Source organism: Arthrobacter sp. D3-16 (assembly GCF_054408515.1).
This window is the reverse complement of sequence record NZ_CP096437.1, coordinates 2,725,178-2,840,520: the sequence shown is the minus strand read 5'-3', so window position 1 is coordinate 2,840,520 and position 115,343 is coordinate 2,725,178. Positions and strand designations below refer to the sequence as shown.

Here is a 115,343-nt window from a genome sequence, read left to right as displayed (position 1 = left end):
AGTCAAAGTCAGCCTGGACGGCTCCGAAAAGACGGTGAACACCACCGCCCAGGACGTCGAAGGATTGGTGACCGAACTCGGTGTCGCAAGCGCGTCGTCGGTCTCGGTACCAAAGGACGCCCAGCTCTCGGTGGCCGGGTCCTTCGTCTCCATTTCCACTCCCAAGTCTGTGAGCATTGTCGCTGACGGCAAGGTCGAGACCGCCACCACAACAGCCGCCACGGTGGGCAAGGTACTGGAAGATGCGGGCCTGACCCTCGGCGCCAATGACCGGTCTTCACAGCCGGCCAACGCGCACGTGGTCAACAACATGGTCATCAAGGTCTCCCGCGTGGACACCGGCCAGACTGCGGTGACTACCGACGACGTCCCGTTCACGTCGGAGACCATCGAGAGCGCCGAGATGCTCAAGGGTGAGAAGGAAGTCACCCAGGCAGGTTCCGCAGGGAAGGTGGAGAAGACCTTCAAGCTCGTACTGGTTGACGGCCGCGAAGCGTCCCGCACCCTGGTATCCGAAACGGTTACCGCCCAGCCCGTAACCGAGAAGATCACGGTGGGCACGAAGGCCAAGCCTGAACCCGTAGCCAAGGCTGCCCCGGCAGCCCCTGCCGGTACCAATAGCGGCGCCAACACCGGTGCCTCCGCCCCGGCGATGATGAACGAGGCCATGTGGGACAAGATCGCCAAGTGTGAATCAGGCGGAAACTGGTCCATTAACACCGGCAACGGCTACTACGGCGGCCTCCAGTTCGACATCCAGACCTGGCTGGGATCCGGCGGCGGCGCATACGCTCCCAACGCCAGCCTTGCCACGAAGGCACAGCAGATCGACATCGCCAACCGCGTCTACGCGCAGCGCGGCCTCCAGCCGTGGGGTTGCGGCTGGGCTGCCACCAGCTGACACCAGAAGACCACAAGCCCCGCGGGGCAGTGCGGCCGGGCCTGGATCTTCCGGGCCCGGCCGCAGCACTTAACCGGGCCGGGCGCAAGTGCCGCGCGGGATAGGATACCTAGGTGACTGAACCCATCCCCGCCGCGCCCGCACCGCTTTTTGGTGCTTCCGACATACGCCGGCTGGCGGAGGAGATCGGTATCCGCCCCACCAAAACCCTGGGCCAAAACTTCGTGATTGACGGCAACACCATCCGCAGGATTGTGGCCATAGCGGGTGTCGGCCCGGACGAAACTGTGCTGGAAGTGGGGCCCGGCCTGGGATCGCTGACTCTCGGCCTCCTGGACGCCGCTGCTTCGGTAGTGGCAGTCGAGATCGACCCAGTGCTTGCCGCAAAGCTTCCCGCCACGGTGACGGAATGGCGTCCGTCGGCAGCCGCCGGCTTCCACCTGGTGCAGGCCGATGCCATGAAAGTCACAGAGCTGCCGGTCCAGCCCTCCGCTCTGGTGGCCAACCTGCCCTACAACGTGGCCGTGCCCGTTGTGCTGCACCTTCTGCAGCATTTCCCCAGTCTTCAGCACGGTCTGGTCATGGTCCAGGACGAGGTGGCTGACCGCCTCGCTGCCGGCCCGGGATCCAAAACCTATGGCGTGCCCTCCGTGAAGGCGGCGTGGTACAGCAAGATGCGCAAAGCCGGCGTGATTGGCATGAACGTGTTCTGGCCGGCACCCAAGATCCACTCCGGGCTGGTCTCCTTCGCCCGCCACGAACCGCCTGCCACCAGCGCCACCCGCGAGCAGGTTTTCGCCGTGGTGGACGCTGCCTTCGCGCAGCGGCGCAAGACGCTGCGCGCCGCCCTCGCTGGCTGGGCCGGGAGCGCGGCGGAAGCCGAACGCTGCCTGGTGGCTGCCGGCGTCGACCCCACAGCCCGGGGCGAAGTGATCGACATTGCAGCCTTCGCGAGGATCGCGGAAGCCCGTGAGGCCCGGCCATGAACGCACCGGCGGGACGGTTCACCGCCAGGACCGTCCGCGCCAAGGCTCCGGGGAAGGTCAACGTTTCCCTGGACGTCGGACCGCTACGGCCTGACGGCTACCATTCCGTGGCCAGCGTCTACCTTGCCGTTTCGCTGTACGAGGAAGTAACGGCCACCAGCACCGAAACGCCAGGGATTACGGTGAGCTTGAGCCCGGACAGCACCCTGGACCTGGACGACGTCGATATCCCCTTGGACCAGAACAACCTGGCGTACAAGGCGGCAGCCATCATGGCGGACGTTTCCGAGCACGCCACGGGCGTCCATCTGGAAATCACCAAACGGGTGCCGGTGGCGGGCGGCATGGGCGGTGGCTCCGCTGACGCTGCAGCTACGCTCCTGGCCTGCGACGCACTCTGGAACAGCGGGCTCTCCCGGGAAGAACTGGCGCATCTCGCCGCCGAACTGGGTGCCGACGTTCCCTTTTCCCTGCTCGGCGGGACAGCGGTGGGCCTGGGCCTCGGCGATGAGCTGTCCCCGGCCCTGGCCAAGGCGCAGACGGACTGGGTCCTGGTCACGGCGGATTACGGACTCCCCACGCCCGAGGTGTACAGGACCCTGGACCGCATGCGGGCGGCGGAGGGCCTCGAGGTTGAGGAACCAACAGGAGTGGACCCGCAGATTCTCACCGCCCTCCGCAGCGGGGACGCCGAAGCCCTCAGCCGTGTCCTGGTCAATGACCTCCAGCGGGCATCCATCGAGCTGGCGCCGTCGTTGCGCGATACGCTGGGAATCGGTGAAGCACATGGAGCCATTGCGGGCATCGTCTCAGGCTCGGGCCCTACGGTGGCATTGCTGGCCGATGACCCTGTAGCCGCTGAAGGCCTGGCAGAAAACCTGCGGCGGCGCGGATTGACGGCCCTCGCCGTGCACGGCCCGGTTCCCGGAGCCCGCATCATGTCCGACATCCTTCTGTAAGACGTTCAGTTCCAATCTCAGCAGCAGAAAGCAGTTCCCCTTTGGCACACCTTCTTGGCGGCGAGAACCTGACCGTCTCCTACGCAACCCGCACCGTCCTGGACGGCATCACCCTCGGACTCGAAGAGGGCGACCGGATCGGCATGGTGGGCCGGAACGGTGACGGAAAGTCCACCCTGATGCGCCTGCTGGCGCTCCGGTCGACCCCGGATTCCGGACGCGTCACCAAGCGTGGCGACGTCAACGTGGGCTACCTGGACCAAAGCGACGTGCTCGACGGCGACCTGACAGTCGGCGCGGCGATCGTGGGGGACCAGGCCGATTATGAGTGGGCACGAAACCCCCAGATCCGCGAGATCATGGGCGGCCTGGTGTCCGACGTCGACTGGCACGCCAACGTCCACGCCCTCTCGGGCGGGCAGAAGCGGCGCGTTGCCCTGGCCAAGCTCCTCATCGAGGACCATGACGTCATCATGCTCGACGAGCCCACCAACCACCTCGATGTCGAGGGCGTGGCGTGGCTTTCCCGGCACCTGAAGACCCGGTGGCGCGCGAACCAGGGTGCGTTCCTGGTGGTCACCCACGACCGCTGGTTCCTGGACGAGGTCTGCAACAAGACCTGGGAAGTCCACGACGGCATCGTGGATCCGTTCGACGGCGGCTACGCAGCGTACGTGCTGGCCCGCGCCGAGCGTGACCGTTCGGCCAGCGTGATGGAAAGCAAGCGCCAGCAGCTGGTCAAGAAGGAACTCGCCTGGCTTCGCCGCGGCGCGCCGGCACGCACCGCCAAACCGAAGTTCCGGATTGAGGCGGCGAACGCCCTCATAGCCGACGTGCCTGAACCCAGGGATTCCATGGCATTGAGCAAAATGGCAACCGCGCGGCTGGGCAAGGATGTCCTGGACCTGGAAAAGGTGTCGCTGGACTTCCTTGGGGGTGACGAAGGGCAGAAACTCTTCGACAACATCACGCTGAGGCTCGCACCAGGTGAGCGGCTAGGCCTGGTGGGCGTCAACGGCGCCGGCAAAACCACCCTGCTGAAGCTCCTCAACGGCCAGATTGAGCCCACGTCCGGCAGGCTCAAGCGCGGCAAGACCGTGGTCACTGCGGTGCTTACCCAGGAGGTCAAAGAGCTCGACGACGTCTCGGACCTGCGCGTGATCGAGGTGATCGAACGCGAGAAACGGTCCATCAACGTGGGCGGCAAGGAGTTCACAGCCGGCCAGCTCGTGGAACAACTTGGCTTCACCAACGAGAAGCAGTGGACCCCGGTGCGGGACCTTTCCGGCGGTGAGCGCCGCCGTCTCCAGCTGCTGCGCCTGCTGGTGGGGGAGCCCAACGTGCTGATGCTTGATGAGCCCACCAACGACCTGGACACCGATACCCTCGCCGCCGTCGAGGACGTCCTGGACGGCTGGCCCGGGACCCTCGTTGTGGTGAGCCACGACCGGTACCTTCTGGAGCGCGTGACCGACCACCAGATGGCGCTGCTGGGCGACGGAAAGATCCGCGCCCTGCCGCGCGGCGTGGACCAGTACCTGGAGCTGCGTGAGGCTGCCCTGGCCGGGTCCACGATCACCGGCGGCGGGAACCCCGTCACCGGCGGCGGTTCCGCCGCCGCAGCCGCGGCTCCCGCAGGCCCGTCCGAAGCCGAAAAGCGCGACGCCCGCAAAGCAAAGAACCGCATCGAACGCCAGCTCGGCAAACTGGAGCAGCAGGAAAAGAAGCTCCACGTCCAGATGGTCAAAAGCACCGAACAATCGGACTTCGACGCCCTGGCCGAACAGAACAAGAAGCTCAAGGACCTGGCAGGAGAACGCGAAGCCCTCGAGCTCGAATGGCTCGAAGCCCTCGAGGTCCTCGGGGAGTAGTCGCTTCTGGAGACCCGGCTGTGCCCGGGTTGGGTGCCGGAGCGGGCCCTTCGGCGTCGCTTGTGCCCGGCTAGGGTGCCGGAGCCGGCCCTTCGGCGTCGCTTAGACACAGGACATAGGGAGCGCTCCGGTCGCTGAGCGACCTCCGCGCTCCGATGTCCCGCGATGCGCGACTTTCCGAAGGACCGCCTCCGGAAGCTAACGTCCCCTCCCAGCGTGCTCACCACCTGAAACGAAGAAACAGCAGGAGTCGTGCGGGGACCCCCCGACAGGACCGTCTCCAGCGACGGCAACACGCCTCACCTCCGGGGAGCAGCAAGCATCCGGCCGGAACCTTTGGCAGACGGGCGGGGCCGGGGACTCTCGAACGGAGAGATAGGCAAGAGCGGTGCGGGGGGCCTTCGCGTAGGAGCGCATCGCGGCGCATCGGGCGCCGGAGGTCCCCCAGCGACCGTAGGTGCCCCTATGCGACGTAAGCGTCGTCCCGAGGGACCCGACGCGAGCTTGCGAGTGTTGGGAAGGGACCCACGCGCTAAGCGACGGCGAAGGGCCGCTGCGCCGCGAACCTAACCACGGCCCACCGCGAAGGTAACCAAGCGCGGAGGCTCAACCCTCGGACATGAGTTCGGGGTCTTTTTTGAGGCCGGTCAGGCCGTTCCAGGCGAGGTTGACCAGGTGGGCCGCAACAGTGTGTTTGTCTGGCTGGCGGCTGTCCTGCCACCATTGGCCGGTCATGGCGACCATGCCGACGAGCATCTGGGCGTACATGGCGCCGTCCTGGGCGCTGAAACCGCGGCGGTCGAACTCGTCCGAGAGGATGTGTTCCACTTTGGCGGTGACATGGGAGAGCAGGGTGGAGAACGCGCCTTCGGGTTGCGACGGCGGGGCGTCACGCATGAGGATCCGGAAGCCCTCGGTGCGCTCCTCGATGTAGGTCAGTAACGCCAGCGCGGCGCGTTCCACGAGGACGCGCGGCTTTGCCTCCGCGGTGAGGGCAGCGTTGATGGCATCCAGGAGGATCCGGAATTCGAAGTCCACCACCTGCGTGTACAGGCCTTCCTTGGATCCGAAGTGCTCATAGATGACGGGCTTGGAAACTCCCGCGCAGGCAGCAATCTCCTCGATCGTGGTGCCGTCAAGCCCGCGGACGGCGAAAAGGCCCCGCCCGACCTCGATAAGCTGGCTCCGCCGCTGAAGGCCGGTCATCCGTGTCCGCGGAGGGTTGTTGCTCACATTTCCATCATGCACTACCCGCCCCGCCGGAAATTGCAGCCGCCCGGCCTGCCGGACAAGGGGCGGGTTAGGGGCAGAAACGGGGCAAGGACGCGGGCTGAACGGTCTGTGTCGCGCGGCGCCCCGAACCCGTGGCAAAATAACTACTTGTGCCCGGCCGCGCGCCACGGCACGGTCCGCTCTGGTGTAATGGCAGCACCCCGGCCTTTGGAGCCGTGGAGTATAGGTTCGAATCCTATGGGCGGAACTGCTGTGCGAGGAGCGTTCAGTAGGATGACATTCGGTGCCGGGACGGCTCAGGCCGCGCAGGCACCGCAAACGCCAGCGTAACTTAGCAAGGAGAGCCCGTACGTGATCCCCGAGAATACCGGACCGGCCGCGGTCATCGTTCTGGCGGCAGGCGCCGGTACCCGGATGAAGTCGCGCACTCCCAAGATCCTTCACGAGATCGGCGGCAGGTCCATGGTGGGCCACGCACTGCTCGCCGCACGGAGCATCAATCCCCGCCGGCTCGCCATCGTGGTACGCCATGAACGCGACCTGGTGGCCCGCCACCTCTCGGAACTCGATCCGGCTGCGGTGATCGTTGACCAGGACGACATCCCCGGAACCGGACGTGCGGTGGAGGTCGCCCTCCAGGCGCTGGACGGGGAACAGCACCTCGCCGGAACCGTAGTGGTCACTTACGGCGACGTGCCGCTGCTTTCCGGTCAGCTGCTGGCCGAACTCGTGGCCACCCACGAACGTGAAGCCAACGCCGTCACCGTGCTCACTGCAGTCCTTGACGACGCCACCGGTTACGGCCGCATCCTGCGCGGCGACGACGGGACAGTCACCGGCATTGTTGAACACAAGGACGCCTCCGACGCCGAGCGGCTCATCCCTGAGGTCAACTCCGGCATCTACGCCTTTGACGCCGCCGTCCTTCGTGACGCACTCAAGCATGTCACCACAGACAACTCCCAGGGCGAGAAGTACCTCACCGACGTCCTCGGACTGGCCAGGCAGGCAGGCGGCCGCGTCGCCGCCGTCGTCACCGCCGACCGCTGGCAGGTGGAAGGCGCCAACGACCGCGTCCAGCTGTCCGCCCTGGGCGCTGAGTTGAACCGCCGCGTCGTCGAGGCGTGGATGCGGGCCGGCGTGACGGTGGTGGATCCGGCAACCACCTGGATCGACTCCTCTGTAGCCCTTGACGAGGACGTCCGGATCCTGCCCAACACCCAGCTGCACGGCACCACCACCGTGGCCAGGGACGCCGTCGTCGGCCCCGACACCACGCTCACGGACGTCACCATCGGTGAAGGCGCCAAGGTGGTCCGCACCCACGGATCAGGGGCCGTCATCGGCCCGGATGCCGCCGTCGGACCCTTTACCTACCTGCGCCCCGGGACTGTCCTGGGCGAAAGCGGCAAGATCGGAGCGTTCTACGAAACAAAGAACGTCACCATCGGCCGTGGTTCAAAGTTGTCCCACCTCGGCTATGCCGGCGACGCCGAAATCGGCGAGGACACCAACATCGGCTGCGGAAACATCACCGCGAATTACGACGGCGAGAAGAAGCACCGGACCGTCATCGGCTCGGGCGTCAGGACAGGCTCCAACACAGTATTCGTTGCCCCGGTCACCGTGGGGGACGGCGCCTACAGCGGCGCCGGCGCGGTGATCCGCAAGGACGTCCCGGCGGGCGCGCTCGCGCTGACGGTTGCCGCCCAGCACAACACCGAGGGCTGGGTGGCGGCCAACCGCCCTGGTACGCGCTCCGCCGAACTGGCCCAAGCGGCCACCCCAGATTCCTCCAGTACCCCAGCATCTACAGAAGAGGGCAACCAATCATGAGCGAAATTACGGCGCGCGGCGAAAAGAAGCTGGTGCTGGCCACTGGCCGCGCCCACCCCGAGCTGGCCCGGGAGATCGCCAAGGAGCTCGGCACCGACCTCCTCCCGGTAGACGCCTACGACTTCGCCAACGGTGAGATCTATGTCCGCGCCGGCGAGAGTGTCCGGGGAACCGACGCTTTTGTCATCCAGGCACACCCCGCGCCGCTGAACAACTGGCTCATGGAACAGCTGATCATGATCGACTCGCTGAAGCGTGCCTCCGCCAAGCGCATCACGGTCGTATCCCCCTTCTACCCTTACGCGCGCCAGGACAAGAAGGGCCGCGGCCGCGAGCCCATCTCGGCCCGCCTGGTGGCGGACCTGTACAAGACCGCCGGCGCCGACCGCATCATGAGCGTGGACCTGCACACCTCGCAGATCCAGGGCTTCTTTGATGGGCCCGTTGACCACCTGATGGCCATCCCGCTGCTCGCGGACTACATCAGGACCCGGGTTGACGCCGAAAACATCACCGTTGTCTCGCCGGACACCGGGCGCGTCCGCGTCGCGGAGCAGTGGGCGGAACGCCTGGGCGGCGCCCCGCTGGCGTTCGTGCACAAGAGCAGGGACCTTACCGTTCCCAATCAGGCTGTTTCCAAGACTGTCGTGGGCCAGATCGAGGGACGCACGTGCGTCCTTATCGACGACATGATCGATACCGGTGGAACCATCTCCGGTGCCGTCAACGTCCTGAAGAACGCCGGTGCCAAGGACGTCATCATTGCCGCCACGCATGCCGTCTTCTCTGAGCCGGCCGCCCAGCGCCTCTCCGAATCCGGGGCCCGCGAAGTGGTGGTCACCAACACGCTGCCGCTGACCGCGTCGCAGCGCTTCCCGCAGCTGACGGTGCTGTCCATCGCTCCGCTGATCGCCCGCGCGGTCCGGGAAGTATTCGACGACGGCTCGGTCACCAGCCTGTTCGACGGCAAAGCCTGACCCCTACTTACCAGTCGGGCCCTGCGCCCGGTGGCCGATCGTTCGGTTGCCGGGAGCGGGGCCCGTTTTCATGAATCACGGGCGGCGCTGGTAGACTCTTCAGCGATACCTTGGCGAGGGAGAGCGCCGGCAACCGTAATGACGGAAACCGGACTGCAGTCTCCGTTATCGACTGGGTCTGAATCTCCCTTCGAAGATGGGCCCGGCCACGGCCGCCCGGCGTTGAAGGTCGCAACAGACCTCCGCCCTTGCTGAACACCGTTTAGTTTTCAAGGAGATATCCATGTCTGAGCAGAAGCTCGCAGCAGAAGTACGCACCGAATTCGGCAAGGGCTACGCCCGCCGCGCCCGCATGGCGAACCTCATCCCCGCCGTCATCTATGGCCACGGCGCAGAGCCCATCCACGTGACCCTCCCGGCAAAGGCCACCACCCTGGCAGTCCGTACCGCCAACGCCCTGCTGTCCCTGGACATCAACGGCGAAAGCCACCTGGCCCTGGTCAAGGACGTCCAGCGCGACCCGATCAAGCAGATCATCGAGCACATCGACCTCCTCACCGTCCGCCAGGGCGAAAAGGTGACCGTTGACATTCCCGTCCACGTCGTTGGCGAGCTTGCTCCGGGCAACGTCTTCAACCAGGAACTCACCGTCATCTCCCTTGAGGCCGAGGCAACCCACCTGCCCACCGCCGTCGAGGTCAGCATCGAAGGCCGCACGGCCGGCGAGCACATCCACGCGTCCGACCTCGTCCTGCCCAAGGGCGCAGTCCTGCTGGCCGACTCCGACGCCCTCGTGGTGAACATCTCCGAGGCCACCGAGTCCGCCGAGGAAGGCAGCGAAGAAGCCGCTGACGCTTCTTCCGAGGCAGCAGCCGAGTAATAGCCGCTCTCTTCAACGGTGGCCGGATCCCTCAGGGTCCGGCCACTGCCATCTCTGCCCGCCGACAGCACCAAGCCCCCATCTTAGGATTGATTCATGACTGACACCTGGTTGATCGTTGGCCTCGGAAATCCGGGAGCGCAGTACCAGGGCAACAGGCATAACGTCGGACAGATGGTCCTTGACGAACTCGCCGGACGCGTGGGCGCAGGCTTCAAGACGCACAAGGCGCGCGCCCAGGTGGTGGAGGGCAGGCTCGGGATCGGTGGCCCGCGGGTGGTGCTGGCAAAACCTATGAGCTACATGAACGTCTCAGGCGGACCGGTCGCGGCGCTGGCAAGCTTTTACGGCATCACGCCCGAGCACGTGGTTGCGGTCCACGACGAAATCGACATTCCCTTTAATACGGTCAAGCTAAAGACCGGCGGGGGAGAAGGCGGCCACAACGGCCTGCGGGACATCTCCAAAGCGCTTGGCACCAAGGACTATCTGCGGGTCCGGGTGGGCGTCGGAAGGCCGCCGGGCCGAATGGACACGGCCGACTACGTGCTGCGGGACTTCGGCACTGCCGAGCTCAAGGAATTGCCTTTCCTGCTGGACGAGGCCGCTGATGCGGTGGAGCTGCTGCTGCGGGAGGGGCTCACCTCAGCGCAGCAGAAATTCCATCCGGCGAAGTCCGGGGGCTAGCAACATAAAAACTTAAACCCGCCCCTACCTGTTTCCTTGTCTGTGCCACAGGGTAGTCTTTTTCGTATGCGGGGGAGCAATGGGGCTACATCCCGCTATCGCGGGACGTAGGGGATAAGTTCATGTCAATCGAGCCACTTAGCTGGGGACGTGGGTCAACATCTCACGACGTTGGGCTGCATACTGCAACTTCCGGCGTGTCCGGGGCGCAGCAGTGGTCTGCGCCTGCACGCAGCGCGAACCTTGAAGCCGTCCGGACAGCGCTGACCAGCGAAGACTCGCTGGGCGCCGTCATCACCGGAGGCCGGGGGGTCGGAAAGTCTTCCCTCGCCCGGGCAGCAGTTTCCGATCTCGGACCCGACGTCTGGTCCCTGCAGCTTCGAAGCGGGCCCGCCGGTGCCAACACACCGTATGGGTGCCTCTCGTTCCTCCTGGCGCGGCTGCCCCAGGCCTACATGGGCTCACCCACGGCGATTCTCCGTGGCATCACATCGTTGATCCGGAGCGACGCAGCCGGCCGGCGCTGCGTCATTACCCTGGACACGTCCGGAAGCATTGACGATATGAGCGCGGGCGTGCTCTTGAATGTCCTTCTGACCGGCACCGCCAAAATCATCGCCGTTGCACCAAAGGTCAGCGACCTTCCCGCGGACTTCCACTGGCTGCTCACCGACCGGCGCCTGACCGAAGTCCGGCTCAGCAACCTCAACGAGCTGCAGACCCGCCAGGTCCTGCTGTCCTTGCTGGGCCAACGGGTGTCGGCATCGTTGGTGAGCACCTATCACCACATGGTGGGCGGCAACCCGCTGCTGCTGAAGGCGCTCGTTACCGAACAACGGCTTTCTGGAAATCTCGTCTTGTCCGACTCTGTTTGGACACTCCGCGACAAGGTGGTGCTTGACGGCGCCGCCAGCCTTGACGACATCGTCCGGTCCCGCTGGTCGAGGGAGAGCCCGGAAACCAGGGAAGTCATTGAGATGCTTTCCTGCGCCAGGCGGGTGGAACTCTCCAGGCTCACTGCCACCTACCGCGCCGAAGTGGTGGCGGACATGGAGGACGCCGGCCTATTGGAGATCGACGACTCGGACCACCGCTGGGTGGCGTTGCGTGAAAAGTACATTGGCGATGTAGTGCGGTCGTGGCTCAGCATTGCCAGGCGCCGGGAACTGCGGAACGCGCTCCTGGGCGGTGCCGAACCCGATCCGGCGAAGATGACCGTCGAGGAACTAATGGCCTTTGCCGCATGGACGCACGAGTGCGAGGCCGAGCTGAGCCCCGCGCTGGCCCTTGCCGCTGCCGAAGCTGCCGTCCAGCTTTTTGATCCCCGCTTCGCCTTGGCCTACGCAGAAATGTTGAAGCGGACGGATCAGGAGTGGGTACCGGCGCAGCGCCAGAAGGCTGCGGCCTATCTTCAGTTGGACCTGCCCATCCAAGCGCTGGCTGCCTTGGAGGATATCTCCCAGCCGGAACTAGACGCCGTTGGCGTCGAAGAATATGCCCGCGTCATCGCAGCCAAGGCCAAGGTGATGTTGTGGCATCCGGACCATGCAGGCAAAGTCCCCGCCCTGCTCGCTGACGCCCGTGAGCGGCTGGACGCCACGGCAAAGCAAGAGGCCTGGCCCCACCCGGCAGTGGCAGCGGCGCACTGCGTGGCGCTCAGTGAATTTGAATACCGCGCGTTCGTTGGCGACTACACGGCCATGATTCCGGAGCTGGAGGCAGCTGCAGATCCGGCGCTGAATCCGGACACCGCCCACCGGATGCAGTCCGCCGTCATCCTGATGACGGCGCTGGCCCTGACCGGGCGGGAGATGGAAGCACTGAGCCTGATGCGGCAGCTTGGGGGCCAGATAACGGACGCCTCGCACGTGGTGGGTTTGCGCGAGCAGTTCACCAGGGAGGCCTACCTGGTGTTGCTGACAGCCGGCCAGTGGCGGCGTTGCATCGACCTGCTGGGCCCGCATGGCAGTGGCGAATACGACCGCCTCCCGTACCGGAGTGCCGCGACAGAACTCGCCGCAGGGCTCGCCTACGTCTATTCCGGCCGCGGCGGTGCAGCTTTGGACCCCCTCATTTCGGCGGTTGCGCAGCTTGAGCTTCAGCCGCTCCAGAGTGCGCTCCGCTGTGCCTACGCGGCAACGGCACTGGCCCATGCGCAGACGGGCAACGCTGCCCAGGCACGCAAGTTCCTGGCCAAGCTCCAGCGGACAAAGGGCAAATCCAGTTTTGCCATGGAGAGCATTGTCGAGTTCTGTTCGTTGGTGGCTGGGCGCTGGCTTGGCGACTCCGAGTCTGCTGCCAACTTGAAGCAATCCGCGCGGCGGAGCGTGGGGGCAGGCCTTTATACGCTCGCCGGAATCAGCCTCCTGGCAGCAACGGTGAACGGCAGTGACGCCGACTTCCGCCTTCTGGAGGAGATCTCGGAGCACCGGCAGGGCCCGCTGGCAGAAGTCGCGCGGCTGATTGCCGTGGGAAGCCGGACCAAGGATGCCAAGACCCTCCTGGCAGCAGGGGAGATCGCGGCCACCCTCGAACTGGACACCGTAGAGGCCCGCTGCATGGCCCTGGCGGTGGACTTCGCCAGGCAGGACGGAGATACCATTTCCGCCCGGACCGCCCAGGCCCGCCTGGACATCCTTGCGGCAACCGTAACCAACCTTCCTATCGTTCCCAGCAGTGGCAGCCCTTTGCTGACTGCCCGGGAGCGCCAGATTGCAAGGCTGGCCGGCCGCGGTGCCTCCAACCGTGACATCGCACTGGAAATGGGTGTCTCGGTACGCACCGTGGAAGGCCACCTGTACCAGGTCTTCACCAAGCTCGGCGTAACTTCCAGGGGTGATCTGACTGGACTTGTCTAACGGCCACAAACCGGCACCGGCCCACCGCCCCGTCACCGCCCGGCGCGAGCCTCTGGAGCGGATCTGCAACATTGTCCGGGACGGGACCAGCCATGCGGTTTTTGTGATGGCAGGGCCCGGGATTGGCAAGACGTCGTTGACGGAGGCGATCGCGGAGCGGCTTTCCGGGGAGCTGAACATCCTGCAGATTCATGGCAGTTCTGCCTTGGCCGCTGTGCCCTTCGGTGTACTGACTCCCTACACCGGAGAGCTGTCGGCCGAAGAGTCTGTCTCGCCCGTGGCGGTTCTGCGTTCCATGTGGACGTACTTCGAGAAGTTGAAGGGAGGCAGGGGCGCACCCGTCCTGCTGTTGGTGGATGACGCCCACCACTTGGACGATTCCTCCGCGGGGGTACTGGCGGACCTGATCTCAGCAGGGTGGGCAACAGTGGTGGCTGCTGCCAGGCCCCGGCCCGGCCTCCCGCAGCCGCTCGACCAGCTCTGGTACGACGGCCTTGCCGAGCGGGTGGACCTTCGGCCCCTGACCCGGGAACAGATCGAGGAGGTTCTGGCCCACGTCCTTGACGGAACGGTACCGGCGGCCACAGTGGATTCAATCTGGATTGCGTCAGGCGGCAATCCCCGCCTTCTCGACGCCCTGCTGCACGACGCAGCCGAAACCGGAGTCCTGGCCAAGCGCAACGGCATCTGGATGTTACTCGGTCCATTGCCGGCCGACGGCGGCCAGCTCACGGCAGTAGTGACAAAAGACCACATCCGGCGGGGGCCGGAGGAACAGGAAGCCCTGAAGCTCATTGCGCTTGCCGGGCCGGTGGGCCGGAAGGTCATCGAGGACATCAGCGGGGCTGCTGTGGTCCGCTCGCTCCTGGACCAGCAGATGATCAGCGAGAATTCGGGAGTCCCGGCTGAACTGTCCATGTGGAATGCCCTCTTCGCCAGCGCCGTCCGGAACACCCTCTCGGTCTCGCGCAGCCTGCAGCTCCTCGAGAAAATCCGGATTCACCAGAACGGCACGGTCCTGCGTGGGGAAGGCAAGCTCAGGTCAGTGGAGTGGGCTTTTGAGTGTGGGCTTCGGGTACCGGACCCAGACATGCTTGACGCTGCCCGAGAGGCCTTGAGGCTGTTCCGCAATGTAAGCGCACGGTGCATCGCTGCCAGAATCCAGGATCCCACGCTGCTGCCATTGGCGCGGGCCATTCAGGCACGGGCCCTCTACAACGAGGGTGCTTACGGCCAGGCCGCCCACCTGCTTGATGCCTGCTGGCGCCAGCTTTCCGACGACCCCGAGGGCCCCGCTGTCCTTCTGCTCCGCGCAGCGGCCCACCAGGCCACCGGCCAGTCCTTGGATGCACTGGCCGAGGACATCAACGGCCAACAGAGTGCCGACGCGGACCGGAAACTGCCGGACCGGCTCGTGCAGGTCCTGCACCTGTTGCAGCTCGGTGCGGCGGTGGATGCCGATGCGCTTGCCACTGAGGTCCGGGAGATGCAGAACACGGCCTCAGCCGAGGCCGGAAGCGAATCCGTCAGGGCGCTTGGCGAGGCCCTTCTTGCCCATGCACTTGCTGCAGCCGGCCGTGCCGGCGAGGGGCTGGATGCAGCCCTCCTGGCCGCCTCGGAATTGCCTCCGCTGGAGGACAGCCTGTTCTTTTTCACCGAGTTCGTGCTGGGCCGGCTGGTGACCGACTACCTGGCGATGGGCGAATGGGAGTCGGCTGAACGCGAACTCGACAATTACGCGGCCGGACATGCGGCAGGAGCCGCCACCTTCAACGGAAGCCTGGAAGTGCTTCGCGGCTACTCGCTTCTGCGGCAAGGCCGGATGGAACGGGCGTACCAGGTGCTGCTGCCTGCCGTGGAGGCGTTGAGGTTGAAGGATCCGCTGCAGTTGTTCCGCTTCGGGTCTTCCCTGGGCTTTTACGCGGCGGCAAGGCTGGGGGATGCAGCGCAGGCCAAACGCCTTGAGCAGGATTTCACCGACGCCGTGCCTGGAGGTCCTGCCCACGAGCTGCTGGCTTCAGCATATGGTGCCGCTGCCTCCGAATATCTGTCCCGGGACGGCAAGGGGCTGGCAGCGCTCCATACCCTCGCCACCACGCATGACGCCACTGCCAGAGCCGGAACCCTGCTCGAAATCCTTTCCATCTGTTGGGACCTGGGTGACCCTTCGGTCATTCCCATGGTGCAGTCGGTTGCTAAGACGGTCGAAGGACGGTACGCCCAGGCGATGCTGACACTGGCTGCGGGCTGGGAAGCAGCTGACGGGGATGCCCTGATGGACACGGCAAACTCGCTGGAGGAGTCAGGCTTTGTGAACCTCGCGCGGGAGGCCTATGCCCGCGCGAGTACCCTCCTCGACCGTGCCGGAGAACGCCGGCGGTCCAGGCAGGCAGTGGCGCTGCGCGAGAAATGCGACCACGAACTGGGGGAGCGGTTCAGGGAAGGGCGCTTCATTGCCGCGGCTCCCGCCGTCCACCTCACCCGCCGCGAGCAGGACATTGTGGGATTGGCCGTGCAGGGCCTCACGGACCGGGAAATCGCCCAACGGCTGATGGTCTCTGTACGCACCGTGGAGGGGCACCTGTACCGCACGTACGTAAAGCTGGGTGTACGCAGCCGCGAAGAGCTGGAGTCAGCGCTCCCCAAATAGGCACATCCAACACCTGCCGGCTTCCGCCTGCCGGCTTGCGCCCGCCGCCTGCCGGCTTCCGCCTGCCGCCTTGCGCCTGCCGGCTTGCGCCCGCCGCCTGCCGGCTTCCGCCTGCCGCCTTGCGCCTGCCGGCTTGCGCCCGCCGCCTGCCGGCTTCCGCCTGCCGCCTTGCGCCTGCCGGCTTGCGCCCGCCGCCTGCCGGCTTCCGCCTGCCGCCTTGCGCCTGCCGGCTTGCGCCCGCCGCCTGCCGGCTTCCGCCTGCCGCCTTGCGCCTGCCGGCTTGCGTCCGCCGCCTGCCGGCTTCCGCCTGCCGCCTGCCGCCTTGCGTCCGCCGCCTGCCGGCTTCCGCCTGCCGCCTGCCGGCTTCCGCCTGCCGCCTGCCGGCTTCCGCCTGCCGCCTTGCGCCTGCCGGCTTGCGCCCGCCGCCTGCCGGCTTCCGCCTGCCGCCTGCCGCCTTGCGTCCGCCGCCTGCCGGCTTCCGCCTGCCGCCCCCGCCTGGCAGCTTCCGCCTGCCACCGCCGCGAGGCTGTGGCCCGGCTCAGCTCTCCGACCGGCTGCCGCCGCGGCAATGCGGGTACTGCAGGTGGCCCCGGTAGTCGGGGGACAGCGAATTCGAGTACACCATACTCGTGCGCGGGGTGGCGCTGGAGTATTTACTTAAGGAGGCAAAAGGAACCGGCACAAAAGAAGCCGCAAGAGTTGCCACAGCAGAACAAAGCTCCTCCGTCCTGACGAACTTCCGGTCCCTTTGGGGCCGGGCTGGACGGGGCCGGCGGCGTCAGAGTCTTCTGAGACCGAGGCTCTCCCCCCAGCCGTCGCCGGCCCTCCACTCCGCGGGCTGAAGCCCGGAGCGACTGTGGCGGCTGCCCCTCCGGGCGGCCGCCACAGCCGTGCTGTGGGACAATTGAGTGTCATCCGTTGGCATCTCAAGGAGTTAGTTTTGGCCGTAGTATCAACGCCAGCCACACTGGAACGTGCCTTGCCGGTCATGGATAACGCCGAAGTCCAGCGCATCCGCAACGACTTCCCGGTCCTGAACCAGCTGGTCAATGGACGCCCGCTGATCTATTTGGACTCCGGCGCCACGTCGCAAAATCCGCTGAGTGTCATCGACGCCGAACAGGAATTCTATGAGCAGCGCAATGCTGCCGTGCACCGGGGCGCGCACCATCTTGCGGTTGAGGCCACCGAAGCATTCGAGGACGCCCGTCAGACTGTGGCCGACTTCGTAGGCGCTGACTACTCCGAAATCATCTGGACCTCCAATGCCACCGAGGGCCTTAACCTGCTCAGCTACGCGCTGTCCAACGCTGGCCTCTGGGCAGCCCAGGGGCGGGGCGACGCCCGGCTGCAGGACCTGGCGTTGAGCCCGGGTGATGAGATTGTGGTGACGGAGATGGAGCACCACGCAAACCTCATACCGTGGCAGGAACTTGCCTTCCGTACCGGGGCGGCCCTGCGCTACATCCCTGTGGATGACGCCGGCAGCCTCCGCATGGACCTGGCCCCGGACATCATCGGCGCCCGGACGAAGGTGCTGGCTTTCACGCACGCCTCCAACGTCCTGGGCACCATCAATCCAGTCCGGGAACTGGCCGCCCTGGGCCGGAACGCCGGCGCGCTGGTGGTCCTGGACGCCTGCCAGTCCGCACCCCATATGCCCTTGGACGTCAAAGAGCTGGACATTGACTTCGCTGTCTTTTCCGGCCACAAGATGCTTGCCCCCACGGGAATCGGCGCACTTTACGGAAGGCAGGATGTCCTGGACATCCTGCCGCCGTTCCTGACGGGCGGGTCCATGATCACTACGGTGACCATGGAGCGCGCCGACTACCTCCCCGCACCCCAGCGCTTTGAGGCCGGTACCCAGCGGATTTCCCAGGCTGTTGCCCTTGCGGCCGCAGTGAACTACCTGACGGAAACGGGACTGGACCGAATTCACCGCTGGGAGGCTGAGCTCGGCCAGCGCATGATCACCGGACTGGAGTCCATTCCGGGAATCCGGGTCCTTGGTCCCGCTGCAGGCCAGGACCGGATAGGGCTCGCCGCGTTCGACGTCGAAGGAGTGCATGCCCATGACGTGGGCCAGTTCCTCGATTCGCGGGGAATCGCCGTCCGTGTCGGGCACCACTGCGCCCAGCCGCTGCACCGCCGGCTGGGGCTGACAGCCACCACCAGGGCCAGCGCTTACCTGTACAACACCACCGACGACGTGGACCAGTTCCTGGACGCTGTTGCGGGCGTGCGCGCCTACTTCCGCGCCTAATACATCAAACGCATCGAAGGTATGACATGAGCCTTGACCACCTGTACCAGCAGATCATCCTTGACCACTCCAAAGCCCGCCACGGCAGCGGCCTGGCGGGGACGGAGGCGCCGGACGGTGCCTCCACGGGGCAGTCACACCAGCTCAACCCCGTCTGCGGCGACGAAGTAACCCTGCGCCTGGCCGTAGCAGACGGCAAAGTGGCACAGATTGCCTGGGACGGCGCGGGCTGCTCCATTTCCATGGCGTCCGCCTCGGTCCTCACGGACCTGGCAGAGGGAATGACAGTAGCGGAGATGCACGAGGTCATCGACAACTTCCGCGAAGTCCTCCGGTCCCGGGGCAAGATCCCTGCCGATCCGGAGGTTCTCGGTGATGCCGCGGCATTCGAGGGAGTCGCGCGCTATGCCGCCCGGGTCAAGTGCGCCATGATTTCCTGGGTTGCGGCGGAGGACGCGCTTAACCAGGCAGCCTGAACACCAAAGAAGTCCGGCCCTCCTTCCCGCAGGGAGGAGGGCCGGACTTCTTTGTGGTCCTAGCTGAACAGGCCCATGATCCCGATGAGGGCGGTTGCCGCCCCCAGCACCATGGAGATGCTGACCAGCACCACGTGAACGGTGAGGAACTTCGTGGCCTTGCCGGCAGCATCCCGGGCGCGCGGGTCCTTCATGACCCGGCGCAGGAACTGCGGCCAGACCACCAGCGACCAGAGGCCGGCGATGACCAGGACCAGCGCGGCGAAGACTGGCAGCTCCACGAACTAGTGGCTTTCCAGCCAGGCCTGCGCCTGCTTGGCCTGAAGGTTGAGTGCCTTGGCAACCATGGGCTCTGCGGCATCGGCAATCTTCCCGCCGAGGAACGGGACGGAAGACTTCACTGCGCCTTCAAGCTCAACGCGCGTTCCGCCGTCGGCAGCTACGAGCCGCTGCACGGCGGTGACGTCCACGGGGGCTCCGGCGATCTTCAGTGAGATGTTGCTCTGGCGGGAACCGTCCGCCGCGGGGGCGTCCCAGTTTTCCACCTGGGTCACCTTGAGGTGCTCACCCACGAACTTGCGGGCGATCTCGGGAAGGCGCGTGGTGGGCAGGGTCCGAACGGACGTGGCGCTGAACGCGCCGGCAACATCGCCCTCGACGGTGAAGGATTCGAGGCTGCCGCCGACAAGCTGGCTGACGTGGCGCTGGAAATCTTCATTCACCAGGACAGCTGCAACGTCGGGGACGGAGTGCGGAAGGGTGGTGGTAGCGCTCAAGGCCATGGGTCCTCCTGGGACGTGGGATCGGATTAGGCTCCAAACATCCTACGGGGTCCTGGCGGTCCCCTCCGCATCCACCAGGTTCCGCGCCGCCCCCGTGATGTTCCTCGCCATGGCAGGAAAGATCAGGCTGTGGAATGGGAGGACGGCCAGCCAGTACAGGCGTCCGCTAAGGCCCTTGGGGAAGAAGATGGCCCTCTGCCGGTACCTGCTGCCGTTCCCGTCCGGCTCCACGGACAGCTCCAGCCATGCCCTGCCCGGAGCCCGCATCTCCGCACGGAGCCGCAGCAATTTTCCGTGGTCAATCCGTTCCACCCGCCACCAGTCCACCACCTCTCCGGTGGTGAGCCGTCCGGGGTGCCGGCGTCCCCGCAGCAGTCCGGCCCCGCCCGTCAGCTTGTCCAGCCAGCCGCGGACCTGCCAGGCCAGCGGCAGGGAGTACCAGCCGTTCCGGCCGCCGATTCCCTCGATCACCGTCCACACGTGGGCAGGATCCACGTCGCCATGGAACGTGCGTTCGTCGATGTAGACCTTGTGTCCCGCCCAGTCGGGATCGCTGGGCAGGGGATCGGCTGCCACGCCCGCGTTGGCCCACGTGGTCTGCACCTGGCCGTCGCGTTCCTTCCCAAGGGCCAGGGCGACGGCGGTGCGGTAGTCGGTGAGGCCGCCGTCGGGCTGCGGGATGTACTCGTCGATGTCGTGCTCATTGGACACGGCATCGTGCTGGAGTGACTGGACCAGGGGCACAGCCATGGACAGCGGGATGGGCGTGGTCAGGGCTACCCACATCCCGGCAAGCTTCGGCGCGGGAACAGGCAGTGCCAGCACTACCCGGTACGGCAGGCCCGCCTCGGCGGCGTACTCCTTCATCATCCCGGCATACGTCAGCACCTGGCGGCAACCGACGTCGAACGTGCGGTTGATGGACCCCTCCAAGGATGCCGCGGACACCAGGTAGTACAGGACGTCCCGCACCGCGATGGCCTCGATCCGGTTCCGGACCCAGCTGGGCGCGGGCATCAGCGGCAACGTCTCCGAGAGGTGGCGGATCATTTCGAAGGAGGCTGAACCTGAACCGATCACCACTCCCGCCTGGAACACGATGGCGTCCACCGGGCTGTCCAGGAACACTTTTCCTACGGCCTCCCTGGAACGCATATGGGTGGACAGGGCCACGCCCTGGGGGTGGAGTCCGCCCAGATAGACGATCCTGCCGACTCCCGCCGCCGCTGCGGCCTCGGCCGCCGCGCGTGCCATCGATTGTTCCTTGGCTTCGAACCCTGCCCCGGCGGCCATGGAATGCACCAGGTAATAGAAGACGTCGACGCCGGAAAGCGCCACCCGCAACGCGTCCCCGTCGTCCAGGCTGCTTTCCACAACCTCCACCCTGTCCCGCCACGGTACACCGGCAACTTTGTCGGGGGAGCGCACCAGGACCTTGACGTTGTGGCCCTCCTCCAGGAGCTTTGGCACCAGGCGGCCGCCGATGTAGCCGGTTGCGCCGGTGACCAGGACAGTCCTGGGTGAACGCGGGGTATTGCTGGTTCCGGTCATGCTGTCTCCTCTTCGTCTACAAGGTGTTCGGAGCCGCAGCGCGCCTGGACGGCCGCCCTGCGTGCCTTGGTGCGCTGTGCCAGCCTAACTGCACTCGCCAGCAGCCCGTCATGCCGACAGCAGCCCGTCATGTCGTTGCAGGAGGGTAGGCTGGGTCTACCCGGGATTCGAGCGAATTTCGGGTTTTCGCGTTGCCTGCGATCCACTGAACACCACAGGAGCTTCCGCCATGAGCCTTCCCGGCCCGTCCACCGCCGGCCAATCCAGCGCAGGCCTGTCGCTGGACGGACTGCGCCGCGCCCTCGCCCCTGACCAGACCTTTGCCCGCGTCCGGGCCGAAGCTGCCCGCGGCTTCGATGTCCGGGGCCAGGATTACCAGATCAGTGCGCCCGCCGGGCTCCGTCCGGTGCTGCTTGCCGAGATGGCGGACGGCATCGCGGCCGCTGCCCAAGGGGCCGGGGACAACGGGCACGACGGCCCCGGGCCGGGTGTGGTGCTGGCCGTCACCGCAACCGGCCGCGAGGCAGAGGACCTGACCGCCGCGCTGCGGGCCTACCTCCCCGCCGATGCCGTGGCCGAGTTCCCCAGCTGGGAAACACTCCCGCACGAACGGCTCTCCCCGCGCTCGGACACCGTGGGCCGCCGACTCTCCGTGCTGCGCCGCCTCGCGCACCCGGAAACCTCGACGGCGGGACCGCTCCGGGTTGTGGTGGCGCCCGTCCGCGCCGTGGTCCAGCCGGTGGTAGCCGGCTTGGGCGAGCTGGTTCCGGTCACGTTGAAGGTGGGCCAGGAGATGCCGTTCACCGAGGTGGTGCGGAACCTGGCAGACGCCGCGTACGCCCGGGTGGACATGGTGACGCACCGCGGCGAGTTCGCGGTCCGCGGCGGCATCATCGACGTCTTTCCACCCACGGAGGACCACCCCATCCGGGTTGAATTCTTCGGCGACGAAGTGGACCAGATGCGCTGGTTCGCGGTCGCCGACCAGCGCTCGCTGTCCTCGCCGGGACTTCACCATCCCTCCGAGCTGCACGCCCCGCCGTGCCGGGAAATCCTCATCACCCCTTCCGTGATGTCGCGGGCAGCCACCCTCAAGTCCCAGCTTCCGGCTGCGGCGGACATGCTGGAGAAGATCGCCGGCGGCATCACGGTGGAGGGCATGGAGTCCCTGGCCCCGGTGCTGGTGGACTCGATGGTTCCTTTTGTGGAGCAGTTGCCGGCAGGTTCCATCTCGGTGGTCATCGAGCCGGAGAAGGTCCGTACCCGTGCCCACGACCTCGCCGCCACCAATGAGGAATTCCTCGAGGCCGCCTGGTCCACTGCCTCCGACGGCGGAGCTGCCCCGCTGGATTTGAGCTCGCAGGCAAGTGCCGCGCTCCATTCCGCCAGCTTCCGGTCGCTGGCCGAAACGCGCAGCTCCTCGCTGGAGCACGGAGTTTCCTGGTGGTCCATCACATCGCTCACCCAGGACGAAGAGCTGCTGCCCGAGATTGACGTCCTGAACCTGCATGCGCGCGAACCGCGGGGCTACCAGGGCGACGTGGCGGAAATGATGGACTTCATCGGGTCCCACGTCCGCGACCAGTGGCGGATTGTTGTTGCCACGGAAGGTCCCGGGCCTGCCCAGCGGCTGGCCGAGCTGTTCCACGAAAACGACATCCCGTGCGCCCGGGTGGACAGCCTGGACCATGAGCCCCAGGCGGGCATCATCGAAGTGACCACGGCCGCCGTCGGACGCGGCTTTGTCCTGGACGGCCTCAAACTCGGCCTGCTGACGGAGGCTGATCTGCTGGGGCGGACCTCCGCAGGATCCACCAAGGACATGCGCCGGATGCCGTCCAAGCGGCGCAACGCCGTGGACCCGCTGCAGCTCGTAGCGGGCGACCATGTGGTCCACGAGCAGCACGGCATTGGAAAGTTTGTCGAGCTGATCCAGCGAAAGGTCGCAGGCGGCGGGGACGGCGTGCGCGAGTACCTGGTCCTGGAGTATGCGCCCTCAAAGCGCGGCGCCCCGGGGGACCGGCTGTTCGTCCCCACGGACCAGCTGGACCAGGTGACCCGCTACGTGGGCGGCGACACTCCCGTCCTCAGCAAGATGGGCGGCGCCGACTGGGCGAGCACCAAGTCCAAGGCCCGGAAAGCCGTCAAGGAGATCGCCGGCGAGCTCATCCGGCTGTACTCTGCGCGGATGGCCTCCCGCGGCCACGCCTTCGGGCCCGACACTCCCTGGCAGCGTGAACTGGAGGAAGCGTTCCCCTACGTGGAGACGCCGGACCAGCTCACCACCATCAATGAGGTCAAGGCGGACATGGAGCGCGAGATCCCCATGGACCGGCTGGTTTCCGGGGACGTGGGCTACGGCAAGACGGAGATCGCCGTGCGGGCCGCCTTCAAGGCGGTGCAGGACGGCAAGCAGGTGGCGGTGCTGGTGCCCACCACGCTGCTGGCCCAGCAGCACTACGAAACGTTCACCGAGCGGTTCTCCGGCTTCCCCCTGCGCGTAAAGCCCTTGTCCCGTTTCCAGGCGGGCAAGGAAGCCAAGGAGACGGCGGAGGGCGTCAAGAACGGGACGGTCGACGTCGTTATTGGTACACACCGGCTGCTGTCCAAGGACTTTGAGTTCAAGGACCTGGGCCTGGTGATCGTGGACGAGGAGCAGCGCTTCGGCGTGGAGCACAAGGAAGCGCTGAAGAAGATGCGCACCAACGTTGACGTGCTGGCCATGAGTGCAACCCCCATTCCGCGCACGCTGGAGATGTCCCTTACCGGCATCCGCGAGACGTCGACCCTGGCCACACCGCCGGAGGAACGGCATCCGGTCCTGACCTACGTGGGCCCGTACACGGACAAGCAGACCTCCGCCGCCATCCGGCGCGAACTGATGCGCGAAGGCCAGGTCTTCTTCGTCCACAACCGGGTATCCACGATTGAACGCACGGCCGCCAAGATCCGCGAACTGGTGCCGGAGGCCCGCGTGGAGGTGGCGCACGGCAAAATGTCCGAGAGCCGCCTGGAGCAGATCATCGTGGACTTCTGGGAGAAGCGCTTCGACGTGCTGGTGTGCACCACCATCATCGAAACCGGCCTGGACATCTCCAACGCCAACACCCTGATCGTGGACGGCGCGGACAAGTACGGCCTGTCCCAGCTGCACCAGCTCCGCGGACGCGTTGGCCGCGGCCGGGAACGCGCCTACGCCTACTTTCTGTACCCCTCGGAGAAGCCGCTGGGCGAGGTGGCACTCGAACGCCTCAAGGCCGTAGCCACGCACAACGAGCTCGGCGCAGGCATGCAGCTGGCCATGAAGGACCTGGAAATCCGCGGCGCCGGCAACCTGCTGGGCGGCGAGCAGTCCGGGCACATCCAGGGCGTCGGCTTCGACCTTTACATCCGCCTGGTGGGCGAGGCGGTGGCAGACTTCCGCGGCGAGGCCGAGGAGAAGGCCGCCGAAATGAAGATCGAACTCCCGGTCAACGCCCACCTTCCGCACGACTACGTGCCGGGGGAGCGGCTGCGCCTGGAGGCCTACCGAAAGCTCGCATCCGCGCTCACCAATGAGGCCATCGACGAAGTCCTGGCCGAGCTCGTGGACCGGTACGGCGAGCCGCCGCTGCCGGCCCAGAACCTGGTGTCCGTGGCCCGCTTCCGGGTGGATGCCCGGGAAGCCGGCCTGTCCGACGTTGCCCTGCAGGGAAACTTCATCAAGTTCTCGCCCGCCAGCCTTCCGGAGTCCAAAATCATGCGCCTGAACCGGATGTACCCGGGGTCCCAGTCCAAGCCCGCCCTTGATGCGGTACTGATTCCCAAGCCGAAGACGGCAAAGATCGGTGGCCGGGACCTGCAGGACGCGGAAATCCTGGAATGGGCCAACGGCGTCATCCGGAACATCTTCTCCGATCAGCCGCTGACAGTGGCCTGACCGGTGATGGGAGGACACCACGCCGCGTCGGGAGCCGCGGCGTGGGTAGCTATTGCCTCGACGGGCCCGTACACCCTTGGCTGGTATCCGCTGGACGCCACCGGGATCCTGATCGGCGGGATGGCGACGGCGGGAACGGCCCTGGTATGCGACTGGGACCACCGGCACAGCACGGTGGCGAATTCCCTGCCGCCACTGTCCAATGTGATCGCCGTTGGCATTGAAAACGCCAGCGGCGGGCACCGCCAGGGCACCCATTCCGTGCTCGGGGCGGCGTTTTTCGTGTTGCTGGCCACCCTGGCCGGGCAGGTCCAGCTGGAGACGGACTGGGGACTGCTGTCAGTGGGCGCAGGCCTGCTGTGTATGTTCATGATCAACATCGCGGCCAAGGCCCTGAAGCTGTTTCCGAAGTCGGGCTTCATCAGCAACTGGATCTTCGCCCTGACCATGGCCGGGCTGGTGACCTGGTTCGCGCCGGACCAGTGGACGTGGCTTCCGGTCTCGATGCTGACCGGCGTGGTGGTCCATATCGTGGGAGACCTGATCACCACGGGAGGTGTGCCGCTGCTGTGGCCGATCGTGATCCGGCCGCCCAAGCCTTTGCGCAAGGTGCCGCTGCTGCGCCAGGTATGGCGGCCCAACGGCGCCCTCTCCCTGCCCTTGCTGGGCCGTGCAGGATCAAAGCGTGAATGGCTGCTGCTGATCCCGGTGAGTGCCTACGCGATGGTAGGGCTTTGCATGGCAGGCTGGGCAATCGCCGGGAACCATTGGACCCGGGTGGCGGCGGCAGCTGAGGATTGGGCCCGGGTCTGGTTCTAGGACGCGAAGAGACCCCCTGGAGATCGTCCAGGGGGTCTCTTCTGTGTGCCGCTACTTACGTGGGATCAGTGCTCGCCGGCGGAATCGGAGCGGCCCAGGATGGTCTGCGGGATCCAGTAGGTCAGGCCGAAGAGCCCGATGCAGACGGCCATCGGCCAGGGGTTGCCGAGCGTGAGGAAGGACAGCGAGTAGATCGCGCCGAGGAACAAGGCCATGCAGACCACAAAAAGGATGATGCTGGTGGCAAGCTTGTTCTCATTCTGGGGGGTCTGGAGTGACCCTTCGTGAGATGCGGGGCCCTGGTTGGAAGCCGTGATCTTGCTGGACATTCATTCCTCCTTGGCCGCGGGGGCCTCAATCTGTGGCGACTCCGGCTGCTGTCAGTAGGAGGATGAACCCTGTTCACCCTTGACGATGGCTATTCCGGAGCTGGCACCAATACGTGTTGCACCTGCAGCAATCATAGCCTGCGCATCCTCGAGGGAACGCACACCGCCGGAGGCCTTCACGCCGAGGTCGGGGCCCACCGTACGGCGCATCAGGGCGATGTCTTCCGCGGTGGCACCGCCTCCGTTAAAGCCCGTTGAGGTCTTCACGAAGTCAGCCCCGGCCTCCACAGCCGCCTCACAGGCAAGAACCTTCCGGGCGTCGTCAAGAAGCGCTGTTTCGATAATGACCTTGAGGATGGCGCCACTGGCGTGGACAGCCTCTGCCACCGCAGCGATGTCCTCAACCAGCGCACCCTTGTCCCCGGCCCTGGCGGCAGCGATGTTGATGACCATGTCCACCTCGTCGGCACCATCCAGCACCGCACCGCGGGATTCAAAGGTCTTGACATCGGTGGGGGTGGCACCGAGCGGGAACCCCACCACGGAACAGGTCAGGACACCGGTCCCCTTGAGGGCGTTCTTGACTGTCTTCACCCAAATGGGGTTAACGCACACCGACTTGAAATGGTATTCGGCCGCTTCTGCACAAACTTTGAGGACGTCGGCCTCTCCGGCTTCGGGTTTCAGCAGCGTGTGGTCGATAAAGGACGCTATGCTGCCGGAACCTGCGGCTGCAGTTTCAACGGAAGGGGTGGCTTCGTTGCTCATGATGGTCCTCTCCAGGGGCCCGTGGGCCGGGCGTTGTAACGCCCATGACTCGTTTCGGGAACCATCTTGCCATAGCCGGAGCGGCCCTCCGCGGGAAGCCAGCGCCTGTGCTCCGCCAGCCGGGCGCCGTCCTCCGTCAGGCAGCGGCCGGCAAGGCGGCAGGAGCAGAAGCCGTGAGCAGCTGGGTGGCGCAGGCGCCGGCCGCGGAAGCTGCAGCAACCAGCAGGCCCAGGCGGACGCCGTCGAACGCTGCCGCGTCACCGATGGCCCAGATGCCCGGGACGGACGTCCGGAAGTCCTGGCTGATGACAATCCCGCCGGTGGGTGCAGTCCGCAGGCCGGCGCTGGCGGCGAGCCCGTCCCGGGACACCCGCTCCTCGGCCAGGACCACCAGGTCGCCGTACATGCTGCTGCCGTCTTCAAAGACCACACCGGACGCCGCGAAGCCTGACTCTGAAGGAGAGGGCATCACGGCGGCCGGCCGGGCGGTGGTGCGGATGGGGCGTACGCCCCTGGCGCGGAGCACAGCTTCAGCCTGGCCGGCGGCGGCCCCAGTGCCCACGAGGATCCCCAGCGGGCGCCTGCCAAGTTCCCTCGTGACTTCGCTGACGGCTTCGCCGATGCGGGCCGCGTCATCAATCGTGGAGTAGCTCAGGCAGCGGGTGGCACCTTCCACCGGGCTGGCCACGGGTGCTGATCCGGTGGCGATGACCAGCTGGTCGTAGCTGAATTCCATGCCGTCCGCCGTGGCGACAGTGCGCTTTTCCGCGTCGATGTGACTGGCCGGCTGGCCGAAGCGGACGGAGACCTGGGGGAGCAGCGCCAGCTCCAGCAGTTCCTCCGGGGTGTCGTCCCGGTTGCTCAGCACGGTGATGGTGCCTGTGAACCTGGCGCGGTCGAGCTGGCTGACGAGAGCCTGGGCGGCAGGGCCCGCTCCCGCGATGACGATGCGGGTTGCGGGAGCGGTGGATGTTGAGGACAGTGCCGGAGCGGACATGTGCTGGCCCTTTCGCTGGCGGCCGGTAAGCGGCCGGAACTTCGTGATGGAACCCAGCGTAGGCCCGCGCTTTTTCCGGGGTGTTTCCCCGCAGTTGCCGTTTCGCGGCCCCATGTTCGCCAGTGTTTACCGGCCGGTAACAGAACCTGTGACGTGCTTCTCATCCCACCGGCAATCGACACAATTGCCCCCGCCGGCAGCTGGATTGCAGTACAACTAGACCCGGATGCGGTAGCCCCGTTTGACCACCGTCTCCACCAGCCGTCCGTCCGGCAGGGAGGAACGGAGCCGGCTGACGGTCATGTCCAGGGCATGCACCGATCCGCGCAGCTCCAGCAGTTCTGAAAGGGATTCGCGTGACAGGACCGCGCCTCCGGCTCCCAGCAGTGCGCGGAGGAGCAACAGCGGGGCGGGGGCGAGTTCCACGGGCTGGCCGTTAATTCGCAGGCTGCGTCCGCGCAGTTCGATGTTGCCGGACCTTGTATCCAGCCGCCGGACGTGGTTCAGGGCAAGGTGCTCGCACACCAGCCGGATGAGGGCGCCCATCCGGAACCGTTCCGGTACCAGGGGCGTCACCCCGGCGTCGAGCAGGGGCTGCGCCGTGACCGGACCCACCACGGCGGTAGTGACGTTGGTCTTCAGGCTTTCGATCAGCTGTTTGTATACGCCCATCTCGTGCGCGGTGCTCCACATGGCATCGACGGCGGGGGCGCTGGTGAACGTCAGGACGTCCAGGTTGCCGCTGCAGGCGGCTTCGATGAGCCGCGGAAGCCTGTCCTCGCCGTCGGGCTTTACCCAGCGGTAGGGCGTGACTGTCAGGACCGTGGCGCCGGACATGCGCAGGCGCTCCAGCTGCCGGACGTCGGTGTACCCGTGCAGCTGCACGGCCACGGTCTTGCCCCGGACGCCCTCGGTGAGCAGCATATCGACCAGTGTCGCGGTGGTTTCGTCGCTGCTGATTCCGACGTCGGCAAGGCCCGCCGCGCGCACGGCGCCGCGGGCCTTGGGGCCGCGGACGAACATCCGGCAGGCACCCAGGGTTTCCAGCAGCTCATCGCCGATCCCAAAGGAATCCGCCGCCTCGCACCACCGGCGCATACCGTAGGCGGTGGTGGCGATGCAGAGGTCCGGCTTGGCCGCGATGATGGCCCTGGTGTCCTCGATGAGGCGCATGTCCTCCTGCACGGGGGCGATCTTCAACGCGGGCGCGTGCAGCACCTCCGCGCCGCGGCGTTCCAAGGCCTCAATCAGGTCCTGGGAGCGCCGGTGCGAGGTGACTCCGATGCGGAAACCCTCCAGCGGAGCCTCTGGCGCGTCGGGCGCTTCCTCAACCTGCGGAGTTTCGGCCGGTGCAAGTGCAGTCATGGAGGTCAATCCTTTCACGAGCCCAGCAGCGAGGCCGCCAGCCTGTCCAGGTCGGCGGCGGCCTCAGCATGCCCACGGTTGGCTTCCGCCACCCGAACCACCTCGCCGATGACCAGCACAGCCGGGTTGCTGCAGCCGGCGGCTGCGGTGGTGATGGTGCCAAGGTCCGCGATGGTGGTGCGCTGCCCGGGCCGGTAACCGCGTTCAACAACTGCCATGGGCATATCGGCGCGCATGCCGGCCCTGCGGAGTCCGGCCGCGAGCTGGTGGAGGGTGCCGATGCCCATCAGGACCACGATGGTCCCGCCCAGGCCGGCCAGGTGGTGGTGCTCCTTTTCGGTCAGCGGGGCGTGGCCTGACACCACGGTGAACATGTGGCTGACCTCCCGGTGCGTGACCGGGATTCCGGCGGCCGCCGGAACGGAGATGGCACTCGTAACGCCGGAGATCACGCGTACGGGCACCCCGGCAGCAACGCAGGAGGCAACTTCCTCGCCGCCACGGCCAAAGACGTAGGGGTCGCCGCCCTTGAGCCGGACCACGTTGTTGCCGGCGAGGGCACTTTCCACCATCAGCTTCTCGATGCCGGCCTGGCTCACCTTGTGGTGCCCGGGCTTCTTGCCCACGTCCACCAGTTCTGCGGAGGTCAGGGAGGCCAGCTCCTGGTACGGGGCCAGGCGGTCATAGAAGACGACGTCGGCATTACGGAGCGCTTTGACGGCACCAACGGTGAGCAACTCGGCTGTTCCGGGGCCGCCGCCGACGAGGGTGACGTGGCCAACGGGTCCTGCCGCCGGCTCGGCGGCGACCGGAATCCCGGTTTCCCGGCACCTGCCCAACAGGGCCTCCCAGCCCGGCTGGCCGTCGTCGACCGCGGCAACCAGGAAGGGGCGTTCGGGCAGCGGGCCATCATGGCCGGCACCGTGGGGGGTGCTGAGGCGGTAGACGACGGCGCCGGCGGCTTCGTAGCGGCGGACCGCCTGGCGTGCGGCGTGGTCCGAGCCTGTGACCAGGACCTCTCGGCCGGTGAGATCAATGCTGAGCTGCATGCCTATACCTCGTTCTTGTCCAGCAGGTCGGGGGTGGTGGTCCGGACGGGAATGGAAGCCCCGATCAGGACTGGTTGCTGGACCGCTGCCGCCTTTTCCTCCGGGGTGGCAGGTCGCATCTGGCCGCGCTCGTCCGGGACGAAGGTGATGGAGTCGTCCTTCTGGTCCGGGGCGTTGACGAAGGAGCGGAACCGGCGCAGGCGCTCGGGGTCCTTGAGGGTGTCCGCCCACTCATCGACGTAGGTGTCCACGTGCTTGGCCATGGCCGCCTCGAGGTCCTCGGCGATGCCCAGGGTGTCCTTGACCACCACGTCCTCAACGTGCTTGATGCCGCCGTCGAGCTCCTCCTGCCAGCGTGCGGTGCGCTGCAGGCGGTCTGCGGTGCGGATGTAGTACATGAAGTAGCGGTCGATGTATTTGATCAGGGTTTCGTCATCCAGGTCCTTGGCCAGCAGTTGGGCATGGGCGGGGGTTGCGCCGCCGTTGCCGCCGACATACAGGTTCCAGCCGTCGGCGGTGGCGATCACGCCGACGTCCTTGCCGCGCGCCTCGGCGCACTCACGGGCGCAGCCGGAGACGCCCATCTTGAGTTTGTGCGGGCTGCGCAGGCCGCGGTACCGCAGTTCGAGCTGGATGGCCATGGCCACCGAGTCCTGGACGCCGAACCGGCACCAGGTGGAACCGACACATGACTTCACCGTGCGCAGGCTCTTGCCGTAGGCCTGGCCGGATTCGAAGCCGGCGTCCACGAGTTCCTTCCAGATTTCCGGGAGCTGCTCCAGGCGTGCCCCGAACATGTCGATCCGCTGGCCGCCGGTGATCTTGGTGTACAGGTTGTACTTTTCCGCCACGGCGGCGATGACACCCAGCTTCTTCGGGGTGATCTCGCCGCCGGCGATGCGGGGGACCACCGAGTAGGTGCCGTCCTTCTGCATGTTGGCCAGGGCGCGGTCGTTGGTGTCCTGCAGGGTGCCGCGGCCCGCGTCCAGGACGTAGGCGCTGTTCTGGCTCGCCAGGATGTTGGCGATGGTGGGCTTGCAGATGTCGCAGCCCGCTCCGGTGCCGTACTTGGCCATGATCTCCTCGAAGGAGGTCAGCTCCAGGACGCGGATGGCGTCGAAGAGTTCCTGGCGGGACAGTTCGATGTGCTCGCAGAGGGCCTTGGAGACCTCGACGCCGGACTTGGTCAGTTCGGTTTCCAGCAGCTTCTTGAGCATGGGAACACAGGAACCGCATTGGGTGCCGGCACGGGTGCAGCCCTTCAGCTCGCCGAGTTCCTGCACCGGGGCGTTGCCCTCGCAGGCACCGCAGCCGTTGATGGCGTCGCGGATACTGCCGGCCGTGACGTTGTTGCAGGAGCAGAGGGTGGCGTCGTCCGGAAGTTCCGTTTCGGGGGCCTCGCCACCGCCGGCCGCACTGAGGAACGCGCCCGGCTCGGCGGGAAGTTCGCGGCCCAGCAGCGGACGCAGGCTCATGTACGGTGAAGCGTCGCCCACGAAGATGCCGCCCAGCAGGGTCTTGGCATCGTCGGTGGTGACGATCTTTTGGTAAACGCCGCGGGCGGGGTCGGCGTAGACGATCTCGAGGGCGTGTTCGGTCTTGGCGAAGGCGTCACCGAAGCTGGCGACGTCCACGCCGGAGAGCTTCAGCTTTGTGGCGGTGTCAAAGCCGGGGAAGGTGGCGTCGCCACCGTGCAGGCGGTCCGCGACGATTTCGGCCATGGTGTTGGCGGGGGCCACCAGGCCCAGGCACATGCCGCCGAAGTTTGCCACTTCACCGATGGCCCAGATGCCGGGTACTTCCGTGGCGCAGTAGTCGTTGATGACCACGCCGCCGCGCTGGCCCAGGCTGAACAGCTGCTCCTCGCCGTCGGCCGCGCGGAAGAGTTCGTCGCGCGGCCGTACGCCGATGGCGACGATCACGAGGTCTGCGTCGATGACGCGGCCGTCGGCCATGAGGACTCCGGTGACCTGGCCGTCGTCGTCAGACAATACTTCCGACGGGAAGACGCCACCGTGGACTTCGAAGCCTTTGGCCTTGATCAGCCGGCCCATGGCCTGGCCCGCGCCTTCGTCGAGCTGGGTGGCCATCAGCCACTGGGAACCGTCGATGACGATGGGGTTGGCCCCCAGCTGCTCTGTGCCGGCAGCGGACTCGAGCCCGAGAAGTCCTCCACCGATGGTGACGGCGTTGACCTTGCGGCCCAGCTTCTTCGTCAGCCCGGTAATGGCCTCGTTGATGGCCCAGACATCTTCGAGCGTGCGGTAAACGTGCGTGTGCTCCGCGCCGGGGATGGGCAGGCGGGCGGCATTCGAACCCGTGGCGACCACCAGTTCGTCGTAGGCGAAGCTATTGCCGGCAGCCGTTTCCACCGTCCTGGCTTCGGCATTGATCTTGACCACGCGCTCGCCGGTCTTCAGCTCGAGGGAGGGATGGTCCCACATGGACGCCGTTCCCAAGGTCAGGTCCACATCTTTTTCGGTGAGTGCCTTGGACAGGGCCACGCGGTCGTAGGGCAGGTGGGCTTCCTCAGTGAGGACTGTGACATGCCAGCCGTCGAGGCCGCGGGCGTGCATTGCGTCCGCAAACCGGTGGGCCGCTGGGCCGCCGCCGGCGACGACGATGCGGCGCGGAGTCTCTGTGCTTGAAGTCTGTTCGGTCACTGTGGGCCTTTCGCATGGGCCGCAGATTTTCCTGCAGCCTTCTCTGTCGAGCTGTCCACCCAGACTAGGGAGCCGCAGTTTCGCTTCAGTTTCCCGATTGTTTCGTCAACTTAACTTCTGCATCACGAACGCGTTTCCGCAGGCGTGAGGTGTCTTTTACGCGCTGGACACATTCACTGCACCCCGCTGAAACACCCGGAGCCTAGCGTGGGACACGGCCGCAGAGGCAGCCAAACGCAAGGACTACACGCACAGGGAGAGGGGCCGACATGACGGCAACACTGGAACTTGGGGCACCCGCAGCCGGCATCGACGAGGCCGTAACGGGCACTGCAGCCGACTGGCACCGCGTCTGCCTGGTGGATGACCTGGAACCGGCCTGGGGTGAAGCGGCCCTCGTCGCGGGACGACAGATCGCGCTCTTCCGCACCGGACCCAACAAAGTTTTCGCTGTGGCCCATCAGGACCCGGCCACTGGCGCGCACGTTATGGCCAGGGGAATCCTCGGATCACGCGGCACCCGTCCCACCATCGCTTCTCCGCTGCACAAAGAGGTCTACGACCTGGAGACCGGCGAATGCTTCAGCACCCCGGGACTGGGCCTTGCAACGTTCAGCACCCGGATCACCGACGGTTTCGTCGAAATCGAGCTATAACAGGCTGTAGCCCGTGGGGCCGGGGCTAGAGCCCCAGCGCCTCACTGACATCGCGCAGTACCTCATCCAGCGCTGCCCGCGCCGCCAGCCGGGCCTCCGGCAGTTCGGCCGCGGTTCCTACGTGGTGAATCACTTCGAGGTAGCACTTCAGCTTGGGCTCGGTGCCGCTGGGCCGGATGATCACCCGGGTGAGGTCCCTTGTGATGTAGAGGAGTCCGTCGGTGGGAGGAAGCTGCACGCTGCCTTCCGCCAAGTCATGGAAAACCTCCACCGCGGATGACCCGAAGGACTCCGGCGGGCTGACCCGGAGCCTGTTCATCATGGCGTCCAGGAGGCCCAGATCCGCCACCCGGATGCTGAGCTGGTCGCTGGCGTGCAGGCCGTGCTGGAGGTACAGCTCGTCCAGGGTGTCAAAGACGGTCTTGCCGTCAGACTTTGCGGCGGCTGCGAGTTCAGCAATCAGCACCGCCGCGGAGATGCCGTCCTTGTCCTTTACAACGTCAGGCGCCACGCAGTAGCCCAGGGCCTCCTCGTAGCCGTACAGCAGGCCAGGCACCCGCGAAATCCACTTGAATCCGGTCAACGTTTCTTCATGCGCGTAGCCTGCCGCAGCGGCGATCCGCGCCAGGAGCCGTGAGGACACGATCGAATTCGCGAAGACGCCGCGGCTGTCCCGGTCGCTGTCGTCCCCATCATCCGCCAGGCGCGCCACAATGTGGGCTCCCAGCAACGCGCCCACTTCGTCTCCCCGGAGCATCCGCCAGGCGCCGGTATCCGGATCCTTCGCCGCAACTGCCGCCCTGTCGGCGTCCGGGTCATTGGCGATCACGATGTCAGCGCCGAGGCGTTCGGCTGTTTCCAGCGCCAGGTCCAGCGCTCCCGGTTCCTCGGGGTTCGGGAAGCTGACCGTGGGAAAGTCCGGGTCCGGTTCTGCCTGTTCGGCCACAAGGGTAACGTCGGTGAAACCGGCCGCCTTCAGCACCGCCTTCGCGGTTTCGCCACCCACACCGTGCATCGGCGTGAGGACGATGCGCAGGTCACGGGCAGGGAAGCGCTCCGGCAGGACCAGCGCCGCGGTGGCCTGCCCGTAACCCGCAGCCAAGGACCCGTCGAGCACTGTCCAGCCGCTGGAGGCAAGAACAATGGACTCCACCGGTCCCACAGCGTTGATCCGTGCCGCAATCTGCACGTCGTAAGGCGCCACGATCTGCGCGCCGTTGCCGCTCTCCGTGACGGCGTGGCGGCCCAGGTAGACCTTGTAGCCGTTGTCCTGCGGCGGGTTGTGGCTGGCCGTGACCATCACGCCGCCGTCGCATTCCAGGGCCCGCACCGCGTAAGCCAGCAGGGGAGTGGGCAGCGCAGCCGGCATCAGGAACGTTTCTATTCCGGCCGCGGTAAAGATGGCGGCGGTTTCTTCGGCGAATATATCCGAGTTGTACCGGGCGTCATAGCCGACGACGGCGCGCGGCCGGGTCCCCGGCGACGCCTCGCCCACTGCCTGGCTGAGGAAGTCCGCCAGCCCGGCAGCGGCCAGGCGCACCACCACCCTGTTCATCCGGTTGGGTCCGGGGCCCAGCGCCGCCCGCAAGCCTGCGGTGCCGAACTGCAGTGTCCCGCGGAAGCTGTCTTCGAGTTCCTGCCGGGCCGCTGGGGCGCCTTCACCAACGAGCCGGACGAGTTCCAGAAGGGAAGCCGAGGTTTCGGCATCCGGATCCTGGGCGGCCCATTCGCGGGCTTCGGTGAGCAGGCGGGAATCGGCATCGGAGGACGTCATGGGCATAACGCTATCGTCAATGCTTCCCGAACTCTTACCGCCGGCCGTCGAAACGGAAAAAATCCCCGGCCCTGCCCCGGCTTCTGAGGCCACCCCGCCTGCCTGGGTCAACCAGCGCGGGCGTGGCCCGCGCTGGTTCAGAGTTTGCCGATGATTTCGGCAAGGAGTTTGGAAATGCGTGGGCCTGCAGCCTGCCCTGACTCAAGGACTTCTTCGTGGCTGAGGGGCTGCGGGCTGATGCCGGCGGCAAGGTTGGTGACGAGCGAGATACCAAAGACTTCCATCCCGGCGTGGCGTCCCGCAATGGCCTCCAACGCCGTGGACATGCCCACCAGATCGGCCCCGATGCGCTTCGCGTACTGCACTTCGGCCGGTGTCTCGTAGTGCGGGCCGGGGAACTGGGCGTAGACACCCTCCTCCAGGGTTGCGTCAACTTCGCGGGCCAGTCCGCGGATCCTGGCGGAGTAGAGATCTGTCAGGTCAACGAACGTGGCGCCCTCCAGGGGTGAGGCGGCAGTGAGGTTGATGTGGTCACTGATCAGCACCGGTGTCCCGGGAGCCCAGTTTTCGTTCAGCCCGCCGCACCCGTTGGTAAGCACCAGGGTGCTGCAGCCGGCAGCCGCCGCCGTCCTGATGCCGTGCACGACGGCACGGACGCCCTTGCCCTCGTAGTAGTGTGTCCGCGCGCCCAGGACCAGCGCCCGCTTGCCCTCCTTGGTGAGCACCGAGCGGATGGTGCCCACGTGCCCAACAACAGCGGGAGCGTGAAAGCCGGGGACCTCCTCGGCTGAGAGGGTGGCGGTGGTTTCGCCGATGAGGTCGGCTGCCTCGCCCCAGCCCGAGCCAAGCACAAGGGCGACGTCGTGGCTGTCCACGCCTGTTTCCTCGGCAATGTACTCGGCGGCGGCGCGTGCGGCAGCGAAGGGATCGGTCTTCAGGAAGTCTGTTGTACTCACTGGTACAAGTTATCCTGCCGCTTGCTGCGCGCCCACCCTTTGGCCGGATCGGCCAGAGACCGTTTTCTTTGGTGGTCCGGCTGCGGATGCAGGAGAATGGTTTTTTGTGACTACGCATCCAGATTTCAGCTCACCCCGGATCGCAATCCTGGGAGGTGGTCCCGGCGGATACGAAGCCGCCATGGTGGCCGCCTCGCTCGGAGCGCAGGTGACGATCATCGAACGGGCGGGGCTGGGTGGCTCAGCGGTGCTGACCGACGTCGTACCGTCCAAGACGCTCATTGCCACGGCGGACCTGATGACCCGCGTCGCCGAGGCGGGGGAGCTGGGCGTGAAGTTCGACGTCGACGGCGGCGACTTTGTGCCCGTGATGCGTGCGGACCTCAAACACATCAATCACCGCCTCCTTAACCTGGCGCGCAGCCAGTCCAGGGACATCCACGACGGCCTGGTCCAGCAGGGCGTACGCATCCTGACCGGGTCCGGCCGGCTCCTCAACGACCACACCATCGAGGTCCTCACGGCCGAGGGCACCGAGACGGTCGAGGCTGACACCATCCTCCTCGCGGTGGGCGCCCATCCGCGTGAGCTTGCCACGGCGCGCCCGGACGGCGACCGGATCCTGAACTGGACGCAGATTTACGACCTCGACGAACTGCCCGAGGAACTGATTGTGGTGGGTTCGGGCGTGACCGGGGCCGAGTTCGCCTCCGCGTACAACGGCCTGGGCTCCAAGGTCACGCTGATTTCCAGCCGCGACCGCGTACTTCCGGGATCCGATGTGGACGCCGCAGTCGTGCTGGAGGAAGTGTTCGAGCGCCGCGGCGTCCGGGTCCTGTCCCGCTCCCGCGCCGAAGCCGTGGAACGGACGGACGACGGCGTTGTGGTCACCCTCAGCGACGGCTCCAAGGTCACCGGCAGCCACTGTCTGCTGTGTTTGGGCTCCATCCCCAACACCGCCGGCATCGGACTCGACGAGGCCGGCGTGGCACTCAGCGAGAGCGGCCACATCAAGGTGGACGGCGTCTCCCGGACCTCGGCGCCCAACATCTACGCCGCGGGCGACTGCACCGGGGTGCTGCCGCTTGCGTCAGTGGCCGCCATGCAGGGCCGCATCGCGGTGGCCCATTTTATGGGCGACACCGTCACCCCGCTCAAGCTGCACCAGGTGGCGTCCAACATCTTCACCTCGCCTGAGATTGCCAACGTAGGGGTGTCCGAGGCGGAGATCGATTCCGGCAAGTACCAGGGCGATGTGGTCAAGCTTTCCCTGCGCAGCAATGCCCGCGCCAAGATGCGCAACCACAAGGACGGCTTTGTGAAGATCTTCGCGCGGAAGGGTTCCGGCACGGTGATCGGCGGAGTCGTGGTGGGGCCGAACGCCTCCGAGTTGATCTTCCCGATCTCCATCGCCGTCAAGCAAAAGCTGCACGTGGACGACGTCGCCAGCACCTTCACCGTGTACCCGTCCCTGACCGGATCCATCTCCGAGGCCGCGCGCCGCCTGCACGTCCACCTGTAAATGGTTTGAACCCGCACCGGGAGTCTGGACCGCTCCCTTAACAACTGCATAGACTCCTCAAAGGACCGGCCGGGAATTTCATCAGGAATTTCCGGCCGTCCCTGCATCAGCCACCGACGCAAGGAGAAGCCCGTGGAACTGAAGGACGTCACATGGAACGAGCAGGCCCGGGAGAAGATCCTGCTCGACGCTGACAGGGCCCTGCAGGAAGCGGTCCGGGAGGCAGCGTCCACCTTGTCCAACGCGGACAAGGACGAGGTGTATAAGTTCCTTTTTGAGCAGCTGAAGGACCAGTTCGTCGATTTCCAGCCCGGACCGGACCTCACCCGCTACGCGGAGGCGGTAGCCAACGGGGACTTCAGCTCCGGCGGCGCCTCCGGCAGGGAAGCTTAGGGGAACAGGTCATGACAACAGCCCTCGTCCGTCCCCGCAGCGGCAAGATCATCGGCGGCGTCTGCGCTGCCCTTGCAGCCCGGTTCGGGCTCCCGAAATTCCTCGTCCGGCTGGGCTTTGTGATCTTCGGCCTGGTGGGGATCGGCGAACTGGTCTATATCGCGCTCTGGATCCTTATCCCGAAGTCACCTGTGTAACAGCCCGGGGTCAGGGTGCGGCTGGGGAAAAGTGTTTCTCGATCAGCCCCTTGATGTCCTCGTGGCAGCCGCCGCAGCCGGTGCCGGCCCGGGTTGCCCTGGACACTTCGGCCACGGTTGAGCAGCCTTCCTCCGCCGCGTCCGCGATGGCGGCCCCGCTGACGCCCGCACACCGGCAGACGGTTCCCTGCGGGTCCGCAGCCGCACCCGGGAGCTGGTCCGGCCCGTCGAGGCGGAGCAATAGCGACCTGTCGGCGGGAAGTTCCGCGCCCCGTTCAAACAGTCCCACCAGCTCGGCCGCGGTCCGCGGCATGCCCACGACCACAAGGCCCTCCAGCACGCCGCCCCGGGTAGTCATTTTCACGTAACGGCCATGTTCCGGGTCCGCCCACTGGGCAATCTGCAGGCGCGGGCGGCCGTTGACGGCGCCGGCCGTGAGGATCTCCTCGTCCCACGGTTCAGCAGTGTTGTCCCCGGCCACTGCCATGTTCATGCCGCGTGCCTTCAGGACGATCACCCCAGCCTGCTCGGCCGGCAGTTCCGGCAGCAGGGCGGCTTCCTCCTCAGTGTTCCCAGCAAGGAACGTGAGGTACTCGGCCAGCCATTCCGCCTGCCGCCAGCCCGGGCCGACCAGGCCCGAGGGCCCCTTGGCGTTGCGGCAGGCAGCGCAGTCGGGATCGGGGCAGCGGACTTCGGCGCAGTCGCCGATGGCGAAGATGTGGGGTTCGTGGTGCGCCCGGAGCCGGTGGTCCACCAGGATCCCGACGGAGGTGGAGAGCCCGCAGCCCTCTGCCAGTTCCGTCCGGGGACGGACGCCGCACGAGATGACCAGGAGGTCGCCGTCGATCGCGGAGCCGTCGTCGAGCAGCAGGGCCGAGAATCCGCCGTCGGGCCCATTGTGCTCCACCCCGGTGGAGCGTGCGTTGCCGGCCATCCGGACGCCGCAGCGACGGAGGCTGGCAGCCAGGACGGCTCCGCCGCCGCGGTCGATGGTGCGGCCCAGCGGGTGGGGTCCGTTGTGGACCACCGTGACGGTGGCGCCTTCTTCCGCCGCAGCCAGGGCCGTCTCCAGTCCCAGGACGCCGCCGCCCAGGACCACCACCCGCTTGCCGCCGTCCACCGCCCGGCGCAGCACCTCAGCATCACGGAGGTCGCGGAGCGCAGTAACCCCCGCAGGGAGGACCGGCGAGGTGGGATCCGGGTTGATGCCGGTCAGGTTGGGAATCACCGGACGCGAACCGGTGGCGAAAACCAGCCGGTCGTAGTGCGCCACGGCACCGTCGGACAGGAGGACCTGTTGCCTGGCACGGTCCACGCGGCGCACGCGTACGCCAAGCCGGACGTCTACGCCCTCTGCAGCCAGGGCATCGGCGTCGGAAAGGGCGAGGGCGTCGACGGTGGTCCGCCCCACGCCGAGGTCGGCAACCAGCACGCGGTTGTAGGCGGCTTCCGCTTCGGCGCCCACCACCGTGAGATTCAGGTGACCGCTCCGGACCGCAGGCAGGAGTTCATCAACCAGCCGGGCAGCCACGGGCCCGAATCCTACGACGACAACTTGCTCGCTCATGAGGCCTCCGTCATTTGAAGCACGTTGGTGGAAACGGGTGCGGCCACCGGCCGGACCCAGACTTTGTTGAACTTGAATTCGGGCATCCCGGAGATGGGGTCCGTGGCGGCCTCGGTGAGGCGGTTGGCGCTCTCGAGTTCGGGGAAGTGGAACGGCAGGAAGACCGTGTCCGGGCGGATTGCAGTGCTGAGCTCAGCCCGGCATAGAACCTCGCCGCGTTCATTGGCCACCGAGACGAGCACGCCTTCGGTGATGCCCATGCCGGCCGCAGCGGCCGGATGGAGCTGCAGCCTGGCCTCGGGCCGGGCCTCCAGCAGTTCAGCCACCCGGCGGGTCTGCGTGCCGGACTGGTAGTGCTCCAGGAGGCGGCCGGTGATGAGGGTCATGGTTTTCGCGGCCGGGGCAGTGCCATCCCCGCTGGGGGGAGCAGCGGGAGCACGCCGACGGGGCGTCACCGGGGTCATCACGGCTTTGCCGTCGGCGTGGGCGAACTTGTCCTGAAAGAGCCGTGGGGTTCCCTTGCTGCCCGACGGATAGGGCCAGTAGGCCGCTTCGCCGCGGTCCAGCATGGCGTAGTCGATGCCGGAGTAGTCTGCAAGTCCGCCGGCTGAAGCGAGCCGGAGTTCCTCGAACACTGTTTCCGGGTCTTCGCTGTACGTGGACGGCGCTTCGAGGGCTTCAGCCAGCCGTGCCATGATCCAGAGCTCGCTGCGGGCTCCGGCTGGCGGGGTGAGGGCGCGGCGGCGGCGGAGGACACGGCCTTCGAGGTTGGTCAGCGTGCCTTCCTCCTCCGCCCATTGCAGAACGGGAAGAATGAGGTCCGCCTCAGCCGCAGTCTCGGACATAAAGAAGTCGCAGACCACCAGGAAGTCCAGGCTTCGCAGGCCGTTGATGACGGCGTTGGCGTCGGGGGAGGCCACCGCGATGTTGGAGGCGTGGACAAAAAGGCAGCGGATGCCGTCGGGCTTTCCCAGTGACTGAAGCAGCTGGACTGCCGGCAGGCCGGGACCGGGGATCAGGTTTTCCGGGACGCCCCACACCTTTGCTACGTGGGCGCGGGCGCCGGGATCAGTGATCTTGCGGTAGCCGGGGAGTTGGTCCGACTTCTGGCCGTGCTCCCGGCCGCCCTGGCCGTTGCCCTGGCCGGTGAGGGTGCCGTAGCCGCTGCGGGCCGATCCGGGCAGGCCGAGCAGGAGGCTGAGGTTGATGGCAGCCGTGGCGGTATCGGTGCCATCCACATGCTGCTCCACGCCACGGCCGGTGAGGATGTAGCTGCCGCCCTGTCGTGCACCCTCGGCGAGCCGGCGTGCTGTTTCACGAATGAGTTCCGCCGGGACACCGGTGATGGACTGCACCCGTTCCGGCCAGAAGGAGTTCACGCTGCGGGCCACGGCGCTGTAGCCAGAGGTACGTTCCTCGAGGTAGGTGGTGTCCGCAAGGTTTTCGTGGATGACGACGTGGGAGATGCCCAGCAGGAGGGCGAGGTCGGTGCCCGGCAGGGGCTGGAGGTGGAGGCCGCTGCCGTCGGCGGTAAAGGCAGCCGTGGCTGAGCGGCGCGGATCCACCACAATCAGCCCGCCGGCGTCGCGCGTTCCCTTCAGGTGCTGGACGAAGGGCGGCATGGTTTCGGCCACGTTGGAACCCAGCATCAGGATAGTGCTGGCGGTGTCCAGGGCTTCGAGCGGGAAGGGCAGGCCGCGGTCAACACCGAAGGCCCGCATCCCGGCGGCCGCAGCCGAGGACATGCAGAACCGTCCGTTGTAGTCGATACGCGAGGTTCCAAGGGCAAGCCGGGCGAACTTGCCCAGCATGTAGGCCTTTTCGTTCGTGAGGCCGCCGCCGCCGAAGACGCCCACTGAGTCCCGCCCGTAGCGGGCGCGGGCGTCCCTGACGGCGGAGGCCGCAAGGTCCAGGGCATGGTCCCAGCTGATGGGGCGGTGGACGCCGTCAGCGCCCTTCAGGAGCGGCTCCGTAATCCGGCCCGGGTGGTTCAAAAGGGTGGCGGAGGTCCAGCCCTTGCGGCAGAGGCCGCCGCGGTTGGTGGGAAAGTCCCGTCCGCTCACTTCCAGGAGTGCGGTAAGGGCGACGGGTGCCGCCGCGGGGGATTCCGGGGCGGGCAGTACAGTCACGGGGACTGGCCCCGGCTGGGAAGCCGGGACCAGTTCCGCTGGAGACGTGAGCGTCATGGCGCACTGCAGGGCGCAGTATGGGCAGTGCGTATCGGCGCTTTTGGTCATGTTAGACGTGTCCCATCGCATTTCGGTTGGCGTTGCGGATGTAGAAGGCCCAGCAGACAACCAGCATCAGGACGTAGGCCCCGACGAAACCGTAGAAGGCCGGGGTGTAGGATCCGCTGGCCGTGTTGGAGGCGTTCAGCACCTGGGGGATCACAAAGCCGCCGTAAGCTCCGATGGCCGAGATGAGGCCGAGGGCGGAGGACGCGAGCCGCTGGGTCTGTACGGTGCTGGCTCCGGACTTCGCTGCCCGGCTGGAGGTGGCGAAGATGATGGGGATCATCCGGTAGGTTGCGCCGTTGCCGAAGCCGCTGGCGGTGAAGAGCATCAGGAAGAGGACCAGGAAGAGCCAGAAGTTCTTCAGCGGCAGGGTCCAGATCATTGTGAGGGTGATGATGGCCATGGAAGCGAAGGCAGCCACGGTCATGCGTGCCCCGCCCATCCTGTCGGCCATGCGTCCGCCGTAGGGCCGTGCCAGGGAGCCGACCAGCGGGCCGAGGAAGGCCAGCGAGAGTGCCACGGTGCCGACTCCGATGGAGGAGAAGGCAGGGAAGTAGTCCTTGATGAGCTTGGGGAACACACCGGCGAAGCCGATGAAGGAGCCGAAGGTGCCAATGTACAGCAGCGCCATGATCCACAGGTGCGGTTCCTTCAGCGCTGCCACTGAACCCGCGATGTCACCCTTGGCGCTGGTGAGGTTGTCCATGAACTTCCAGGCGCCGAAGGCTGCCACCAGGATGAACGGCACCCACATCCAGCCGGCCATGGGCAGGTTGACGGTGCCGACTGCGAGCAGGGTGATCACGATCGGGACAGCGAGCTGTGCGACGGCGGCTCCCATGTTGCCGCCGGCGGCGTTCAGGCCCAGCGCCCAGCCCTTTTCCCGTGCAGGATAGAAGAAGGTGATGTTGGCCATGGAGCTGGCGAAGTTTCCGCCGCCGAAGCCCGCCAGGGCCGCCACGAGCAGCATGACACCGAACGGGGTCTCCGGGTTGGAGACGCACAGTGCCAGGCCGATGGAGGGGATCAGGAGCAGCAGCGCGGACACGATGGTCCAGTTGCGGCCGCCGAAGCGGGGAACCATGAACGTATAGGGGATGCGCAGGGTTGCGCCCACCAGGCTGGGCATGGAGATCAGCCAGAAGATTTCGGACGTGGAGAAGTTGAAGCCTGCAGCGGGCAGCTGGACCACCACGATGGACCAGAGTTGCCATACAACAAAGCCGAGGAACTCGGCGAAGATTGACCAGTTCAGGTTGCGGCGCGCAATGGTGCGGCCTGCGGATTCCCACTGTTCCTTGTTCTCGGCGTCCCAGTTGGCGATCCAGCGGCCGGGGCGGAATTCAAGGACAGGTGCGTCTGTGCTGCGGGTAGAGCCGGGCTGTTCGCTGGCGGATGCGGCGGTTCCGGGCCTTGCGGTTTCGTCCAGATCAAGGGAATTGCCGGGGCCGGCATCAGCGGTGCGGTCAACAGTCACGGGGTACCTCCTTCGGGGGGATGTTGTTCCTCCAAGGTAGGGACGCCGCGTTTCGCGGACAGACGATGTTTGTTAACGCGCTGTGACATTTGCCTATCGTCGGCCCGGGAGGGACGTGAGGCACGGGTAGAGGGCCACAAAGTGAGACGCAGGGCACACGTCCGGATAGTGGACCTTTCGTCCATTGACTGGACCGCGGGAACTAATATTGAACTCTAACTATTTCGAGCCGGGCCTGAAGGCGCGGCCTGGCCGGTTCTCACGAAAGCGTTTACCTATGTCATCCCCCAATACCTCCACAGTGCCCGGAGCACCGCAGCCGGTGAACTCACGCGGCCGCGTGATCGTTGCCAGCCTGATCGGCACCACGGTTGAGTTCTATGACTTCTACGTCTATGCCACTGCGGCCGTGCTCGTTTTCCCGCAGCTGTTCTTCCCCAACCAGAACGAAACCACCCAGCTCCTGAGCTCCTTTGCCGTCTTTGGCGTGGCATTCGTCGCCCGCCCGCTGGGTTCCATCGTCTTTGGCCACTTCGGCGACAAGTTCGGCCGCAAGGGCACCCTGGTGGCATCGCTGCTGACCATGGGTATTGCCACGTTCCTGATCGGCTGCCTGCCCACCGCGCTCGTCCCCGGCTGGGGATTCTGGGCTCCGGCACTGCTCGTGGTGATGCGTTTCGCCCAGGGCCTGGCCCTGGGTGGTGAATGGAGCGGTGCCGCGCTGCTGGCCACCGAGAACGCTCCGGCCAACAAGCGCGCCATCTACGGCACCTTCCCGCAGTTGGGTGCCCCCATCGGCTTCATCATCGCCAACGTGATCTTCCTGGTCTTCAGCTACGCCCTCTCCCCGGCCGACTTCCAGTCCTGGGGCTGGCGCGTGCCGTTCCTGCTCAGCGCCGTGATGGTCATCATCGGTCTCTACGTCCGCCTGAAGCTGATCGAAACCCCTGCCTTCACCAAGGTGATCGAGTCCAACGAGGTTGCCAAGCTGCCCCTGGGCCGGGTGTTCAAGACCAGCTGGCGCCAGCTGATCCTCGGCACGTTCATCATGCTGGCCACCTATGTGCTCTTCTACCTGATGACCACGTTCACCCTGACCTACGGCACGCGCCCCTCCAGCCTCGAAGCTGCCAGGGCTGCTGCCGAGAAGGCCGGACGGCCGATGACGGACGCTGCCGCGGCGGCCTTCGTTCCCGGCCTGGGCTACACCCGCAACGACTTCCTGTGGATGCTGATCGCCGGCGTTGTGTTCTTCGGTATCTTCACGCTGGTCTCCGGCCCGCTGGCTGAGAAGTACGGCCGCCGCAAGATGCTCCTTGCGGTCACCGGCGGCATCTTCGTCTTTGGCCTGCTCTTCGTCCCGCTGTTCAGCGGCGGCTTCGTGGGCACCATGGCCCTGCTGGTCATCGGCTTCTCCCTCATGGGCCTGACCTTCGGTCCGATGGGTGCGCTGCTGCCGGAACTGTTCCCCACGAACGTGCGCTACACAGGTTCGGCTGTGAGCTACAACTTCTCCAGCATCCTGGGCGCGGCAGTCGCCCCGTTCATTGCCGTGGCGCTGTGGGAACTCGCCGACGGCAGCCCGGTGCTGGTGGGGATCTACCTGACCGCCATGTCCGTGCTGACCCTCATCGCCCTGTTCGTCAGCAAGGAAACCCGAGACGTGGACTATGAGAACAACGTGGCCTGATATCGCCGCTTAGTTGATTGAAAATGCCCGGCATGGTCTGCGGACCCGCCGGGCATTTCTATGCGCCGCCCGAGGCGTAGCGGGCCACAAAATTCTTGAGAATGTTCATCGGCTCGGTGACGGTGAACTGCCGGGCCTGTGCCATCAACTCCTCCGCCGACTCCGGTGGAAAGTAGCCGGCGTGGCGGTAGATGTCGATCCTCGTCACCAGCCCGTCCACGTCCAGTTCGGGGTGGAACTGGGTGGCGTAGAGGTTCCGGCGGATGCGGAACATCTGGACCGGGCAGGCGGCGGACCGGGCCAGCAGCACGGCGTGCGGCGGCAGGACCGTGCAGGCTTCCTTATGCCCGGTGAAGGCGGTGAATGTCCTGGGCATCCCGCTGAGCACCGGATCCTCCAGGCCTGCGTCCGTCAGCTCAATCTCCGCAGCGCCGAGTGGCTCACCGAACGTCCTGTCGATCACGGCGCCCTGGTGCGTCCCGAGGGTGCCAACGCCGTAGCAGGCCCCGAGGAACGGGAAATCCCGTTCCACCAGCTGGTCCAGGAGGCCGGACAACTCACGTTCCACCCGGTGCTGCGTGGGCGTCTTGTCCTCCGGCGGGTCGCTGGACGTGAACGGGCTGCCGCCCACGATCACCCCCGAATAATCCGCAAGGTCCAGCTCAGGCAGGGGAGCAGCCTCGAGCCGGATGCGCCGAAGCTCCCGGGGCTCCAGCCCGCCGTAACGGAGATAGGCGGCGTATTCGTCCTCGGCAGCGGAGTCTTCGGCCCTGGACGCCAGGAGCAGGAAAGGCAACATCTGCTAAGTGTGCCTTTTCCGGCGCAACCTGTCAGCTGTTGGCGGGCTGGCTCAGGGACCTGCGGGACTGCGGCCGGGCAGCGGGATCGGCGTGGCGGTGCACAAGTTTCCAGTACCCCTCCTCGCGGCGGAAGACGCTGGTCACCCTCAGCGCGAACTCCTCGGCCACGGCGGCACCGTCCAGCTTCGCGCGGAAGTGCTCCGTCTCCACCAGGAAGGCAGTGTCGCGCGCGGTGTATGACGTGATGGTGTCGAACCCGAGCATCTCGCCGTCCTGGAACTGTCGGGCGGCCTGGTCCAGCCGGGCTTCCACCTGCGCCCAGCCGCGGGCGATGCCGCCGAACGGGTTGGCCAGCGTCACGTCGTCAAGCTGCGAGTACAGGTCCTTGACGGGTCCGGGGTTCCCGCGGGTGATTTCGGGCACGGCCAGGTGGTAGCGGTCCACTTCTTCTTCAAAACTGGGTGCGAGCATGGGGGCCTCCGGCGCTTGCTAGTCTTCGATGGTGGCGATGACGGCGCCGGCTGACACCGTTTCGCCGGGTGCGGCGGTGAGGCCCGTGATGGTACCGGAGCGGTGTGCCGTCAGCGGCTGCTCCATCTTCATCGCCTCAAGAACCACAACGAGGTCGCCCTCGGCCACAACATCGCCGTCGGCCACGGCCACCTTGACGATGGTGCCCTGCATGGGGGAGGTCAGCGCATTGCCGGTGGCTGCTGCCGTACCGCCCGAGCGGGAGCGCTTCTTCGATTTGCCCGGCTTGGGCGCAGTGCCGGCGGCGCCGGTTCCCAGGGAGCCGAGCGAGGCAGGCAGCACTACCTCAAGCCGTTTGCCGCCAACTTCAACCACCACACGCTGCCGCTCGTCGGCGTCCGCATCGGTGCCGGCGCCGCCGTCGGGGGTCCAGGCCGGGAGGTTGTTGACGAACTCGGTCTCGATCCAGCGCGTGTGGACGCGGAAGGGGCCTTCGGCCGGCGCGAATGCGGGGTCCGAGACCACGGCGAGATCGAAGGGGATCACCGTCGGGATGCCCTCAACGACCATCTCTTCGAGGGCGCGGCGGGCGCGCTGCAGGGCCTGCGGCCGGCTGGCACCGGTCACGATGAGCTTGGACAGCATGGAATCGAAGTTGCCGCTGATCACATCGCCCTGCTCCACCCCGGAGTCAATGCGGATGCCGGGGCCGGTCGGGTTCTTCAGGACCCGGAGCGTGCCCGGGGCCGGCAGGAAGTTCCGGCCCGGGTCTTCGCCGGTGATGCGGAATTCAATGGAGTGGCCGCGTACTTCGGGATCGCCGTAGCCGAGCTCCTCGCCGCGGGCCAGGCGGAACTGCTCGCGCACGAGGTCAATGCCGGTGACTTCCTCGGACACACAGTGCTCCACCTGCAGACGGGTGTTGACTTCAAGGAAGGAGATGGTGCCGTCCTGGCCCACGAGGAACTCACAGGTTCCGGCGCCCAGGTAGCCGGCCTCCTTCAGGATGGCTTTGGAGGACTCGTAGAGGCGGCGGTTCTGCTCCTCGGTAAGGAACGGGGCCGGGGCCTCCTCCACGAGCTTCTGGTTGCGGCGCTGCAGGGAGCAGTCACGGGTGGAGACCACCACAACGTTGCCGTGGGCGTCCGCCAGGCACTGGGTTTCCACGTGGCGGGGCGCATCCAGGAAACGCTCGATGAAGCACTCGCCGCGGCCGAAGGCAGCGGTGGCCTCACGGACAGCGGATTCAAAAAGTTCGGGGATCTCGTCACGGCTACGGGCAACCTTGATGCCGCGCCCGCCACCGCCGAAGGCGGCCTTGATGGCCACGGGTAGCCCGTACTGGTCCACGAAGTCAAGGATTTCCTCGGCGGACTTGACGGGGTCCGCGGTGCCGGGCACCTGCGGCGCGCCCACCTTCTCTGCGATGTGCCTGGCCTGGACCTTGTCGCCGAGGGCGGAGATGGCCTCGGGGGAGGGGCCGATCCACGTGATGCCGGCCTCGATCACACGGGCAGCGAACTGGGCGTTTTCGGCCAGGAAGCCGTAACCGGGGTGAATGGCGTCGGCGCCGGACTGGCGTGCGGCGTCGATGATCTTGTCCATCACCAGGTACGACTCGGCGGCGGTGTTTCCGCCCAGCGCGTAGGCTTCGTCAGCAAGGCGGACGTGCAGCGCGTCGCGGTCTGCGTCGGCGTAGACAGCAACGGAGGCGATGCCTTCATCACGGGCGGCGCGGATGATGCGTACCGCGATTTCACCGCGGTTGGCGATCAGCACCTTTGTGAGGGTCGACTGCGTGGGACGTGCGGACTGCTCCAAATTTGCTGACAAGGCGTCTCCTTCTTTCCTTCAGGGAGCCTAGCGCGGTTTTGTGGGTTCCGCCGATATTACTTGCGGAATCCGCGTGTAAAGAGGCCATGCTTTGTAGGGAAGCTACAAGACGTCCCGAAATCGCATCCCTTTACGCAGCCTGCCAGAGCTCGGTGATGCGCACCTGCGCCTGGGCCAGCAAAGCGCGGAGCGTGGAGACGGAGAGGCCGACGACGGTGTGCGGGTCGCCGTCGACCTTCCGGATGAAGGCCCCGCCCAGGCCGTCGATGGTGAAGGACCCGGCACAGTGCAGGGGCTCGCCGGTGGCGATGTAGGCGTCAATCTCCGCCGCATCCATGTCAAGGAAGGAGACCTCGGCGGAGGCTACCGTGCCGAGGGTTGCGCCCGTCCCCGGGGCCGCGCCGTCGTCGGGGTCTGTGTCCCGGCAGTCCACCAGCCAATGTCCCGTATGGAGCACGCCGGTGTTGCCGCTCATCCGCAGCATGCGTTCGCGGGCGACGGCGGCGGTGTACGGTTTGCCGTGCGCCTCCCCCTCGAACTCGAAGACGGAGTCGCACCCCAGTACCAGAGCCCCCTCCGCTTCCGGCAGCGCAGCCACCGCCTCGGCTTTCGCCCGCGCCAGCAGCAGGGCGGTGTCGTGGGGGTCGGTGAGGCCGTACCGCGCCTGGACCGCGTCCTCATCGACGTCCGACACCACAACGGAATGGCGGATGCCGGCCTCGGCGAGGAGTTTGGTACGGGCGGGGGACTGGGAGGCGAGAATCAGGCGGACCACGGATTAAGCCTAGTGGACCAGCGTGCCTGGCACAGGGGCTGCCTCGGGCCCGCTGAGCTTGGCGCCCTCCACATCGACGTCCGGCAGGATCCGGTCCAGCCAGCGGGGGAGCCACCAGGACTTTTCACCCAGCAGGTACATCACGGCAGGAACGATCGTCATGCGCACCACAAAGGCATCAAGCAGCACGCCGAACGCCATCGCAAAGCCAAGCGGCCGCACCATGGTGAGGTGGCTGAAGATGAAGCCGGCGAAGACGCTGACCATAATGATTGCTGCCGCCGCCACTACTGCTGCGGCATGCCGGAAACCCACCTGGACCGCCTGCTTGGCGGAGGAACCGTGCATGTACGCTTCGCGCATTCCGGAGGCAATGAACACCTGGTAGTCCATGGCCAGGCCGAAGAGCACGCCGATGAGGATGATGGGCAGGAAGCTCAGCACGGCACCCGGGTTGGCGACGTCGAACACGCCGCCCAGCCAGCCCCACTGGTACACGGCAACCACGGCCCCGAACGCAGCGGCGAGCGAGAGCAGGAAGCCGCCCGTTGCGAGCAGCGGGACAACGATGGAGCGGAACACCAGCAGCAGGAGCACCAGGGAAAGCCCGACGACGATCGCCAGGTAGGGCGGCAGGGCGTCACCGAGCTTCGTCGAGACATCCACGTTGCCGGCGGTCTGGCCAGTCAGGCCCATCGCCACGTTGTGCTCGGACTGGATGTCGTCATTGAGGCCCCGGAGTTCGGAGACCACCTGCACGGTGCTGGCGCTGGCCGGGCCTTCCTTGGGGATGACCTGGAATACTGCGGTGCGGCGGTCGTCGCTGAGGGCGACGGGTACGGCGGCCACCACGTTGTCCACATCGCGGAGCTTGTCCGCGACGTCGTACTGGAGCGCCTGTGCCTGGGCCTCGTCCAGATCGGCGGGGAACTCGCCGACGGCCACGATGGGGCCGGAGACGCCTTCACCGAAGCTGCGCGCCGTGAGGTCATAGGCCTGGTAAGCCTCGGAGTCCACTGGCTCGGAACCGCCGTCGGGCAGTGCAAGCTGCAGTTGCGTGGCGGGCAGGGCGAGCGTGCCCAGGAGGAGCACACCGGCCAGGAGTGCCAGCACGGGGTGCCGGGTGACAAGGCCGCCCCAGCCGCGGGTGCTGCGCTCGCGGTCCTGGGTTTCATCGGCAGCTTCATGGCCAGGTTGGGCATTATGGGCTTCTGCTTTGGCCCACGCGCGCCGGGAGATGATGCGGCGGCCGATCAGGGACAGCATGGCCGGAGTGAGCGTGATGGCCACCAGCACGGCTACGGCCACGGTTCCGGCCGCGGCCAGGCCCATCACGGTGAGGAAGGGCAAGCCCGGCACTACCAGGGCGGCCAGGGCGATGATCACCGTGAGGCCCGCGAATACCACCGCGTTTCCTGATGTGCCGGTGGCGCGGGCTACCGATTCCTCCTGTGCCATGCCGGCAAGGAGCTGCGTCCGGTGCCGGTTGACGATGAACAGTGAGTAGTCGATGCCTACGGCCAGGCCCAGCATGAGGGCCAGCATGGGGGAGATGGAGCTCATGCCGAAGAGGCCGGAGAGGGCGAAGGTGATTCCGACGCCAACGCCGACACCCACTACTGCCATAAGCAGCGGCAGCCCGGCGGCGATCAGCGTGCCCAGCATGATGATCAGCACCAGGGCCGCGACGGCGATGCCGATGATCTCTGCTGCGCCGAAGAGTTCGGAGATGTCCTCGGTGATTTCCTTGCTGGCGTAGGCGGTGACCCCGGCAGCGGACGTTTCATGGGCGATGTCCTGGACCTGCTGGCGGACCGCGGGGCTCAGGCCGTTGATGGAGGTGTTGAACTGTACCTGCGCGACAGCGGCGCGGCCGTCCTCCGAGACGAACCGGATGGCCGAGGATGCTTCTGCCTGGCGCTTGCCCAGCTCCAGCTTCGCCTGGCCGGCTTCCAGTTCCCGGGCTCCGGCGTCGAGCTTTGCCTGTCCTTCAGCCAGTGCGGCTTTCTGCTGGCCAAGCTGCGCCTCGATAAGCGCAGCAGGGGCGCCGGCTGCAGCAAGTTGCTGTTCGGCGGCTGCGAGCTGTGCCTTGCCGGCGTCCAGCTCTGCGCGGGAGGCGTCCAGTTGTGCCTGGCCTGCGGCAAGCTGCTGTTCGCTGTCGGTAATGGCCTGTCCGGCCTGGTCAACCTGCGCCTGGGTGGCGAACGGATCAACGGTGCCGCGGACGTTCGGAACGGCCTCGAGCTTCTTCAGGGCGTCGGTGACCGCGGCGCGGCTTTCGGCGGTGAACCCGCCGTCAGGCGCTTCAAAAACGATAGTGGCGGTGCCGCCGGATGCTGAGGGAAGCTCTTCCCTCAGCTTGTCCGCGATGCGCTGGGTTTCGGTGCCCGGAATCTGGAAGTTGTTGGACAGCGTGCCGTGGAAGGCTGCGGCCGAACCACCCACGGCCACCAGGGCGGCAAGCCACAGCGAGATGACCAGCCAACGCCGGCGGTAGGAGAACTTGCCCAGGCGGTAAAGGAGCAGTGCCATGAAGGGAAACCGATCTGATCAGGAGGAACGGGAGTCGGAAGAAGAAGAGGAAGGGGGCGTGGCCGTAAAACCGGACCCCAGGAGCGCCATGGCGTCGATGAGCAGTTGCCGGAGTTCGGCGAGCGATGCCGGCGAGAGGTCGGCACCGCGGCGGGCAAACCACACTTCCATGGCCGCTTTGCCGCAGGAGATCACGGAGCCGGCCAAGGCGCGGAGGTAAAGCTCGTCCATCGCCCCGGGCCTTCCGCCCGCTCGTTCCCGGGCCACCGTTGTGATTTGTTCCCTGCAGTGGTCCCACGCTTCAAGTTCGGAGTGGGACATCAGGGTGCTCTGCTGGGTAAGCGTAAACAGCTCAGCCAGCGGAGCCACGGTCATGGGATCTGCGAGGGCCATTAGGGCTGCCTGGGCCGACTGCAGGATCGGTTCCTCGGCCGGGCGGAGCCGAAACTGCTGGATGGCATTGTCCAGGAAGCCGTGGGTGACGGAAGCGAGAGCGGCGTCGGTGCTGCTGAAGTAATTGAAGAAGGTGCGCCGCGAAATTCCCGCAGCATCGGCGATGTCCTCCACAGTGAAACTTCCGGGGCCACGGCTTCGCAGCAGTGACAGGGCAGCTTCGGTGATTGCCTGCCTTGTGGCCGCCTTGTTCAACTCGCGCCGGGAAGGGCCGGCGGACGAGGGAGCGGTGGGGCTGAGGGAAGTGTTCACACTCTTACACTACGTGCAAGTTTGCACCCTGGGCAAGTTTTTGGGTGAGTGCTTCACAGGAGCATTCGTCATCGGCGGCCGCTGACCTGTTGACGGCATAAAAAAGTCCCCGGGAAAATTCCCGGGGACTTTTCTACCGCAGGGGTGAGCAGAGACCGTTAGGCCTTCGCGTCCTCAAGTTCACGAGTTGTGGTGTCCGTGGACGTTCCGTCGGACGGAGCGGCAGCGGCGGTGTCCGCAGCGTCGTCAACAAAGGGAGTGCCGTTGCGGGGTGCGTTGTACAGCTGCTCGTCCAGGATGCCCTGGCGCTTGGCCACGATGGTGGGGACGAGCGCCTGGCCGGCGACGTTCACCGCGGTGCGGCCCATGTCCAGGATGGGATCGATGGCGAGGAGCAGGCCGACGCCGGCAAGCGGCAGTCCAAGCGTGGACAGGGTCAGCGTGAGCATCACGACCGCGCCCGTGGTGCCGGCCGTTGCGGCCGAGCCCAGGACCGATACCAGTGCGATCAGCAGGTACTGGCTGAAGTCGAGCTGGATGCCGAAGAACTGTGCGACGAAAATGGCGGAGATGGCGGGGTAGATTGCCGCGCAGCCGTCCATCTTGGTGGTGGCGCCCAGCGGCACGGCGAAGGATGCGTAGCCGCGGGGGACACCGAGGCTGCGTTCAGTCACTCGCTGGGTCAGGGGCAGGGTGCCCACCGAGGAGCGGGAGACGAAGGCCAGCTGGACGGCCGGCCACACGCCGGAGAAGTACTGCTTGACCGACAGGCCATGGGTGCGGACCAGGATGGGGTAGACGGCGAAGAGGACCAGGGCCAGGCCTACGTAGATGGCGAAGGTGAACTTGCCCAGCGAGCCGATGGTGTCCCAGCCGTAGACAGCCACGGCGTTGCCGATGAGGCCCACGGTACCCAGCGGGGCGATGCGGATGATCCACCACAGCACCTTCTGGATGACGGCCAGAGCAGAGGCGTTCAGGTTCAGGAACGGCTCGGCGGCCTTGCCCACCTTGAGTGCGGCAACACCGACGGCGATGGCGATCACCAGGATCTGGAGCACGTTGAAGCTGACGGAGGTGGTGACGGCGCCGGATTCGGCAACGGTGGAGCTGGCACCGAGGCCGAGGAAGTTCTTGGGGAAGAGGCCTACCAGGAAGGCCCACCAGTCACCGGACTTGCCGGAGTACTTGGCCTCCTCGGTGATGCCGGTGTTGGCGCCGGGCTGCAGCAGGACACCCAGGCCGATGCCGATCAGCACGGCGATTAGGGAGGTGATGGCGAACCACAGCAGGGTGTTCCACGCGAGCTTGGCGGCGTTGGACACCTGGCGCAGGTTGGAGATGGAGCTGACGACTGCGGTGAAGATCAGGGGTACGACGGCGGTCTGCAGCAGGGAAACATAGCTGGACCCGATGGTCTGCAGTGTTGCGCCGAGGCCGTTGGGGCTGGCTTTGGTGCTTCCGGTGTACTTGGCCAGGAGGCCGAGGCCAAGCCCGACGATGAGGGCGGCGATGATCTGGAAGCCGAACGAGCCAGCCCACTTGGGGAGCTGGAAGCCGGTCTTTCCTGCGGATTCTGAGGGGCGGGTTTGAGTGCTCACCCGAATACGTTAGGGTCTGCGTCCATATCACGGCGAACGAACATTGAGAAATGTTACGCGTCCCCAATTTCGTCAAAAGCCAAACTTCCCCGTGATATCAAGGGTCTCAAGGCGCTTTGTTAAGTATTCCCGGCGGGTCTGTGGTTAATGTCTCCCTGTTGGGGTGTGCTGCCGTCCGCAGGACGGTCCCGTCGGCGGAGCGGGCACCTAAGATCCGATGGACAGCAGCAAACAAGAAAGAATGCCTGAGCTACCGGTGGCGCAGCGATGCCATGTGGAATGATCTCCGCACTCCCAAGCGTTGCCGCTAGGATTTCGGGATGCGTTCAATCTTTCCAGGAAATAGCGGTTCCACCCTGCCAACGGAGGATCCAGCAGAGGCTCTGGACTCCGAAAAAGGTGAACCGGTACCGGCAGGTTCCGCGGAAGAGACATCCTGGAGGAGGATCAGCCTTTGGCGGTCCTTCCTTTACCTGATGATTCCGGTAGGCATCCTGAGCATGGTTAGCGGCTTTCTGGCGCTGGCCACCCAAGTGTCATCGCCGGAGAACGTCGAGACGTTCCGGTTCTGGTTCTGGTACTTCGATCTAGGGCGTGAAATAAATGTTCCGACCTGGTTCAGCGCCGGGCTGTGGATAAGCGCAGGAATCCTCGCCGGGTACTTTGCACGCCATGCTTCCCGACACCGCAAGTCCTGGTCCCTGTTCTCGGTTGTCTGCGTTTACCTCTCCATCGACGAGACCTTGGAACTGCACGAGCGCCTCGATGTGATTGGAAACGAACTGGGCAAGTACCTTCCCGTGCAGTTGGGATTCACTTGGGTCATCCCGGGGGTCCTGATCGCCGGCTTGGTCGTTCTATCACTGCTGAGAATGGTCCTGACACTGCCCCGCACCACGCGGGCAGGACTCCTTGCTGCTGGAGCGGTCTTTATCGGAGGCGGCGTCGGGGCCGAAACCCTGTCCGGAATGTTCATCCAGGGAGAAGCCCTGCCGTGGCAATTCTTCCTGCTTACCCTGATCGAAGAAACTATGGAAATGACCGGTATCGCGCTTTGTGTTGCCGCTCTGGCACACCTTATCGCCTACCATCACTTGCCCGACGGGTCCACGGCCTACCGACTCGCCGACGGTGGCCGGCAAAACTCTTAGTTGAAGAGAACGCGCGACCGCGACGGAACGCAGCACGTCACGAGGAGTCGCCGTGAACCCATACGCATAATCGCAGTAGGGTGCCAACGATGGCCTGGACCGAAGTCAGGAAAGCAGTGCGCGACTTAGGGTGTCCAGGCCGACGGAGCCGATGTTCAAAGCCCTTGTGTGGAACTCCTTCAGGTCGAATCCGGGGCGGGCTTCGAGTTCTGCGCGGATCTGTTCCCAGAGGCGCTGGCCCACTTTGTAGGAGGGAGCCTGTCCCGGCCAGCCGAGGTAGCGGGTGAACTCGAAGTTGAGCTGGCCTTCGCTGATAGGGAGGTTCTGTTTCAGGAATGCGTAGCCCTTGTCCGCGGTCCAGGTGCCGGAGCCCCAGCGTTCGGGGACTTCGAGTTCGAGGTGGACGCCGATATCGAATACCACGCGGGCGGCGCGCATCCGCTGCATGTCCAGCATGCCCATGTGGTCGCCGGGATCGTCCAGGTAGCCCAGCTCCTGCATCAGCTTCTCGGCGTAGAGCGCCCAGCCTTCGCCGTGGCCGGAGGTCCAGCAGACGTTCCGGCGCCATTTGTTCAGCAGTTCGCGGCGGTAGGTGGCCGTGGCCACCTGGAGGTGGTGGCCGGGGACTCCTTCGTGGAACACGGTGGTGGTTTCGGCCCAGGTGGTAAACGTGTCCTCGCCGGCGGGCACGGACCACCACATGCGGCCGGGGCGGCTGAAGTCGTCGGACGGGCCGGTGTAGTAGATGCCGCCCTCATCGGTGGGAGCGATGAGGCACTCGAGCTTCTTCATAACGTCGGGGATGTCGAAGTGGACGCCGGCCAGCTCCGCCACGGCTTTGTCCGAGAGTCCCTGCATCCACTCCCGTAGGGCTTCCTTTCCCTTCAGCTGGCGCGCCGGATCGTTGTTGAGGATTTCCTTGGCTTCGGCGATGGAGGCGCCGGACTTGATGGCGTGGGCCACCTCTTCCTGCTGGGCGATGAGGCGGTCAAGTTCTTCCACGCCCCAGGCGTAGGTTTCCTCCAGGTCCACGGTTGCGCCAAGGAAGGAACGCGAGGCCAGCGCGTAGCGGGCGCGGCCGACTGCGTCCTTTTGAGGCGCGGCGGGCAGCAGCTCGGTCCGGAGGAACTCCGCCAGTCCGGCGTACGCGCGCCTGGCGGCGGCAGCCCCGGCGTCGAGCTCTTCCTGAACGGCGGCGGGCAGGGGCCCGGCGGCGGTGAATGCTCCGGCGGCCAGCTTCGCGAAGAAACCGTCCTCGGCGGCGTACTTTGTGGTCTGCTCAATGACGATGTTCACCTGGCGTGCCGCAGCAACTTTGCCGGCATCCCTCGCCTGCCGCAGGGAGTCCATGTACCCGGCAACAGCCCCCGGAACGTTAGATGCGCGGCCGGCGATGTGCTGCCAGTCCTGCTCTGTTTCCGTGGGCATGAGATCGAAGATGGCGCGGATGTCCTGGGCGGGGGAGGCGATGTTGTTCAGGTCCGCGTACTCCCAGCCGGAGGCATGGATCAGCAGCTGCAGGCCCAGCCGCTCCTGCATGGCGTCAAGGGTGACGGCGTCGACGTCGTCCTCGGGCTCGAGTCCCTCAAGGTCGGTGAGGGCCTTCCGCGCAGCCTCCGCGAACTCCGCGATGCCGGCGGGGGAGAAGTCCTGGAATTCGGTCTCATGCCCGGGCACGCCGAGGGTGGTGGCGAAGGACGGATTGAGCCTGATGAGCGTTTCCGTGTAATGGTCCGCGACGGCATCGATGCGGGTTTTCTGGCGGGCAGCGGGAGCAGTGTCTGTAGTCACACTCCGAGACTATCGCCCGGAATGCGGGAAGGTCCGCCTTTCAGCCGCGGCTTCGCTTCCATGCCCCGGGCCCGGGAGTGGGGGCCAGCCGCAACTGCTGCCGGCGCACCCAGTGCCGCACCGACGGCCTGCCGGCGGGTGCGGGCTCCCCGCCTCCCAGGGAAAGGACGACGGCGGTCAGTGCCGCCAGTTCCTCGGCCGTCGGCTGGCCTTTGACAACAGAAAGCAGGGGAGCGGCAGGAGCGGTGTTTTCGGCAGGCTCGACATCTGCAGGGCCTCCGTGGGCGAGGGGCCCGGACTGAGCGTGCGAAGGTTGGGAGCCGGTGGGGGTCACAGCGGGATGTTCCCATGCTTCTTGGTGGGAAGGCTGGCGCGTTTGTCGCGGAGCGCACGCAGCCCCTTGATGATCTGCGTCCTGGTCTCGCAGGGGGCGATAACGGCGTCGACATAGCCCAGTTCGGCTGCCTGGTAAGGGTTCAGGAGCTCTTCCTCGTACTGCCGGATCACTTCAGCCCGCCGGGCCTCGACGTCTCCGCCGGCGTCGGCAACTGCTGCGAGATCGCGGCGGTACAGGATGTTGACCGCGCCCTGTGCGCCCATGACGCCGATCTGCGCCGTGGGCCACGCCAGGTTCAGGTCGGCACCCAGCTTCTTGGAACCCATCACGATGTAGGCGCCGCCATATGCCTTGCGGGTGATGACGGTGAGCTTGGGGACGGTGGCCTCGGCGTAGGCGTACAGGAGCTTGGCGCCGCGGCGGATGATGCCCTGGAATTCCTGGTCCTTGCCGGGCAGGAACCCGGGGACGTCCACCAGGGTGATGATGGGGATGTTGAACGCGTCGCAGTGGCGGACAAAGCGGGCTGCCTTTTCCGAGGCGGCGATGTCCAGGGTGCCGGCAAACTGCAGGGGCTGGTTGGCCACGATCCCCACCGTGTGGCCCTCCACCCGGCCGTATCCGATCATCACGTTGGGGGCGTACAGGGCCTGCATTTCCAGGAAGTGGGCGTCGTCCACGATCTGCTCAACAACGCTGCGCATGTCGTAGGGCTGGTTAGCCGAATCGGGGATCAGCGTGTCCAGGGCGAGGTCGTCGTCGTCGACGTCCAGCTCCTGCTGGTGTTCCAGCACGGGTGCCTCGGAGAGGTTGTTGGAGGGCAGGAAGTCCAGCAGTTCACGCACGAATTCGATGGCGTCGGCTTCGTCGGAGGCAAGGTAGGTGGAGGTGCCCGTGGTGGCGTTGTGCTGGCGCGCGCCGCCCAGGGTTTCCATGTCCACGTCCTCGCCGGTGACGGTCTTGATGACATCCGGGCCGGTGATGAACATGTGCGAGGTTTTGTCCACCATCACCACGTAGTCGGTAAGGGCGGGGGAGTAGGCCGCTCCACCGGCGGAGGGGCCCATGATCAGCGAGATCTGCGGCACCACGCCGGAGGCGTGGACGTTGTTGCGGAAGATATCGGCGAACATGGCCAATGAGGCCACGCCTTCCTGGATCCGGGCTCCGCCACCGTCGAGGATGCCCACCACGGGGCAGCCGTTGCGGAGCGCGAACTCCTGCACTTTGACGATCTTTTCGCCGTTGACCTGGCTGAGGGAGCCGCCGTAAACGGAGAAGTCCTGGCTGTAGACGGCGACGGGGCGCCCGTCCACCGTGCCGTACCCGGACACCAGGCCGTCGCCCAGCGGCTTCTTCGTCTCCATGCCGAATGCGGTGGAGCGGTGTACTGCCAGGGCGTCGAATTCCACGAATGAGTCTTCATCGAGCAGGAGGGCGATGCGTTCCCTGGCGGTGTTTTTGCCGCGGGCGTGCTGCTTTTCGATCGCTTCGGGACCGGAGGGCTGTTCGGCACGGGCCTGGCGGTCGCGGAAATCGGCGATCTTTCCCGCTGTCGTTGTCAGATCGTGGCTCATCAAAGTATCTCCGGCTCTGTAGCAGATTGGTCCTGTGGCGCTGTCCTTCGTGGCAGGTCTGATGCGGGAGTTAAGTAGCATCCACACAAAAAACGAACCCTGCTGGCTAGTCTAATGACGCTTCAGACGGCCGCCGCTGTAGAAAACCTACAATTTTCTGCCGTGCCGCAGCCCGGCGAACCATGTTACTCGCCAGTAACATAACTGCGTTACAGTGGTTTTTATGACTTTGAGCAACGACGCTTCGGGATCGCCTGCAAGCCCCTACCAGCCCACCGGTACCCTGCGTGGCCGCACCATCCTGGTCTCCGGCGGAAGCCGCGGGATCGGGCTGGCCATTGCCACCAGGGCGGCGCAGGACGGCGCCAACATTGTGCTGCTGGCCAAGACCGGGGAGCCGCACCCGAAGCTTGAAGGCACCGTCTACACGGCTGCCGAACAGTTGGAGGCGGCCGGCGGCCAGGCGCTTCCGCTGGTTGGCGATGTCCGGCGTGACGAAGACGTGGCCGGAGCAGTCGCCGCTGCTGTGGAGCGCTTCGGGGGCATCGACGCCGTTGTGAACAACGCCTCTGCCATTGACCTGTCCGGCACGGATGCCGTTGACATGAAAAAGTACGACCTGATGCAGGCCATTAATGTCCGCGGGACGTTCCTGCTGTCGAAGCTGGCACTGCCGGCGCTGCGCGCCTCCGCCGGCGGTCACATCCTCACGCTTTCACCACCGCTGAACCTTGATCCGCGCTGGGCAGGAAAGCACCTGGCCTACACCATGGCGAAGTACGGGATGAGCCTGACCACCCTGGGGCTCGCCGAGGAGTTGAAGGGCGACGGTATCAGCGTCAATTCACTGTGGCCGTGCACCCTGATCGACACAGCCGCCATCCGGAACATGCCCCGCGGCGACCAAATGGTCCAGGCTGTGCGCGGCCCGCAAATCATGGCTGATGCCGCCCACGCCGTATTGACCGGCGCCAATCTTCGCGCCGGTCAAGCCGCTACCGGCAACTTCTACACCGATGAAGAGGTGCTTGCCGCAGCCGGAGTGAAGGACTTCCGCCCCTACAGCCTGGGGGCGCCGGAGGGCCGGCTGGTTCCGGACATCTTCCTGTAGCCGGCGCCACCTCCGCGTGCCGGGAGGGTTTAGCTCGGTAGGATTTAGCTATGGATGACGCACATACCCCCGGTACGCCCCTGAACCGGAGGGACCTGGCGGATCAGGACTTCCTGTCCGCCACCGGCATCCCCCGGTTGGAGGTAGTGGACTCCACCGGCTCCACCAACGCTGACCTGCTGCGGTCCGTCACCGTCGAGCCGGCTGCCTGGCCTGACCTGTCCGTGCTCACGGCCGAGTACCAGACAGCAGCGCGCGGCCGGCTGGACCGGCACTGGGAAGCGCCCCCGCTGAGCTCCATTTGCGTTTCCGTTGTCCTCCGGCCCGCCAACGCCGAGGGCCGGCCGCTGCCCACGCAGACCTACTCCTGGTTGTCACTCGTTGCCGCCCTGGCCCTGCGCGAAACCCTCCTGGAAACGGCTGGTATCCCCGCCGAACTGAAGTGGCCCAACGATGTACTGGTGAGGGGCAGGAAGATCGCCGGCATCCTGGCGCAACTTGGTCCCATGGGAGACGGTTCCGTGCCGCCCGTCATCCTTGGAACAGGCCTGAACGTCACCCTCGGTGCAGCGGACCTTCCTGTCCCCACCGCCACTTCCGTGATGCTGGAGGACGCCGGCACGCTGGACCGGACCCTGCTCCTGAAGAGCTACCTTTCGAAGTTCGCTGTCCTGTACCGCAGCTTCTGCAATGCCGACGGCGATCCGGCGGCAGGCATGGCAGGCGGCACCTCACTGCACAAGCGGGTTGAGGCGGCCATGGTCACCCTTGGCAAGCAGGTGCGGGCCCAACTTCCCGGAGACCACGAGATCATCGGACACGCGACCCGGCTCGACGACTACGGGTCGCTGCTGGTGGTGGACCGTGACTCCCGCGAGCACGTGGTCACCGCCGGGGACGTGGTGCACCTTCGGCCGTGGACCGCCCCGGACGCCACCGGCCAAGGCGGTTATGCGTAAAAACCTTGTCCCGGGCGAACAGGTGATTGTCACCACCCGCCCGCAGCCGAGGAAACTCGCCGGTGCCGCGGCTGCCTTTATTCTCTCGCCGGCAGTCGCAGCCTATTTTTCCGCCTGGGTGATCCGCGGCGAAGCCGGGCGGGCAGTCCCTGCCCTTTCCGGCCGTTGGACACCCTGGCTTGTAACCGGCTGCGTCCTGGCGGCTGCTTCGGTGTGGCTCGGCTTCTGCCTGCCCCGGCTGCTGCGGTGGCACGGGACCCGCTATACGCTGACCAGCAGGAGGATGGTGGCCAGGTCCGGTATGTGGAAGCGGCAGGACCAACAGGTGAACCTGGCATCGGTCCGAAACCTGACTGTCCATGAGTCGGTCCTGCAACGCCTCTTCCGTTCCGGGAATATATCCTTGGAAACCGGACACCAGGGAGTGGTCACGTTCCAGGATGTGCCGGAAGTAGCCCGGTTCCGGGACTTCATCCTCGATGCCATCGAGGACCTGCCTGACGAGGACGATGCCCAGCCGGGCGGAACAGCGGATTACCCCGCCGGGGCTTTGCCGTGGGAAATGAGAGAAGGTGGACCAGATGAACGATGAGCAGCAGCAGGAACGCGTCGAATCCATCGCGCCCACTCCCGCCACGGACGCGCACCCGGCCACCGGCACGATGTCCGCCGAAAGGCTGGCCATGAAGGCGCTGGAAGCCCGCCTGCTGGGCGGGGAACGCAAGCTCCGCCGTCGTGAAGTCGCCGCCGGTGCGGGGTTGTCCCTGCTGTCGGCGCGCAAACTGTGGCGTGCCCTGGGGTTCCCCAACTTCGGCGACGAGGACGTTGCCTTCACGGAGCGTGACCAGGCAGCCCTCTCCAACGTGGTGGACCTGGTCCGTTCAGGAAAGCTGACGGAGGAAGCAGCCATCTCCGTCACCCGCTCCATCGGCCAGATGACGGACCGCATGGTGGTCTGGCAGATTGAGGCCCTGGTGGAAGACATGGTGCACGAACAGGGCGTCACCGATGCCGTGGCCCGCAAGCGCCTGGTGAATGAGCTTCCGGCGCTGGTGGATGCGCTGGAGGAAATGCTGGTCTACTCCTGGCGGCGCCAGCTCAACGCCGGCGTCCAGCGGCTCGCCGTCCGTGCCGAAGCCGGCCTGCAGGCCAGTGAAGAAGGCCGCGAAGGCGACGAGGACGACGCCCCGCTGCCCCTGGCACGTGCCGTCGGCTTCGCGGACCTGGTTTCGTACACCAGCCTGTCCCGCCGCATGAACGAAAAAACCCTGGCCCGGCTGGTCCAGCGGTTTGAGAACAAGTGCGCTGAAATCATTTCTGTTGGCGGCGGCCGCCTGGTCAAGACCGTCGGTGACGAAGTCCTCTACATTGCGGAGACTCCCGCGGCGGGCGCGGAAATCTCCCTGGCGCTGGCCCAGGCCTTCACGGAGGACGAGATCCTGCCGGAAGCCCGGGTGGCAATGGTATGGGGCAGGATCCTGTCCCGGCTCGGCGATATCTATGGGCCCACCGTGAACCTCGCCGCCAGGTTGACCACGCTGGCGGACCCGGGGACAGTGCTCATAGACTCCATGACTGCCTCCGCCCTGGAGCACGACGAACGGTTTGTTATGGTGCCGCAGCCGCCGGAGAACGTCCGTGGCTTTGGCGAAATCCGCCCGGTACGCCTCACCCGCGGGCTCGGCAAGGGGCTCGTCCTGGACTAGCAGGCCTGGTTCTGCACGAAAAACCGGCCGCGGCGAGTTTATCCATTTGCTGGTTTATCCCTGTATAGTCAGTGCCGTCGCTGATGCCGGCGGCCGTGGGGAGGGCTCCCCATCGCGGCCGGAAGCGGACACTGGGTAAGCTTGCCTCCGGACTCACGGCAGTGCCGTCAGCCGGTTGGGCGCTCCGCCGACGCCCAATGTCAGGTCTCAGAGTGCTCCCGAGGGAGCAAGGCATCAATCAAGGCACGGGGTGTACATCCCGGGCAGCAGCTGCCTCGCGCAGCGCAACTTCAGGGGAATCAACGCTGTGACAAAACTGCTGGGGAAGCTTGGGCTGAAAAGGCGCCACAAGAAGTTTGTCAACGGAACCGCTTTCGGCGCAGCCGTGGCTGTTGTGGTCACTGGCGCGGTGTTGTATCCCGGGTTCAAGACCACCGAGGTGGAGCTGAACGACGGCGGCGTCTGGGTGGTCTCCAAGTCCAAGAACGCAGTGGGCCGGCTGAATTACCCGTCCCGGGTCCTTGACGGTGCCGTGACACCCGCCTCCACCACGTTCGACATCCTGCAGGATGCCGGGGACGTGTTTGTGGATGACGAAACCGGTTCAACCCTGAATCAGGTGTCGCCTGCCGCGATGCGCCTCGGCGGGGACAAGCAGCTGCCCGGCGCGGCCGACGTCAGTTTTGGCTCCGAGGTGATCTCGGTGACGGACGCGGCATCGGGCAAGGTGTGGGCTGTATCGCCGTCCACGGTCAACGGTTTTGACGAGGAAGCCACCGAGCCGGTGCTGGTGGGCTCCGAAGGAACCGTTTCGGCAGTGGGAGAGGATGACCGGATCTACTCGGCCGATCCGAAGTCAGGGGTGGTGACGGTAACCGGTGTGGACGCCAACGGTGAAGTCACGTCCTCGGAGTCCGAAACCTGGGGCGAGCTGAAGGGCTCGGGCGATCTGCAGCTGACGGTAGTGGGGGATAAGCCGGTTGTCCTCGACGCGGCCGCGGGTAAGCTCCTCCTTCCCGGCGGCAAGCGCCTGCAGCTGGACAACGCCCGCGAAGCCAAGCTGCAGCAGGGCGGTCCCGCCAGTGACTTTGTCGCAATCTCCACACAGAAGGCGCTGCTGAAGCAGCCCTTCGACGGCGGTAGGGCAAAAACGGTGGCGTTCGACGGCGAAGGGATCCCGGCTGCGCCCGTCCAGCTGGGCGGGTGTGTCCACGCGGCCTGGTCCGGCGCCAACAAGTACGTCCGTGACTGCACGAACGACGCGGACGACAAGAACGTGGACGTTCCCAAGGCAAGTGCCTCGCCGTCGTATGTTTTCCGGGTGAACCGGGACCTGGTGGTCCTCAATGATGTGAACTCGGGCAATGTATGGCTGGTCAACCAGAACATGCAGCTGGTCAACAACTGGGACGACGTTGTTCCGCCCAAGAACGAATCCGACGAGCAGGACCAGGAGTCAGCGGACAACAACACCATTAACGTCCTGCCGGACCGCACCAAACCCAACCGTCCGCCGGAAACCAAGCCCGACGCCGTTGGCGTGCGCCCCGGACGAACCACCATCCTCAGTGTCCTGGACAACGATTCCGACCCCGACGGCGACGTTCTCACCGCAGCCATAGCTGACTCCGGTCCGCAGGCCGGCACACTCGAGAACATCTACGGCGGCACCGCCTTCCAGATTTCAGTCCCTGCCGACGCCAAACCCGGCACCGAGACGTTCAGCTACAACGCCTCGGACGGCCGCGGCCTCTCCGCCGGCGGCCAAGTGACCCTCAGCGTGATGGCTCCGGAGGAGAACAAGCCGCCGCAGTTCAAGCGTGGCGACGCCACCACCATGCTCGTGGAGCAGGGCAAGACCGTCAGCCAGAACATCCTCACGGACTGGATCGACCCCGACGGCGATGACCTGGTCCTCCTCGACGCCAAGGCTGACAACGAGCAGGACCAGGTAAAGGTCCGCCGCGATGGCCTGCTGACCTTCCAGGACTCCGGCGCAACAGCCGGTAAAAAGAACGTGGAAGTCACCATTTGGGACGGCCGCGCCACGGTCACCGGAAAAGTCGTGGTCAACGTCCAGCCGCCCGGAGCCCTGGCACCGGTAGTGAACGCCGACCACGTCACCGCCGTGGTGGGCCAGGACCTGGTCATCGCGCCGTTGAAAAACGACGTGGACCCCAACGGAGGAGCCCTCCGCCTGGCCCAGGTGGAAGCCAACGGCCCCGCTGAGCTGGGTCCCGTAACCGACGGCGGCACCTTCACATTCCGGAGCACCACCCCCGGCCCCGTCTACCTTACGTACATCGCCAGCAACGGTCCGCAAAGCAGCCAGGGCCTGATCCGCGTTGACGTGGAATCCGGCGACGATACCGGCAACCCGGTTGCCGTCCACGACGTCGCGCTGATGCCCACCGGCGGCAGCGTGCTGCTGGATCCGCTGGCCAACGACTCCGATCCTTCCGGCGGTGTGCTGGTCCTGCAGTCCGTGAAACTGCCGGAAAATTCGACCGCGTCCGTCAGCGTGATCAACCACAGCGTCCTGCGCATCACCGACATTTTGGGAACCAAGGACCCGATTCTCTTCGAATACACCATGTCCAACGGCAGAAAGTCGGCCACCGGCAGCGTCTCCGTGCTGCCGGTCCCTGCGCCCGCAGTGGTGGAAGCACCCCAGCCGAAGCCGGACGAGGTCAACGTCCGCGTTAACGACGTCGTCACCATTCCGGTGCTGGACAACGACACCCACCCGCAGGGCCAGGAACTCACGGTGGACCCGGTTTTGCCGCAGGGCGTGGATCCCCTGGACGGGAAGAGCTTCGTCTCGGAGAACACCCTCCGGTTCATTGCCGGCAGCCAGCCCAAGACAGTCCGTGCCATCTACAACGCCGTGGACCCGCAGGGACAGAAGAGCGCCGCGGCGGTGACCATCCATATCTTGCCGCTGGAAGGCGCCGAGAACTCGCGCCCGCAGCCGCGCAACCTTACTGCCCGCGTGGTGGCCGCCGGCACTGTCCGGATTCCCGTCCCGCTGGACGGCATTGACCCCGACGGCGACTCCGTGCAACTGACGGGGATCGACAGTACTCCTGCCATGGGTACGGCCACCGTCGGCAGCAACTTCATCGACTTCACCGCCGCCGGTGACGGTGCCGGCACGGACACGTTCCGCTACAAAGTGGTGGACCGGCAAGGAGCGGTCAACACCGGCACAGTCACCGTGGGCATCGCGCCCCGCGGCGAGCTAAACCAGAAACCAACGCCTGTGGACGACGAAGTGAGGGTACGCCCCGGGCGCCAGATCGCCGTCGACGCCACCGGGAACGATACCGATCCCGACGGCGACCTCATCCGCATCCTCACGGATGGCATCGAAGCCGATCCTGCCCTGCAGACAACCGTGAGCAAAGCGAGCGGCCGGATCATCCTGCTGGCGCCGGGTGAAGCCGGAACCGTTAATGTGCGCTACACCATTGCCGACGACAGGGATGCCTCCGCGCAGGCCGCGATTCGCGTTGTGGTGGACAACGACGTGCCCCTCAAGGCTCCCATCGCCAGGGATGACAGGGTGACATCGGCCCAGACCCTGGGGAAGACCGCCGTCGACGTCCCCGTCCTGAAAAATGATGAGGACCCCGACGGCGTGGGCGAGGACCTCAAGATCAGCACCGGGGCCACCACCGCCCGGCCCGGCGCCGAAGGCAACATGGTGGTGGACCTCACCGAGCAGCCGCAGCTCATTCCGTACACCGTGGAGGACGTGGACGGCCAGCAGTCGACGGCGGTCATCTGGGTACCGGGGCTTGGCCAGCAGGTTCCCACCCTGGCCAAGGACGAGGTCATCGAGGTAGTCGCCGGCCAGTCCGTGGACGTTGACCTCGACGAATGGGTCAAGGTCCGGGAAGGCCGCTCTCCGCGCCTGACCCAGGCTGACCGGATTAAACTCATCGGGGCCGGCGGCGGGGACCCGGTGACCGGCGACGGCACCGGCCTGAAGTACACGGCCGGCACGGACTACGTGGGCCCGGGATCACTCACCTTTGAGGTGACGGACGGAACCGGACCGGACGATCCTGCCGGCCTGAAGTCCACACTCAGCATCCGCATCAAGGTGCTGCCGGATCCCAACAAGAACAACCCGCCGGAGCTGCTGGGTGCCAGCGTGGACATACCCAAGGGCGACTCCGCCAGCACTGACCTCGGCAAGCTGACCTCGGACCCGGACCGTGACGACGTCGAGAAGATGAAGTATGAGCTGGTGGGCGGTTCGCCCGCCGGATTCAACGCCAGCCTCGACGGCAGGAACCTGTTGGTCTCGGCCGCCGATTCCAGCGGCACCGGAACCACCGCGGCCGTCCAGGTCAAGGCCAGGGACCCTCGCGGGCTCGAAGCCACCGCAACGTACCAGCTGGCGGTGACCGCATCGAACCGGCCGAAGCCGGTGGCCAACGACGACCTTGAACCCAACGCTGCCGCCGGCAAGCCCGTGACGGTCAATGTCCTGGCCAACGATGCAAACCCGTTCCCGGAGACCGCCTTGAAGATCATCGCGGCCGGCGCCGAAACCGGCAGCGGCAACGTTGAGGTGAACGGTGATTCGGTGACCGTGACCCCCGCGCCTGGTTTCACCGGAACCATGGTGGTGTCCTACACCGTGGCCGACAAAACGGAAGACCCGTCACGGCAGGCCACGGCCCGCATCCGGCTCACGGTCAAGGACAAGCCACAAGCCCCCGTGACACCGCAGGCGCAGAGCGTGGGGGACCAGACGGCTCTTCTCACCTGGACGGCGCCGGCGGACCGCGGCTCACCCATCACCAAATACACCGTGTACGGCGAAGGCGGGTTCCAGCAGGTCTGCCCGGCCAACACCTGCACCCTCAACGGCCTCGTGAACAACACCAAATACCACTTCCAGGTGACAGCCACGAATGAGTTCGGTGAATCGGACCGTTCACCCGCCTCCGCAGAAGTGCGTCCGGACGTGAAGCCGGATACTCCGCTCGCGCCGTCGCTGACGTTCGGCGACAAGGAACTCTCCATCAACTGGACCTCGCCGGCCAGCAAGGGATCGCCGGTCAAGTCCTACGACCTGGAGATTTCTCCGCCGCCGGCCGGCCAGAACGCCCAGATCCAGAACCTGACCGCCGTCAGCTACGTCTGGAAGGGCCTGCAGAACGGCGTCTCCTACAAAGTCCGGGTCCTGGCACGCAACGATGCCAAGGAGCCGTCCGAGTGGAGCCCGTACTCGGCTGCCGAAGTGCCGGCCGGCGTACCGGCAACGCCTGCGGCCCCCACGGCGTCCCAGGCAGGTTCCCTTGGTGCGCAAAGCCAGCTGAAGGTCACCTGGGCGGCGCCGAACAACAACGGCGACGCCGTCTCGGCCTACACCCTGACCACCCTCCGCGGCGGCGCCGTGGTGTCCAGCCAGCAGGTCACCGGTACCTCGCAGAACGTGACGGTGGACAACTCGGAGACCAACTACACCTTCACGGTGTCCGCCACAAACAAGGCCGGAACCAGCGGGACCAGCGCGCAGTCGGCAGCGATCCGGGCCGTAGGCAAGCCGGGAACAGTGGCCGCTCCCACGGCGGCACTCGTGGAAACGAACGGCAATGGCGCCAAGATCGATGTGCGCTTCCCCGCTCTAACGGATGCGCAGCGGAACGGCTCCACCGCCGGTGAGATTTCCTATCGATACAGCCTGACCTCAGGTGGCGGAACCGGCAGCATTCCTGCCGGTGGGGGCGTTGTACCCGCCCAGAATGGAACGAATACGGCAGTTGTGGTCTGGGCGGTTTCTTCCCGCAGTTCTACCGCAGGTGACGCAAGCGCGCCGTCGAACTCCGTCAATCCTTACGGTCTCGCCTTTGCCCCGAACGTTACGGGCAGCAACAGCAGCGGCGTCGGAGACAAAACTGTTTCCTGGACGTGGAACCAGCCGGACGGCAACGGCCGCGCCGTCACGGGCTACCAGTACAGCCTGGACAACGGACCGTGGCAGGACACCGAGCAGCGCTCATTCTCCAAGAGTGTGGGGTACAGCGAGACCCACGAGCTTGAGGTCCGCGCCATCAGCGGCGGCCAGGCAGGGCGGATCGGCAGCGCTACTTCCCGCAGCGGGGCAGAGCCACCGCCCCCCGTCCCCACGTCCTGGACCATCACGGCAACACCGGTGCGCAGCTGCACCGAGCCCGGCTACGGCGTCGACAGCTTCCGCGCCGGCAACCCGTCGTCCTGCGTCGGCGGCGGCAAGTGGCTGCCGGAAAACACGCCATCGCAATCGGACTTCTACGTGGTCTGGTACAAGACGACCGAGAACCCCTCGGGCATCTGGTACCACCTGACCACAGGCCCTGCCGCCGGCAACTACGTCCGGCACGACACCACCAACCGGGACGGCCAGGGTCCGCCGGCGGGCATGCCGCAACGCTAGGCACACCGACCAGACTTCAAGCACCACCAAGACGGAAAAGGACTTACTCCATGACCATGACCACTGAGCAGGCCGAATGGTTTGCAGGCACCTTCGAGAAGCTTGTTGCCAACGTCAGCCAGGCCGTGCTGGGCAAGGAACACGTCATCCGGCTGACCTTCACGGCCATGCTTGCCGAGGGGCACGTGCTGTTCGAGGATGCCCCCGGCACCGGCAAGACCTCGCTGGCGCGGGCCTTGGCTGCCACGGTGCAGGGTTCCAACAACCGCATCCAGTTCACCCCGGACCTGCTGCCCTCGGACGTCACCGGCGTCACCATCTATGACCAGAAGACGCAGAAGTTCGAGTTCCACAAGGGCCCGATCTTCAACAACATCGTCCTGGCCGACGAAATCAACCGGGCGTCGCCCAAAACCCAGTCGGCACTGCTGGAGGTCATGGAGGAATCCCGGGTCACCGTTGACGGCGTCACCTACTCCGCCGGCCGCCCGTTTATGGTGATGGCCACACAGAACCCCATTGAACAGGCAGGTACCTACCGCTTGCCGGAAGCGCAGCTGGACCGCTTCCTCATCAAGACCTCCATCGGCTACCCGGACCACGCCTCCACCGTCCGGCTCCTGGGCGGATCCAACCTGAAGGACCGGTCCAAGGAGCTCTCGGCCGTCATCACCACGCAGGCCATCGCGGACATGGCGGATCTCGCTGCGACGGCACACGTGGACACGGCGGTCCTCGAGTACATCTCCAGGTTGTGCGAAGAGACCCGCAGCGCGCCGGAAACCCGGCTTGGAGTCTCGGTGCGGGGCGCGCTCGCCATGGTCCGGGCCGCAAAGGTGTGGGCAGCAGCGCAGGGACGGAACTTCGTTCTTCCGGATGACGTCAAGGAACTCGCCCCGGTGGTGTGGACCCACCGCTTTGTCATGGACCCCGAGGCCGAGTTCTCGGGAGCCACTGCAGAGGCCGTCCTTACCCGCATCCTGGCGGACGTCGCCGCTCCGCAGCAGCGGATTAACGCCTGACGCCGCACCTTTAGCCCGGCACATCCAACCCCCCAGCGCAACAACGAAGGCACACATATGTCCAGCGGCACCCCGTTGATCCGGATCGCGGAGCGTCTCAAGCAACCCTTCCTGAGGAACGACCACCCCAGGGCCCTGCACCCCTCGGCCGTCTGGGGCGAGGCCAGCACAACGGCAGGAACCGCCCTGGCTCCGACCTGGCGTGCTGTCCGGGCGGCCTGGCTTAAGTACGCCTGGCCCGTGCTCTCGGTGTTCAGTGTTCTGGGCTGGTCGGTCCTTGCCGCTGCAATCCTGCTCTGGACAGCCGGGCAGGCCTACGGGTGGCAGGAAGCAAAAGCAGCCGCGGTTGCAGCCTTTGTGATGTTCGTGATCGCTGTGGGATTCATCCTCGGCCGGTCCACCTACGGCGTGGTCCTGGACCTCGCCCGGACCCGTGTTGCCGTGGGGGACAGCGCCGTGGGCAGCATCGCCGTCACCAACACCTCCCAGCGCCCGCTGCTGCCAGCAGCGGTGGAGCTGCCGGTGGGCGGCGTCACGGCCGTCTTCCACCTGCCGCGCATGAAGCCGCAGCAGGTCCACGAGGACCTCTTCACCATTCCCACCGCCCGCCGCGCCGTGATCGTCGTCGGGCCCGTTCGCTCCGTGCGGGCCGACCCACTGCACCTCCTGCGCCGGCAGGTCCTGTGGACCGAACCGGAAGACCTCTTTGTCCACCCCCGGACCGTCGCCCTTGCCGGTTCCGCAGCCGGTTTCATCCGGGACCTGGAAGGCATGCCCACCACCGAACTCTCCAGCGCCGATGTGTCCTTCCATGCGCTGCGGGACTACGTCCCCGGCGATGACAGGAGGCACATCCACTGGAAAACAACCGCACGGACCAACAAGCTGATGGTCCGCCAGTTCGAAGAGACCCGCCGCGCCCACCTGGCCGTCTCGCTGTCCATCAACATTGACGAATACGCGTCGGAAGCGGAGTTCGAGATGGCCATCTCCGCGGCCGCCTCCATTGGCCGCCAGGCAATCCGCGAGCAGCGTGAGCTGGACGTCCTCACCCAAAAAGGACCGCTGCGCTGTGAAACCGGCCGGACCATGCTCGACGACATGACCAGGATTGCCGGAGCACCCATGCGCCGCACCGCCGTCGACCTCGCCAGGACGCTGGCCGACACTGTTCCCAACGCCTCCGTGGTCTTCTTTGTTGTGGGCAGCAACGTCACTGCCACCCAGCTCCGGTCCGCCGCCGCTTCGGTGCCGCCCGGAGTCCGCAGCCTCGCCGTCCGCGTCGAGGCCAGCGCCGCATCCAGCAGGGCCAACATCGCCGACCTGACAGTGCTCACCCTGGGCGACCTCGACGATCTCGGCATCGTCCTGCGGAAGGCGGCAGCATGACCTCGGCACCGGGCCTGCGCCCGCGCACCCCCTCCGTACGTCAGCCGTCCCGCAACACGCCGGAATCGGCTTTTGCCGATGGCCAGCCGCTCTGGCATTTCCTGCTCGACGCCGGCGCCCTCACCGTCCTCCTGGGGCTGGGCCTGCTCGGGTTCGGGCTCAGCTTCGGCGGCGATCCTTACTACCTCCTGTCCGGATTCGGCGGCATCATCCTGGGCCTGGCCATCGGCGTCCTCACCGCGCACCTGCGCCTGGGCCTGCTCATCACCACCGCCCTCGCCCTCGGCGCCTACCTCGTGTTCGGAACGCTGCTGGCGGTGCCGGACGCGGCCATCGCCGGTTTTGTCCCCACCCTGGACTCGCTCCGGACCCTTCTTTTGGGCATCGTGTTCGCCTGGAAGGACATGCTGACTGTCGGCGTTCCGGTGGGAACTGCGGGTGGCGTGCTCATTGTCCCGTTCCTCAGTTCCCTGGTCACAGGGCTCGTGGCAGCAGTCCTCACCTGGCGGGCCAGGAGCCCCTACCTCCCGCTGATCCCGGTACTGGTCCTCTTCGTGACGGGCATCGCCTTCAGCACGAACGCAGCCTTCCTCACCCTTGAACGCGGCATCGGCCTGACGGTCCTCGGCATCGCCTGGGCGACGTTCCGCCGGGACGCCCTCCGGCGCAACACGTCCCGGAAAGTTCCGGTCAATAACCCCCAGGCGGACTCCGCCACCCTGCGGCGGGCCAGAATCCGCAGGCTGGGAATGGCAGCCGGCGTCATCGCCGTCAGCGTGGCCGTCACCGCCCTGTCCGCCCCGCTGGTGACCGCCGGGGGAGACCGGAAGGTCCTCCGGAACGTGGTGGTCCCGCCCTTCGACCCCAAGGACTACATCACGCCCCTCGCGAGTTTCCGGACGTTCGTCAAGGACAAAAAGGATGACACCCTGTTTGTGGTCAAGGGCCTTCCGCGTGACGCCCGGGTGAGGCTGGGGGCACTGGACGCCTTCAACGGCACCAACTACACCATTGACCCCAACGGCTCCGGCAACTTCAGCAAGGTGGGGGACACCCAGTCCATCAACACCCTCGCTGACACCTCCGCTGCGGTTCCCACGAACGAGTACTCCATCGGCATCACCATTGAGGACTACCAGGGCTTCTTCGTTCCCGGCGGCCGGAAGACCACCGGCCTGAGCTTTGACCGGGGCGGCTCGCCGGCGGCACAAGGCTTGTACTTCAACTCCGGCACCGATACCGCCGTCACCACCAACGGCTTGTCCCGGGGCGATTCGTACAGCGTCCAGGTCTCCGATCCGGTCAAACTCGAACACGGGCAGCTGACGCAGTACGACTTCGCGCCGGTGTCCCTCCCCGAGGCCGTTGAGGTTCCGCCGGTGGTGGGATCGCAGGCCAACGACTTGTCGGCCGATGCCCCCACCGCCATTGACCGCGTCCGCCAGATTGAAGCACACTTCCAGAAAACCGGCGCCTTCAGCAACGGACTGGTCAGTGAAGGCCAGCTGCCCAGCGTCTCCGGCCACGGTTCGGCCCGGATCAGGAACCTGCTGACGGCAAAGCAGATGCTCGGCGACGATGAACAGTACGCCGTGGCGATGTCCCTGATGCTGCGCCACCTGGACATTCCGTCCCGCGTGGTGATGGGCTTCTATCCTGATCCCACCAGCCCCGAAAACGGCGCGGGCGAGGTCAGGATCACCGGCAAGAACGTGCACGCCTGGGTGGAGGTTGCGTTTGAGCGGGTGGGCTGGGTCAGCTTCGACCCCACCCCGCCCAAGGACAACGTCCCCATTCCGCCGGACCCCGAGAACAAGTCCAAGCCCAAGCCCCAGGTCCTGCAGCCGCCGCCACCGCCGCAGGAACCCGCTGACCTGCCGCCGGACTCCTCGCCCGACGCCTTGGACGCGGACCAGAAAAAGAACAACCCCTGGCTGTTCTGGGGCGCCCTGCTGGGCGCGCTGGGCATTGCCCTGATCCCGCTGTCGATCCTCGCCCTGCCGCTGTTGCTGATTGCCCTGTTGAAATTACGACGGCGGAAGGCCCGTTTCAGGGACGGCGACCCTGCGCAGCGGGTTGGGGGAGGGTGGAATGAGGTGATGAGCCTTGCCACCGACATGGGAGCCGCCGTCGATACCCGTTCGACGCGCCGCGAAAGCGCCGCCGTGCTCGCCGAGGCATTCCCGTCCAGCAGCGGTACCACCGCCCTGCTCGCGCGGCGCGCCGACGCATCCATCTTCGGCGCCGGCCAGCCCAGCGAGGACGAGGTCCGGGAGTACTGGACCATCGTTGACGGTTCGCTGCAGGAGATGACCTCCACCGTGGGCTTCTGGCGCCGGCAACAGGCAAGGTTCTCTCCACGTTCGCTGCTGGCCGACGCCCGCCACAGCCTGACCCGCCGCGGGGCCAGGCTGTGGCGGGTCAGGCTGTGGCGCCGTTGACCATGGGAAGCGGCCGCCGTCGTCCTTCCGCTGGTGCCACCAGCGAGGTGCCACCGCCGGACACGACGGCTCCGCCATCCGGATCACCGGGAATTCCAAAATTCCAAGCCCCGATGCCCCAACCCCCACAGCAAGGACGCAAGACCCAGTGACAGACGACCCCCCGCGCTGCCTGCACTGCCGGCAACTGGTCCGCGCCGGAGCCGCTTTTTGTGCTGCCTGCGGTGCGCCACTGCCCAACCGGGCAGCGCGGAGCGGCAGCAGGCCGCAGCCACTGCCGGACCCTCAGGCACCGCCTGCCGCCGCGCGCCCGTCCGGGATTCCCGGTACTATCCCGGTAGTGGAAAGGCCCCAGGCGCTTCAGGCCGCGGGCATCGTGAATTCGGGCACGGGCCAGCGGAGCACCGGCGGGTCCACCGTGCAGGTGGGATCCGCTCCAGGGGGAGGAACGGGAATGGCAGTAAATCTTCAGCTTGTTCCGGCGACGGCGGGCAGGCGGCTTGGCGCTGCCGTCATCGACTGGCTGCCGCCCCTGGCAGTGCTGGTGGTGACATTTGCCCTTGGCTTCGCCGGAATAACGCGCACCCGAAGCGGCGGGTTCATCATCTACGACACAGCGTCCATGGTGCTGTTCGGCAGCATTGGCCTGGGACTCACCCTTGTCTACCTGGCGGCTGTAGCGGGGATGGAAGCCCGAACGGGCAGAACCCCCGGGAACCTGTGCATGGGGATCCGCAGCGCCGACAAAGACGGCTACGCTCCGGGTGCCGGTGCCGTTTTCCTGCGTGGGCTGATCACGGGTGCAGGCATCCTCCTGGCGATGCTCGTCGCAGTCCTCGTGGTGGTCTTCACATGGTTTGAGGCGGCCCCGCTGATCCTCACCCCGCTGCTGCTGGCGGGTGCGGTCTGGGCCGTGCTGGTGGTGGTTTCCAACACCTGGGACAACAAAAACGGGAAGCTTCGTGGCTGGCACGATGCCGCAGCCAAAACGCTGGCCTTTGATGTCAAAGCCGGCCGGAACCCCATCACCACCGGCGGAATCCAGGGGCCCTACAGCTTCGCGCCCATGGATTTGCCGCCCGTACAGCAGGTGCTTTCGCCGGTGGCAGGTGCCAACGTGCCGCAGGTCATTGATGCCCGGCCGGCGCCCACCCCTGTTCAGCACGTGCCGGTGTCCAGCCCTGCAGGTACTCCCCAGGCTGCACAGTTCCAGGCCCCGCAGTTCCAGGCTGCACAGCCCCAGGCCACTGGCTTTCGAGGTTCGGAACCGCGGGCCCGGCAACCCCATCCGGACGACGACGTTGACCGCACCCAGGTCCGCGGAACGGCCGGCCCTGCTCCCGTCGCCGTCCTTCGGATCCGGCTGGACGACGGCCGCGACTTCCAGCTGGACCGCAGCGTGCTGGTCGGCCGGAACCCCGTAGGCCAGGCTGGCGAACAGCAGGCCCAGCTGCTCGCCGTCGACGACCCCGGACGCTCCATTTCCAAGACCCATCTCCACCTGCTGACGGACGGAGCCGGTATCTGGGTGACGGACCGGAACTCGACCAACGGCAGCGCCGTGACCACCCCCGACGGCCACCGCACGCCACTCCAGCCGGGGGTGCCCGCATTTGTTACTCCGGGATCCAGTGTCCACTTTGGAGACCGCACTTTTTACCTAGGACAGGCATGAACCAACAACCCGCAAGCGTTCCCTTCAGCGTCGAACCGGGGGCAGGGCCAAGCCTGAGCGTCGGTTACGGGACGGACCGGGGACTGCGCAGGGAGCTGAACGAGGATTCCTACATCGCCTCCGACCCGGTGTTCGCCGTGGCGGACGGGATGGGCGGCCACGAAGCCGGTGAGATAGCCAGCGGAATGTGTGTCCGTGCCCTGGCGGCGATTCCCCAGCTCGCCACGGGCGAGCGGAGCGTCACCGCTTCGGTCCTTCAGGAGTACCTGGTCCGGGCGGACAACTCCATCCGTGAGGCCACAGGTGCCCGTGCCGGCACAACCCTGGCGGGTGCGGTCATTGTGGAGCAAATGGGGATGCCCTACTGGCTGGTCATGAACATCGGGGACTCCCGGACCTACCGTCTGAGCCAGGGGAGGTTCGAACAGATCAGCGTGGACCACTCGGAGGTCCAGGAGCTTGTTGACGCCGGGGAGATTACCGCGGAGCAGGCCACCGTCCACCCTCGGCGGCACGTGGTGACGCGGGCTCTGGGTACCGGTGACGAGACGGAGGCGGACTACTGGCTTCTGCCGGTGGAGGAGGGGGACCGCATCCTCATCTGCTCCGACGGACTGACCGGCGAGCTGACGGACGAGCAGATCTTCCGGATCCTCAGCACCGTGGGCCATCCCCAGGACGCCGTGGATGAACTGATCCAGGCTTCCCTCCGCAGCGGCGGCAGGGACAACGTGACGGTGATCGTGGTGGATGCCCGAAACGTGGTGAACGAGGCCGGTGCAGCCGCCACAGCCCCCCGACCGGACGCAGCCGAGGACGAAGTCACGCTGCCCCGCTCGCAGCCGGCGCCGGATTCCGCCCCTGCAAGCGAAAGCGGGGAAGCGGGCGATGGCAGCCACTAGTTACCTCCCCGGGACCAGTTACCTTCCGGGGACCTGGCTCGGTATTGTCCGCTCGCGCACTGCCGTCCTCTTGGGACCGGACACGTCGCCCGCCCTGGTAGCTGCACTCTGGGACCTGCTGGCAAACCGGCCGGAGGTGCACGAGGTACTGCATGCAGTGACGAACAGCCACGGGGGATCCCTGGCGAACATCCCTTCGTTCGGCCTCCTCGATTTCAACGGCCCCCTTCGCGTGTTCCTGCGCGGGGACCTGGAGGTGGCAGTCCAGTCGCCCGACGGCATGGTGGAGCTTAACGGCCGGGACGTAACCACCTGGACCGAACGGCGCCTTGCCTTGCCCGGACGGTGCCACCTGCAGATTCCAGCTGCCGCCGGCACCGCGCACCATGGCCTCCCGGAGCTGCCATTGGCCGAAGGCGTGGTGCTGCTGCAGTCCCTGCTGCTTTCGCAAGAGTCCGGAACTGACGCTGCCGCTGCCACTCCCGGCGCCGTGCGCGTTGAAGCCGTTGGCAGCGACGTTTCGGTCCTGCCCCACCAGGAAGTCCAGCCCCCGGAAAACTTCCAGAAGCACCAGGAGCCCCGGTCCGCACCTGAACCTGCGGCACAGGAAGAGGTACCGGTTCTTCCGGAGCTAACCGTTGCACCCGAGCACGGCGCCTCGGCTGAGACGGTTTACGCGGTGATCGACGAGGATTTCGAGGAAGCCGGGGCAGCAGATGGCGTGACCGCATCGGTCGGCACGGCATCCGGTGCAGCATCGAACGGCGAGACAGTTTCCCACGGCGAGACAGGATCCGCCGGCGCGGCAGCGCAGGAGCACAGCCCTTCGGATCCGGGCACGGCCCCGGCCAGCGACATGACCAGCTCCTACGACCACCTGTGGGAGCGGACCGTCATACGCACTATTGAAGACGCCGCGGTGCGCGACGATCCCGAAGCTGGCGTCATGGAGGAAGCGGCGCCACCTGCAGACGCCACTGGCTCCGGGCCTTCCGGACAGGGAAGCACCGCGCCGGAGGAGGGCGAGGGGGAGGATTACGTGCCGGCGGCGGCAGATGCCCCACCCGTTCCTGCCGCCGGCGAGCCCGGCAAGCCATCTCCGCCGTCCTCTGCCGGCGGCCTCATTGACTCCGTCCCGTGGCGCACAGGCGGAACGGACAGCCAACCGGTACCGGCACTGGCACCCCTTCCGGTACCGGCAGCACTGTCGCCCATGCCGGCCGCTGTTGCCCCTGCCGGCGGGGGCGGACCCCAGGAACCGGCGGGGCAGGCCGTTGACACTGATGTCGACACAGACCATGACGGCGAGACCGTCATGAAAAGCCAGTTGCCGCGAATGGCCGGCCGCCCTGCACCGGCAGCCGGGAGCGCATCCGCTGCAGGACCGCTGGTCCTGGCCAGGGTCTGCCCGCAAGATCATGCGAATCCGCCCACCAGCGCCCAGTGCGCCACCTGCGGCGCCGGGCTGCATCCGGACGCAGTCCAGGTTGCGCGCCCCCGGCTGGGACGGATGCGCATCTCCACCGGAGACCTGGTGGACCTCGACCAGTCGTTGGTGATCGGCCGGCAGCCGTCGGTATCCAGGGTCCAGGGTGGAGTCATGCCCCGGCTGGTCCAGGTTGCCAGCCCCGGTGGGGACATTTCCCGCTCCCACGTCGAAGTCCGGCTTGAGGGCTGGCACGTGATGCTCTGCGACCTCAAGGCCACTAACGGAACCGTCCTGGTGCGCGAGGGCCAAGCCCCGCGCCGCCTGGCCCAGAACGAGATGGCCATCCTGCTTGACGGTGATATCGCAGAGCTGGGAGACAACATCTCGCTGCGCTTTGAGGAGATTCCTTGAGTTCCAAACGGCCGCCTGCGCCGCCGCCCCACATCCCGGGGTTCACGTATGTCAGCCTGCTCGGTTCCGGCGGGTTCTCGGACGTCTACCTTTATGAACAGGACAGGCCCCGGCGCAAAGTGGCCGTCAAAGTGCTGCTCTCGGACCTGAAGACCGACGGCGCCCGCCGCCGCTTCGAGTCCGAGGCCAACCTGATGGCCCAGCTGTCCTCCCACCCCTACATCGTCACCATCTTTGAAGCTGAGGTGACCGACTCCGGGCATTCCTACCTCGCCATGGAGTACTGCTCCCGGCCCAGCCTGGACGTGCGGTACCGGCGGCAGCGGTTCAGTGTGGACGAAGTGCTGGCCGTCGGCATCCAGGTGGCGTCCGCCGTCGAAACAGCCCACCGCGCCGGCATCGCCCACCGGGACATCAAGCCCGCCAATATCCTGGTGACCGACTACAACCGTCCCGCCCTGACCGACTTTGGGATCTCCGGGACCCTCGCCGGTGACAGCGACGACGATTCCGGGATGTCCATCCCCTGGTCCCCGCCGGAACAATTCTCCGACGGCACCGTGGACGGCGTCATGGTTGACGTCTGGGCCCTCGGCGCCACGCTGTACACCCTGCTGGCCGGCCGGTCGCCCTTTGTGATGCCGGGCGCCGACAACTCCCAGCGCGAGCTGATCAACCGGATCACCAATAACCCGGTCCCGCAGCTGGGCCGGGCCGACGTCCCCGAATCGCTGGAACTGGCCCTGTCCACGGCCATGGCGAAGTCCCCGCAGTCCCGCTACTCGTCCGCGCACGCCTTCGCCCTGGCCCTGCAGCGCATCCAGGCTGAACTCAACCTCTCCGTGACGCCCTTCGAGGTCCTTGAGGAGCCGCACCAGGAAGAGAGCCACCCGGACGACGGCTTCGAGGAAACCCGCGTCCGGAGCATCGCAGCCATCGACCCTGAAGGAACGGGCAGTGCCCCCACCTTCCCTGCACGCACCCGGCCGGACGCCCCGGCAGCGGAAGCCCCGCCGTCGCTGTTTCCCCCGGATGTTCCCCTGGCACCCTCGGCTCCGTTTGCTCCCTTGGACCAGCCCCAGGAGTGGGCGCAGTCCACTGTCCTGCGCGGTGCTTCGGGCAGCACCAGGCCAGCAGCCCGTGGGAAGGTTCCCGACGCCGGTCCCCAGGAGGGTGCCGACGCTGCCGACACTACCGTCCACCGGCCGGCAAGAACCGGGGAACCGGCAGAGGCTCCGGCTCCCGGCGTGGACCACGGAAAGCGCAACCTGTGGCTGGCCGCCGCCGGCGGAACCCTCCTGGCCCTCGCCGCGGTGGTTGGCATCGTGATGGCCAACGCCGCGCCGGATGCACCCAAGGCACTTCAAAGCCAGGAAGCCAGCAGGCCGCCTGCCGATGCCCTGGACAACGGCACGGTACCGGATGTGGAAGGCCTCACCGGGACCATAGGCGGCGACGGCGACGCCTCCTTCACCTGGGTTAATCCCCAGCCCAAAGAGGGCGACACCTACAAATGGCGGGTCTACACCATCGGCGGCGGCGGGGATTACCAGTCCATCGCGCAGCCACCGGTCCGGGTGAAAACCAATCCGTCCGGGGAGACCTGCGTCCAGGTGATGATCGTCCGCTCGGATGGAGCCTTCTCCCCGCTGGAAGCCGGCTCCATCGCCTGCACCGGCACGTGAGCCCCGGCCCTGCCCGGGCAACAGCACGACCAGGAAACAGCACAACCAGCAGCAGTACAGCGACGATACGCAGAGCTCTGCCCGACGAGGAGGCACACAAAATGGGGGATCTGGCAATAGATTTCTGTGGTGAGTGGTACGAGCCATCGGACGAGGACGTCTTCAACATCGGCCGTGAAGGCGACCTCGAGGTGGACGACAACCCGTACCTGCACCGGCAGTTCCTGCAGGTGGCCCGCTACGACGGAATCTGGTGGCTCAGCAATGTGGGCAGCATGCTTTCGGCCACCGTGGCGGACGGTTCCGGCGGCATGCAGGCCTGGCTTTCGCCCGGTGCCCGGATCCCGCTGGTCTTCAGCCACACCAACATCATCTTCACGGCAGGGCCCACCACCTATGAATTCGCCGTGCACCTCAAAACCCCGTCCTTCCGCCAGGAGGCGCGGGAGGAGGACAGCAACGGCGACACCACTATCGGTCCGGTCGTGTTCACCGACTCCCAAAAGGCGCTCATCGTAGCGCTCGCCGAACCCATGCTTCGGCGCGAGGGGACCGGGTTCAGCGCCATCCCGTCCTCGGCCGCGGCCGCCAAGACGCTCGGTTGGGCGCTGACGCGCTTTAACCGCAAGCTCGATAATGTGTGCGACAAGCTGGACCGGGTGGGCGTCGCTGGCCTGCGCGGAGGGGGCGGCAAACTGGCTACCAACCGCCGCGCCCGGCTCGTGGAACATGCCGTCACGTCGCACCTGGTCACCACTGATGACCTGTACCTGCTTGAGAAGATGAGGGGCGTGGACGAAGGATGAGGATCCGGCTGACACTCCGCCGGGATCCAGCCGAGGCCAAGGACCTCGCCATCACCGTCGACGGCCTCGCGACGGTGGCCGATGTGGCCACAGTGCTGTGGGCGGCGGACCCTGCGCGCAAGGGAACACCGCCCCCTGGGAACCTCTCGCTGCGCATCGAAGAAGCCTTTGTGGGCGGCGGCCTGCGCGGTAACATCCTCGCCCGCGAGGATAACCTCCTTGAATCCGGGCTGCGGCCAGGCTCCGTCGTGTCGCTGGCGCAGGTCAGCGAGCGCTTTGGCCTTCCGGGGGCGAACCGCGGCCCGGCGGCCGCCACCCTGCGCGTTCTGTCAGGGCCCGACGTCGGCAGCGAATTTCCGCTGCCGACCGGCACCAGCTACATCGGCCGGGACCGGGACGTGGACATCCGGTTGACGGATCCGCTGACCTCCAAACGCCATGCGCGCATCACGGTAGGAGAGACCGTGGAAATCGTGGACACCAACTCTGCTAACGGTCTCCTGATGGATGGACTCGCGGTGACCCGTGCAACGCTGGACTCCTCGGACGCCGTCACCTTGGGTGACACCACCATCACCGTGGTCCCGCTGGGCCATAACAGGGCGGCAGCGCCGACGTCGCCCCTGGTGGACTTCAACCGGTCACCGCGCGTTGTTCCCCGGTTCGAGGAACCCAAGCGCGTGATGCCGGCCGGACCGAAGCGTCCGGAAGACAACCCGTTCCCGTACATCATGATGATCGCCCCGCTGCTCATGGGAGCCGTGATCTTCGCCGTCACCGGCAACCCGCTCTCGGTGCTGTTCATGATGATGATGCCGCTGTTCATCCTGGGCCACTATGTGGACCAAAAGATGCGGACCAGGCGCCAGCAGAAGGAGCAGCTCAAGCAGTTCCGCGCTTCCATGGCCGCCTTCCGGGAGGACATCACCGAACTCCAGCACGTGGAACGCGCCGTCCGGCTGCAGGAAGCACCGTCCGTCAGCGACACCGTTGACGCCATTTACAAACTGGGTCCGCTGCTTTGGACCCACCGGCCCGAACACCACGCGTTCCTGGGCCTGCGTTTTGGCCTGGGTACGGCCCCTTCACGCGTGCGTATGGAGGAACCGGCGAACAACGACACCGAGGTGGAGTACGCCCGGGAAATCCAGGACTGCCTCAAGCAGTTCCGGGACATCGAGGGCGTTCCGGTGGTGTCCCAGTTCCGGACGGCAGGCTCGCTGGGCATCGCCGGTGCCCGCGGGCTGGTGGACGACGTGGCACGGGGCATGGTGCTCCAGCTCGCCGGCCTGCACTCGCCGGCCGAAGTGGTGCTCGCTGCCATCACGTCCGCGCAGTCCCGGGAACGCTGGAACTGGCTGCAGTGGCTGCCGCATGTGGGTTCCGGGCACAGCCCCCTGTCCGGTGACCACCTTGCTGCCGGCTCTGCCGGCGGTGCATCCCTGGTGGCCCGGCTTGAGGACCTGGTGGAGTCCAGGGAGGCTGCCGCGAAGCGGGCCGTTCCGGACCTTCGTCCCGGGCTTGACCCGGCCAAGCACGAGGTGGACGGGCCGGTGGTTCCTGCGGTGCTCGTCATCGTGGAGGACGACGCCCCCGTGGACCGGGGGCGGCTCACCCGCCTTGCCGAACGCGGACCCGACGCCGGCGTCCACGTGCTCTGGGTTGCCACCAGCATCCAGGCGTTGCCTGCTGCCTGCCGGGACTTCATGGCAGTGGACGGTGAGCACGGCACCACCACAGGGCAGGTGCGCCTTGGCCGCCACACTTATCCTGTCAGCTGCGAAAGCGTGGATGCGGAGCTGGCCGCCCAGCTGGCCCGGATGCTTACTCCCGTGGTGGACGTGGGCAAGCCCGTCACGGACGACTCCGACCTCCCGCGCGCCGTCTCCTATGCCACGCTGATCGGCAAGGACTTCCTGGACAACCCCCAGGCCATCGCCGAGCGCTGGACGGAAAACAACTCCGTGCACGCCAGCGCCGTGGCCAACCGCAAGGACAACGGCACGCTGCGCGCCCTGGTGGGCTCCAAGGGCATTGAACCGCTCTACCTTGACCTGAAGAACGAGGGCCCGCACGCCTTGGTGGGTGGAACCACCGGCGCCGGCAAGTCCGAGTTCCTGCAGTCCTGGGTGATGGGCATGGCGGCTGCCTACAGCCCGGACAGGGTCAGTTTCCTGTTCGTTGACTATAAAGGCGGAGCGGCGTTCGCGGACTGCATCAACCTGCCCCACACGGTGGGGCTGGTAACAGACCTTTCGCCGCACCTGGTCCGCCGCGCCCTCACCTCGCTCCGCGCTGAACTCCATCACCGCGAGCAGTTGCTGAACCGCAAGAAGGCCAAGGACCTGCTGGCACTGCAGCGGGAGGCCGACCCGGAAGCGCCGCCGTACCTGATCATCATCGTGGACGAATTCGCTGCGCTCGCCAATGAGGTTCCGGAGTTCGTGGATGGCGTGGTGGATGTTGCAGCACGCGGGCGGTCCCTGGGCCTGCACCTCATCCTGGCCACCCAGCGCCCGGCCGGTGTGATCAAGGACAGCCTGCGGGCCAACACCAACCTCCGGGTGGCGCTGCGGATGGCGGACGAGGACGACGCGACGGACATCCTCGGCGTCCCCGACGCCGCCTACTTCGACCCCTCCATTCCGGGCCGCGGCGCAGCGAAGACGGGACCGGGCCGGATCCAGGGCTTCCAGACCGGCTACGCAGGCGGCTGGACCACGGACAGGCCGCAGCGGCCCCGGATCGACGTCGTGGAAATGGCCTTCGGCTCCGGACCCAGCTGGGAGGCGCTTGCCCCGGAAAGGCCGGAAGTTGAGGCGCCGGCCGGCCCCAACGACATCGCCAGGATGACCGCCACCATCGTCCGCGCCGCCGGTTCCCTTGCCATCCGCCCGCCGCGCAAACCCTGGCTGGACGAACTGGCCAAGGCCTACGACTTTTCCAGGCTGCCCAACCCCCGCACCGACGAACAACTGCTTCTCGGTGTGGCAGATGACCCCGTCCGCCAGGACCAGCCCACCGTTTTCTACGAACCGGACAAAGACGGCAACATGGCCATCTACGGTACTGGCGGGTCAGGCAAATCGGCCGCCCTGCGCGGCATTGCCATTGCCGCGGCGGTAACCCCCCGGGGCGGGCCTGTCCACGTCTACGGGATCGACTGCGGATCCTCTGGACTGCGGATGCTGGAGGAGCTGCCCCACGTCGGTGAGGTCATCAGCGGCGACGACGTCGAACGCGTCGGACGCCTGCTGCGCCTGCTGCAGGAGATCGCCGAGCAGCGCTCCGCGGCCTTCGCCGAGGTGCGCGCGTCCACCATCGTTGAGTACCGGAAGCTCGCCAACAAGCCCGGGGAGAAGCGGATCTTTGTCCTGGTGGACGGCATGTCCGCCTTCCGGGAACTGTACGAACACAGCCGGCTGTCCGCACTGTGGGACATCTTCCTCCAGCTGGCCACGGACGGCAGGGCCCTGGGCATCCACCTGGTGGTCACGGGGGATCGGCCCAATGCGGTTCCCGCTTCCCTGCTGGCCTCCATCCAGCGCCGCCTGGTGCTGCGCCTCTCCTCGGAGGACGACTACATCTCATTGGATGTTCCCCGGGATGTGCTTGGGGCCGGATCCCCGCCCGGCCGGGGCCTGCTGGACGGCCTGGAAATCCAGCTCGCCGTCCTGGGCGGGAACTCCAACCTTGCCCTGCAGGCCCGTGAGGTGCACAAGCTGAGTGAAGCGATGCTGCGGCAGGGCATGGATGCGGCCCCTGGCATCGAACGGTTGCCCGACCAGGTGGATCTGGACGTCCTTCCTGCCGGCGGTGCCGACCTGCCCGTTATTGGTGTGGACGACGAAACGCTCCAGCCGGCGGGGATCATGGCGAGGGGCCCGCTGCTCCTCGCCGGCCCTCCCGGCGCAGGCCGGACCGTCGCGCTGGTGACCCTGGCCTACGCCCTCCGCCGGTCCAATCCCGGGACGGAGCTTATCTACATCGGCGCCCGGCGGTCCGCCGTCGCCTCCTTGCCCATCTGGAACCGCTGTGTGGTGGGCGCCGACGACGTAGCTGAGGTGGTGGAAGACCTGGTGGAGCATTCCTCGGGGAACCCGGGCTCGCTGGGCATCTTCATTGAGGGGCTGACGGAGTTCACGGACACCCTGGCTGAGTCCGGTATGGGCCAACTGGTCGCGGCATCCATCAAGGCCGACCAGTGGGTCATCGGAGAATCCGAAACGTCCACCTGGTCCTCGGCCTGGTCCCTGGCGCAGCCCTTTAAATCCGGGCGGCGGGGACTGCTGCTGAACCCTGGCGACATCGAGGGCGACAGCCTGCTGAACACATCCCTCGGCAGGGTCAGCCCGGAATTTATCCCTGGCCGGGGATACGTGGTGGGACGGGGAAAGGCGCGCAAAATCCAGGTTGCCCTGCCGCCCGAAAACAAGGACTGACTCACAGGCAACGGCAGGGCCGCGAAGCGGGAGGATTTGCGGCCCTCCAGCGTGGTGTAGAAGACTACCCGGGACACCAGAAAGCCGCGGTGGGGGACTGCGCGCATCGAAAGGTAGCAATGACCCCGTCCTCACAGGTCCTCCGCGTTGCCTCGGCATCGGCATCAGCTGCGGTTCTGGCGATCGCCGTGGGCCTCTTCCCGGGTGGTCCTGCGGCCGCTGATTCTGCCGAACCAACGCCCGCCACCACAACGGCTTCCACCCAGGCTCCTTCGGAATGTCAGCTTCTGTGCCTGCCCGTCCTCGGGGAAGATACAACGCGCCCGGAGACCGAACGGCCGCGGAAGGTTAAGGAACCGGCGGGCCCGCCCGCCCAGCCCGCGGACCCTGCGCAGGCGGAGCAGCCTGCTCCGCCCGCTGCGCCGCCGGCCGTAACTGTTCCCGTCCCGGCGGCCCCTTCCCCGGCTCCCTCACCCGACGAAACCGGCCCGGCGGGGGAGGTCCCCGAAGACGCCACGGCGAGCGCGGTCCCCACGCCGTCGAACGGCCCCACCGGCGCGTCGAACTGGAACACCCCGGTCACGAGGTCCGCCAAGGCCACACAGGTGGCGGCCGTTTCCCCGGCGGACAGCCGGGACCCCGGCGGTCCTGAGCTCCTGCCGGTCGCCGGCGGCGTCCTGCTGGTGGGTGTGGCCACCGCCGCCTTCACCTGGTGGGGCAGGAACCGCGTCGGAGGGCACTGACCTGCCCTGACACCAACGGCGTCCCCCGGCCAGGCAGCGCAGGAGCCAGCGTCAAGCTGCCGGGGTAAGGCAAGATAGGTCTGTGAGCACAGGACCAGGCCCCGCAGAACAGACCGCCACCCGGACCACCGCACCCGGCGAACCGGAAGCCATCCCCACCGAATCGGTGCGCGAGGAATACGAAAACCTTGTGGACCTCGTCCGGAAGTACCGGTTCGCGTATTACCAGGAGGACATCCCCCTGGTGTCCGACGCCGAATTCGACGAACTCTTCCGCCGGCTGGAGGAGATCGAGGCCCTTCACCCGGAGCTGGTGTCCAACGACTCACCCACCCAGGAAGTGGGAGGGGAAGTGTCCGCGGCCTTCGCCGCCGTGGAGCACCTGCAGCGGATGTACAGCCTTGAGGATGTCTTCTCCCTCGAGGAACTGGAGGCCTGGCTCACCAAAGCGTCAGCCAGTATCGCGAAGATCGGTGACGGATCGCAGCAAGCGGCCTGGCTGACTGAACTGAAGATTGACGGCCTCGCGGTCAACCTGTTGTACCGGGACGGAAAACTGGTGCGCGCCGCTACGCGCGGCGACGGCACCACCGGTGAGGACATCACCCACAACGTCCTCACCATCAAGGAAATCCCGCAGGAGTTAAGCGGTCAGGGGTATCCGGCGGAGGTGGAAATTCGGGGCGAGGTGTTCATCCCGTCGCAGGCCTTCGCGGAGTTCAATGAAGCCCTGATCGAAGCCGGCAAAGCGCCCCTGGCCAACCCCCGCAACGCAGCAGCCGGCTCGCTTCGCCAGAAGGACCCGGCGGAAACGGCCAAGCGGCCCCTGAAGATGTTTGTCCACGGCATCGGCGCCCGAGAGGGGCTCCAGGCGCGCAGCCAGTCCGAAACCTACGCCTTGCTGAAGGACTGGGGCCTGCCGGTGAGCCCCTATTCGGAAGTGCTGGGGAGCCTGGACGAGGTCCTGGACTTCATCAAACGGTACGGGGACAAGCGCCACAAACTGCTGCACGAAATCGACGGCATTGTGGTCAAGGTGGATGAATTCGCCACCCAGCGGGCCCTGGGCTACACCACCCGCGTACCCCGGTGGGCCGTGGCCTACAAATACCCGCCCGAGGAAGTCCACACCAAGCTCCTGGACATCCAGGTCAACGTGGGGCGCACCGGACGCGTCACCCCCTTCGGCATGATGGAGCCCGTCAAAGTCGCAGGGTCCACCGTGGAGATGGCCACCCTGCACAACCAGGACGTGGTCAAGGCCAAGGGCGTAAAAATCGGCGACATCGTTATTCTCCGCAAGGCGGGCGACGTCATTCCGGAAATCGTGGGCCCGGTCCTGGCCCTGCGCGACCAGCAGGATCCTCCGGTCCGCGACTTCGTGATGCCCACAGAATGCCCTTCCTGCGGCACACCCTTGGCCCCTGCCAAGGAGGGCGACGTGGATATCCGCTGCCCCAACTCAAAGTCCTGCCCTTCCCAGTTGCGCGAGCGGGTGTTCCACCTCGCCGGCCGCGGCGCTTTCGACATTGAAGCGCTCGGCTGGGAAGCGGCCATTGCCCTCACTCAACCGGCGGAACCCGAAGTCCCGCCGCTGACCACCGAGGCGGCACTGTTCGACCTCACGCCGGAGCTGCTGGCCGAGGTGAAGATCCGGCGCGAGAAGCGCTCCAAGGGGGTGGCCACCGGGGAATACGAGCTGGTGCCGTACTTCTATAGCAAGGGCACCGCGAAATCGCCGTCCAAGCCCACCGCCACCACGGAGAAGCTTTTCCGCGAACTCGAAAAGGCTAAGGCCCAGCCCTTGTGGCGGGTGCTGGTGGCCTTGTCCATCCGGCACGTTGGGCCTCGGGCGTCCCGTGCGCTGGCCACAGCCTTCGGCACCATGAACGCTATCCGGAAGGCGTCGGAGGAGGAGCTGGCCCACGTGGACGGCGTGGGACCCACCATTGCCGCCGCACTGAAGGAATGGTTCGCCGAGGACTGGCACCTGGAAATTATCGACCGGTGGGCCGCAGCCGGCGTCAGGATGGAGGACGAGCGGGACGAATCAGTGCCCCGCACGCTGGACGGACTGACCGTGGTGGTCACCGGCTCGCTGCCGAACTTCAGCCGCGACGAGGCGAAGGAAGCCATCCTCATCCGCGGCGGCAAGGCCTCAGGTTCCGTCTCCAAGAACACCAGCTACGTGGTGGCCGGCGAGAACGCCGGCACCAAGCTGGACAAGGCCGAGCAGCTTGGCCTTCCCGTTTTGGACGAGGACGGCTTCCGGCAACTCCTGGCCGGCGGCCCCGCAGCCCTGGGGGACACGGCGGCACCGGGGGACACGGCAGCACCGGGGGACACGGCAGCACTGGAGGACACGGCCGACGAAGCCGCAGCGGAGGCAACAGCATGAGCCGCCCCGGCGAACTCCTGCAGGTGGCCATGGCTGCCGCCGCCGCCGGCGCCGCGGTCCTGGCCGGCCGCAGCAGCGAGGCCTTGCAGGCCAGCAACAAGGGCGACGCCGGCGATTGGGTCACCGCCTTCGACGTCGCCGCAGAGCACGCTGTCCGCGACGTCATTTCCGCGGCCCGGCCCAATGACAGCATCACCGGTGAGGAACACGGAACCACCAGCCCGGCGAACCCCACCGGCTACCGCTGGTCCATCGACCCGCTGGACGGCACCACCAACTTCATCCGCAACATCGTCTACTACGGCACCTCGGTTGCAGTGGCAGATGCCGACGGCGTATGGCTGGCCGGCGTCGTTAATGCCCCTGCGCTGGGCCGGGTGTACTACGCCGCCCGCGGCGAGGGTGCATGGCTGGAAGAGAACGGTGCCTTGACCCGGCTCGAGGGGCCGGTCCCGGGGCGCAAAGGCCAGATCCTCGCCACCGGGTTCAACTACGATCCGCAGGTCCGCTCTGAGCAGGCCGCCCAGTTCGCCGAGTTGCTGCAGGGTTTTGCCGATGTCCGCAGGCTGGGGTCAGCAGCCCTGGACCTGTGCCTGGTGGCGGACGGCACCCACGACGCGTTCGGCGAGCGGGGGTTGAACGAGCATGACTTTTCGGCAGGCGCGCTGATCGCCGAGGAAGCCGGCTGCTGGGTCCGCCGGCCCCGGTTGACCAGCCCGCTCGACGGCGGGCCCAGCGACCAGGAACGGCTGGACGCGTGGACCTGCGCAGGGAGCCTGGAGCTGTCCGGTAAATTCCCGCTCTGACGCGGCAGCCGCCGGGCCCTGACCCGTTTAACGGGCCCGCCGTGATAGTTCAGTCACGGAAACCCCCGTTTTGCACGCTGCTACTGGCTGGTAGCACTACCATTGACGGGTGCATTCGCAGATAACTGTCCGTCCCGCCGTCGAAACCGATTTCGACGCCGTTGCCCGCATCACCAGGGATTCCTACCTGGCCGCCGGGTACTTTGACGACGCCGACCACCCCTACATGCGCAAGGTCCAGGACGTGGCACTCCGGGCAGGGCAGGCAACTGTCTGGGTAGCTGAACGGGCCGGGCAGGTGGTGGGTTCGGTCACGCTTGCCCGCGCCGGCGAGCCCTACGCGGACATTGCCCTGCACGATGAGCTGGAGTTCCGCATGCTGGTGGTGGACCCGGCCGTGCAGCGCAGCGGTGCCGGCAAGGCCATGATGGCGGCCATCCTTGATCACGCCAAGGAACTGGACGGGGTCAAGGGTGTGTCCCTGACTACCGGGAGCACCTGGGAAAGCGCCCGCGGCCTGTACGACAAGACCGGGTTCGCCAGGGTCCCTGAACGGGACTGGTTGGTGCCCGGGACCGACATAAAACTGCTGGTTTACCGGCTGGACCTGTAGCCGCCCTAAAGTGGTGCCGACTCACTCCAGCTTTGAAAGGCCCACCATGCGCAAAACCTTCGGCACCGGCTCCGTTTGGGAACAGACCCTCGGCTACTCCCGGGCCGTCCAGGTGGACAACACCCTCTACATTTCGGCCACCGCCGCGAGCGGCGAGGACGGCATCGTGGGCAACGACTTCTACACCCAGACCCAGTTCATCCTGCAGAAGCTGGACAAGGTCCTCGCGGACGCAGGCTTCGGTTTCGAGGACGTGGTGCAGTCCAAGCTGTACCTGACGGACATCAGCCAGTGGGAAGAAGCGGGGCGTGCCCACGGCGAGGTCTTCGGCGACATCCGGCCCACCTTGTCCCTGGTGCATGTCCTTCCGTTCCTGGATCCGGAGATGCTGGTGGAAATCGAGCTCGTGGCGCCGAAGAGCGCCAGCTAGCTCTGTACCTCTCGGGTTACGGCGAGCCGGGCAGGCCGTAGCGGTGCTCCGGCCTGCCGGTGGTCCCGTAGCGCAGCTGGATGTCAACAGCGCCGTCGTCGGCCAGCGAGGACAGGTACCGCTGCGCCGTGGCCCGGGAAACACCCACCCGGCCGGCCACTTCCGCCGCCGAGTACTGCTCACCCGGCACCAGTGATTCAAGCACTGCAGCTTCCGTTGCTGATCGGGGCTTTGACGACGGCGTGACGTCGCCGGGAATCAGGGCGCGCTTGGCCCGCTCCACCGCATCCTGGTCCAGGGCGCCGGGCTGGCCCAGCAGGCGCCGGTACCGGGCATAGGAGCGCAGCTGCTGGGACAGTGACTCGGACGTAAACGGCTTCAGCAGGTACCCCAGTGCGCCGCGGCGGAACGCCACCCGGATGGAGGCAGCGTCTGAAGCCGCGCTGAGGATCACGGTGTCCACATCCAGTTGCTGCAGCAGGTCCAGGCCGGAGGCGTCCGGGAGATAGACGTCCAGCAGCACCAGGTCCGGCCGAAGGCTGTGGATGGCCTGGAGCGCGAGGGACGCCGTTCCCACCGGTGCCAGCGCCAGGAAGCCCGCCACCGAATCAACGTAGGCGGCGTGCAGTTTCGCGACGTGGAAGTCGTCATCCACGATCAGCACCCGGAAGTCCTCAGCCATCGTTGTCCTTTCCGGTTGCATCCTTCAGCCCCGCGTCTGGTTGTTCGGCCGTCTTTGTTCCTGCTGTTGTGGTGCCGGGGAGCGTGGCCATAAAAACGGCTCCGGGCCCGCCGCGGGTGCCCGGATCCAGCAGCCTAACGTCGCCCCCGCGCCGCCGCGCCAGCTGCCGCGCCAGCGCCAGGCCGAAGCCCTGGCCGCCGCCTGCGCGGACGGGGCCGGAGGCGGTGGTGAAACCCTCGGCGAAAACCGCTTCCGCATCCGTCCCCGCGGCCAGCCCGTCGCCTGAGTCGGCGACGACCACGTGGAGGGTGCCGCCGTCGTCGCCCGGGTCATCCATGACTTCCAGTTCAACCCAGCGGTCCGGAGCTGAGCCTGCAACGGCCGCGTTGACCGCGTTATCGATCAGGTTGCCCAGCACGGTGGTGACGTCCTGGGCATCGGTGACCTGGCCGCGGACCAGGGTTTCCGGTCCGATGCGCAAGGCAACGCCCCGCTCGTCGGCCTCCACCCCCTTTGCTCCCACGAAGGCCTGGAGGTAGGGGTCCTGAAGCAGCTCGGCCTGGTCCACCGGGAACTTCAGCGGTCCCGTCGCCGCCAGCCGCGCAAGGTACTCGCGTGCCTGCTGGTGCTCTCCGATGCTCATAAGCCCGGCGATGGTGTGCAGTTGGTTGGCGAACTCATGGCGCTGTGCCCGCAGCGCGGTGGACATGGTGCCCACGGCGTCCAGCTGCCGGGTGAGCTGCTGCAGTTCCGTCCGGTCCCGGAGCATCACCACCCAGCCCAGGTCCTCACGCCGGTGGACTGCCTTGCGGGCGTTGGCCACCAGGACCCGCCCGCCCGCCACCAGCTCCAGGGCGGCATCTGCACCGGAGCCGGGCCGGGTCAGGGACTTCAGCTGGTCCGGTACCGGCGCCTCCTCCCACCCGGTTCCAGCCAGGTCCGGCAAGTCCAGCAGCCGCTGTGCTGCGGCGTTGAACACAGTGATCCGCCCGTCGGCCGAAACGCCGATCACGCCGTCGTCCACGCCTTGGAGAACTGCCACCTGGTCGTGGACGAGGCTGCTGATCTCCTCCGGTTCCAGGCCCAGGGTGAGGCGCTGGAGGCGGCGGCGCAGCAGGAAGGACCCGAGGACGCCGGCGATGAGGGCGCCCGTGGCGGTGAGGGCAACCGGGCCAATGTCACGGGCCACGCTCTGGCCCACCGTCTCCATCGAATACCCCACGCTGACCTCGCCCACCACGGTGGTGCCGGCCGGAGCGTACACGGGCACCTTCGCCCCGGCCGACGGGCCCAACGTCCCGGTATTCCGGGTGGTGACCTCGCGGCCGGACAGGGCCTCGGACGGATCCGTGCTCACCCGTTCGCCGAGCCGCTGGGGGTCCGGATGCGCCAGCCGAAGGCCGGTTTCGTCGGTGATGACCACAAACAGGGCACCGGTCCGGGTCCGTGCTGCTTCGGCCGACACCATCAGCGGCCCCGCAGCCAGCTCGGCCGCCGGGGGAGTGCCGGCCTGTTCGCTGATGGCCAGCACGTCCGCCCGCACTGTTGGGTCCGAGGCCACCGTCCGCGCGAGCGTCAGCGCCTGGTTCTCCGCCTCGCTGCCCACCCTGTCATAGGTCAGCCAGGCGTGGACCCCGGCGCTGAGCAGGACCACGAGAAGGACCACCGCAAGTTGGAGCAGGAGCGTCTGGGTGGAGAACCGCAGCGGGGCGCGGGGGCTGGAACGCTGCATGATCCTCCTTGTTCCGGGTGGTTGGCCGGGGGCCTGCGGGTGCTGTGAGCAGAATGAGCAAAATGCTCGCAATAAGCAGTATGCCAATCAATTGAGCCAAAGGCACGGCCGTGACGGCGGCCACTCTACAGTCTGTAGCACGCGTCACAACGCTGTGCCGCTGTTCACAAAGAAGGAGCCGGCCGTGCTGGTATTACTTGGATTCGCAATGATCGCGGTATTCATGGTGCTGATCATGACGAAAAAGTTGACGCCAGTGCTGGCGTTGATCATCGTCCCTACCGTTTTTGGTCTTTTCGCCGGTGCCGGTCTTGGCATCGGCGACATGGTGATGGACTCGATGAAGGCCATGACCTCAACAGCAGCCCTGCTGATGTTCGCCATCATCTACTTCGGACTGATGATCGACGTGGGGCTTTTTGACCCGCTGGTCCGCTTCATCCTCCGCAAACTCGGCAACGACCCCGCCAAGGTAGTACTGGGCACCGCCATCCTCGCGGCCGCCGTGTCCCTTGACGGCGACGGCTCCACCACCTTCATCCTCACCACCGCCGCCATGCTGCCCATCTACCTCCGGTTGAAGATGAGTCCTGTGGTCCTCACCTGCGTGGCCGGCCTGGCCAACGGCACCATGAACATCGTGCCGTGGGGCGGCCCCACCGCCCGCGCCGCCAGCGCCCTGAAGATCGACGTCAATGATGTCTTTGTTCCGATGCTTCCCTCCCTCCTCGCCGGCATCGCCGTCGTCCTGGCCTTCGCCTGGCTGCTTGGCCTGCAGGAGCGCAACCGCCTCCGCGCTACGGCCCCGGAAATCTGGGGAGTGCCGGATACCGCTGAAGGGTTCGACGGCGGCGCTCCCGCCGGCGGTGCGCGCAATGGTTCCCGCCGCGGTACCTCACCGGTTCCCGCAACCGGCGGTCCCGCCGTCGATGGTTCCTCCGTTGCCCTGCTTGAACGCACCGCGGACCTGGTGGACGACAGCGACACCGCCATGGCAGACACGGCACTGGACCCGAACCGCAAGACCCTGCGCCCCAAGCTGCAGTGGTTCAACCTTGGCCTGACCGTAGCTGTCATGGGCATGCTGATCGCCGACCTCGTGCCCCTGCCGTACGTCTTTATGGTGGGTTCGGCCATCGCACTGCTGGTGAACTTCCCCAACGTCAAGGACCAGGCCACCCAGATCGTGGCCCACGCACCCTCGATCGTGGCCGTGGTCAGCATGGTTATGGCCGCCGCAGTCCTGACCGGAGTCCTCACCGGCACCGGCATGGTGGAAGCCATGTCCGCGTGGCTGGTACAGATCATCCCCACGTCCATGGGCCCGTTCCTGGCTGTCATCACCGGCGTCCTCAGCATCCCCATGACGTTCTTCATGAGCAATGACGCGTTCTACTTCGGTGTGCTCCCCGTCCTGAGCGAGACCGCCGGCCACTACGGCATCAGCGCCGCCGAGATGGCCCGCGCCTCCATCACCGGCCAGCCGTTCCACATGCAAAGCCCGCTGGTCCCCGCCATCCTGCTCCTGGTGTCGCTTGCCAAGGTTGACCTCGGTGACCACCACAAGAAGGTGCTGTGGCGCAGCGCCGTGGTGTCCCTGGTCATGCTGGGAATCGGCATGCTGACCGGAGCCATCGGAATCGGTTAGTCTGTAGCTGCCGTGCGGCTGCCCCCGTGGGCGCCGGCCCGGTATGAAGGTGCCCGTCTGACGCCCGCTGGGGGCCGTCAGACGGGCATCATCGTTTCCCCACTAGAATGGATCGGAAATCAATTCAAACTTTGCAGGGGAGATCCATGGCTGCGATCAACCGTGACGACGTTGCGCATCTCGCGCGGCTCGCTCACATTGAGATGAGTGCCCAAGAGCTGGACAGGATGGCCGGAGAACTCGCGGTCATCGTTGATTCAGTCAAATCCGTGAGCCAGGCTGCCGGTGACGACGTCCCGGCGACGTCCCACCCCATCCCGCTGAACAACGTGTTCCGCGAGGACGTCGTGGGGCACACCTTCACCGCGGAAGAGGCGCTCTCCGGCGCACCGGACTCCGACGAGAACCGTTTCAAGGTCCCGGCAATCCTGGATGAGGCATAAGCATGACTGACAACAACGAACTCATCCGCCTCTCCGCCGCGCGGCTTGCAGAAAAGCTGGCTGCCGGTGAGGTCACCTCCGTCGAGGTCACCCAGGCGTACCTGGACCGGATCGCTGCTGTTGACGGCGGGGAGCGCGGCGTCAACGCCTTCCTGCACGTCAACGCCGAGGATGCCCTCGCCGTCGCCGCCGAGGTGGACGCCATCCGTGCTGCGGGCGGTACAGAGGCCGAATCCCTGCATGTCCTCGCCGGCGTCCCCATCGCCGTCAAGGACCTGATTGTCACGGTGGGCCAGCCCACCACGGCCGGCTCCAAGATCCTCGAGGGCTGGCACAGCCCCTACGACGCCACTGTGGTGGAACGCCTGCGCGCCGCGAAGATGCCCATCCTGGGCAAGACCAACCTGGACGAGTTCGCCATGGGCTCCTCCACTGAACATTCCGCCTACGGGCCCACCCGCAACCCATGGGACCTGGACCGGATCCCGGGCGGTTCCGGTGGCGGCTCCGCTGCCGCCGTCGCAGCCTTCGAAGCACCCCTCGCCCTCGGGACCGACACCGGCGGGTCCATCCGCCAGCCCGGTGCCGTCACCGGCACCGTCGGCGTCAAGCCGACATACGGCAGCGTGTCCCGCTACGGTGCCATCGCCATGGCGTCCTCGCTGGACCAGATCGGCCCGGTTTCGCGGACAGTCCTGGACTCGGCCCTCCTGCACGAGGTCATCGGCGGGCACGACCCCCGCGACTCCACCTCCCTTCCGGACCCGCTGGCAGACCTCGTGGCCGCAGCGAAAACGGGCAGTGTCGAGGGCATGCGGATCGGCATCATCAAGGAACTCCATGGCGAGGGCTACCAGGCGGGCGTCGAAAACCGCTTCAACGATTCCCTGGAGCTCCTCAAGGAGGCCGGCGCGGAAATCGTCGAAGTCTCCTGCCCCAACTTCCAGTACGCCCTGGGCGCCTACTACCTGATCATGCCCTCCGAGGCGTCCTCCAACCTCGCCAAGTTCGACGGCGTCCGGTACGGCCTGCGCGTCCTGCCCGAGGACGGTCCCATGACCATCGAACGCGTCATGGGCGCCACCCGCGCCGCCGGCTTCGGCGATGAGGTCAAGCGCCGTATCATCCTGGGCACCTACGCCCTGTCCGCGGGCTACTACGACGCCTACTACGGTTCGGCCCAGAAGGTGCGCACGCTGGTGCAGCGCGACTTCGATGCAGCCTTCACCGTGGCGGATGTCCTGATTTCACCCACCGCCCCCACCACGGCCTTCCGCCTTGGCGAGAAGCTGGACGACCCCCTGGCCATGTACCTCAACGACGTCGCCACCATCCCGGCCAACCTGGCCGGAGTCCCGGGCCTGTCCCTGCCCGGCGGTCTGGCGGACGAGGACGGACTGCCCGTCGGCATCCAGCTGCTCGCCCCCGCCCGGGAGGACGCCCGCCTGTACCGGGTGGGCGCGGTCCTGGAGTCGCTGCTTGAGGCCAAGTGGGGCGGCCCGCTGCTGGGCCAGGCTCCGGAACTGGGCGAGCTCGTCGAAGCCAAGGAGGCAAAATAATGAACACTGACGCAATCCTCAGCTTCGAAGAGGCCATGGAGAAGTACGATCCCGTCCTGGGGTTCGAGGTCCACGTGGAGCTCAACACCAAGACCAAGATGTTCTCCTCCGCCCCCAACGTCTTCGGTGACGAGCCCAACACTAACGTCAACGAGGTGGACCTGGGCATGCCCGGCGTCCTGCCGGTGGTGAACAAGGCTGCGATCGAGTCCTCGATCAAGATCGGCCTCGCCCTCAACTGCAAGATCGCCGAGTCCTGCCGCTTCGCCCGGAAGAACTACTTCTACCCGGACACCCCCAAGAACTTCCAGACCTCGCAGTACGACGAACCCATTGCCTACGACGGCTACCTGGACATCGAACTCTCCGACGGCACGGTGTTCCGCGTGGAGATCGAGCGCGCGCACATGGAGGAGGACGCCGGAAAGCTGACCCACATGGGCGGCGCTACCGGCCGTATCCAGGGCGCCGACTTCTCGCTGGTGGATTACAACCGTGCCGGGGTGCCGTTGGTGGAAATCGTCACCAAGCCCATTGAGGGCGCCGGTTCGCGTGCTCCGGAACTCGCCAAGGCCTATGTGGCAGCGGTGCGCGAGATCGTCAAGAACCTCGGTGTGTCCGACGCGAAGATGGAACGCGGCAACGTCCGCTGCGACGCCAACGTCTCCCTGCGCCCGCACGGCCGCGAACGGTTCGGCATCCGTTCCGAAACCAAGAACGTGAACTCGCTGCGCGCGGTGGAACATGCCGTCCGTTACGAGATTCAGCGGCATGCCGCCGTGCTGGACGCCGGTGAACCCGTTGTCCAGGAGACCCGCCACTGGCACGAGGACACCCGCACCACCACGTCGGGCCGGGCGAAGTCCGACGCTGACGACTACCGCTACTTCCCGGAGCCTGACCTGGTTCCCGTGGTTCCGTCGCGGGAGTGGGTCGAGGAACTCCGGGCCACGCTGCCCGAGCCGCCGGCTGGCCGCCGCAAGCGCCTGCAGGCTGACTGGGGCTACTCGGACCTGGAATTCCGCGACGTGGTGAACGCCGGCGTGATGGACGAGATCGAGGAAACCATCGCCGCCGGTGCGTCGGCTTCGGTTGCCCGCAAGTGGTGGATGGGTGAGATCGTGGGCCGCGCCAAGAACGCCGACGTCGACCCTGGCCAGCTTGGCGTCCAGCCCGCCACCATCGTGGAGCTCGCCCGCATGGTGGAAGAAGGCAAGATCAACAACAAGATGGCGTCGGAGGTGCTGGACGGTGTGCTCGCCGGCGAAGGCACCCCTGCCGAGATCGTGGAGAAGCGCGGCCTGGCCGTGGTTTCCGACGACGGGCCACTGCTCGAAGCCATCGACGCCGCGTTGGCCGCGCAGCCCGATGTTGCGAACAAGATCCGCGGCGGCAAGGTGCAGGCTATCGGCGCCATCGTGGGCGGGGTTATGAAGGCCACCCGCGGCCAGGCTGACGCCGCCCGCGTCCGCGAGCTGATCCTGGAAAAACTGGGCGTCTCCGTCTAGCCCCCATACCCCAATCGGGTCGCAGGAGGCGTCGTGAAATCTCGATTTTGCAACGTCCACTGCGGCCCGGTTCCGGTTTAACTGGTGCCCTCCAGGGGTCAGCGCTCGTCAGCCCTGGTTAGCCTTGGTCAGCCCTGTTTCACCAGTCCGGCCATGATGCCCTGCAGCGCTTCGGCGACAGTCATAACGGAACGGCGCTTCAGGTTTTCAGGCCTCGCCAGCAAGTCGATCCGGCGGCGGGTGCTGATCCCCTCAAGGGGCCGCAGCACAATGTCCGTGTTGAGCACCGGTCCTGCGGTGTACCTCGGGAGCAGTCCCACCACTCCGCCGGCAGCCACCAGCGCCGCCACCGTGGAGTAGTCATTGATCCGGTGCACGATGTTCAGTTCGTGGCTGGAAACAGCGGCGACGGCGGACAGCACGTCCGCGGGGGAGTATCCCGTGTGGCTGGTCACCCACGCCTCGCCGCCGACGTCGTCCGCCGTCACGGCCGCTTTCCCGGCGAGACGGTGTCCCGCGGGCAATGCCACATCCAGCGGTTCGTGGGCGAGAGGAATCACGGTCACCCGCTCCGCAGGCCACCGGGGGCTGTGGTCCATCCGGTGGGCAAGGACCAGGTCGTAACGGGCCGTCAGGGCGGGGAAGTCCTGCTGGGCCACGTCCTCATCGGAGAGCTCGATCCGTGGCAGGTCCGGGGCGTCCAGGATCCTGGCCAGCGGCGCGAACATTGCCTGGCCCGCACTGTGGAACCCGCAAAGGGTTACGCGGCCGGCCACTGAGCCGTGGTAATTGCCGATGGCGTCCCGGGCATCAGCCATTGCACTGACCACGGCGGCTCCCGCGTCGGCCAACACCTGGCCCGCCTCGGTGAGCACCAGGTTGCGGCCCTCCTTGCGGGTGAGTGGAACATCGACTTTCCGCTGCAGCAGGGCCAACTGCTGGGAGACGGCGGAGGGGGTGACCATCAGGGTGTCCGCCACCGCCTTGACGCTGCCGAGGGCGCCGAGTTCCCGCAGGATTTCGAGCTGGTGTATCTCCACCGGTTCAGTCTAAGCGTTAGCTTTCGCTACATCGTCGATTGAGAACTTCGCTGTTGTGCTAAAGCTTCTTCCTCGCTGTAATGAGGAGGGCAGGACCTGCCAACGACGCACAAAGAGAAGGAAGCCGATGAAGGCTTTGTACAAGGCCGGCCCACAGGCCGGCTTCGAGCTGGTGGACCGTCCCGAACCGGTAGCAGGGCCCGCTGACGTGAAGATCAGGGTGATGACCACCGGCATCTGCGGCACCGACCTCCACATCCAGTCGTGGGACGCCTGGGCCCGGGGAATCATTGAAGCTCCCCTCATCCCCGGCCACGAGTTCTACGGCGAAGTGGTCGAAGTCGGCGAAGCCGTCCGCGACGTCAAGGTCGGTGACCGCGTCTCCGGCGAAGGCCACGTGGTGTGCGGTATTTGCCGGAACTGCCGCGCCGGCCGGCGGCAGATGTGCATCCATACAGTCAGTGTGGGAGTGCAGCGGGACGGCGCATTCGCAGAGTATGTGGTGATCCCCGAAACCAACGTCTGGGTCCATCACGATCCCTCTGTCACTCCTGAACTCGGCGCCATCTTCGACCCCTTCGGCAACGCCGTGCACACGGCCCTCAGTTTTCCGCTGGTGGGGGAGGATGTGCTGATTACCGGTGCCGGCCCCATCGGCTTGATGGCCATCGCCGTTGCCCGGCACGCCGGAGCCCGCAAGATCGCCATCACGGACGTTTCCCGGCCCAGGCTGGACCTGGCCTTGCAGCTCGGCGCAGACCTTGCCATCGATGTCTCCACCACCCGCGTCCGCGACGCCCAGCGGGAACTGGGGATGCGCGAAGGCTTTGACATCGGGATGGAAATGTCCGGCCACCCCAGCGCCCTGCCGGAGATGATCGACAACATGAACCACGGCGGCCGGATCGCCATGCTGGGCCTGCCCAGCCAGGACATCACCATTGACTGGGGCAAGGTGGTGACCCACATGCTCACGCTCAAAGGCATCTACGGCCGGGAAATGTACGAGACCTGGTACGCGATGAGCGCCATGCTCTCGTCCAACGCCGTGCTGCACGCGGGCATCTCCGCCGTCGTCACTGATACGCTCCCCGCCGCCCAGTGGGAAAAAGGCTTCGACCTGGCCCGCAGCGGCGCATGCGGAAAAGTTGTCCTCGACTGGACCCAACTCTAAGGAACACCATGTACACCTCGATCAAGGACCAGCTGAGCGGCGAGCTGGAGGACATCCGCACCGCCGGACTCTTCAAGACCGAACGCAGCATCAACTCGCCGCAGTCAAACCACATCACCGCCGGGCTCATCGGCCAGCAGGGCGCCACGGTGCTGAACTTTTGCGCCAACAACTACCTGGGCCTGGCGGACCATCCTGAAATCATCAGCGCAGCGAAGGGCGCCATGGACGAACGCGGCTTCGGCATGGCCAGCGTGCGGTTCATCTGCGGCACCCAGGACCTGCACCTGGAACTCGAAGCCCGGGTATCGCGGTTCCTGGGAACCGAGGACACCATCCTCTTCTCCAGCTGCTTCGACGCCAACGGCGGCGTCTTCGAATCCCTCTTCGGCCCGGAGGACGCCGTCATTTCCGACGCCCTGAACCATGCGTCCATCATTGACGGCATCCGGCTGTGCAAAGCGCAGCGGTACCGGTACGCCAACCAGGACATGGCCGACCTTGAGGCCAAGCTCGTTGAGGCGAAGGATGCCCGCCGCAAGATCATCGTCACCGACGGGGTCTTTTCCATGGACGGGTACCTCGCGCCGCTGGAGGCCATCTGCGACCTCGCCGAAAAGCACGACGCCCTGGTGATGGTGGACGACTCCCACGCCGTCGGCTTCATGGGCGAAACCGGGGCCGGCACGCCCGAACATGCAGGCGTGTCCCACCGGGTGGACATCTATACCGGCACCTTCGGCAAGGCCCTGGGCGGGGCATCAGGGGGATACGTCTCCGGCCGTGCAGAGGTAGTGGCCATGCTCCGGCAGAAGGCCCGCCCCTACCTCTTTTCCAACTCGCTCGCCCCGGCCATCGTCGCCGCCACCATTAAGGCCCTGGACCTGGTGGAGAACTCGGCGGAGCTGCGGCGCACACTTTTTGACAACGCCTCACTGTTCCGCCGCCGTATGACAGAGGAGGGGTTCGACCTCCTCCCCGGCGAGCATGCCATCGTCCCAGTGATGTTCGGCGACGCCGTCATGGCCGCGAAGGTGGCTGACCGGATGCTGCAGCACGGCGCCTTCGTTACCGCATTCAGCTTTCCCGTGGTTCCGCGCGGGGCGGCCAGGATCCGCGTGCAGCTTTCGGCTGCGCATTCAGCGGACGACGTCGAAGCCTGTGTGCGTGCCTTCGTCACCAGCCGTGCCGAGGTGGCAGCCTGACGGACGCCACCGCCCGTCCCTAACTCTGCAAGGATGGTGCCATGGCAGCACACTATGACGTCCTGATCGTCGGCGGCGGGATTGCCGGGCTTTCCCTGGCTTCGGCGTTGGCGGGCCAATGCAGCGTTGCGTTGGTGGAGGCTGAGCAGGAGTTGGCGTACCACACGTCCTCCCGCTCAGCCCGGCAGCTCATCCCCAGTTACGGCCCGCCCGTGGTCCAGGAGCTGACGGTCCGCACCCTGGAACTGATCGCCGCCCGCGATGCCGGGCTGCCCGAACCAGTGCTCACGCCCCGCAGCTTTATGCTGATCGGCACCGGGGAAGCGGTGGCAGCGGAAGCCAGCGGCCATATGCGCTCCATCACCCCGGCCGAGGCGCTGGAACTGTGCCCGGCACTGGTCCCGGAATCGTTCACCGCCGCCGGACTCGATACCGGTTCCTTCGGCTGCAACGCACCCCTTCTGCTGGCGGACCACCGTCAACGGGCGCTGGCAGCCGGGGTGGACATCATTACCGGCGCACGGGTCCATTCCGCCCAGCGCCTGGGCTCCGGCTGGCAGGTGGGGGCCGGGATGGAGGCATTCGAAGCCCGCGTCCTCGTCAACGCCGCCGGCGCCTGGGCGGACGAACTGGCTGTGATCAGCGGAGTGGAGAAGCTCGGGCTGCAGCCGTACCGGCGCACCACGGCGATTGCCGCCGTCGAACGTCCCCTGCCGCCGCAAAGCCCTATGGTGGCGGCTGCGGACAACACGTTCTACTTCCGCCGGGAGGGTGACGATGTTCTGATCTCCCCCTCCGAATCGGTGCCAAGCGGACCTGAAGATGCCAAGCCCCGCCCGGGTGACGTGGAGCGCCTGGTGGCAAGGCTCAACGGGCTAACGACGCTCGGCATCACCGAAGTCCGCCGGGCCTGGACGGGTCTGCGGACGGAAGCGGCCGACGGCGTGCCCGTGGCCGGCTTCGATGCCGAAGCCCCCGGCTTCTACTGGCTAGCCGGCCAGGGTGGCTATGGCTTCCAGGCATCGTCTGCCATGGCGGAACTTGCAGCCGGCCAGATCCTGGCCGTTCTCGAGCCCAACGGCAGTGCCGCCCAGCCGGCGGGCGGTCCGGCATCCCGGACAGCTGAGGCGCTGGCGGCCACCCGCTGGTCAGTCCGGCGCTGAAGAATGGTTGTATGAGTACGCTGATCACCAATATCGCCGAGCTGATGACCCAGGACCTGGAGCACCGGGTCCTGAGGGACGCCGCCGTGGTGATCGAAGGTGAACGGATTTCTTGGATCGGCGCAGCCGCTGACGCTCCTGCCGCCGATGACGCCGTAGACGCCGGCGGCCGGACCATGCTTCCGGGCTGGGTGGACTCCCACACACACCTGCTGTTCGCCGGTGACCGGACGGCGGAATTCGAGGCGCGGATGGCGGGGGAGTCCTACTCTGCCGGGGGCATCGCCGTCACCATGAACGCCACCCGTGCCACGTCCGATTTCGACCTCACCCGCCTGGCGCTGTCCCGCGTTGACGAAGCCGTTTCGCAGGGAACCACCTACATCGAGACGAAAACCGGCTACGGCCTCGACGTTGAACACGAGACCCGGAGCGCTCGCATCGCCTCCACCGTGGCGGACCAGGTCACCTACCTCGGTGCGCACCTGGTTCCTGCCGGACAGGACGCGGACGAGTACATCGACCTCGTGTGTGGCCCAATGCTCGCCGCCGTCCGGCCCTACGTGCAGTGGGCCGACGTATTTTGCGAAGAAGGGGCCTTCACCGAGGAGCAATCCCGGCGGGTCCTGCTGGCCTGCCGCGACGCAGGCCTGGGCCTGCGCGTCCATGGCAACCAGCTCGGCGAAGGCCCGGGCGTGCAGCTCGCCGTCGAACTTGGGGCCGCGAGCGTGGACCACGCCAATTACCTCGCGGATAAGGACGTTGATGCGCTGGCCGGGACCTGGACGGGCTGGGATGCCGCTTCCGGATCCGGTGCGAGGGGCACGGTGGCAACCTGCCTGCCCGCCTGCGATCTTTCAACCCGCCAGCCCCTGGCCCCTGCGCGGGTGCTGCTTGACGCCGGCATCCAGGTGGCGCTGGCTTCCAACTGCAACCCGGGCACGTCCTACACCAGCTCAATGGCCTATTGCGTCACCACCGCCGTGCTGCAGATGGGCCTCAGCGTTCATGAAGCTGTTCGGGCCGCGACCTACGGTGGGGCCCTGGCGCTGCACAAGGACAAGGGAGACGATGCCGACGGCGAACGCGCGGTGGGTTCGATCGCGGTCGGACACCGCGCGGATCTCCACCTGCTCAATGCACCCTCGCCGACGCACCTTGCATATCGTCCCGGCATGCCCCTGACGTACGCTGTATGGCGGGCTGGAAAGAGGGCGAGGTAATCCGGCGATAAACTGACGTTAGATGATCATTCGGGTTCTGTTATGATCAGAAAGCGTCATCGTACCGGTGGCGGGAGTAGCTGGAGGCCCTTGCATGACCCGCACTGACAGACTGACGGCCATACTCGATCTCCTCGCCAGGAGCGGGCAGGTGGAGGTCGAAGAGATCGTCAGCACGCTCAACGTCTCCCCGGCCACCGCCCGGCGCGATCTGGACAGCCTGGCAAAGCGCAGGCTGCTCACCAGGACCCGGGGCGGTGCCACAACGGGCGCGCTGGCCTACGACCTGCCGGGCCGGTACAACCGCGATGATCATGCCGAGGCCAAGGAGCAGATTGCCCAGGCGGCCTCCGCGCTGATTGCCCCCGGCGCCGTAATCGGGCTTTGCGGCGGCACCACCAGCACCGCGCTGGCGCAGATCCTGGCCACGCGCGAGGATCTCAACGCGCCTTCCAACCAGCCCACCCTCACCGTGGTTACCAACGCCATCAACATCGCCGGGCAGTTGGCCGTCCGGCCCAACATCAAAGTCATGGTTACCGGCGGGATCCTCAATCCGCGGTCCTACGAACTGGTGGGGCCGTACACGGACATCATCATGCAGAAGGTGGTGTTGGACATCGCCTTCATCGGTGTCAACGGCATCGACCCCGACGTCGGGCCGACCAATACGGGGGAGGGGGAAGCGTCCGTCAACGCCCTGCTCGCCAGCAGGGCCCGTGTCTCCTACGTACTCGCTGACTCGTCCAAAGTTGGGGTGCGTGCCTTTGCCACCATGGACGGCTACAACTTCACCCGTTTGATTACGGACGCGGGAATCTCGGCGCGCGACAAGGCGGCCTTCGAGGCAAAGGGCACGGAAGTGATCGTCGCGGCAGGCTGAGCGTGGTTGTCGCTGGGCTGGAAGCCGTTAGCGTCAGGGAGCGGCCCAGCCGGCCGGACACCGCAGGGCAATCAGGCCGGATCCAGAAACTGCAGGCAAGATGGGTACATGCTGGTTCCCTCCCGCCGTCGCCTGCGGATAGAAGTCTGGATTGTCCTGGGCCTGTCCTTGGGCCAGTCTGCCGTGTATTCGGTGGTGCAGCTCCTGGACAAGATGACCCGCGCCCCGCTGGCGGAGGGCACCTCCACCCTGAACCGCTCGCAGAGCACCCGTGAGTACTTCGACCTGACGTACCAGCTGCTGGACATCATCTTTGCGTTGGTGCCGGTGCTGCTGGTGATCTACTTCCTGACCGACCAGCGGCAGGCCTCCTCCGGCGATGGCAGCAACGCCGGTTCGGCTTTCCGCAAACTCGGATTCAACTTCGAGCGGCCGGGGCGGGACATGCTTCAGGGTCTGGGGCTGGCCGCGCTGATCGGCGTCCCGTCCCTTGGCCTCTATGCCGCGGGCAGGGCTCTCGGAATCACGACGGCCATTATTCCCAGCGCCCTCGACGCGTACTGGTGGACGGTGCCCGTGCTGATCCTGTCCGCAATGCGCCATGCCGTTGTGGAGGAAGTCATCGTTGTGGGATACCTCCTGAACCGCTTCGGCAAGTTCGGCTGGAGCGTGCCGATGTCCATCATGGTGAGCTCGCTGCTCCGGGGCACGTACCACCTGTATCAGGGATTCGGCCCTTTCATCGGTAACGTGGTGATGGGCATCGTTTTCGCATGGCTGTACACCAGGACCCGGCGGGTGATGCCCCTCGTGATAGCCCATGCACTGCTGGACATCGTGGCGTTCGTTGGCTTCAGCCTGTTCGGCAAGGCCGTGGGGCTGGGGTAATGCAGCCGGCCTGTTTGTGACGGTATCGCGTGGCTGCGCCTGTCGAACCACTTGTGGGCGGATGCCGCTCCCCGGAAAGAGTCATCCACCTCGGGCGTGCAGGAACCGCTCGATGCCGTCTTCTCCGAGGGATAAACCGATGCGAACAAGGTCCACGTCGCCGCGCGGCAGATCCCCGGGCGCAGGCTGAGGCCAGCGCCGGGTGAATGTCCTCTTGGACTTCAGATCCGTTAGCGGTTGTTCGGGCCAGTGGGGTGGTTCCCAGTCCGGGTGTTCGCTTTTGTAGTGCCGGCCGGTGGGTGAGGTCCAGCCGGGTGGTTCGTTTCTGGTGGCTGGTGTTGGTTGCCAGCCGCCGGTGTGCCGTAGTTTGTGGTGCTTCGGGCAGGGCTGGCCGAGGTTGCTGATGCCGGTGTTGCCGCCATCGTGCCAGGCGAGGAGATGGTCGGCTTCGTTGTCCAGGGAGTTGTTGCTGCAGCCGGGGAACGGGCATTTGCCGTCCCTCAAGCTGAGCCAGTTCCGCATGGCCTTGGTCAACCGGTAGCTGGTCCGGCCGATCTCCAACGGAGCCCCATCCCGCGGATCCACCAGCACCCGGTAAAACGAGCCGGCCCCGTCGGCGACCAGATGACGTGCCATCGAGGGCGGGATGGGTCCGTACCCGTCGAGCATCGCCGGCTCATCGGTCAGGCCCAGCAGGGAAAACACCGGCACGGTGACCAGCACCTGCGCCCGGATCAACGAAGTGCCGGCAGCTGTTCCAGCCGCTGTTTCGTCACGGCCTGTGGTGGTTTCGCCGAGGAGCAGGTTGGCATACAGGTCCGCGCGTAACTGGGTGAGGGTCCGGGTTTCCTTCGGGCCCTGTAATTCCCGTGCGTCGGCGGTGAGCTTGTTCCAGCCCGCCAACGCCTGGTCCGCGGGCAGATAGGCCGAGAGCCAGGCCATCCCGTCCTGGTCCGGCCCGTGTTCGACCCGACGGTCCGCCACACTCTTGGCATGCCGTTTCTCCAGGCTCTCCGGGTGGTGGCGTTCCCGCCAGGTCCGGGCTTTGGCTTTGAACCGGTACGCCGGCATTTCCCCGATCGTTGCCGCGGCGGCCGGTTTCGGTGTGCCGGGGTCCAGGAAGTGGGCCTCCAGGGCTGCGGCCCCGACCGGGTCCAAGGTGGCGGTCTCATCGACCATCACTCTGGCGTGCTGCCAGGAGATCATTCCCTTGTGCAGGGCTGCGAGCGTCAGGGGCAAGGACGTGGTCAGGGCGTAGGACTGGGCAAGCAGCACGCCGGCAGCCCGGTCGCTGAGGGCCAGGACGCACCCGATTTCCGCCGCGATGGCCATTTCCTGCGCCTGCACGGGCGCGTCCGGCGAAGCAGCGGCCCGCGCAGTGCCGGCGTATGTTGCTGTGGCCTTGGCCAACAATCCCGACACCCGGGCCTGAGCCCTGGCGCCGCCGGCAAGGATGTCCAGGCACCCATCGGCAAGGCCGGCCAGCGGATCAACAGCGGAGAACGCCTCCGAACCACAGCCCTCAGCCTCTGCATTGAGCACAGCAAGAGCGGCATTGATGTCCTCAAACGCCTTCGCCACCGCCGCTTTCCCCATAAACCAATCATGACAAAGGGGTACGACAATCCCGAGGGGCTATTGGAAATGGATTCGGCCGCCATCGGCAGGTGACCCCGTTGTCACCAGCTGATGGCGGCCGAAGTTTCGAAGGGCAGCCCTGCCCAAGCCGAGGCCCTGGCAGGACTGCCCGGGCCTACGGAGCAGGATTAGATGGTGACGGCTCCGTTAGCGGTCTCGAACGTCACCGAAAGGATCCCGGGGGTTCCGTGCGGTGCCACCCACTCCACGGCAACGTCTTCGAGCGGCTTCTCCACCGGCTCGCCCAGCCACTCGGTAACCCGGGCAGCGGAGCCTGCAATTGTCAGGCAGCTCATCTTGACGTTGCTGTCGTAGGCGTTGGACGGGTGCAGCGACGGGTCGCCCTCCCACTTGAGCATGTACGGAACCTGCGGGTCCGCAATCAACCCCAGGATACCGATCTGCTTCCAGACCAGTTCGCGGCCGTCAGGAAACTTGCGGTTTCCGTTGACGGCGGAGCGTCCGAGCCGTTCTTCAAAGGGAACCAGGTCGTCAACCTCGACGCACCAGCCCATCCAGCCGCCGCCCGCCGCAGACCGTGCACGCACTGCCTGCCCGAAGGGGGCCTTGTCGGAAGCGGGGTGGTCCAGTACCTCGACGACTTCGAGGTACTTGTGCCCAGCGAGCGGGATGATCATATTCCGGGTTCCGAACCGCGGGTGTACCCCACCCTTCACTGCCTCAACGCCGAGGGCAGAGGAAATACGTTCGGTGGTGGCAGCCAGGCCATCGTGTTCACAGGCGTAAGAGACGTGATCCATGCGCATGGCAACATCTTGGCACTTTGTGATCGGGCTCTCAGCTAAGGGTAGCCTTACTGGGATTTCGGTTCCAAAGCAGCATTAATCCAAGGTCCTGCTGACGGCAGTCATGGGGACCTTGTTCGTCATAATCCTGTCAACCGTCGCGTGCATGTTCCTACACTGGCCTCAGGTCATGAGTGCCAGCGCCAAGCCCCGGCTCGCTGGCCGGCAACCCTCCATCCGCGGTGGGGTGCCCCGGGTGAGGACCTGGTTGTCCGGCAACGGCCGGATGGCAAGCGCGGCCCGCGGTGCTTCGAGCATGCCGGGCCCATGTCAAAGGAGCCTTAGTTGTCCAACGGATGGTCTTTCGAAACCCGCCAGATCCACGCAGGGCAGGAGCCGGACGCTGCCACGGGTGCCCGTGCGCTCCCCATTTACCAAACCACGTCCTTTGTGTTCCCCAGCGCCGAGAGCGCAGCGAACCGCTTTGCCCTTGCTGAGCTGGCGCCCATCTACACCAGGATCGGCAACCCCACCCAGGAAGCGGTGGAACAGCGGATCGCCAGCCTCGAAGGCGGCCTGGGTGCCCTGCTGCTCAGTTCAGGCCAGGCCGCTGAAACATTTGCGGTCCTGAATATTGCCGAGTCGGGGGACCACATCGTCGCCAGCCCCAGCCTTTACGGCGGCACCTACAACCTCTTCGCCCACACACTGAAAAAGTTTGGCATCTCCGTCACCTTTGTGGCGGACCCGGACAACCTGGACCAGTGGCGCGAGGCAGTGCAGCCCAACACCAAGCTGTTCTTTGGCGAGGTGGTCTCCAACCCGCGGCAGGATGTCCTGGACATCGAAGGCGTGTCCCAGGTTGCGCACGAGGCCGGGGTTCCCCTGATCGTGGACAACACCCTGTCCACCCCGTACCTGATCCGGCCACTGGAATGGGGTGCGGATATCGTGGTGCACTCGGCCACTAAGTACCTGGGTGGCCATGGTTCCGCGATCGCCGGCGTGATCGTGGACTCCGGAAAGTTCGATTTCGGCAAGGACCCTGCAAAGTTCCCCGGCTTCAACACCCCGGACCCCACCTACAACGGGCTGGTGTATGCCCGTGACCTCGGCGCCGACGGTGCCTTGGGCGCCAACCTCTCCTACATCCTGAAGGCCCGGGTGCAGCTCCTGCGCGACCTGGGCTCGGCAGTGTCGCCCTTCAACGCCTTCCTCATCGCCCAGGGGCTGGAGACACTGAGCCTGCGGGTGGAACGTCACGTCGCCAACGCCCTGGAAATTGCCCAGTGGCTGGAAGCGCGTGACGACGTCGAATCCGTCGCCTATGCCGGGCTGCCCTCCAGCCCCTGGTACGAGCGCGGCCGCAAGTACGGCCCCAAGGGCACCGGCGCCATCGTGTCGTTCAACCTCGCCGGCGGCGCGGAGGCGGGCAAACGCTTTGTGGACGCGCTGGAGCTGCACTCCCACGTGGCAAACATCGGTGACGTCCGTTCGCTGGTGATCCATCCGGCGTCGACCACCCACAGCCAGCTCTCGCCCGAGCAGCAGGTAGTTGCCGGCGTGAACCCCGGCCTGGTGCGGCTTTCGGTAGGGATCGAGCACATCGATGACATCCTGGCTGACCTCGAGGCCGGCTTCCGGGCGGCCAAGGAGGCCACCGGCGCCTAACCAGGCCCGGGCGGCAGCCCGGCAGCGGGCCGGGGAAGTCACAACCAGTCACACTCTTGGCGGCAGGCAGGGGCTGTTTCGTACACTCGAACCAGGTCATGAGTGCCAGTGACAGCCCCGGCTTGCTGGCCGGCAACCCTCCTTCCGCGGTGGGGTGCCCCGGGTGAAGACCTGGCCTGCCGGTCATTCGACGGCGGGCAAGCGCGTAGAAGAGGTCTTGCCATGACGGTTACCGTCACCCGTACCACCGTCCCCGAACACGGGATTGTCCGCTATGCCCCCATCGGGGGGCTGAAGCTGGAAGCCGGCGGATATCTGCCGGACGTGACGCTGGCCTATGAAACCTGGGGCACCCTCAACGCGGACGGCAGCAACGCCATCCTCATCGAACATGCTCTGACCGGCAGCACCCACGTGACCAGGGGCGACACGGACGAACCCGGCTGGTGGGAACAACTCGCCGGGCCGGGTGCGCCGGTGGATACCAACCGTTTCTTCGTGGTGTCCATCAACATTGTGGGCGGTTGCTACGGGTCCACAGGGCCGTCGTCGCTCGCTCCGGACGGAACGCCCTGGGGCTCGCGTTTCCCGCTGGTGACCCTGCGGGACAGCACCGTGGCGGAGGCCAGGCTGGCCGACCAGTTGGGGATCGGGAGCTGGTTTGCCGTGCTGGGCGGCTCAATGGGCGGCGCGCGTGCGCTGGAATGGGCGGTCACCTTTCCCGAACGTGTGCAGCGCTGTGCTGTAATCTCCGTGGGCGCCGCGAGTACCGCCGAGCAGATCGCCTTTGCCCAGGCACAGACCCTCGCCATCCGGCAGGACGCCAACTTCAACGGTGGTGACTACTACAACGGACCCGCTCCCGAGGAAGGCCTGGCCCTGGCCCGGCGCATCGCCCACATCACGTACCGCTCTCCGCTGGAACTGGACGGACGGTTCGGGCGCGCGCCGCAGGCTCCCGAGTCGCCGCTTCAGGGCGAGCAGCTCGGAACCCGCGGGCGCTACCAGGTGGAGAGCTACCTGGATCATCAGGGGACCAAACTGGTCCGGCGCTTTGACGCCAACAGCTACATCGCCATCACCGAGGCGCTCATGAGTCATGACATTTGCCGGGGGCGGGGGTCCCTCACCCAGACCCTGTCCGGTGCCAACGCACGCTTTTTTGTCGCTGCTGTTGACTCGGACCGGCTCTACTTCCCGTCCCAGTCACGGGAGCTTGCCCGGGCGCTTCCCGGAGAGGTGGACGTCCACCTCATCGAGGCGCCCATCGGGCACGACGGATTCCTCACCGAGATCGGCCAACTCGGATCGCAGCTCCGGGAGCACCTTTCGGCATAACGCCCCGCCCCAAAAGCCGAATTGTGTGCATTAATGCAGATGGGCTCTGCATGATTCGCCGTTGAGCTGGGCGTACAGGCAGACCATACTCAATGGGACCCGGCGGTTCGTGGCCAAAATCACGTGTATCCGCCACAGCCTGTCCCAGTGGTGTCGAGGATGACGCCGAAGGAGTTCATAAATGAGTACGGAAAGCTCCGCCGCACGGCGGCCAGAGGAAACCGACGTCAAGGCATCAGGCCTGAAGAAAGTCGTTACGGCCTCCATGGCCGGCACCGTTGTTGAGTGGTACGAGTTTTTCCTCTATGCCTCCGCCGCCACCCTGGTGTTCGGCAAAATGTTCTTCCCCAATTCAGGGACAGAACTGGACGGCATCATCGCCGCCTTCGTCACGTACGCCGTAGGCTTCGTGGCCCGCCCCATCGGCGGCATCGTCTTTGGCCACTTCGGTGACAAGTTCGGCCGCAAGCAGTTGCTGCAGCTGAGCATCATCCTGGTAGGCGTAGCCACCTTCCTGATGGGCTGCCTGCCCACCTTCGCCCAGATCGGCTACTGGGCTCCGGCCCTCCTCGTGTTCCTGCGCTTCGTGCAGGGCTTCGCCGTCGGCGGTGAGTGGGGCGGCGCCGTACTGCTGGTTGCCGAGCACAGCCCCAACAAGTCCCGCGGGTTCTGGTCCAGCTGGCCGCAGTCAGCGGTACCGATGGGCAACCTCCTGGCCACGGGCGTGCTGTTCACCCTTTCGGCCACGCTTTCCGAGGAAGCATTCCTCGGCTGGGGCTGGCGCGTCGCCTTCTGGCTCTCCGCCGTGATCGTGATCGTTGGCTACTACATCCGCACCAAGGTCCAGGATGCGCCGATCTTCATCGAAGCCCGCAAGGAAGTTACGGTGGAAAAGAAGGGCTACGGTGTGGCCGAAGTCTTCCGCCGCTACCCGCGTGGTGTCTTTACCGCCATGGGCCTGCGTTTTGCCGAGAACATCCTCTACTACCTCGTGGTGACGTTCTCCATTACCTACCTGAGGATCATCGTTCAGACGGACACCTCCCGCATCCTCCTGCTTCTGCTCGTGGCGCACTTCATCCACTTCTGCGCCGTCCCGCTCGTGGGCAAGATGTCGGATGCGTTCGGCCGGCGGCCGGTCTACATGGCAGGCGCCATCCTCGGCGGCACGTGGGGCTTCTTCGCTTTCCCCATGATGGACACCGGCAATGACATCGTCATCCTGGCCGCCATCACCATCGGCCTGCTGTTCCACGCGCTGATGTACGCGGGCCAGCCGTCCATCATGGCCGAGATGTTCCCCACCCGGATGCGGTACTCGGGCGTTTCCCTGGGCTACCAGGTCACCTCTATCGTCGCCGGTTCGCTGGCACCGATCATCGCCACATCGCTGCTGGGGACCTTCAAGTCCTCCACACCGGTGGCTCTGTACCTGCTGGGAGCCTGCATCGTCACCGCAATCTCCGTGTTCTTCCTCAAGGAGACCCGCGGCATCTCACTTCACGATGTGGACGCAGCCGACGCCCAGGGCACCGCGGACCTGCTCGCGGCCGGCAAGAAATAGTTAACGGCACCACCAGAGCCAAACAGCACCAACTGCCCGGACCCGCGACCACGCAGGCCCGGGCAGTCGGGCGTCAGCACCTTCGATGAAGTCAGGATTTCCCATGAAAGCAGCAGTCCTTTACTCCACGGTCCCGTCCGGAACCAGCTACACCGAAGCGCAGCCCCTCCGGGTCGAGGAGCTTGACCGGCCGGAACCCCGCGCCGGCGAGTTGGGCATCACCATCACCTACTCGAGCCTGTGCCACTCGGACCTTTCCGTGGTGGACGGCTCCCGCGTCAGGCCCCTACCCATGGCCCTGGGGCACGAGGCTGTAGGGCGGGTTGCCGCAGTGGGTGAGGGTGTCACGGATGTTTCCCCGGGAGACCACGTTGTCCTCGTCTTCGTCCCCAGCTGTAATGACTGCCGTGCGTGCCGGGCGGGCCGTCCGGCACTCTGCCACCGTGCGGCGGAAGTCAACGGGTCAGGGGACCTCCTGCATGGTGAGGCCCTGCTGCGGACGCCCGCAGGGGAGCGGATCAACCACCATCTGGGGGTTTCGGCCTTCGCCGATTACGCCGTGGTGGCCCGGGAGTCGGTGGTGGTCATCGACGACGACGTCCCCGACACCGTTGCGGCAATGTTCGGTTGCGCCGTGCTCACCGGGATGGGAGCTGTCCTCAACACAGCGGCCGTCCAGCAAGGCCAGTCCGTAGCGGTCTTCGGACTCGGCGCCGTGGGTCTGTCGTCCGTTATGGCCGCGGCGCTCTCGGGTGCCTCCTCCGTGATTGCCATCGATCCCAACGCCGGCAAGCACGGGCTCGCCCTGAAGTGCGGGGCAACCGCCGTGGGGACACCGGACGAGGCTTCCCGCCTCATCCAGGAGGCCGCCGGCGACGGCGTGGACACCGCCATCGAAGCTGTGGGGTCAGCCCGGGTCATTGCATCATGCCTCGAGCACGTGACGCGCGGCGGCGCCGTGGTCTCGGTGGGGCTGCCACACCCCACGGCGGAACTGACTGTGCCCGCGCTTCAGTTCGCCGGGGCGGGCAAGCGGCTGCTGGGCTCGTATATGGGCGACGCCGTTCCGGGCCGGGACATCCCCCTGTACCTTGGGTACTGGCGCGAGGGGAAACTTCCCGTTGAGCTGCTGCACACCGACACCCGGCCGCTTGATGAGATCAACGAAGGCCTCGACGCACTGGCCGCGGGGCAGGTGGTGAGGCGGCTCTTCCACGCCTGAGGAGGCGGTTCCGGACAGCCGGGGTCTAGGCTGCCAGTAGATCCTGGCGGGCCGCCACTTCCTCCTTGAGGGCAGCGATCACGGCCTGTACCCTGGCGGACCGGAGCGATTCCGGCCGGGCCACGGCCCAAATGGGCACCTGGCGCTGGAAGTCGTCGGGGAGCACCGGAACGAACTCAGGATTCCGCGCCACCATAAAATTCGGCAGCAATCCGATACCGGCGCCGCGGCGCACCGCCTCCACCTGGGCAAAGATACTCGTCGCCTGGAAGCTGGACCTGGGCATCGGCAACTGCGAGGACCGGTGCCCCAGTTCGGCAACCTGGAGTGCCGACTCAACGTAAGAGACAAAGCCGTGCTGCCCCACGCCGTCGGGCGTTTCCGGCAGGCCCCGCTCGGCGGCGTAGGCCGGGCTGGCGTAGAGCCGGAGGAAGTAGTTGGTCAGGAAGATGGCCTGCGCGTTGCTCACGTCCGTACGTCCCACCACCACCTCCAGGTCCACGCCGGAGCGGTTCTGGCTGACCTTCCGCGTGGCACTGAGCATCTCCACATTCAGCAGGGGATGCTGCTGCTGCAGGCGGACCAGTGCAGGGGTAACGAATTCGGCGCCGAAACCGTCGGAGGTGCTCAGGCGCACCATGCCGGACAGGGCGTCCCGGTCCTGGCCCGTGGCAGCAGCCAATGATCCCAGCGTTTCTTCGATGGTTTCCGCCGCGGCCACAGCCGAAGCGCCCAGCTCCGTCAATTCCCACCCGTGCGGGCTGCGCTCCAGGGTTCGGCCGCCCAGCTGCTTGTCCAGGGCGAGGATCCGGCGCGAAATGGTGGTGTGCGTGGTGCCCATCGTTTCGGCGACGGCGTTGAAGCGTCCCAGCCGGGCCACAGTGAGCAAAATCAGCAAGTCGTCCGGACTCGGAAGCCGCGCCACCCGGTCCCCTTTCCTCTGTGTGCATAAGTGCACATGCCATCTGTGATTTTTCCCCTTGATTGCACTCTAACAGGGTGTGATGGTGGACACAGACCTTCCGGCTGCCCTCGGCCGGAGGCACAGCAAAGGAGCTTATGCCATGGCGGTAGTTGGTTGGATCGGTTTGGGAAACATGGGCGGTTCCATGTCGGGGAACCTGGCGAAGGCGGGTCACGACGTTCGGGGATTCGACCTCAACCCGGCCGCTCTCGCCGCTGCGGAGGCAGGCGGGGTGAAGCCGGCAGGAAGCATCGCCGAGGCAGTCGCGGGGGCCGACGTCGTCTTCACCATGCTTCCCAAGGGCGAGCATGCCAAGGCTGTCTACCTGGGCGGGGACGGGGTGCTGGCGCATGCCGATACGGGCACACTCCTGGTTGATTCCTCCACGATCGATATCGCCGCCGCCAAGGAATTGCACGACGCCGCCGCTGCCGCCGGCTTCCGCTTCGTCGATGCCCCTGTCTCGGGCGGGATGAGCGGCGCCAAGGCAGGAACGCTTACGTTTATGGTGGGCGGTGCAGCTGACGCCGTGGCCGACGCCACCCGTTACATCGAACCGATGGCAGCCAACATCATCCCTACCGGCGGAGCCACCACCGGCCAGGCTGCGAAAATTTGCAACAACCTGATGCTCCTGATCAACCTGGCTTCCACTGCCGAGGGCGCAGTGCTCGCAGACCGCCTCGGCCTCGACAAGAAGGTGTTCTGGGACATCGCTTCCGTGTCCTCCGGCGACAGCTGGGCCCTGCGCACCTGGTACCCGGTTCCCGGCGTGGTCCCCACCGCTGCA

General features: G+C 66.3%; 85 protein-coding genes, 1 tRNA gene and 2 riboswitches (2 of these 88 running past the window's edge). Of the genes, 55 read left to right on the top strand and 31 right to left on the bottom strand.

Annotated elements, in window-relative coordinates:
- The 4 genes from M1D32_RS13440 to M1D32_RS13425 form a co-directional block, all read left to right on the top strand.
- Positions 1-901, top strand: partial view of a transglycosylase family protein gene (locus M1D32_RS13440; protein ID WP_458779149.1) — the 3' portion only. 287 nt of this gene lie to the left of the window's left edge; 901 of the gene's 1,188 nt are visible here — the last part of the coding sequence; its start codon lies beyond the left edge, outside the window; it ends in the stop codon at positions 899-901.
- Between the two features lie 113 nt (positions 902-1,014).
- A complete protein-coding gene (gene rsmA, locus M1D32_RS13435) occupies positions 1,015-1,887 on the top strand; it encodes a 16S rRNA (adenine(1518)-N(6)/adenine(1519)-N(6))-dimethyltransferase RsmA (protein WP_458779148.1) in 873 nt (290 codons plus the stop codon).
- Entirely contained in the window at positions 1,884-2,846 is a 963-nt protein-coding gene (locus tag M1D32_RS13430) for a 4-(cytidine 5'-diphospho)-2-C-methyl-D-erythritol kinase (protein WP_458779147.1), read from the top strand. Before rsmA ends, M1D32_RS13430 begins: the two co-directional genes overlap by 4 nt.
- A gap of 41 nt (positions 2,847-2,887) precedes the next feature.
- Positions 2,888-4,717: an ABC-F family ATP-binding cassette domain-containing protein gene (locus M1D32_RS13425; RefSeq protein WP_458779146.1), complete on the top strand. Its 1,830-nt coding sequence runs from the start codon at positions 2,888-2,890 to the stop codon at positions 4,715-4,717.
- A gap of 606 nt (positions 4,718-5,323) precedes the next feature.
- On the opposite strand, the gene M1D32_RS13420 is transcribed toward M1D32_RS13425, so the two are convergent.
- Positions 5,324-5,950: a TetR/AcrR family transcriptional regulator gene (locus tag M1D32_RS13420; RefSeq protein WP_458779145.1), complete on the bottom strand. Its 627-nt coding sequence runs from the start codon at positions 5,948-5,950 to the stop codon at positions 5,324-5,326.
- Between the two features lie 175 nt (positions 5,951-6,125).
- On the opposite strand from M1D32_RS13420, the gene M1D32_RS13415 reads away from it, so the two are divergent.
- The 9 genes from M1D32_RS13415 (at position 6,126) to sufU (ending at position 18,580) form a co-directional block, all read left to right on the top strand.
- Positions 6,126-6,197 (top strand) — tRNA-Gln (locus tag M1D32_RS13415).
- A 104-nt stretch (positions 6,198-6,301) separates the two neighbouring features.
- Complete coding sequence (gene glmU / locus M1D32_RS13410; protein ID WP_458779144.1) at positions 6,302-7,786, top strand: bifunctional UDP-N-acetylglucosamine diphosphorylase/glucosamine-1-phosphate N-acetyltransferase GlmU; 1,485 nt, start codon at positions 6,302-6,304, stop codon at positions 7,784-7,786.
- Positions 7,783-8,763, top strand: a complete 981-nt coding sequence (locus M1D32_RS13405) for a ribose-phosphate diphosphokinase (protein ID WP_163164303.1) — start codon at positions 7,783-7,785, stop codon at positions 8,761-8,763. Before glmU ends, M1D32_RS13405 begins: the two co-directional genes overlap by 4 nt.
- A 283-nt stretch (positions 8,764-9,046) precedes the next feature.
- Positions 9,047-9,643, top strand: a complete 597-nt coding sequence (locus M1D32_RS13400; RefSeq protein WP_458779143.1) for a 50S ribosomal protein L25/general stress protein Ctc — start codon at positions 9,047-9,049, stop codon at positions 9,641-9,643.
- Between the two features lie 96 nt (positions 9,644-9,739).
- The gene (gene pth / locus M1D32_RS13395) at positions 9,740-10,330 is read left to right on the top strand and encodes an aminoacyl-tRNA hydrolase (protein ID WP_458779142.1); all 591 of its coding nucleotides are present in this window, start codon (positions 9,740-9,742) and stop codon (positions 10,328-10,330) included.
- A 122-nt stretch (positions 10,331-10,452) separates the two neighbouring features.
- Complete coding sequence (locus M1D32_RS13390) at positions 10,453-13,188, top strand: LuxR C-terminal-related transcriptional regulator (RefSeq protein ID WP_458779141.1); 2,736 nt, start codon at positions 10,453-10,455, stop codon at positions 13,186-13,188.
- A 52-nt stretch (positions 13,189-13,240) separates the two neighbouring features.
- A complete protein-coding gene (locus tag M1D32_RS13385) occupies positions 13,241-15,838 on the top strand; it encodes a LuxR C-terminal-related transcriptional regulator (protein ID WP_458782188.1) in 2,598 nt (865 codons plus the stop codon).
- 940 nt (positions 15,839-16,778) lie between these two features.
- Positions 16,779-18,104, top strand: coding sequence for a cysteine desulfurase (locus M1D32_RS13380; protein ID WP_458779140.1), 1,326 nt, complete (start codon positions 16,779-16,781; stop codon positions 18,102-18,104).
- Between the two features lie 26 nt (positions 18,105-18,130).
- The gene (gene sufU / locus M1D32_RS13375) at positions 18,131-18,580 is read left to right on the top strand and encodes a Fe-S cluster assembly sulfur transfer protein SufU (protein ID WP_458779139.1); all 450 of its coding nucleotides are present in this window, start codon (positions 18,131-18,133) and stop codon (positions 18,578-18,580) included.
- A 59-nt stretch (positions 18,581-18,639) separates the two neighbouring features.
- On the opposite strand, the gene M1D32_RS13370 is transcribed toward sufU, so the two are convergent.
- The 3 genes from M1D32_RS13370 to M1D32_RS13360 are packed head-to-tail and all read right to left on the bottom strand — an operon-like array spanning position 18,640 to position 20,913.
- Positions 18,640-18,861, bottom strand: a complete 222-nt coding sequence (locus M1D32_RS13370) for an SCO4848 family membrane protein (protein WP_458779138.1) — start codon at positions 18,859-18,861, stop codon at positions 18,640-18,642.
- 3 nt (positions 18,862-18,864) lie between these two features.
- Positions 18,865-19,362 (bottom strand): DUF2505 domain-containing protein, encoded by a 498-nt coding sequence (locus M1D32_RS13365; protein ID WP_458779137.1) that lies wholly within the window; start codon positions 19,360-19,362, stop codon positions 18,865-18,867.
- A gap of 42 nt (positions 19,363-19,404) precedes the next feature.
- On the bottom strand, positions 19,405-20,913 hold the full coding sequence (locus M1D32_RS13360; protein ID WP_458779136.1) for an SDR family oxidoreductase: 1,509 nt from the start codon (positions 20,911-20,913) through the stop codon (positions 19,405-19,407).
- Positions 20,914-21,142: 229 nt separating this feature from the next.
- On the opposite strand from M1D32_RS13360, the gene mfd reads away from it, so the two are divergent.
- Together mfd and M1D32_RS13350 are read left to right on the top strand one after the other, a co-directional pair.
- A complete protein-coding gene (gene mfd, locus M1D32_RS13355) occupies positions 21,143-24,832 on the top strand; it encodes a transcription-repair coupling factor (protein WP_458779135.1) in 3,690 nt (1,229 codons plus the stop codon).
- A 6-nt stretch (positions 24,833-24,838) separates the two neighbouring features.
- A complete protein-coding gene (locus tag M1D32_RS13350; protein ID WP_458779134.1) occupies positions 24,839-25,651 on the top strand; it encodes a metal-dependent hydrolase in 813 nt (270 codons plus the stop codon).
- A 65-nt stretch (positions 25,652-25,716) separates the two neighbouring features.
- On the opposite strand, the gene M1D32_RS13345 is transcribed toward M1D32_RS13350, so the two are convergent.
- The 6 genes from M1D32_RS13345 to nirB all read right to left on the bottom strand — a co-directional run bounded on the left by M1D32_RS13345 (position 25,717) and on the right by nirB (position 32,822).
- Positions 25,717-25,980: a hypothetical protein gene (locus tag M1D32_RS13345; RefSeq protein WP_458779133.1), complete on the bottom strand. Its 264-nt coding sequence runs from the start codon at positions 25,978-25,980 to the stop codon at positions 25,717-25,719.
- Between the two features lie 51 nt (positions 25,981-26,031).
- Positions 26,032-26,748 carry a deoxyribose-phosphate aldolase gene (gene deoC, locus M1D32_RS13340; RefSeq protein WP_458779132.1) on the bottom strand — a complete coding sequence of 239 codons (717 nt, stop codon included), beginning with the start codon at positions 26,746-26,748 and terminating at the stop codon, positions 26,032-26,034.
- Positions 26,749-26,884: 136 nt separating this feature from the next.
- A complete protein-coding gene (locus tag M1D32_RS13335) occupies positions 26,885-27,745 on the bottom strand; it encodes an FAD-dependent oxidoreductase (protein WP_458782187.1) in 861 nt (286 codons plus the stop codon).
- 216 nt (positions 27,746-27,961) lie between these two features.
- Positions 27,962-29,110 carry a uroporphyrinogen-III synthase gene (locus M1D32_RS13330; RefSeq protein WP_458779131.1) on the bottom strand — a complete coding sequence of 383 codons (1,149 nt, stop codon included), beginning with the start codon at positions 29,108-29,110 and terminating at the stop codon, positions 27,962-27,964.
- Positions 29,111-29,124: 14 nt separating this feature from the next.
- Positions 29,125-30,159, bottom strand: a complete 1,035-nt coding sequence (gene cobA, locus M1D32_RS13325) for a uroporphyrinogen-III C-methyltransferase (protein WP_458779130.1) — start codon at positions 30,157-30,159, stop codon at positions 29,125-29,127.
- Between the two features lie 2 nt (positions 30,160-30,161).
- Positions 30,162-32,822, bottom strand: coding sequence for a nitrite reductase large subunit NirB (gene nirB, locus M1D32_RS13320; protein ID WP_458779129.1), 2,661 nt, complete (start codon positions 32,820-32,822; stop codon positions 30,162-30,164).
- 269 nt (positions 32,823-33,091) lie between these two features.
- On the opposite strand from nirB, the gene nirD reads away from it, so the two are divergent.
- Positions 33,092-33,478, top strand: a complete 387-nt coding sequence (gene nirD, locus M1D32_RS13315; RefSeq protein ID WP_458779128.1) for a nitrite reductase small subunit NirD — start codon at positions 33,092-33,094, stop codon at positions 33,476-33,478.
- 25 nt (positions 33,479-33,503) lie between these two features.
- On the opposite strand, the gene M1D32_RS13310 is transcribed toward nirD, so the two are convergent.
- Positions 33,504-35,252 (bottom strand): phospho-sugar mutase, encoded by a 1,749-nt coding sequence (locus M1D32_RS13310; protein ID WP_458779127.1) that lies wholly within the window; start codon positions 35,250-35,252, stop codon positions 33,504-33,506.
- Between the two features lie 137 nt (positions 35,253-35,389).
- Positions 35,390-36,208 (bottom strand): purine-nucleoside phosphorylase, encoded by an 819-nt coding sequence (locus tag M1D32_RS13305; protein ID WP_458779126.1) that lies wholly within the window; start codon positions 36,206-36,208, stop codon positions 35,390-35,392.
- 106 nt (positions 36,209-36,314) lie between these two features.
- Here M1D32_RS13305 and M1D32_RS13300 point away from each other — a divergent pair, with 106 nt between their 5' ends.
- The 3 genes from M1D32_RS13300 to M1D32_RS13290 all read left to right on the top strand — a co-directional run bounded on the left by M1D32_RS13300 (position 36,315) and on the right by M1D32_RS13290 (position 38,320).
- The gene (locus M1D32_RS13300; protein WP_458779125.1) at positions 36,315-37,730 is read left to right on the top strand and encodes an NAD(P)H-quinone dehydrogenase; all 1,416 of its coding nucleotides are present in this window, start codon (positions 36,315-36,317) and stop codon (positions 37,728-37,730) included.
- 132 nt (positions 37,731-37,862) lie between these two features.
- Positions 37,863-38,123 carry a hypothetical protein gene (locus M1D32_RS13295; RefSeq protein ID WP_458779124.1) on the top strand — a complete coding sequence of 87 codons (261 nt, stop codon included), beginning with the start codon at positions 37,863-37,865 and terminating at the stop codon, positions 38,121-38,123.
- Between the two features lie 11 nt (positions 38,124-38,134).
- Positions 38,135-38,320 (top strand): PspC domain-containing protein, encoded by a 186-nt coding sequence (locus tag M1D32_RS13290; RefSeq protein WP_458779123.1) that lies wholly within the window; start codon positions 38,135-38,137, stop codon positions 38,318-38,320.
- A gap of 10 nt (positions 38,321-38,330) precedes the next feature.
- Here M1D32_RS13290 and M1D32_RS13285 read toward each other — a convergent pair whose 3' ends face one another.
- From M1D32_RS13285 to M1D32_RS13275, 3 genes are read right to left on the bottom strand one after another with little or no spacing between them, the layout of a single operon-like run.
- Positions 38,331-39,887 (bottom strand): FAD-dependent oxidoreductase, encoded by a 1,557-nt coding sequence (locus tag M1D32_RS13285; protein ID WP_458779122.1) that lies wholly within the window; start codon positions 39,885-39,887, stop codon positions 38,331-38,333.
- On the bottom strand, positions 39,884-42,124 hold the full coding sequence (locus M1D32_RS13280; protein WP_458779121.1) for a molybdopterin oxidoreductase family protein: 2,241 nt from the start codon (positions 42,122-42,124) through the stop codon (positions 39,884-39,886). The genes M1D32_RS13285 and M1D32_RS13280 overlap by 4 nt, the downstream gene beginning before the upstream one ends.
- Position 42,125: 1 nt before the next feature.
- Positions 42,126-43,598, bottom strand: coding sequence for an MFS transporter (locus tag M1D32_RS13275; protein WP_458779120.1), 1,473 nt, complete (start codon positions 43,596-43,598; stop codon positions 42,126-42,128).
- 277 nt (positions 43,599-43,875) lie between these two features.
- On the opposite strand from M1D32_RS13275, the gene M1D32_RS13270 reads away from it, so the two are divergent.
- The gene (locus tag M1D32_RS13270) at positions 43,876-45,288 is read left to right on the top strand and encodes an MFS transporter (protein WP_458779119.1); all 1,413 of its coding nucleotides are present in this window, start codon (positions 43,876-43,878) and stop codon (positions 45,286-45,288) included.
- Between the two features lie 58 nt (positions 45,289-45,346).
- On the opposite strand, the gene M1D32_RS13265 is transcribed toward M1D32_RS13270, so the two are convergent.
- The 7 genes from M1D32_RS13265 to M1D32_RS13235 form a co-directional block, all read right to left on the bottom strand.
- The gene (locus tag M1D32_RS13265; protein ID WP_458779118.1) at positions 45,347-46,087 is read right to left on the bottom strand and encodes a glutamine amidotransferase; all 741 of its coding nucleotides are present in this window, start codon (positions 46,085-46,087) and stop codon (positions 45,347-45,349) included.
- Positions 46,088-46,118: 31 nt separating this feature from the next.
- Positions 46,119-46,559, bottom strand: coding sequence for a YybH family protein (locus tag M1D32_RS13260; protein ID WP_458779117.1), 441 nt, complete (start codon positions 46,557-46,559; stop codon positions 46,119-46,121).
- An 18-nt stretch (positions 46,560-46,577) separates the two neighbouring features.
- A complete protein-coding gene (locus tag M1D32_RS13255; protein ID WP_458779116.1) occupies positions 46,578-48,392 on the bottom strand; it encodes an acetyl/propionyl/methylcrotonyl-CoA carboxylase subunit alpha in 1,815 nt (604 codons plus the stop codon).
- Between the two features lie 130 nt (positions 48,393-48,522).
- A complete protein-coding gene (locus tag M1D32_RS13250) occupies positions 48,523-49,167 on the bottom strand; it encodes a Maf family protein (RefSeq protein WP_458779115.1) in 645 nt (214 codons plus the stop codon).
- 9 nt (positions 49,168-49,176) lie between these two features.
- Positions 49,177-51,699: an MMPL family transporter gene (locus tag M1D32_RS13245; RefSeq protein ID WP_458779114.1), complete on the bottom strand. Its 2,523-nt coding sequence runs from the start codon at positions 51,697-51,699 to the stop codon at positions 49,177-49,179.
- An 18-nt stretch (positions 51,700-51,717) separates the two neighbouring features.
- Positions 51,718-52,404, bottom strand: coding sequence for a TetR/AcrR family transcriptional regulator (locus M1D32_RS13240; protein ID WP_458779113.1), 687 nt, complete (start codon positions 52,402-52,404; stop codon positions 51,718-51,720).
- Positions 52,405-52,562: 158 nt separating this feature from the next.
- Positions 52,563-54,005, bottom strand: a complete 1,443-nt coding sequence (locus tag M1D32_RS13235) for a dicarboxylate/amino acid:cation symporter (RefSeq protein ID WP_458779112.1) — start codon at positions 54,003-54,005, stop codon at positions 52,563-52,565.
- A 500-nt stretch (positions 54,006-54,505) separates the two neighbouring features.
- Here M1D32_RS13235 and M1D32_RS13230 point away from each other — a divergent pair, with 500 nt between their 5' ends.
- Entirely contained in the window at positions 54,506-55,156 is a 651-nt protein-coding gene (locus M1D32_RS13230) for a hypothetical protein (protein WP_458779111.1), read from the top strand.
- Positions 55,157-55,261: 105 nt separating this feature from the next.
- Here M1D32_RS13230 and M1D32_RS13225 read toward each other — a convergent pair whose 3' ends face one another.
- The 3 genes from M1D32_RS13225 to M1D32_RS13215 are packed head-to-tail and all read right to left on the bottom strand — an operon-like array spanning position 55,262 to position 58,861.
- Positions 55,262-56,947 (bottom strand): DUF885 domain-containing protein, encoded by a 1,686-nt coding sequence (locus tag M1D32_RS13225; protein ID WP_458779110.1) that lies wholly within the window; start codon positions 56,945-56,947, stop codon positions 55,262-55,264.
- 40 nt (positions 56,948-56,987) lie between these two features.
- Positions 56,988-57,281, bottom strand: a complete 294-nt coding sequence (locus M1D32_RS13220) for an acyl-CoA carboxylase subunit epsilon (RefSeq protein WP_458779109.1) — start codon at positions 57,279-57,281, stop codon at positions 56,988-56,990.
- The gene (locus M1D32_RS13215; RefSeq protein WP_458779108.1) at positions 57,278-58,861 is read right to left on the bottom strand and encodes an acyl-CoA carboxylase subunit beta; all 1,584 of its coding nucleotides are present in this window, start codon (positions 58,859-58,861) and stop codon (positions 57,278-57,280) included. Before M1D32_RS13215 ends, M1D32_RS13220 begins: the two co-directional genes overlap by 4 nt.
- A 223-nt stretch (positions 58,862-59,084) precedes the next feature.
- Here M1D32_RS13215 and M1D32_RS13210 point away from each other — a divergent pair, with 223 nt between their 5' ends.
- From M1D32_RS13210 to M1D32_RS13120, 19 genes are all read left to right on the top strand, one after another.
- Entirely contained in the window at positions 59,085-59,972 is an 888-nt protein-coding gene (locus M1D32_RS13210) for an SDR family oxidoreductase (protein WP_458779107.1), read from the top strand.
- Positions 59,973-60,022: 50 nt separating this feature from the next.
- Entirely contained in the window at positions 60,023-60,931 is a 909-nt protein-coding gene (locus M1D32_RS13205) for a biotin--[acetyl-CoA-carboxylase] ligase (RefSeq protein ID WP_458779106.1), read from the top strand.
- Positions 60,924-61,523 (top strand): PH domain-containing protein, encoded by a 600-nt coding sequence (locus M1D32_RS13200; RefSeq protein ID WP_458779105.1) that lies wholly within the window; start codon positions 60,924-60,926, stop codon positions 61,521-61,523. The genes M1D32_RS13205 and M1D32_RS13200 overlap by 8 nt, the downstream gene beginning before the upstream one ends.
- Positions 61,513-62,637, top strand: coding sequence for an adenylate/guanylate cyclase domain-containing protein (locus M1D32_RS13195; protein WP_458779104.1), 1,125 nt, complete (start codon positions 61,513-61,515; stop codon positions 62,635-62,637). Before M1D32_RS13200 ends, M1D32_RS13195 begins: the two co-directional genes overlap by 11 nt.
- 307 nt (positions 62,638-62,944) lie before the next feature.
- A complete protein-coding gene (locus M1D32_RS13190; protein ID WP_458779103.1) occupies positions 62,945-69,070 on the top strand; it encodes an Ig-like domain-containing protein in 6,126 nt (2,041 codons plus the stop codon).
- Positions 69,071-69,120: 50 nt separating this feature from the next.
- Positions 69,121-70,092, top strand: a complete 972-nt coding sequence (locus M1D32_RS13185) for an AAA family ATPase (RefSeq protein ID WP_458779102.1) — start codon at positions 69,121-69,123, stop codon at positions 70,090-70,092.
- Positions 70,093-70,149: 57 nt separating this feature from the next.
- Positions 70,150-71,481 (top strand): DUF58 domain-containing protein, encoded by a 1,332-nt coding sequence (locus tag M1D32_RS13180; RefSeq protein ID WP_458779101.1) that lies wholly within the window; start codon positions 70,150-70,152, stop codon positions 71,479-71,481.
- On the top strand, positions 71,478-73,922 hold the full coding sequence (locus tag M1D32_RS13175; protein WP_458779100.1) for a transglutaminase family protein: 2,445 nt from the start codon (positions 71,478-71,480) through the stop codon (positions 73,920-73,922). Before M1D32_RS13180 ends, M1D32_RS13175 begins: the two co-directional genes overlap by 4 nt.
- Before the next feature lie 454 nt (positions 73,923-74,376).
- The gene (locus M1D32_RS13170) at positions 74,377-75,597 is read left to right on the top strand and encodes an RDD family protein (RefSeq protein ID WP_458779099.1); all 1,221 of its coding nucleotides are present in this window, start codon (positions 74,377-74,379) and stop codon (positions 75,595-75,597) included.
- Complete coding sequence (locus tag M1D32_RS13165; RefSeq protein ID WP_458779098.1) at positions 75,594-76,499, top strand: PP2C family protein-serine/threonine phosphatase; 906 nt, start codon at positions 75,594-75,596, stop codon at positions 76,497-76,499. Before M1D32_RS13170 ends, M1D32_RS13165 begins: the two co-directional genes overlap by 4 nt.
- Positions 76,486-78,339, top strand: coding sequence for an FHA domain-containing protein (locus M1D32_RS13160; RefSeq protein ID WP_458779097.1), 1,854 nt, complete (start codon positions 76,486-76,488; stop codon positions 78,337-78,339). Before M1D32_RS13165 ends, M1D32_RS13160 begins: the two co-directional genes overlap by 14 nt.
- Positions 78,336-80,024, top strand: coding sequence for a serine/threonine-protein kinase (locus M1D32_RS13155; RefSeq protein ID WP_458779096.1), 1,689 nt, complete (start codon positions 78,336-78,338; stop codon positions 80,022-80,024). Before M1D32_RS13160 ends, M1D32_RS13155 begins: the two co-directional genes overlap by 4 nt.
- 101 nt (positions 80,025-80,125) lie before the next feature.
- Positions 80,126-80,830, top strand: a complete 705-nt coding sequence (locus M1D32_RS13150) for a hypothetical protein (RefSeq protein WP_458779095.1) — start codon at positions 80,126-80,128, stop codon at positions 80,828-80,830.
- On the top strand, positions 80,827-85,272 hold the full coding sequence (locus M1D32_RS13145) for an FtsK/SpoIIIE domain-containing protein (protein ID WP_458779094.1): 4,446 nt from the start codon (positions 80,827-80,829) through the stop codon (positions 85,270-85,272). Before M1D32_RS13150 ends, M1D32_RS13145 begins: the two co-directional genes overlap by 4 nt.
- A gap of 119 nt (positions 85,273-85,391) precedes the next feature.
- Positions 85,392-86,015, top strand: coding sequence for a hypothetical protein (locus M1D32_RS13140; RefSeq protein ID WP_458779093.1), 624 nt, complete (start codon positions 85,392-85,394; stop codon positions 86,013-86,015).
- A gap of 82 nt (positions 86,016-86,097) precedes the next feature.
- Entirely contained in the window at positions 86,098-88,413 is a 2,316-nt protein-coding gene (gene ligA, locus M1D32_RS13135; RefSeq protein ID WP_458779092.1) for an NAD-dependent DNA ligase LigA, read from the top strand.
- Entirely contained in the window at positions 88,410-89,219 is an 810-nt protein-coding gene (locus M1D32_RS13130) for an inositol monophosphatase family protein (protein ID WP_458779091.1), read from the top strand. Before ligA ends, M1D32_RS13130 begins: the two co-directional genes overlap by 4 nt.
- A gap of 109 nt (positions 89,220-89,328) precedes the next feature.
- The gene (locus M1D32_RS13125) at positions 89,329-89,832 is read left to right on the top strand and encodes an N-acetyltransferase family protein (protein WP_458779090.1); all 504 of its coding nucleotides are present in this window, start codon (positions 89,329-89,331) and stop codon (positions 89,830-89,832) included.
- 46 nt (positions 89,833-89,878) lie between these two features.
- Positions 89,879-90,262, top strand: a complete 384-nt coding sequence (locus M1D32_RS13120) for a RidA family protein (protein ID WP_458779089.1) — start codon at positions 89,879-89,881, stop codon at positions 90,260-90,262.
- A 16-nt stretch (positions 90,263-90,278) separates the two neighbouring features.
- On the opposite strand, the gene M1D32_RS13115 is transcribed toward M1D32_RS13120, so the two are convergent.
- Both M1D32_RS13115 and M1D32_RS13110 read right to left on the bottom strand, forming a co-directional pair.
- A complete protein-coding gene (locus M1D32_RS13115; RefSeq protein ID WP_458779088.1) occupies positions 90,279-90,944 on the bottom strand; it encodes a response regulator in 666 nt (221 codons plus the stop codon).
- Entirely contained in the window at positions 90,937-92,676 is a 1,740-nt protein-coding gene (locus M1D32_RS13110; RefSeq protein ID WP_458779087.1) for a sensor histidine kinase, read from the bottom strand. The genes M1D32_RS13115 and M1D32_RS13110 overlap by 8 nt, the downstream gene beginning before the upstream one ends.
- Positions 92,677-92,860: 184 nt before the next feature.
- Between M1D32_RS13110 and M1D32_RS13105 the strand changes: the two genes are divergently transcribed.
- The 4 genes from M1D32_RS13105 (at position 92,861) to gatB (ending at position 97,834) form a co-directional block, all read left to right on the top strand.
- On the top strand, positions 92,861-94,324 hold the full coding sequence (locus M1D32_RS13105) for a CitMHS family transporter (RefSeq protein ID WP_458779086.1): 1,464 nt from the start codon (positions 92,861-92,863) through the stop codon (positions 94,322-94,324).
- A gap of 146 nt (positions 94,325-94,470) precedes the next feature.
- Positions 94,471-94,767, top strand: coding sequence for an Asp-tRNA(Asn)/Glu-tRNA(Gln) amidotransferase subunit GatC (gene gatC / locus M1D32_RS13100; RefSeq protein ID WP_458779085.1), 297 nt, complete (start codon positions 94,471-94,473; stop codon positions 94,765-94,767).
- Between the two features lie 2 nt (positions 94,768-94,769).
- Positions 94,770-96,326 carry an Asp-tRNA(Asn)/Glu-tRNA(Gln) amidotransferase subunit GatA gene (gatA, locus tag M1D32_RS13095; RefSeq protein ID WP_458779084.1) on the top strand — a complete coding sequence of 519 codons (1,557 nt, stop codon included), beginning with the start codon at positions 94,770-94,772 and terminating at the stop codon, positions 96,324-96,326.
- Positions 96,326-97,834, top strand: a complete 1,509-nt coding sequence (gatB, locus tag M1D32_RS13090) for an Asp-tRNA(Asn)/Glu-tRNA(Gln) amidotransferase subunit GatB (protein WP_458779083.1) — start codon at positions 96,326-96,328, stop codon at positions 97,832-97,834. The genes gatA and gatB overlap by 1 nt, the downstream gene beginning before the upstream one ends.
- Before the next feature lie 128 nt (positions 97,835-97,962).
- Here gatB and M1D32_RS13085 read toward each other — a convergent pair whose 3' ends face one another.
- Positions 97,963-98,874 carry a LysR family transcriptional regulator gene (locus tag M1D32_RS13085; protein ID WP_458779082.1) on the bottom strand — a complete coding sequence of 304 codons (912 nt, stop codon included), beginning with the start codon at positions 98,872-98,874 and terminating at the stop codon, positions 97,963-97,965.
- Positions 98,875-99,001: 127 nt separating this feature from the next.
- Here M1D32_RS13085 and tdh point away from each other — a divergent pair, with 127 nt between their 5' ends.
- The 6 genes from tdh to M1D32_RS13055 all read left to right on the top strand — a co-directional run bounded on the left by tdh (position 99,002) and on the right by M1D32_RS13055 (position 105,410).
- Complete coding sequence (gene tdh, locus M1D32_RS13080; RefSeq protein WP_458779081.1) at positions 99,002-100,048, top strand: L-threonine 3-dehydrogenase; 1,047 nt, start codon at positions 99,002-99,004, stop codon at positions 100,046-100,048.
- Between the two features lie 8 nt (positions 100,049-100,056).
- Positions 100,057-101,253 (top strand): glycine C-acetyltransferase, encoded by a 1,197-nt coding sequence (locus M1D32_RS13075; protein ID WP_458779080.1) that lies wholly within the window; start codon positions 100,057-100,059, stop codon positions 101,251-101,253.
- Positions 101,254-101,294: 41 nt separating this feature from the next.
- Positions 101,295-102,416, top strand: coding sequence for an NAD(P)/FAD-dependent oxidoreductase (locus M1D32_RS13070; RefSeq protein WP_458779079.1), 1,122 nt, complete (start codon positions 101,295-101,297; stop codon positions 102,414-102,416).
- Between the two features lie 11 nt (positions 102,417-102,427).
- Positions 102,428-103,639: an imidazolonepropionase gene (hutI, locus tag M1D32_RS13065; RefSeq protein WP_458779078.1), complete on the top strand. Its 1,212-nt coding sequence runs from the start codon at positions 102,428-102,430 to the stop codon at positions 103,637-103,639.
- Positions 103,640-103,733: 94 nt separating this feature from the next.
- Positions 103,734-104,522 (top strand): DeoR/GlpR family DNA-binding transcription regulator, encoded by a 789-nt coding sequence (locus tag M1D32_RS13060; RefSeq protein ID WP_458779077.1) that lies wholly within the window; start codon positions 103,734-103,736, stop codon positions 104,520-104,522.
- Positions 104,523-104,630: 108 nt separating this feature from the next.
- A complete protein-coding gene (locus M1D32_RS13055; protein ID WP_458779076.1) occupies positions 104,631-105,410 on the top strand; it encodes a CPBP family intramembrane glutamic endopeptidase in 780 nt (259 codons plus the stop codon).
- Positions 105,411-105,491: 81 nt separating this feature from the next.
- Here M1D32_RS13055 and M1D32_RS13050 read toward each other — a convergent pair whose 3' ends face one another.
- Together M1D32_RS13050 and M1D32_RS13045 are read right to left on the bottom strand one after the other, a co-directional pair.
- Positions 105,492-107,006 (bottom strand): HNH endonuclease signature motif containing protein, encoded by a 1,515-nt coding sequence (locus M1D32_RS13050; RefSeq protein WP_458779075.1) that lies wholly within the window; start codon positions 107,004-107,006, stop codon positions 105,492-105,494.
- A gap of 170 nt (positions 107,007-107,176) precedes the next feature.
- Positions 107,177-107,815 carry a VOC family protein gene (locus M1D32_RS13045; protein ID WP_458779074.1) on the bottom strand — a complete coding sequence of 213 codons (639 nt, stop codon included), beginning with the start codon at positions 107,813-107,815 and terminating at the stop codon, positions 107,177-107,179.
- A 165-nt stretch (positions 107,816-107,980) separates the two neighbouring features.
- Positions 107,981-108,096: riboswitch (SAM riboswitch) on the top strand.
- 43 nt (positions 108,097-108,139) lie between these two features.
- Between M1D32_RS13045 and M1D32_RS13040 the strand changes: the two genes are divergently transcribed.
- The 4 genes from M1D32_RS13040 to M1D32_RS13025 all read left to right on the top strand — a co-directional run bounded on the left by M1D32_RS13040 (position 108,140) and on the right by M1D32_RS13025 (position 113,589).
- On the top strand, positions 108,140-109,465 hold the full coding sequence (locus M1D32_RS13040; protein WP_458779073.1) for a bifunctional o-acetylhomoserine/o-acetylserine sulfhydrylase: 1,326 nt from the start codon (positions 108,140-108,142) through the stop codon (positions 109,463-109,465).
- A gap of 94 nt (positions 109,466-109,559) precedes the next feature.
- Positions 109,560-109,675, top strand: a riboswitch (SAM riboswitch).
- Between the two features lie 12 nt (positions 109,676-109,687).
- Positions 109,688-110,803, top strand: coding sequence for a homoserine O-acetyltransferase MetX (metX, locus tag M1D32_RS13035; protein ID WP_458779072.1), 1,116 nt, complete (start codon positions 109,688-109,690; stop codon positions 110,801-110,803).
- Positions 110,804-110,984: 181 nt separating this feature from the next.
- Positions 110,985-112,367 (top strand): MFS transporter, encoded by a 1,383-nt coding sequence (locus M1D32_RS13030; RefSeq protein WP_458779071.1) that lies wholly within the window; start codon positions 110,985-110,987, stop codon positions 112,365-112,367.
- A 103-nt stretch (positions 112,368-112,470) separates the two neighbouring features.
- Positions 112,471-113,589, top strand: coding sequence for a zinc-dependent alcohol dehydrogenase family protein (locus tag M1D32_RS13025; protein ID WP_458779070.1), 1,119 nt, complete (start codon positions 112,471-112,473; stop codon positions 113,587-113,589).
- Positions 113,590-113,614: 25 nt separating this feature from the next.
- Here the strand turns inward: M1D32_RS13025 and M1D32_RS13020 are convergent, their stop codons facing one another.
- Positions 113,615-114,514, bottom strand: a complete 900-nt coding sequence (locus M1D32_RS13020) for a LysR family transcriptional regulator (protein WP_458779069.1) — start codon at positions 114,512-114,514, stop codon at positions 113,615-113,617.
- A gap of 139 nt (positions 114,515-114,653) precedes the next feature.
- Between M1D32_RS13020 and mmsB the strand changes: the two genes are divergently transcribed.
- Positions 114,654-115,343, top strand: partial view of a 3-hydroxyisobutyrate dehydrogenase gene (gene mmsB, locus M1D32_RS13015; protein ID WP_458779068.1) — the 5' portion only. Its footprint extends 213 nt past the window's final position; 690 of the gene's 903 nt are visible here — the first part of the coding sequence; the start codon lies at positions 114,654-114,656; the stop codon falls past the right edge of the window.

Bases quoted from the DNA above. Each gene is read 5' to 3' on its own strand.
- M1D32_RS13430 (WP_458779147.1), top strand. From the start codon at position 1,884: ATGAACGCACCGGCGGGACGGTTCACCGCCAGGACCGTCCGCGCCAAG.
- M1D32_RS13405 (WP_163164303.1), top strand. From the start codon at position 7,783: ATGAGCGAAATTACGGCGCGCGGCGAAAAGAAGCTGGTGCTGGCCACT.
- M1D32_RS13400 (WP_458779143.1), top strand. From the start codon at position 9,047: ATGTCTGAGCAGAAGCTCGCAGCAGAAGTACGCACCGAATTCGGCAAG.
- pth (WP_458779142.1), top strand. From the start codon at position 9,740: ATGACTGACACCTGGTTGATCGTTGGCCTCGGAAATCCGGGAGCGCAG.
- M1D32_RS13390 (WP_458779141.1), top strand. From the start codon at position 10,453: ATGTCAATCGAGCCACTTAGCTGGGGACGTGGGTCAACATCTCACGAC.
- sufU (WP_458779139.1), top strand. From the start codon at position 18,131: ATGAGCCTTGACCACCTGTACCAGCAGATCATCCTTGACCACTCCAAA.
- M1D32_RS13365 (WP_458779137.1), bottom strand. From the start codon at position 19,362: ATGGCCTTGAGCGCTACCACCACCCTTCCGCACTCCGTCCCCGACGTT.
- M1D32_RS13360 (WP_458779136.1), bottom strand. From the start codon at position 20,913: ATGACCGGAACCAGCAATACCCCGCGTTCACCCAGGACTGTCCTGGTC.
- mfd (WP_458779135.1), top strand. From the start codon at position 21,143: ATGAGCCTTCCCGGCCCGTCCACCGCCGGCCAATCCAGCGCAGGCCTG.
- M1D32_RS13350 (WP_458779134.1), top strand. From the start codon at position 24,839: ATGGGAGGACACCACGCCGCGTCGGGAGCCGCGGCGTGGGTAGCTATT.
- M1D32_RS13345 (WP_458779133.1), bottom strand. From the start codon at position 25,980: ATGTCCAGCAAGATCACGGCTTCCAACCAGGGCCCCGCATCTCACGAA.
- deoC (WP_458779132.1), bottom strand. From the start codon at position 26,748: ATGAGCAACGAAGCCACCCCTTCCGTTGAAACTGCAGCCGCAGGTTCC.
- M1D32_RS13335 (WP_458782187.1), bottom strand. From the start codon at position 27,745: ATGTCCGCTCCGGCACTGTCCTCAACATCCACCGCTCCCGCAACCCGC.
- M1D32_RS13330 (WP_458779131.1), bottom strand. From the start codon at position 29,110: ATGACTGCACTTGCACCGGCCGAAACTCCGCAGGTTGAGGAAGCGCCC.
- cobA (WP_458779130.1), bottom strand. From the start codon at position 30,159: ATGCAGCTCAGCATTGATCTCACCGGCCGAGAGGTCCTGGTCACAGGC.
- nirD (WP_458779128.1), top strand. From the start codon at position 33,092: ATGACGGCAACACTGGAACTTGGGGCACCCGCAGCCGGCATCGACGAG.
- M1D32_RS13310 (WP_458779127.1), bottom strand. From the start codon at position 35,252: ATGACGTCCTCCGATGCCGATTCCCGCCTGCTCACCGAAGCCCGCGAA.
- M1D32_RS13290 (WP_458779123.1), top strand. From the start codon at position 38,135: ATGACAACAGCCCTCGTCCGTCCCCGCAGCGGCAAGATCATCGGCGGC.
- M1D32_RS13285 (WP_458779122.1), bottom strand. From the start codon at position 39,887: ATGAGCGAGCAAGTTGTCGTCGTAGGATTCGGGCCCGTGGCTGCCCGG.
- M1D32_RS13280 (WP_458779121.1), bottom strand. From the start codon at position 42,124: ATGACCAAAAGCGCCGATACGCACTGCCCATACTGCGCCCTGCAGTGC.
- M1D32_RS13270 (WP_458779119.1), top strand. From the start codon at position 43,876: ATGTCATCCCCCAATACCTCCACAGTGCCCGGAGCACCGCAGCCGGTG.
- M1D32_RS13265 (WP_458779118.1), bottom strand. From the start codon at position 46,087: ATGTTGCCTTTCCTGCTCCTGGCGTCCAGGGCCGAAGACTCCGCTGCC.
- M1D32_RS13260 (WP_458779117.1), bottom strand. From the start codon at position 46,559: ATGCTCGCACCCAGTTTTGAAGAAGAAGTGGACCGCTACCACCTGGCC.
- M1D32_RS13245 (WP_458779114.1), bottom strand. From the start codon at position 51,699: ATGGCACTGCTCCTTTACCGCCTGGGCAAGTTCTCCTACCGCCGGCGT.
- M1D32_RS13230 (WP_458779111.1), top strand. From the start codon at position 54,506: ATGGTTAGCGGCTTTCTGGCGCTGGCCACCCAAGTGTCATCGCCGGAG.
- M1D32_RS13215 (WP_458779108.1), bottom strand. From the start codon at position 58,861: ATGAGCCACGATCTGACAACGACAGCGGGAAAGATCGCCGATTTCCGC.
- M1D32_RS13210 (WP_458779107.1), top strand. From the start codon at position 59,085: ATGACTTTGAGCAACGACGCTTCGGGATCGCCTGCAAGCCCCTACCAG.
- M1D32_RS13205 (WP_458779106.1), top strand. From the start codon at position 60,023: ATGGATGACGCACATACCCCCGGTACGCCCCTGAACCGGAGGGACCTG.
- M1D32_RS13200 (WP_458779105.1), top strand. From the start codon at position 60,924: ATGCGTAAAAACCTTGTCCCGGGCGAACAGGTGATTGTCACCACCCGC.
- M1D32_RS13195 (WP_458779104.1), top strand. From the start codon at position 61,513: ATGAACGATGAGCAGCAGCAGGAACGCGTCGAATCCATCGCGCCCACT.
- M1D32_RS13185 (WP_458779102.1), top strand. From the start codon at position 69,121: ATGACCATGACCACTGAGCAGGCCGAATGGTTTGCAGGCACCTTCGAG.
- M1D32_RS13180 (WP_458779101.1), top strand. From the start codon at position 70,150: ATGTCCAGCGGCACCCCGTTGATCCGGATCGCGGAGCGTCTCAAGCAA.
- M1D32_RS13175 (WP_458779100.1), top strand. From the start codon at position 71,478: ATGACCTCGGCACCGGGCCTGCGCCCGCGCACCCCCTCCGTACGTCAG.
- M1D32_RS13170 (WP_458779099.1), top strand. From the start codon at position 74,377: ATGGCAGTAAATCTTCAGCTTGTTCCGGCGACGGCGGGCAGGCGGCTT.
- M1D32_RS13165 (WP_458779098.1), top strand. From the start codon at position 75,594: ATGAACCAACAACCCGCAAGCGTTCCCTTCAGCGTCGAACCGGGGGCA.
- M1D32_RS13160 (WP_458779097.1), top strand. From the start codon at position 76,486: ATGGCAGCCACTAGTTACCTCCCCGGGACCAGTTACCTTCCGGGGACC.
- M1D32_RS13150 (WP_458779095.1), top strand. From the start codon at position 80,126: ATGGGGGATCTGGCAATAGATTTCTGTGGTGAGTGGTACGAGCCATCG.
- M1D32_RS13145 (WP_458779094.1), top strand. From the start codon at position 80,827: ATGAGGATCCGGCTGACACTCCGCCGGGATCCAGCCGAGGCCAAGGAC.
- M1D32_RS13140 (WP_458779093.1), top strand. From the start codon at position 85,392: ATGACCCCGTCCTCACAGGTCCTCCGCGTTGCCTCGGCATCGGCATCA.
- M1D32_RS13130 (WP_458779091.1), top strand. From the start codon at position 88,410: ATGAGCCGCCCCGGCGAACTCCTGCAGGTGGCCATGGCTGCCGCCGCC.
- M1D32_RS13120 (WP_458779089.1), top strand. From the start codon at position 89,879: ATGCGCAAAACCTTCGGCACCGGCTCCGTTTGGGAACAGACCCTCGGC.
- M1D32_RS13115 (WP_458779088.1), bottom strand. From the start codon at position 90,944: ATGGCTGAGGACTTCCGGGTGCTGATCGTGGATGACGACTTCCACGTC.
- M1D32_RS13110 (WP_458779087.1), bottom strand. From the start codon at position 92,676: ATGCAGCGTTCCAGCCCCCGCGCCCCGCTGCGGTTCTCCACCCAGACG.
- gatC (WP_458779085.1), top strand. From the start codon at position 94,471: ATGGCTGCGATCAACCGTGACGACGTTGCGCATCTCGCGCGGCTCGCT.
- gatA (WP_458779084.1), top strand. From the start codon at position 94,770: ATGACTGACAACAACGAACTCATCCGCCTCTCCGCCGCGCGGCTTGCA.
- gatB (WP_458779083.1), top strand. From the start codon at position 96,326: ATGAACACTGACGCAATCCTCAGCTTCGAAGAGGCCATGGAGAAGTAC.
- tdh (WP_458779081.1), top strand. From the start codon at position 99,002: ATGAAGGCTTTGTACAAGGCCGGCCCACAGGCCGGCTTCGAGCTGGTG.
- M1D32_RS13075 (WP_458779080.1), top strand. From the start codon at position 100,057: ATGTACACCTCGATCAAGGACCAGCTGAGCGGCGAGCTGGAGGACATC.
- M1D32_RS13070 (WP_458779079.1), top strand. From the start codon at position 101,295: ATGGCAGCACACTATGACGTCCTGATCGTCGGCGGCGGGATTGCCGGG.
- hutI (WP_458779078.1), top strand. From the start codon at position 102,428: ATGAGTACGCTGATCACCAATATCGCCGAGCTGATGACCCAGGACCTG.
- M1D32_RS13060 (WP_458779077.1), top strand. From the start codon at position 103,734: ATGACCCGCACTGACAGACTGACGGCCATACTCGATCTCCTCGCCAGG.
- M1D32_RS13055 (WP_458779076.1), top strand. From the start codon at position 104,631: ATGCTGGTTCCCTCCCGCCGTCGCCTGCGGATAGAAGTCTGGATTGTC.
- M1D32_RS13050 (WP_458779075.1), bottom strand. From the start codon at position 107,006: ATGGGGAAAGCGGCGGTGGCGAAGGCGTTTGAGGACATCAATGCCGCT.
- M1D32_RS13045 (WP_458779074.1), bottom strand. From the start codon at position 107,815: ATGCGCATGGATCACGTCTCTTACGCCTGTGAACACGATGGCCTGGCT.
- metX (WP_458779072.1), top strand. From the start codon at position 109,688: ATGACGGTTACCGTCACCCGTACCACCGTCCCCGAACACGGGATTGTC.
- M1D32_RS13030 (WP_458779071.1), top strand. From the start codon at position 110,985: ATGAGTACGGAAAGCTCCGCCGCACGGCGGCCAGAGGAAACCGACGTC.
- M1D32_RS13025 (WP_458779070.1), top strand. From the start codon at position 112,471: ATGAAAGCAGCAGTCCTTTACTCCACGGTCCCGTCCGGAACCAGCTAC.